Genomic DNA, 96,767 nt, shown 5'->3' on the forward strand with positions numbered 1-96,767 from the left:
TGCTTTTTTACCGCCAAACGGGTATTGGTTCTCAAAGTAATTCGATGGTATATTGACATGCGTTACACCGGATTCTACGCGACGAACGAAATCAAACGCTTTATTTAAATCATTTGTGTAAATCGTAGATGATAGCCCGAATTCACTATCATTGGCAAGTTCCAATGCTTCTTCATAGGAATCTACTACAGTAATGCCGATGACAGGACCAAAAATTTCTTCTTTAAAAATCGTCATCTGACTCGTTATCCCGCTGAAAATTGTCGGAGCGACGAAATAACCTTTGTCCAAGCCATTTTCAGTTAATCGTTTGCCTCCATATTCCAATGTTGCTCCTTCATCTATAGCAGAATTAACATAATGCAAGTACGTATTTAATTGATTTTCATCAACGACCGGTCCGTTATCGACATTTTCTCCGAAGCCTTCACCGATGACGAGCTTTTTTGCACGAGCAACAAGTTTTTCTGTTACTTCCTTTGCAATTGAACGAGGCACAATTAGGCGACTCGTTCCTGTACAGCGCTGCCCATTATCCAAGAACCCGCTAATAACAATATTTTCAATCGTTTCATCAATATTGGCATCTTCAAGAATAATCGATGGGTTTTTTCCACCCATTTCTGCCTGCATTTTTGCACCACGTGATGTTACCGCTTTTCCGAGAGTAAGGCCTACATCTGTAGAACCAGTAAATGAAACTGCTTTAATTTTTGGGTGGGATCCGATCGCATCACCAATCACACCGCCAGGTCCTGTTACCATATTAATGACACCAGCCGGAACACCAGCCTGTTCAAACAACTCCATAATTTTTACGCTAATAAGGGAGGTGTTGCTTGCTGGTTTAAAAACAACCGTATTTCCTGCAATAATAGCGGGAGCAATTTTCCAAATTCCTATCCCCAAAGGAAAATTATACGGTGCTATCACACCAACAACGCCTAATGGCTCTCGAACCGTATAGCCAAAAATTCCATTATCCTGTGATGGTATCGTTTCGCCATTCAGTCTCGTCGCTTCGCCACTAAATTGTTTCATCGCATCGATTGTTTTTTGCACTTCCCCATTTGCTTCGCGAAATGACTTACCAACTTCTTTTGTAATAATTGTAGCTAGCTCTTCTCTATGTTTATCAAGTAATTGAATGAGGCGAAATATAACATCTCCGCGTACAGTTGCTGATGTGTTCGCCCAAGCTTCAAATGATTGTTCCGCGGCTTCAATTGCTCGTTCAACATCTTCTTTATTCGAGCGTTGGAACGAACCAAGCACTTCGTCTGTATTTGCTGGGTTGATACTTGCATATGTTTCTTTCGTAGCAGCATCTACCCATTCTCCATTGATGTAATTACCGTACGTATTGCTCATGTTAGCCCTCCTAAAAATATCTCCTGGAATTATCATAATACTATAAATGATAAAAATAAATGTGGCGAGCAACAAATTTTAGCGATTTCTTTTGTTGCCTGCCACATACAATCGAACTGCGATGACGAGATCAACCCAGTTTTGTTCATTATTCAAATCAATCCTTAATTCTTCTTCGATTCTCTTAAGCCGATAATATAAAGTATTTGGATGAATATGTAGTAATTCTGCTGTTTTTTTGTGGTTTTTATTTGATTCAATCAGATGCCGAAGCGTGTTCATAAATGTCGGATCCAACACGAGAAGACGATTTAATTTGTCACGCATAAACGTTTCAATGATGGCAGGATCGACTTCATGCAGCAATCGCTCAAAACCTAACTTCGAATATTCGACCACATGTTGGTCTTCAATACTTTTTGCATACCCAATTGAACGGATTGCTTCCTTGTAAGAAACGGACAATTCCTGAATTTCTGTTTCGCGCCCGACCCCATATAGGATATGTTTTTTTTCGCCCCACTTTCGCTCGATCCCTCTAATAATTTGATCCATTGCGTTTTCTTTTATTTTCGGTATGATGATAATTAACTGATAAGCACGAGTGAACAAAAAGCTGTTTACTGTAACGGCATTCGTTATTTGTTCAATGGAACGGACGAACCATTCTTTTTCAATGAAGCTATTCTGCTGCCAGAGCCGTTCCTTATCCCCTTCAATCACCATACATTGAACCGCCCAAGATTCATCCCATTGCATGTAATAAAGCACACGCTGCAAATCTTCTTTTGCTAATCCTTCCAGCAATTGGTTAAAAACTTCCTCGCGAAAATGGAGGTCCTTTTCATACAGCGCATTGTTTTTAATAAGTTCCAATGCGATAGTCATACTTGCATGTTCAATAGCAATTTTATCCATATCGGAAAACTGTTGAAACTTCTTTTCCAATTCGAGGACGCCGAGAACATCTTTACCACGGACAATCGGAAAAAACATTCCTGTCTCTTCATAAACTAATGTAGGATGATGAACAACTTTTGAATGAATTATCGACTCCAGCAATGCCAATACTTTATCAATTCCGCCTTCCTCGATAATTAGTTTGTAAAACTGATTATGTATCGAAATGGATTGCGTCAATAGAGCATTTTTTTCTTTTAAACTTCGATAAACATTCGAATTATCAATTGCAATAGCACTTTGATCGGCAACGGCTTCAATGACTTGCATATCCTCTTCAGTAAACACACCATCTTGATTAAAGTTATCGACAACTAGCACTCCGAGGCAACGGTCTTTATTTATTAACGGAACACAAAATGCGCTTTTAATTTTTCGTTCATAAACACCTTCAAAATAAGCACGATAATTGGTATCGCTCATATTTGTCATGTACGTATCAATTTCTTTTTCAGAAGCAAATAATTTTGATTGTTTTTCGTCAAATACTTTACCTGCAATCGACTCTCCGGGAGAAAAGAGAATATCTTTCAGCTTATCCTTGTTAACTCCTTCTCCTTCAGCAAATTGGAGTGTATTCGTTGCTTCATCATATAAATAAATAATTAATACATCGGAAACATCAATAAGTTCACTAGCTGCATGAATGACATTCCGTAGCACATCATCAATTTTGAGCGATTGCGTAAGTATTTTATTAATTTCTAACAACTTCTCCACTTTATTTTGAAAACGATGCATCTGCTCACGCCTCCCCTCGTTTACGTAGTCTTTTTACAGAGTAAAATAACCCTTAAAAGCTTTGTGAATGGTTACACATATCACGCTTTTAAGGGTTCAAGTGAAGATAGAAAGATTCAACCCGCAAAATGAACGTTATACGGTATCGTTCATCACGGTTTTCTCCGTATATTTTTCTATAAACTTATCAGACACAAAAAACGGGATGTGCTGCTTTAAATTAATAATCTCTCCAGGCAGCATGCCACCGAATTCTCCGTCCAGATTTAATTGCATTTTTTCTTCAGGTGTTACTCTAATTTGCTTTGCTTGCACATAAATGACTTGTTTATCATCAATATGCGCCCCTCTTACACCTGCCGAAGCAATCCGGATAAATTCAGCCAGATTTGTCTTTTTTAAAATAATTAAATCAAACAATCCATCGTTTGGCTTGGCATCGGGAGCCAATTTTTCAAAACCGCCTACAGAATTAGTATTCGAAACTAAAAAGAGCATAATATCACCTTCGAATACATTCCCATCGTACTCGATTTTAGTTTGAACCGGTTTCAGGAAGGGGAGCATTTCCATCCCTTTCATATAATAAGCAAGTTGGCCAAGCATTGTTTTCAGTCTGCTTGGTACTTCGTAGGTTAGTTCGGTTAATTCACCGCCGCCAGCGATATTCATAAAATAATGATCATTAGCCTTCCCAATATCAAGTGCCATAATTTGCTCTTTTAAAATAATATCCACCGCTTTTTTAATATCACGCGGAATCGCTAACGCTCGTGCAAAATCATTCGTTGTGCCCGCAGGAATAATTCCGAGCTTCGGTCGCTCCTCGGCTTCAGCTATTCCATTGATCACTTCATTAATCGTTCCGTCACCACCAGCAGCAACGACGACATCGAAATTTCTGTCTACAGCTATTCTGGCGGCTTCAATCGCATCACCCTCACATGTTGTTGCGTGAGCGGATGTTTCATAGCCTGCCACTTCAAATCGCTCCAACACATTTGGAAGCTCTCTTTTAAATATCTCTCTTCCTGAAGTTGGATTATAAATGATTCGAGCTCTTTTCAATGGAGCCACCTCCCCCACAATCCCATAAACCTTATTACGAATAGGATGTACCGATTTCGGTGTGCATTCTTATTCACTTACAACAAGAACTACTATTAAAGCAAAGGTATCCTTAGTGCTTATCCAGCAGAATCCTTAACCTTCCACGTTGAATTCCAGCAGTAGTCCTTACTAATTACCGTTTATCAATTTCCTGTTTCAATATTTTATTTACCATTTGCGGATTGGCTTGACCTTGTGTCGCTTTCATTACTTGACCGACTAAGAAGCCAAGTGCACGGCCTTTTCCATCCTTATAGTCAATAATTGACTGCTCATTTTCATCGAGTACTCCGGAAATAACTTCTTGTAATTGGCCTTCATCAGAAATCTGAACAAGCCCTTGCTCTTTAACAAACTTCTCCGGGTCTCCGCCATTTTCAACCAATTCAGCAAATACTTTCTTGGCAATTTTGGAAGAAATCGTTCCATCCTCGATCAGTTTGATCATTTTGGCAAGTCCCTCAGGTGTGATGGAAAGATCATGTAATTCTTTCCCATGCTTATTCATATAGGCGGATACATCACCCATCAGCCAATTGGATGCTTGTTTAGTTTCCGCGCCGTTTTGAACTGTCTCTTCGAAAAAGTCAGCCATTTCCTTGGAACTTGTTAAGACATCGGCATCGTATTCCGATAAACCTAGATCATCCATGTACCGCTTTTTCCGGGCATCCGGAAGTTCTGGTATTTCTTTACGGATCCGCTCTTTCCATGATTCATCAATATGAATCGGTGCAATATCCGGGTCAGGCAGAAATCGATAATCATCTGCATGCCCTTTAATCCGCATTAGAATTGTTTCTTTTGTTTTATCATCGTAGCGTCGTGTTTCTTGAAGCAGTGTTTTCCCTGCGAGCAATTCTTTTTCCTGGCGCTTTTCTTCAAACTCAAGCCCACTGCGAATAAAAGCAAATGAATTAAGGTTTTTCAGCTCTGTCTTTGTACCAAACTCTTTTTGGCCTTCTGGACGTAAAGAGATATTCGCGTCACAACGTAACGATCCTTCTTCCATCTTACAGTCAGAAACACCTGTATATTGAACGATGCTTTTTAGTTTTTCCAAATAGGCATAAGCTTCTTCAGGAGAACTAATATCAGGATCCGATACAATTTCAATTAACGGGGTTCCTTGTCTGTTCAAATCAACAAGAGAGCCGTCTTCAGCATGAATCAGCTTCCCGGCATCTTCTTCAAGGTGAATCCGTTCAATGCCAATTCGCTTCTTTTCACCATTAACCTCTATATCAATCCAGCCATTCTCCCCAATCGGCTGCTTATCTTGTGAAATTTGGTACGCGCTTGGGTTGTCCGGATAAAAGTAATGCTTCCGGTCAAATACTGTATGCTCCGCAATAGAACAGTTTAAAGCCATTGCTGCTTTCATTCCATAATTAATTGCTTCTTCATTTAATTGCGGCAATGTACCTGGAAATGCTAGGTCTATCGGATTTACATTTTTATTCGGTTCAGCACCAAATGCATTTGGACTTGGACTGAATATTTTCGATTTCGTTTTAAGCTCCACATGAACCTCTAATCCAATTACTGTTTCAAATTTCATTTAGCTGCACCCCCTATTGCTGGATGTTTTTTATGATATTCGGTTGCTTGTTCAAAAGCGTGGGCAACCCGATACACTGTACGTTCATCAAAGTGTTTCCCAATAATTTGCATTCCAATCGGCAATCCGTGCTCACTGAAGCCACAAGGGATAGAAATACCCGGTAAACCAGCTAGATTGACTGGTACGGTGAGCATATCCCGCATGTATAGCGTTAATAAATCATCCGTCTTTTCCCCGATTTCAAACGCAGGTGTAGGCGTTGTCGGCCCAATGATAACGTCATATTTTTCAAAAACACGTTCAAAATCATTTTTAATTAATGTGCGCACCTTTTGCGCTTTTTCAAAATAATCATCGTGAAATTCAGCACTTAACGCAAATGTACCAATCATAATGCGGCGTTTTACTTCTTCACCGAAACCCTCACTACGTGACAGCTTGTACATTTCAATCATATCATCTGTGCTTTGGTTGCGAACTCCGTAACGGACGCCATCAAACCGAGCAAGATTGGCAGAAGCTTCCGCTGAGGCAATCAAATAATAGACTGCATCAGCATAGGTTACATGTGGCAGGGAGACTTCTTCAATTTCGGCGCCAAGCGATTCATACACTTTCAACGCTTGTTGAACAGAAGCCTTAACTTCCGTACTCACACCTTCTGACAAAAATTCTTTCGGTACTGCAACCTTTAACCCTTTTACGTCTCCTATTAATGCATCTGTATACTTTTGGGCATCCATTTTTTTGCTCATTGCATCGTTTTCGTCATAACCGGCAATCACTTCCAACACATGCGCATTATCCGCAACGGTTTGCGTCATTGGCCCGATTTGATCGAGCGAAGAAGCAAATGCGACTAGTCCATGACGAGAAACAAGTCCATATGTAGGCTTTAAACCGACGATGCCGCAAAAAGCTGCAGGCTGACGAATCGATCCACCTGTATCGGAACCAAGAGAAAACACAACTTCACCTGCTGCAACAGCTGCAGCTGAACCCCCGCTCGAACCACCGGGCACATGGTTCAAATTCCATGGATTGCGTGTCAAATGGTAGCTTGAATTTTCTGTAGAAGAACCCATTGCAAATTCATCCATATTTAGTTTACCTGTCATAATGGACTTGGCATTAGATAACTTGTTTATAACCGTAGCATCATATAGTGGATCATTAAAGTTATGTAACATTTGGCTCGCACAAGTTGTTTTTACACCCTTCGTTACAATATTGTCTTTAATTCCGTTTGGAATCGCAAATAAAGGATGATCATTTTTTGTGCCATTATCCAATTCCTTTGCACGTGCATAAGCATTCTCTTCATCCAATGTGAGGAACGCCTGAACATCTTTATCCACTTCTGCTATGCGGTGAAATGACTTCTCCACCAATTCATGTGCTGACATCTCTTTTCTATTCAATAGCTCACTTAATTCTTTTATACTGTATTCATGCAATGACATATCGTTTCCTCCTTACTCCATGATCGAAGGTACTTTAAAGTGACCATCTTGTTTATCCGGTGCGTTTTTCAATGCTTCATCACGTGTAATCCATTCTTTTGGCTCATCAACCCGCATCACATTTTCAGTGTCACGGCCATGGGTTGTGCGCTGAACATTGTCCGTGTTGATCTCTTGAATTTTCTCTGTAAATGAAAAAATAGAATTTAATTGTTCCGTAAATGCTTCTGCCTGCTCTTCTGATATAGCAATTCGTGCCAAATGAGCGACTTCTTTCACTCGATCTTTTTTAAGGTTTGCCATATCATTCACCTCCCATATTATTTATAACATGTATTTTCAATAAAAATTTCTCATGTAAAAAGCAAATCATTAAACGTTCAACATAACACTCTTGATAATAGCAGAAAAAGCGACTGTTAAGCAACTAATCAAACAAAAATCCACTTCTCATATAGATTATTTTTGCCCTCATTGACAAAATTCAATCCAGATGGAAGTGGATGTTTTTCTTCTTTTCGCTAAAGTGTGCACGTCAGTCTACAACAGTACTAAACTTTCCATAACAAAGTTACTGATAACTATTCCTTTAACTTTACTAACGCTTGTTCAAATTCCGATTCAACTTCCGGTGCTGGTTTACCCATTAAACTGACAATAACTGTCAAAATCAAGTTTAGCAAAAACCCTGGAACAATTTCGTACAGGTCGAAGATTCCACCTGATAGGAAGTCCCCCCATACGATGACGGTAATTGCTCCAGCAAGGATACCTACTAAAGCTCCATTACGAGTAGTCCGTTTCCAGAACAAGGATAAAATGATAATCGGGCCAAATGATGCACCGAACCCTGCCCAAGCGTAACCAACTAAGTCCAGAACGGTACTTTCCGGGTTAATGGCAACGATCGCTGCAATAACAGCGATAACTAATGTTGCAAAACGACCAACCCAAACGAGTTCTTTATCTGTTGCTTCACGTCTGAATATTGCTTTGTAAAAGTCTTCTGCTACTGCAGATGACGATACAAGCAACTGAGAGTCGATCGTACTCATAATAGCGGATAATATTGCCGCAAGCAAAATTCCGGCCACAATAGGATGAAATAAAATTTGTGAAAAGGCAATAAATATTTTCTCAGGATCTGCGAGCATCTGTATGCCGCTTTCCGATGTCACTTCTATACCGAACTGCCCTAAGACAGCAACATCTTGCGTGCTAATAAATGCCAACCCTACAAAACCAGTAAATATCGCACCGTATAGTCCAATGATCATCCACGTTGTTCCAATAAAACGTGCTACAGGGACATCCTTTGCCGATTTCAAAGCCATAAAACGAACAATAATGTGTGGCTGTCCAAAATAGCCTAGCCCCCAAGCAATAGAGGAGATAATAGCAATTGCCCCTACGCCTTTAATCATATTTAAATGACCAGCATCAATGTTTCCGACAGCTTGAACCGCTTCACCCCAGCCACCAATTTGATTTAATGCGATAATTGGTACAACAATAAGTGCCAAAAGCATTAATGTTCCTTGAATAAAATCCGTCCACACAACGGCTAAAAAACCTCCGAGAAATGTGTACGCTACAATAACAACAGTTCCAATCCATAAAGCGGATTGATAAGATAGCCCAAATGATGCTTCAAATAACTTTGCGCCAGCCACCATCCCTGATGACGTATAAAAAGTAAAAAATAGTAAAATAACAAGGGCTGAGATTATTCGAAGAACATGGGAAGAATCTTTAAATCGATTTTCAAGGAAATCGGGAATAGTGATTGAATTATTTGCTACTTCTGTATATACGCGGAGCCTTTTAGCAACAAACTGCCAGTTTAAATAGGCACCAATTGCTAAACCGACTGCAAGCCATGACTCTCCCAAACCAGATGCATAGATTGCTCCAGGAAGACCTAACATGAGCCAACCACTCATATCTGATGCCCCCGCACTTAAAGCAGCAACAGCCGGGCCTAATCCACGCCCCCCCAAAACGTAATCTGATAAGTCATGGGTTCTGCGATACATAACAAGTCCGATAATTAGCATTCCAATTAAATAAATAAGAAACGTTATAAATGTCGCTGTATTCAAGTTTTATTTCCCCCTTTCCGTAAGTAATGTAATAATGGACGATAATATTAATAATGGCATAGGAACAAACAACCAAAACCAAGTACCACTTGAAATGGCATATTCCACTTTTTCTCCCTCCTTCCAAAATACAACTCAATATTTTCACAGTCGTAATTTACCATATTCAGTAAATTATCACACTATTCATACTGTTTGTCAATTACAGTGTATCACCACTTATTAAACTTCCCCTAAACTTCATTTAAAATTCCATTTAATTATTACATTCTAGTGTAAAATAAGTAAAAACCCCCTTTATGACCTGGGTTGAACACCAAGCCGGATAAAGGGGGATCTTTCTACTTAATCAACTTGATTCAAGCGAACGGAAAAGCCACAATCTATTCGAAATAAATCGTTCTATTAAAACATTTCCGATGTCGTTTTTCCTTGCATGTGGTGGATCAAGTAGTCCGGACCACCCGCTTTGGAGTCGGTCCCTGACATGTTGAAGCCGCCAAATGGCTGGTATCCAACGATCGCTGCGGTACAGCCGCGGTTGAAGTACAAGTTACCTACATGGAAATCTTCTCTCGCTTGTTCCAAATGATCACGATTATTTGTTATAACTGAACCGGTTAAGCCATAGTCCGTATTATTCGCAATTTCAATTGCTTCATCAAAATCCTTAGCTTTTGCAAGGGCAACAACCGGGCCAAAGATTTCTTCTTGCATAATACGCGCTTCTGGATCTAGATCTGCGAACACGGTTGGTTGAATAAACCAGCCTTTCGTATCATCACCGGTTCCACCTGCAATTAGTTTGCCTTCTTTTTTACCGATATCGATATACCCCATAATTTTATCATAGGCGCCCTGATCAATGACAGGACCGGTATACGTTTCATTCGGCGCCGGGTCACCTGCGGCCATTTCTTTCGCGAGCTCTGCTACGCGATCTTTTACTTGATCATATACATCTTTATGGATAACTGCGCGGGAACAAGCGGAACATTTCTGTCCTGAAAAGCCAAATGCAGACTGAACGATCGATTGTGCTGCAAGCTCAAGGTCTGCTTCATTGTCAACAACGATCGTATCTTTACCGCCCATTTCAATAATCGTACGCTTGAGCCATTTTTGCCCTTTATCTTCATGCACGACAGCCGCTCGTTCGAAGATACGTGTGCCAACTTCACGAGAACCGGTAAAGCTGACGAAGCGTGTACGTGGGTGATCGACTAAATAGTCACCGACTTCACTTCCAGGCCCCGGAATAAAGTTGACTACACCTGCAGGCATGCCTGCTTCCTCAAGCACTTCCATAAACTTATATGCGATAACAGGTGTCGCACTTGCCGGCTTCAATAACACCGTATTTCCTGTTACCATTGCTGCGACCGTTGTTCCTGCCATAATCGCAAACAAGAAGTTCCACGGGGAAATAACGAGCCCGACACCAAGTGGAATATAATGGAATTGGTTATGCTCAATCGGACGGTTATTTACCGGTGCCCCGTCTTTTAATTCCAGCATTTGACGTCCATAATATTCGAGGAAGTCAATTGCTTCGGCCGTATCTGCATCGGAATCTACCCAAGGTTTGCCACCTTCTTTGATTAAATGTGCCGTAAATTCATGCTTTCGGCGACGAACAATCGCGGCTGCACGGAATAAAATATCGGCACGGACTGACGGATCCGTTTTTCTCCACCATTCGAACGTTTCATCCGCCACTTTCATCGCCTGTTCAGCCAAATCTTTATTGGACTTGGACACATAGCCGATGACCTCTTCCCGATTGGCCGGATTAACGGAAACAATTTTCTCATCCGTTGTCACGCGTTCGCCACCAATAATAAGCGGATATTCCTTACCTAAATCAGCTTCAACTTTTTTCAATGCTTCCTGCATCGCACACTTGTTTTCTTCAATCGTAAAATCCGTAAAAGGTTCATGTGTATAAGGAACTACCATGAATAAAAAACCTCCTTCATATATTATAAAACTTGAACTCCTATCCCTTAAACGACCGTTATTTCTTTTTATAGGTTAATTTTAACGAAAAGAATTTAACAGTTCAATTAATTCAGTTTCATGTTTTTTCCTTTATGTCCAAAAGATAATAACAAGCAAACCAACTAATTTAAACAAAAAAACATTAATTTAATGGAAAATATGCACTTCAATATCTTCTTCTCCTGCCTTACGGTACATAAAGCTTTCCATTTTTTCTGCCGATTTAATGTTCACCTCCAAGTCATAGTAGTTCGGGAATAGTTCTTTTATCAAGCCATAAACATATTGAGTAAAGCCTGTTACCTCACTTTTTCCGTAAAACTCCAATGGAATTTCCAATGTTAGCTTTTTCAGTTCCTCATCTATATAAAAGCCTTCCCCTACAACACCAACGAAATTCGGAAAGTAATCGGCAATATCATCACCAAAATTTTTAATTAGCTGATGATCGTCATAGTATTTTTTATTTGCCTCTTTGGACGGAAAAAGAATATAGTCTTCATTAATACTTTCCCATTTTTCAATTGACATACCTTTTTTCACAAGCGTTTTTGCTACAAAATTTCCGGGAACTGGTGAGGACTTCTCTTCTTCACGGTAGAGAGCTATCATGATGGGTACATTTTCCAGTCCTTCTATTTCTCTCATCCGCTCAAGTACGATTTTAGCTGTCTTCTTTCCTTCTTCTAGCATTTCCTTTTTGGAGATTTTTTCATAGTAAGTATCTCCTCCAATTTCTGTTTGGAAACGGTACTCTGATTTCAAAGCAAGTCCGACCGACACACCGACGAGCTCAACGGTATTGTCCTCTTGTCTTTTTAAAAAATTTTGTTCCAATATATGGGATAGATATTTCGGGTTTTCGCGCTCTTCTTCTATTCTTTCCTTCTCATTTAGCGACTCCAAATCTTTTGTTGCAGGATTTAGCCCTTCGTTTTTTTCATCTTCATCTTCTTTTTCTTTTAAGGGAGCACGACCAAGCCAATCATAGACCATATCTTCTTTTAAATATTGTCCTTCTTCAAAATAATATTTACTCGGGTCAAAATTTGACTTGGAATGATGCTTCAATCCTTCTTCCATTTCGTCAATGTCAAGTCGATTAGCAATTTGGTTTGTAATAACCCCGCGTGCTTCACTCGTACGATAGGGTAGAATGGTTTTATAATTGTCTTTAGCTAGACGATAGCTTGGGACAATGGAAAGTTCCTGCTCCGATTCCTCTTCATTTTTTTGAAGCACTTCATCCTCTTTTTCAGTTGGTGCACAGCTTGCAAGTATGAGGAGTGTGCTAACAAATAGTATTAATATTTTTCTCATGATTTCCCCCATTTCTTAGGAATCGATTGCGTCCTTAAATTGCTGTTCATCCCAAATGGTAATATTTAGCTCTTTTGCTTTGTTGTACTTTGAACCCGCAGCTTCACCGGCAATAACGATATCCGTATTTTTACTGACGCTACCAGTAACGGTTCCACCATTTACTTCAATTAATTCTTTTGCTTCGTTTCGGCTAAAGTTTTCCATTTTTCCTGTTAACACAATCGTTTGATTAGAGAACAATGCAGCCTTAGACGAATGGTCCGCACCCGTATAAGTCATATTTACACCAAGCGCGCTTAATTGATGAAGTAGAGCGATGACTTTTTCTTCGGAAAAAAATCGTGCAATGGCATCAGCCATCTTTTCACCAACTTCATCGATTGCAATAAAATCATCGTACGTAGCTTGCTGTATACGATCCATCGTTTGAAAATGGACAGCGAGTGTTCGAGCCGCCTTTGCTCCAATGTGGCGGATGCCTAATCCGAATAGCAACTTTTCCAGTGAGTTAGTCTTAGACGCATCAATGGCGGTCAACAAGTTTTGCACTGATTTTTCGCCCATTCGTTCAAGATTTAGCAGTTCATCTTTTTTCAGCCGGTAAATATCTGCGATTGTTTTAATCAGTTTCGCTTGAAAGAGTTGTTCAATTACTTTTTCGCCAAGCCCGTCAATGTTCATCGCATCCCGGGATACAAAATGAATAAGCCCTTCTTGAAGCTGTGCCGGGCAGTCAGGATTCAAACAGCGCAATGCCACTTCTTCTTCCAAATGTACGAGTTCACTGCCGCAAGACGGGCAATTCTTTGGCATAGAAAATTCCGTTTCATTTCCGGTGCGTTTTTCCTCAATCGCCCGAACTACTTTTGGAATAATGTCTCCCGCCTTTTTCAATACGATGGTATCCCCGATTCGAATATCCATTTCTTTAATTAAATCCGCATTATGAAGGGACGCCCGCTGTACGGTTGACCCGGCAATCTTGACCGGATCGAGTATGGCAGTAGGTGTTACGACACCTGTTCTTCCAACACTTAACTCAATATCCCGTAGTTTTGTTACTGCTTCTGTAGCCGGGAATTTATATGCAATCGCCCAACGTGGATTTTTCGCAGTAAATCCAAGTTTCGCCTGTTGCTGCAAGTTATCGACCTTAATAACGATTCCATCTATTTCATAAGAGAGATTCGGACGTTCCGTTGTCCAATGCGCCACATATTCAATAACTTCTTCAATTGTTTCGCACCGTTTCCATTCCGGATTTATTTTAAAACCAAGCTCGGACAAATAATTCAATCGATCACTATGAGAACCTATTTCCTCCGCTTCCCACTGCCCATAACCGAACAAAAACAAATCCAAGTTACGGGAGGCAGCAATTTTTGGATCCAATTGCCTTAAGGATCCGGCTGCTGCGTTTCTCGGATTAGCGAACACCATTTCTTCCTCTTCTTCCCGCTCCTTATTTAAAGCAAGAAAAGAATGAAGCGGCATAAAGGCTTCGCCGCGTACTTCGATCGTCCGTTTCTCGCTAATCGTCAACGGGACACTGCGTATCGTTCGCAAATTGCTCGTAATATCCTCTCCTATTGTTCCGTCACCACGTGTTGCTCCCCGAACAAATTTCCCGTCTTCATATGTTAATGCTATGGCCAAGCCATCTATTTTTAATTCACAAATATACGTTACCGGTTCTTGTGCTAATTGGGTTACCCGTCGATCAAAATCCCTTAAATCCGCTTCATTAAAAGCATTCCCCAAACTAAGCATCGGCACGTGGTGTTCAACTTTATGGAATTTATCCAGCGGCTGTCCACCGACTCGCTGTGTTGGAGAGGATTCAGATACAAATTCAGGAAACGCTGCTTCCAATTTTTCTAATTCCTGCAGTTTCTCATCATACGTTGCATCAGGAACAGTTGGTTGGTCAAGCACATAATATTCGTATCCATACTTATTTAATAATTGTATAAGGTTTTCTATCTTTTTCTTTGCCTCTTGTTTATCCACCCTGCCGTCACCATCCTATAATTTCGTAATGGGAGCAAACTTAGCCAGTAGTCGTTTGATACCTGTCGGAGCAGGAAAAGCAATATCCAGTTCAGTCGCCTCCCCTTCAAACTGCACTTTCACAACAGTACCGATTCCCCATTTTTTATGTTCTGCTTTATCGCCGGCTTGCCATCCGACGCTTTCCGCTCCTGTTGTCGTTTCGATTTTTCTCGCTTTTCGAAGCGGGGGAGTAGCTGTTTGTTTAGATTGCCCAAACGGACCAAACATAGACGCTTTTGCTTGTTCGATCCCTTCAATTAAGTCTTCCGGTATTTCATTAATAAACCGACTAATCGGGTTCATATTTGTTCTGCCAAACAGCGTGCGCATCTGAGCGTGCGTCATATAGAGCTCTTTTTCCGCCCGGGTAATTCCTACATAAGCCAAGCGTCGTTCTTCTTCCATTTCTTCATCATCCATCATGGACCGACTATGCGGAAACACATTTTCCTCCATACCGATTAAAAAGACAACCGGAAATTCTAATCCCTTCGCTGCATGCAGTGTCATTAATGTAATTTTTTCTTCGTTATCGGGATCTTCTTCATCAATTGAATCAATATCTGCAATTAATGCCAAATCCGTCAAAAAGGCGACAACGGTTTTATCTTCTTCGCTCGTCTTTTCAAAGTTTTTCGTTACTGTCATAAACTCTTCCAAGTTTTCCAGCCTGCTTTGCGCCTCAATCGTTTTTTCATTTTCAAGCATTTTTTCATATCCAGTTCGTTCCAGTACAGCTTCCACCATATCGGTCGCCGTTAGAAATTCCTGTTGCTTTGTAAGAGATTCAACTAATGCGCCAAAATCAGCGAGCGCATTTGCAGCTCGTTTGGAAACACCAGTGAAGTCAACTTCCTTTACCGCTTCATAAAACGAAATATCATGTTCCGCAGCATACGCCCGTAATCGTTCGACAGATGTCTGACCGATTCCCCGTTTTGGAACATTGACGACCCGCTCAAAGCTTAAATCATCGTGAGGATTTGTAATAAGGCGTAAGTATGCAACCATATCTTTAATTTCTTTTCGGTCGTAGAACTTTGTACCGCCAACCATTTGATAAGCAATATTTGATTTAAGGAGCGCATCCTCAATCGCCCGCGACTGGGCATTTGTACGATATAAAATCGCAATCTCATAAGGAGAATATGTGCCGGTCGTTGTCAGCTCTTGGATTTTATCCGTAATAAATAACGCTTCTTCTCGTTCTGTCGAGCCTTGAAAATAATTGATCTTGCTTCCGTCTTCATTTTCAGTCCATAAATTTTTCGGTTTGCGACCTGTATTGTGATCGATGACTTTATTAGCTGCATCTAATATTGATCTCGTTGAACGATAATTCTGTTCAAGAAATACCACACGGGCATTTGGATAATCCTTTTCAAAGGATAAAATATTTGCGATGTTCGCACCGCGCCAACGGTAAATCGACTGATCCGAATCGCCGACGACACATAAATTTTTGTACCGGCTTGCCAATTGCTTTACAAGGTAGTATTGTGCATGGTTTGTATCCTGGTACTCATCCACATGAATGTATTGAAAACGACGTTGATAATATTCCAGTGCCTCAGGAATTCGTTTAAATAAGTGGATCGTTTCCATAATCAAATCATCAAAATCAAGTGCTCCATTTTTCCGAAGCATGGCTTGATACGCTTTATATATTTGGGATACTTGTCTATCATAAAAATTGCCGACTTTTTCTTCAAATTGTTCCGGCGTAATCAGTTCATTTTTGGCATTACTAATCTGCCCGATCATCGCCCGTGGGTCAAATTGCTTTGGATCGACGTTTAAATTTTTTAATACTTGCTTCATTGCTGATAATTGATCACTGCTGTCGATAATAATAAAATTGCGATTAAAACCGATCCGATCAATATCGCGCCGCAATATGCGTACACACATGGAGTGAAACGTAGATACCCAAATAGCGGCACTTTCAGCACCAACAAGTCGTCCAACCCGATCTTTCATTTCCCGAGCTGCTTTATTCGTAAACGTAATCGCCAAAATACTACGCGGCGACACTTCTTTTTCATCGAGTAAATAGGCAATACGATGGGTAAGCACCCTTGTTTTCCCACTTCCCGCCCCAGCCATAATGAGCAATGGGCCGTCTGTGTGCTTAACTGCCTCTTGTTGTTCTTTATTTAACCCTTCTAATAAACCTTGCTTCGTTCGACTCATACATGTCAGCCCCTTTATCGATTGTCCATGCTTTTTACTGCTTGCACTGTTTTGAGCGCTTTATTGATGTCCGTATAAATACTATTCCCCACAACAATAACATCCGCATACTGTTTCATCTCGCGTGCTTGCTCGGCGGTTTCAATCCCACCGCCGTAAAAGAGCAACGTATGTTCAAGTTCCCGTTTCACCTGTTGGACAAGTCCCGGGTCTCCATATGTACCGCTATATTCCAAATAGAAAATCGGCAACTGAAACATGCGCTCAGCCATATAAGCATAAGCGAGCACGTCTCGTTCGTCGGGAAATTCGCAATTCGTCTTTTCATATACTTTTGCCTCTTTATTTAAAATACAATACCCTTCAACGGCCATCATATCCCAGTTCATCATATCTTTGTACTGTTTGATTGCTTGGTGTTGAATATCCATCATCCACTTTTTTTCCGAACTGTTCATAACCATCGGAATAAAGTAATAATCAAATCCCGGTGTGATAGCGTCCATCGTGGACACTTCCAGGATACAATCGACTGTGTAGCGTCGGATGTTAGCTAATAAATCCAGTACGCCATCCAATGTCACACCATCGGTTCCCCCTACGATGACAGCATCTGTTCCCGATTCGCAAATTAATTCTAAGTCTTCATCGGAAATACTTTTCGCAGGATCAAGTTTAAATATATGCTTCCATTGCTTCATTACATTTCTCAATTACATAGCCTCCAATTTCAGCTTCATTCCTATATTATAGCAAAAATTGACGGCTGAATTTAGTTAAATGGGAAGGAATTTTGAATGGAAGTTTTTATTTGTTTTTCGAATTGTATTTAGACCTCTTTAGATGTGCTTCTATACCGCATTATATGTGAAAAAATGAGGATTTTCATGGGGCGGATTACTCTAGTATGAATCTACCGATGAATGCGTGGATATACTTGCATCGAATGTGGATATAATCTCCCGAGTGCGGATATATTTGCATCGAATGTGGATATAATCTCCCGAGTGCGAATATATCGCACTGAGTGTGGATATATTGCTCCGAGTGCGGATATACTTGCATCGAATGTGGATATAATCTTCCGAGTGCGGATATATCGCTCTGAGTGTGGATATAACGCTCCGAGTGTGGATATAACTTCCCTGAATGTGGATATATTACTCCGAGTGTGGATATAGCTGCCCCGAGTGCGGATATATCGCTCTGAGTGTGGATATACCCCCCCCAAGTGCGGATATAACGCTCCGAGTGTGGATATATTGCTCCGAGTGCGGATATATCGCTCCGAGTGTGGATATATTGCTCCGAGTGCGGATATATTGCTCCGAGTGCGGATATAACTTCCCTGAATGTGGATATACTTGCATCGAATGTGGATATAATCTCCCGAGTACGGATATATTCCTCCGAGTGCGGATATATCCCTCAACTATTAGAGTTCTAGTAGTCAACATCGCTGCCATTCGGCTTGATTTCACATTAAAAAGCAATTAAAGGCAGCAAAAGCTTCCAAATATTGAAGTCTTTCACTGCCTGCACGATTCAGTTACCTAATCATTATTATCTTTGGCTGTTTCCATTCGATTTAAAACAATTTCATACCCACCGCTACCGTAATCAATACAGCGTCTAACGCGTGAAATTGTAGCAGTAGACGCTTTTGTTTCTTTCTCAATATGGCTGTATGTACGCCCTTCATTCAGCATTTTAGCTACTTGCAGTCGTTGAGAAATCGAATGAATTTCGTTCATTGTTGCAATATCATCAAAAAATTGATAGCATTCTTCTCTTGTTTGAAGTGACAATACGGCATCAAACAACTGATCCAGCTGGTCGCCCCTTAACTTATCAATTTGCACAAAATCCCCCTCCATTCATTTAATCGCCTGATACGGTCACAGATTGGGACATTCCTGGATTGGACGGAACAACATTAATCCACGTTTTTCCCGGAACAAATCCTGCAACCTCGCCGTCTTTAACCGGGAGGATACGGCCATCTCTATTCTCCCATTTTACCTGCTGCATTTTTCCTTTCTGCAGCAAATACGCATCTCCACCGGATTCAAAATCAATCGCCCGGCGCCCTGCGTCATCAATGACTTCATGATAGGTTTCAATGATAAACACATTATTCAATTCTATCGGCTCTTCCGTGTTCAGTTCTACCGTTTTCTCTTGTCCATTATATCGCGTATATGTTTCATTTTCGTCATTGTATTCATATTCCACATTCGAAAATGTACTGTTGGAATATTTAATTGTTGCATGAGCGCCTGCTTCTCCATCTATGGAAGTATCTTCATCCACAAAATTCATCGGCTCATAAGTACGGGTCATTTCGTAACCTTTTGATTCCGCAACTTCATCAACAGCTCCGAACTGTAAGTAGGAATTATGCGGTGCTTTTCGAAAGCTTTCCCGTTTAAATAAATTTCCATCATTGTCGTAAATTGCTCCGTTTAAATGCTCAATTCCCCGGTTGGCGATCATGTCATCGACAAATCCTGCCGCTCCGTGATAAATATACAACGCTCCATAGTCTTTGGCTAGTTCAAAATAATACTCACGTGCACTGCGAACAGGACCAACAACTTCGGGTTTTTCACTTTGGAACAAAGCAAGCAAACGCGTAATATTTCCTTCCGCCAAAATTTCAAACACGACATCCGCCTGTGACAGGCCGGATTGCGGTCTCGCTTTCGGGTGATTGTTTACCATAACACCAACCATACGTTCGTCGACTTCAACTTCTGTTTTGATGCCTGTAAACGGATACGTATTGTTCGCTTCCACTTCCACCATTTCTTTTGGTTCTTCCGCCGAATCTATCGGTACATTTTTATTTGCTGTTTTTTCATCTTTAGAACAGGCAACAAGCATGACAGCTATACTTGCAACCAATAGTAACACTTTCTTCATTATCCCACACCTATCTTTTTTATAAACTTTCCTAGCTTGCCTATTATTTTATCAAACTTTTTAAAAATATAATATAGCTTAATTAAAATAGCACAGTAGCAATCGGTTGGCAGGAAGACTTTTGTGCTCGTATATTTTGAATAGTCAATTTTGCGAATCAACCAAATAGCATGCGGTACGAAATAAACTTATACAATAGATTTAAAACTTTTCACACATGAAACGGATAAAAAAACAGACAACCCTTGTAAGTGCATCAAGGATTATCTGTTGTTATTTTCTATGCTTTCACAAGGAATTAATGGAGTAAAAACACAATCCTGTGCATATTAACCATACAGCAAAGCTTCCTGTGAAACTGTTATTTTGTTTAACGCATATTTGCCGGGAATATGGTCTCTCTCCGCAATACATCGTATATTCCTTGTTGAGTAATCCGAATATACGGAAGATGTGTGGATGAAAGAAACAGAATATTATAGACTGGATCATTATACAAATAGCCATAGTCCTGTAAAATATGTTTTAATTTCTTTTCTTCCGTAATAAGTTTCTTAAAATCGCCATCATGCATGACACCGCTCAGTTCCAATATCAACTCAAAAATAACCTTGCCTTCATGCACTAATACAATTCCGCCTCCAATTTCTTTGAGCCGTTTCCAAGCGATTAATATATCTTGTTTGTTTTTACCGATAAACACGAGATCCCCTGTGGAAGAATAAGAGCTTGCTAACGCTCCAAGAGTGTGCGTAAATCCCTTTATGACTGAGTTCACTCGCCATTTTCCGTAACGATCGATAAGTAATAGAAATGCTTCATGACTATTATCGGGCAACTCATCTACCGTAATATCGATCTCCACGGGATACGGTTTCATAATAACATCATTTACAAGCTTTAATCCGATTGGAGTCGAAAATTGCAAATCGCCTATTCCCATCTCCCAATCAAAAGAAAGAGATTCAATCGCATAATTTTTCCAATTAATTGTCTGCTTTACATGCTGCTCTATTCCATCTTTAATAATCCACTGTCCTTTTGCCAATACACTCAACGGATGTGGGTCATCTTTTTCATACAAAATATTTAAATGCGCGATCCGTCCTGGGGCAATGCTTCCAATCGACTCATGCAAGCCAAAATGTTTCGCTGCATTATAGGTTGCCATCCGGTACGCCTCTTCCAGCGGGACTCCACTTTGAATTGCTATATCAATACATACATTCATCATGCCTTTTTCATAAAAGGAAGGAGTTGATCCGTCAGTCGTCATTGTCAGCTGGTCGTATGCCTGGAAGTCCGGAGAAACAATTTCATCGAGTAACTTCGCTAAATCCGGGCGAATTGATGAATGACGAAGCCCTACCTGATATCCAAGCCGCAGTCTATCAATCACATCCGACCCCGACATAGCTTCATGATCAGCAGTAATTCCAAGTAATTTCAATTTCGTTAATGTCGCTTCCGAAGCTCCCGGAAGATGCCCTTCAATCGGCTTTCGCTGTTTCTTTGTTTCTTGAATCCAATAAAGCAGACGGTCATCTCCATCCAATAAACTTGGCCATGAAGAAAGCTCTCCACCCTGGACAACAAATTCATTTGCTACCCAGTCCATCACATCTTTTGTATTAAAAATTTCTTCTTCACGCTGCATCGGTGTTTGAGAATCATACCGCGCCCACCAATACATTGAAATAGGCAAATTATTAAAATCTTCCAATAAAGTAAACGCTTTCTTTTTATCCAATAAAGTATACCACCGCATGCTATCATTGACTAGGGTCGTAGTACCGAATTGCGCTGCATGAATCGCTAGTTGTTCCGGATTATACAACTGAAACGGGTGTGCATGTGGTTCAACGTATCCAGGGACAACATATTGTCCGGTCAAATCCATAACTTCTGTCGTTGAATCCGTTTCTGCCATTCGTTCACCAACATAAACGATTCGATCATTATAGATCCATATATTTCCCTGCAGCCACTCTTTCGTAAATATATTTAAATACGTCGCATTTTTTAAAATTAGCGTTGGGTATTTTTTGCCGTCCATTACTGCAACATGTTCACGCAGTTCACGGTTTCTCCAGTAAAGTCCTTGTTCCAACATATCAAACAACTCTCCAATTAAAATAATCTTTCCTTAACAGTTTACCATATTTATACGCAGGATTAACGTTGTTTTGCTTCGTTAAAATGACTATTTTATGACCAACCGTTATTATTGTAGAAACAAAATATTTCCAGTGCCTTGTATTTCCTGAAGAAGGGGTACTTGTTTGACTGAAGTACTCCTCTTTTTTTAATGCCGAGAACGTAAAAAGTCTTGCGTGACTGAAGCAATCCCTTGTTCATGATGTCGGACATGTGGTGGAGTCCCTTGTAACCCAAACACTGCCTTCTTCTCTATTTCGAACACGTGGCGGAATCCCGTGTGACCCAAACACCGACCTCTTCTCGATTTCGAGCACGTGGCGGAATCCCGCGTGACCCAAACTCCGACTTCTTCTCAATTCGGGCACGTGGCGGAGTCCCGTGTAACCCAAACACCAACTTCTTCTCGATTCTCGAGCACGTGGCGGAGTCCCGTGTAACCCAAACACCGACCTCTTCTCGATTTCGAACACGTGGCGGAATCCCGCGTGACCCAAACTCCGACTTCTTCTCAATTCCGGGCACGTGGCGGAGTCCCGTGTAACCCAAACACCAACTTTTTCTCGATCTCGAGCACGTGGCGGAGTCCCGCGTGACACACACACTGCCTTTTTTTCGATTTCGGGCACGCGGCTGGCGCTGTTAAATCCAATTAAAAACAGCATATCAAATCCATGGACTTGATATACTGTTAATTATTTTTATTTAAATTTTATTTATCCCAATATCCTTCCGATAGAAAAATGCATCTGTTGTATTAAAAATTTGCAAATAGTCATATGCGGTTTGTGCTGCTTGATCTAAATTCTCTCCAACTGCTCCAACCAAAAGTACTCTACCGCCGTTCGATACGATTCCGTCTTTTGATTTTTCCGTACCTGCTTGAACGACAAATGTATAATCGGTTGGCTCGGATACAGGAATAGGGGCTCCTTTTTTATATAAACCCGGGTAACCTGCGGAGGCGACAACAACCCCAACGCACGCTTCGTCTTTCCACTCCAATTCAGGATCTTTTCCGGCCATGACATCAAGAATAACCTGATCAAGATCGTTATTCATTAAAGGCAGCACGACTTGTGTTTCCGGGTCACCAAAACGAGTGTTGAACTCGATTACTTTCGGCCCTTTCGGTGTGTTCATTAGTCCAGCATATAAAATTCCTGTAAAAGGCCGTCCTTCCTCCATCAAGCTGTCTGCCGCTTTTTGAAGTACAACTTTTTCCGTATAGGTTAAAATATCTTCTGTAACGTCAGGCACCGGGGCAAATGCTCCCATGCCGCCCGTATTTGGCCCTTCATCGTTATCATAGGCTCGTTTATGGTCTCTTGCCGGCATCATGGGAAATACATTATTTTCATGTACGAAGGCCATTAAGGAAAACTCATTCCCTTCAAGAAACTCTTCAATAACAATGGTTGCTCCAGCTTCGGCAAACGTTTTTTCAATCATCATATTGTCAATTGCTTCGATTGCCTGCTCTTTTGTTTCAGCAACGATCACACCTTTTCCTTCTGCCAAACCATCTGCTTTAACAACGATAGGAGCGCCTTGTTGCTCAATGTAACGTTTTGCTGCTTCGGCATCCGTAAATGTTTCATATGCTGCGGTAGGTATTTCGTATTTTTTCATGAAATCTTTTGCAAAGCTTTTACTGCCTTCGAGTAACGCGGCTTTTTCAGTTGGTGCAAAAACAGCTAAATTTTCTTCCTGAAAACGATCAGCAATTCCAGCATTTAACGGAGCTTCCGGACCAACAATTGTTAAGTCGATGCCTGCTTCTTTGGCAAAGTGAACCAAACCATCAATGTCCATTTCATTAATATTCACACACGTAGCATGCTTATCCATCCCACCATTACCCGGCGCAGCGTAAAGTTTATCCACTTGACTACTTTTTTCTAAATGCATGACCAAACTATGCTCGCGACCACCGCGACCTACAACTAAAATGTTCATCGAACTACACCTTTCATATGTTGTATTCATTTTTCGTCTATTAGAAGTTGTTCAAAAAGCCACCAAATTATTAGAGGCGAATCTCTTCGTTCGCTTGTTTCTCCGCTACTCATGTATTTAAATGCATACATTCCGCTGCTCGAACTGCGCCGCCTCGACCTTCTTGCTCCTAATTCGGCACTTTTTGAACACGCACTATTAACGATTAATGTTTAAAATGGCGCATATTTGTAAATACCATGGCAATTCCGTGTTTGTTACAGGCGTCAATGGAATCTTGATCACGCTTGGAACCACCTGGCTGGATTATCGCTGTAATACCTGATGCCGCTGCTGTTTCAACCGTGTCCGGCATAGGGAAAAAGGCATCGGAAGCCAGCACTGCACCTTTTGTTTTCGAATCTGCTTGCTCGATTGCAATTTTCGCTGCCCCTACCCTATTCATCTGGCCCGCACCAATACCGATCGTTTGCTTGTCTTTAGCGAGTACAATAGCATTTGATTTAACGTGTTTGACCGCTTTCCAAGAAAACAACAAATCAGCAATTTCTTCTTTGGATGGCTGACGTTCGGTTGGACATGTTAACTGTTCTTCTGTTACCTGACCTTGGTCACTGTTCTGAACAAGAGCGCCACCTTTAACGGTCGTTAATTTGTTGTATACTTGATCATCTTTTGTCATTTCAACCGTTAGCAATCGAATATTTTTCTTTTGTGTTAAAATGTCAAATGCCTTTTCCGTAAAACTTGGTGCCATTACAATTTCTAGGAATAACGCACTTAATTGCTCCGCTGTTGCCTCATCCACTTCCCGGTTACAAGCAATAATACCACCAAAAATTGAAACGGGGTCCGCATCATACGCTCGTTGAAACGCATGACTAATTGTATCCGCCAAACCGATGCCACATGGGTTCATATGCTTAACTGCTACAACGGCCGGCTCCTCATATTCTGCTACCATTTCAAGCGCTGCATTCGCATCTTGGATATTGTTATAGGATAGTTCCTTCCCGTGAAGCTGCTCAGACGATGCCAAGCTTAATGTTGTGCTTTGCGCTTCTCTGTAAAAAGCTGCTTTTTGATGCGGGTTTTCACCATATCGTAAAGATTGTACTTTTTCATATGTAACCGTGTATGTTTCCGGAAAAGTCTCTCGCGTCTGTTCTGTAAAATAACGTGCGATCATCGCATCATAATGCGCCGTATGCCGGAAAACTTTCGCAGCAAGTTGTTGACGTTTTGCCACGTTTACGTTTTGTTGTTTTAATCCTTCAAGAACGGACTCATAATCAGCCGGATCTACAACAACCGTAACATCTCGGAAGTTCTTGGCTGCTGCACGAAGCATCGTCGGTCCACCAATGTCAATATTTTCTACAATTTCTTCATCAGAAACACCCAGTTTTGCCAATGTTTCTTTGAAGGGATATAAATTTACAACGACAAGATCAATCGGGTCGATGTTGTTTTCCTGTAATTGCTTTTCGTGGTCAGCATTATCTCTTTTTGCCAGTAATCCACCGTGTACATTTGGGTGAAGTGTTTTAACTCGGCCGTCCAGAATTTCTGGAAAATCAGTTATAGAGTCGACGTTTTCTGCTTCAATCCCAGCTTCCTGTATGAGGCGTAGTGTTCCGCCAGTAGAAATAATTTCATATCCTAAACTAATAAGTCCTTTGGCAAACTCCGCAATATTTTCTTTGTTGGAAACACTAATTAATGCTCGCTTTTTCATCGGTTTTGCTCCTTTAATAAAAAATTTAAACATAGCGCTTAAGCTCTTGCGATTCTATCTCACATAGAACCATTCACCAGCAAGAGTAGGCGAGATTTGTTATTATTTCGCTGATGACCTGAGGATATTGCTAATCCTTCAACATAAGGTCTTTGATGACACGCGGATATAAGCGATGTTCCACTTTTTGGATGCGTTTTTTTAACGTCTCAATCGTTTCATCCGGGAACATTTCCAGCTCTTCCTGCGCAATAATTGGTCCTGAATCCATTCCGCTATCTACATAATGTACCGTAACACCGGTTTTCCCAACACCTGCTTCAACTGCTTGTCCGATGGCATCTTTTCCAGGAAATGCAGGTAGAAGAGACGGGTGAATATTAATAATTCTTTCCTCATACACGTCAAGCAACATTTTTCCAATCATGCGCATATAGCCGGCTAAAAATATCCACGTCACACCAGCTTCTTGCAGCTTATCAACCAACACTCGCTCGTAAGCTTGTTTGGAAGGGTAATCTTTTGCGGAAAACACGAACGTTGGAACGTCAAAATAATTGGCTTTATCTATTACTTTAGCGTCAGGTTGATCACATACGAGGAACGTTATGTCGCAGCCGGGAATTTTTTCTTTCATAATTGCTTCAAAATTGCTCCCTGTCCCGGATGCAAACACCGCAGCACGGACCTTACTCATGGAAAAATACTCCTTCGCGATCAGTCACTTTTCCGATAAGGGCAGCTTGTTCTCCTTGATCATTTAATATGCCCAATGCTTTGGTGACATCTTCTTCGGCAACAACGAGCGCCATTCCAATCCCCATATTAAAAACGCCGTACATTTCTTCTGTAGAAATTTGACCGGACTTTTGCAGAAATGAGAAAATTTCCGGTACGTCCCAGCTTGCCGAATCAAGTTCGACTCCGAGTCCTTCCGGAAGCATACGTGGGAAATTTTCATAAAATCCACCACCGGTAATATGGGAAATTCCTTTAATTTCAATGTTTTCCATTACAGATGCGACTGCTTTTGCGTAAATTTTTGTCGGTGTGAGCAGCGTATTCCCTAAAGGTTCAGACAGTCCTTCATATTTTTTATCAAGGTCGTACTGCTCAACTAGTTTACGGACAAGAGAGTATCCATTCGAATGAATTCCACTGGAAGCAATCCCTATCACTGCATCGTTTGTTTTTATAGCGTCCCCTGTAATCAGCTTTGATTTTTCAGCAATACCTACTGTGAATCCAGCTAAATCATATTCATCTTCCGCATACATACCGGGCATCTCCGCAGTTTCTCCCCCTACGAGAGCTGCACCGGCTTGCACACAGCCTTCAGAAATTCCGGCAACGATTTGTTCAATGGTTTCTGGGTTATTTTTCCCACAGCCTATATAGTCCAAGAAAAATAATGGTTTGGCTCCTTGTGCTACAATATCGTTTACACACATCGCGACTAAATCAATTCCAATCGTATCATGCTGATCCATTTGAAAAGCGAGCTTTAATTTAGTGCCAACACCATCTGTTCCGGAAACGAGTACAGGCTCATCATAGTTCAGATTCGTTAACTCAAACAACCCGGCAAATGAACCAATGCCGCCAAGCACCTCTGGACGGGATGTTTTGGAAATGTGCTTTTTCATCCGCTCCACAGCCTCATAGCCTTTATTAACATCTACTCCGGCTTTTTTATATACATTTGACATTTATTACGCCCCTAAATAAAAGTGTTTTAAAATTTTATTAATGAAAAGACAAGCTAAATGATTTCTTTAAAGAAAAATTGAAGAAGCAAGTTCATATGATTTTTATTGTTCCATTGAATCATAATACAGGTAGCTAACGAGAGTTCCTTACAAGGATCGAGTGGGTCACACGTTGTGACGCGCGTTCCTCTCATGTTAACGAGCGTTCCTCCCGGCTTGATGCGCGATACTCTCCACGCCATGCGCATTCCCGCCATATTCATGCGCGCTTCTCACACCTCTACGCGCGATCCGTTCCCAATTACAAAGCACGCTCTACTTTTTTAATCATTTAATTTTACTGGATAATCTCCTGTAAAGCAGGCGCTGCATATACCCTGGTTAATTGTTTTATCTTTTACGATGGCGTTCTCCAGTCCATCTTTACTTAAAAATGCTAGACTATCTGCACCAATAATTTCACGTATTTCTTCGATCGAGTTATTGGCAGCGATTAGTTCTTCCTTTGTCTTCATATCAATTCCGTAATAGCACGGACTTTCAATATGTGGAGAAGCGATTCGCACGTGCACTTCGGTCGCTCCAGCCTCTTTAATCATACGAACAATTCGTTTGCACGTCGTACCACGTACAATGGAATCGTCAATCATAACAACACGTTTGCCTTGGACGATCCCGCGAACAGGTGTAAGTTTCATTTTTACCCCTTGATCACGCAACTCCTGTGTTGGCTGAATAAATGTTCTGCCGATGTATCGGTTTTTAATTACACCCATCTCATACGGCAGCCCACTTTGTTCCGCATAGCCAATAGCAGCAGATATGCTTGAATCCGGCACCCCTGTAACTACATCCGCCTCAACGAGGGATTCTTTTGCTAGTTCGATTCCCATTTGTTTACGGGAAGCATGCACATTGACATGATTTAAGTCGCTGTCCGGCCTTGATAAATAAACATATTCCATGCCACATATTTTTCGAGCTTCACGAAAAGCAAATCGAGTGGAACGAATACCTTCGTTGCTAATTGTCAGTAACTCGCCTGGCATTACTTCACGTTCGAACGTTGCACCAACGATGTCGAATGCACATGTTTCCGCTGCAACCACATAAGCGTCACCAAGTTTGCCGATAGACAACGGACGAATTCCCCGCGGATCAAGAGCTACAATCATGCGATCTTCCTGTAGCATTAAAAATGCATATGCACCAACAATTTTTTGCAATGCTTCAATGATTGCTTCTTCGGTTGTATCTTTTCCGGTACGTCTTATTAAATGAGCTAATATTTCCGGGTCAGATGTCGTCTGCAGGATGCTTCCCTGGTCCTCCAATTCCCCGCGGAGGGTATGAGCATTCATAATATTGCCATTATGGGCTACAGCGAGACTTCCCTTTTGAGATCGAAAAATTAGCGGTTGAACTGCATCAACCTCGCTGTCCCCTTCACCCGCATAACGAACATGCCCGATTGCAGCATGCCCACTAAGCTTAGAAAAGTCGACCCGTTTAAATACATCGTTCACCAGTCCAAGCCTGCGATGAAGCTTTAATTTCTCTCCGTCACTGATGACAACTCCTGCGCTTTCCTGTCCACGGTGCTGAAGGGCATGAAGTCCGTAATACGTGATTGCTGCTGCTTGCTCGTGCCCCCAAATTCCAAACATCACACATTCCCCATTTATTCGTTTGATTTCAACTTATTTGGTATTGCTTCTTTCCAAAGGCTGCTTAGTATTTTCACATCTTCTTCTACGATGCTTGTATCATTTTTTTGGACAACATACTTTCCGTCATTGGTCACTTGACCAATTGCTGTTGCGTCATCAATAATGCTTTCAAACCTTGATTGATTTTCTTTTTTTACGGTGATAATAAATCTAGACTGTGACTCACTGAATAATGCAACTGTCGCATCTTCGGTTATATCAACGTCTAAACCAAGTCCTTTGTCCTGAAAAACACTTTCAGCAAGCGCTACAGCTAGACCTCCCTCTGCAACATCATGGGCTGACTGAACAACCCCTTCTTGAATAGCCTGCAAAATCTGCTTTTGTCTTTTTGCTTCTATATGCAAGTCAATAGCAGGTGCCTTTCCGTTATATTTACCGTCAACAATATTTTGTAATTCACTGCCACCGAATTCCGCTTTTGTTTCACCAACGAGGTAGATCACATCGCCAGCTTCTTGAAAATGGCTCGGGGTAATGTGCTCCGGTGACGTGTGTACACCTACCATCCCAATAATCGGCGTCGGGAAAATAGCTTCCCCTTTTGATTGATTGTACATGGAAACATTCCCACTAATGACAGGTGTTTCAAGTGTTTTCGAAGCTTCACTAATCCCATCAATACTTTTTTCCATTTGCCAAAAAACTTCCGGATTCGTTGGATTTCCATAATTCAATCCATCTGTCAGCGCTAACGGCTTCGCTCCTGAGCAAACGATATTACGAGCCGCCTCTGCTACGGCAATTTTCCCGCCTGTCTCCGGATCTAAGTAAATATACCGTGAATTACAATCCGTCGTAATGGCGATCGATGTGTCAGTATCTTCTATTTTCACAACGGCTGCATCCGAACCCGGTGCAACGATCGTGTTGCCAAGTGCTCCGGTATCGTATTGGGTGTATACCCATTCCTTACTAGCTATTGTTGGCTGTTGCAGCAATTGCTTTAAAATCGCTTTATGATCAGTCACTTCTGGAATCGTATTTTCCATTTGTTGATAGTCTTTAAAATAGGCAGCTTCCTTTGAAGGTAAGTGGTAAACAGGGGAATCCTCGGCCAATGCATCCACCGGTATTTCCGCCATCAATTCACCATGCTGCTTAATGCGAAATACTTTATCCTCGATTACGGTACCAATTGCTACTGCATCAATATCGTGTTTAGAAAATGTATCAATAATTTCATTTTCACGACCTTTTTTAACGACAAGCAGCATCCGTTCCTGTGATTCAGAGAGCATCAGTTCATATGCATTCATATTTTCTTCCCGTTGCGGTACGAAATCAAGATCCATCTCAATACCAGTACCGGCAGCACTTGCCATTTCACTGGCGGAAGATGTTAGGCCTGCCGCACCCATATCCTGCATGCCGACTAAAGCATCTGACTGAATGACTTCCAAACATGCATCTATCAGCCTTTTTTCAATTTCCGGATCACCAATTGCTACGGCTGACGTATGTGATTCTGCTTCTCCTTCCACGACATCAGATGAAAATGTTGCGCCATGAATTCCGTCTTTACCTGTATCCCTACCAGCGTAAATGACAACATTACCTACACCTGAGGCAACTCCTTTTTGAATATCAGCGTGATCAATTAAACCAATACACATCGCATTTACAAGCGGATTATCCTCATAACAATCATCAAATTGAATTTCGCCACCTACCGTTGGCACTTCCAGTGTATTTCCATAATGTGCAATTCCACGGGCAACTTCCTTCAATAAATACGGGGTGCGTTCAGCAGTTAAATTACCAAACCGTAACGAATTCATTAAAGCAATCGGTTTTGCTCCCATTGAAAATACATCACGAACAATCCCGCCGACTCCTGTTGCTGCCCCTTCAAACGGCTCTACTGCAGATGGGCTGTTATGGCTCTCTAGTTTAAAAACAACTGCTTTATTATTGCCGATATCAATCACCCCGGCACCTTCTCCAGGCCCCTGAAGGACATGCGGTGCTTTCGTCGGGAATTTTTTAAGCAGCGGCTTCGATGTTTTATAGCTGCAATGTTCCGACCACATAACAGAAAAGATTCCTGTTTCTGTATAGTTTGGCAATCGATTCATTACGTCTTTTGCCATGTTATATTCTTCATCGGATAATCCCATTTCTTTGTACAACTGCTCCCGCTCTATTTGCTCAGGTGTGATGTTTAACATAAGGATAATCTTCCCTTCAATAGTGTAATAGTCAATAGTTATTTCAGCTGATTTTTATGTACCCATGTGTCCGCTTGTTCATTCAACAAATGACGGAACACGGATCGTTTAATCGTCTAATCCGATTCTAGTAAATATATGGTCAACATTTTTTAAATGGTACGTATGATCAAAACAGGCTTCTATTTCATTTTGTGATAATGCATCCTTAATGTCCGCATTTCTCTCGAGCAATTCCTTAAAATGAACCCCTGTCTCCCATGCATCCATTGCTAATGGCTGGACAATTCCATAGGCCGTTTCCCGCGCCATCCCTTTTTCAATTAACGCAAGCAACACCCGTTGGGAAAAGATGACACCATACGTTTTATCAATATTTCGCCTCATATTTTCCGGGAACACCGTTAATTTTCGTACGACATTGGAAAAACGATTTAACATGTAATTCAACGCAATCGTCGCGTCTGGTAAAATTACCCTTTCCGCAGAAGAATGCGATATATCCCGTTCATGCCAAAGCGAAACATTTTCGTAAGCAGTCATCATATAGCCACGAATCACTCGAGCCATTCCGCTCATATTCTCCGAAGCGATCGGATTCCGCTTGTGAGGCATCGCAGAGGAACCGGTTTGTCCTGCTGCAAAAAACTCTTCTACTTCTCGTGTTTCTGTTTTTTGCAAGTTACGAATTTCCGTAGAAAATTTTTCGATCGATGTCGCTATTAATGAAAGGACCGAAACATATGCCGCATGACGATCACGCTGTAATGTTTGTGTCGATACCGGCGCCGGCGTCAGTCCTAAATTTTCACAGACGTATTGTTCTACATACGGATCAATATTTGCATATGTCCCTACTGCACCAGAAAGCTTGCCAAATTCGACACGCTCGGCCGCTTCATTAAAACGCTCCAAATTCCGTTTCATTTCTTCATACCAAAGTGCCATTTTCAACCCGAACGTTGTCGGTTCAGCATGAACCCCGTGCGTTCTACCCATCATAACGGTATGTTTATGTTCTAATGCTTTTTCTTTTAATACGTCGATAAATGCCGTTATATCTTTTCGAATAATTTCATTTGCTTGCTTTAATACGAATGATAATGCAGTATCCACAACGTCTGTCGAAGTAAGCCCGTAATGAACCCATTTTCTTTCTTCCCCTAGCGATTCCGAAACCGTACGGGTAAAAGCAACGACATCGTGTCTCGTTTCTTTCTCAATTTCGTATATCCGATCAACATCAAAGGAAGCGTTTTTTCGGAGCTGTTGGATATCTTCCTTTGGAATCACCCCTAATTCCGACCATGCTTCACAAGCTAGAAGTTCCACTTCCAGCCATGCTTTATATTTATTTTTTTCCGTCCATATCTCACCCATCTCTTCTCGGGTATATCGTCCAATCATTGTCTTTCCTCCTTGAATCGCTTTACCTGCTGTTGTACCGCTTCTTCTGTCGCTCCAATAAAAGTGACATGACCCATTTTTCTTTTCGCTTTCGCCTCATCTTTTCCATATAAATGAACAAAGCCGTCCGAACAACTTTGCATCGCTTGTAATGTCCCTGGAAGGTCTTCTCCTAAAACATTTGTCATCATTGCCGGCTGTAGAAGTGAAATTTCCGTAAGCGGCAACCCACAAATGGCGCGAATGTGCTGCGTAAATTGGGACACATTGCATGCTTCGATCGTATAATGTCCGGAGTTATGCGGGCGGGGAGCCATTTCATTAATGAAAATTTGCTCATCCCGTACAAACATTTCAATCGCAAACGTCCCGACAACATGAATCTTTTCCGCAAGCACAGCTGCTGCTTCGTGTGCTTGTTCCGCTAATGATTCGCTAATGGAAGCTGGCACAGTTGTTTCATACAAAATATGATCTTTATGGTCATTTTCAGCGATTGGGAAAAATGTAATTTCACCCGCTTGAGATCGACTGAAAACAACGGATATTTCTTTATCAAACGGTATCCACTCTTCCACGATGCATGGATGTTTCTCTTCAGCAAATGTTACGGCTTCAGCTATATCGTTTGCGTTCGTTATTTTCAATTGTCCTTTTCCATCATAACCCCCGCGGCATGTTTTAATTACTGCAGGCAAGGACATTTTTTCCAATGCTTGCTTACATTCTCCACCACTGTTCACGATAGTAAAGGAAGGAACCGGCAATCCATTTTCTTTTATTAATGTTTTTTCCTCTTCTCGATTTTGAGTGATTTGAAGAGCATATGCCCCCTGTGGCAGTTTTCCTTGTTGTTCAATGTATGAAGCTGCATCAAGATCAACATTTTCAAATTCATACGTAATCACATCTGCTATGTTTGTTAATTCTTTTATAGCTTCCATATCATCATAGCGTGCCGTAATTTGTTTGTCTGAAACTTGTGCAGTCGGGCAATTTGGTGTTGGATCTAGAACAGCGACTTGGTAACCCATATACTTAGCAGCAATGGCCATCATCCGTCCCAGTTGTCCACCGCCAATAATCCCAATTGTCTGCGGCGGTAAAATCAGCTTATTTTTTCGCAAGCTCGTCCCTCATTTCTGTTACTTTTTTCTTCATTTCATTCCGGTATGTTTCAAGGTTTCCGGCAACATGTTCATCCGATGCGCCAATAATTTGTGCCGCATACAACCCGGCATTTGTTGCACCTGCTTTTCCAATGGCCATCGTGGCGACCGGAACACCACCGGGCATTTGTACGATGGATAATAAAGAATCCATTCCGTCTAGAGCTTTACTTTGCACAGGAATTCCGATAACCGGTAACGTCGTTTGTGAGGCAACCATACCGGGTAAATGAGCTGCTCCACCAGCACCCGCAATAATTACTTTTAATCCACGTTCACGAGCTGATTTCGCGTAAGTAAACATATCATCCGGAGTGCGATGCGCAGAAACGACTTCTTTTTCATACGCAATTTCCATGTCATCCAGTACGGAACACGTATGCTGCATTGTTTCCCAATCGGAAATACTTCCCATAATGACACCAACCTGTACCATGAAATCCCTCTTTCCAAATAATAATTTAATCTAAAATCGTCCTATGAATGTATCTTCCCCGACACGATACTTTTAAAATACTTGTTTTCGTAATCGCTAATATTTTTAATCTGACAATTACAAATGCGCGTTCAAAAAGGACGATAAGAAGACAAAAAATTCGATATATCACTTTTACCGGTCTTTTTGAACAACCTCTACAAAAAACCAATTAAAAAAATCTATTCCTCTCCCCCTATTTAATGAGAGAAGATGAATAGACATAGCATGCTTGTGAAAAATCCTTCATTGCATCCAAAACAGAAAAGAAGCTAATTTAGATATACATCTATTATTCAGCTTCTGTTTCTCATCAATTTAATGACCTATCACTTTTGTTCATCTTCCCTCATAGTCCAGTATTTACGGTACCGGGTAGAAACTTTCGAGCCATATTCCCAAAAATATATGAGGAAGCTTATTTATTTTTAGTTAAGCATTTTTAATGTTTTCACCTGCATTTCAAGTATACCAACGTCAAGTTTTATCGTCAACAAAAATCGAACGATTTCAATTGTTTATGTTTTATTGTTCGGTTTTACAGAAATGTTATCTTGTTTCATATTCGTTTTGTTTTGTTCGCTCGCTTCCGTCTCATTCACTTGTTGTTCACTTGAACTTTTCTGTTTCTCTTTTTTTGTTCTCTGCTTTTTATTTTCTTTGTTTATATTAGGCTTACCCAACAGTTTTCCTTTTCGTACATGCTTCACCCAAAATCCACCATGAATTCGCTTCGGTTCATAGGAAATAATAAACGCTTTTGGATCAAGTTGATTAATTGTTTCATATAATTTTAATTCAAATTTTCTTGGCGTTAAAATCTCCATTGAAAGACGATCGCCTTCCATCCCGTATGAGGACCAGCTCGTCACACCGTATCCCTTCGTTCTCAATGTTTTCGTAAAAGCTATATCGGGGTTAGAAGATACAACATTTACGGTAATATATCCTAGTGCAAGCTTTTCTTCGATTTTACTTCCTACAACAACCCCTATTCCAAAACCGACTGCATATGCAATAATATTTTGAATCTGGTCTAAATTATCAAGGACTAAACTTAATCCAAGAACATAAACCGTAATTTCAAACATACTGACAAGCGCTGCTAGGTATCGCTGACCTTTTAATGTTAAAATCATCCGCATCGTAGAAAAAGATACATAGACAATATTAATAATAAGAATGATTACTACCATAACAACTGCATTACTGAGCAAAAACAATCCCTCCCAAATGAGTAAGAACAACGTTACCAACAAAGCTTCTTAATCATCCTACAAAAACGTGCATATCGATATAGAATCAAAAGAAATTTTTCAATGGATACGTTTAGATGCTATTACTTTATTTCATTATAAAGAGGAATATGTATGATACACAAATTAAACTAGGTTTTCATTTCCAAATTATAATAAATAAATTATTAAGCTAAAATGCCACCTGCTTACATCTACAATCGATAGTAGAAGTAGATCGGTGGCATACAGTTTTTGTTTCTTAGTAAAAAGCGATATTTTGAACCGATATTCCTTACTTAACATTTGGACCGAATACACGTTTTTCGATGGACGATGACTGTCCGCGCAAGCGCTTATTTAATGTTCGCTTCCAATTCGTCGCGAGCAAGTCGCAGTTTGCAAGTTCTTGTGCCAAACGGAGATCTTCCTTATATATATGCATTACTTCATTGCAGGCAGCAATCGTCCACTGTGGATATGGACGTTCAAGAAGCTCAATATCAATACGAGAAATAACATGACCTTCCTCCAACACACGAAAATACCAACCGGTTCTGCCGCTGTTTTGAATCCGTAAAGCAAAATCTTTTACGCGAAAACGACGAGCAGGCTTCCAGCAAGGTTGACGCGGTTGGGATACTTGAATAACAGCATCACCAAATTGATACGTATCTCCTATACAAACTGAAAATTCATCCATTTCAAGTACAGATAAATTTTCACCCATTGCCCCTTCACCAATATCTGGATTATCCAAATCTTTTTTCCAATACGTATAATGTTTTATCGGATAGGCAAACACTGCTTTTTCCGGTCCGCCATGATTTCTTGTATCAGCCACTTCATCACCGGTAAAACCGTTTTTTCCTAGTCGCACTTGTTCTTCTACTTCCGATTTAAAAATTCCACTTTCCCATGGCTTATCCATTGGGTTTGTCGCTTCGGGGTTCCCCATTTGCTTCACTTTTCCAGTAAAAATTTTATGAACAAAAGGTTCTTCCATCATGCTACCTTCTTTCACTTTATGTTATAGTTGAAACATTGCCTACTTTCATTCTATCTGATAAAATTATTTTTTGTAAGTAACAACGTTAAGAAGGAGCGCGAAAGCAATTGAGCAAACAAATAAAAAGAGCAACATTTGCCGGGGGATGCTTTTGGTGCATGGTAAAACCGTTTGATCAGTGGGACGGCATTGATCAAGTTATATCAGGTTATACTGGAGGGCACTTGGAAAACCCAACCTATGAAGATGTAAAAACTGATACAACTGGCCATTATGAAGCAGTAGAAATTACGTATAATCCAGAAATTATTTCCTATAAGGATATTGTTGATATATTTTGGAGACAAATTGATCCAACTGATGCAGGTGGTCAATTCCAGGATCGTGGTAACTCATATCGAGCAGCGATTTTTTATCATGACCAGGAACAAAAACGGGTTGCTGAAGCATCGAAACAAGAGATAGAGGCAAGCGGTAGATTTTCAGGGCCGATTGTTACGGAAATATTACCAGCGGCAACGTTTTATCCTGCGGAGAATTATCATCAAGACTTTTACAAGAAAGAAAAGGAAGCATATGAAATAGATCGCGCTAAATCAGGACGGGATGAGTTTTTAGCCGAGGTATGGTAAAAGTGAATAGTCATTACTCAATAAGAAAAGCGCAAGCGCCCTGCTTAGAAACGTAGCGACTGGACTGAAGCAACTGAGATAAAGGAATCACGATGAGCAGCGCGAATCGATGATGACTTATCGTAAGGCGCTGCAGGAAGTCGCCTAGTTTCTGGGCGCTTAAGCTAGACAGCTATGCGCAATTTTTATACTTTCTTACTGTATAAGAAAAGCGCAAGCGCCTTGCTTACCCCCGACAAGCTTAAGCAAGAAATCACAGTGGCGGTTTTTGCCACAGGGAATTCTTGCTTAAGACCTCGAGGGGGTAGGCGCTTAAGCTAGACAGCTATGCGAAAATTTTATACCTTCTTACCTCTTAAACAAAACTGCATTCATATGCAGTTTTTGTCTCGATAAAACAAAAATTAGTCCTATTAATTTCTTAAGCTTTAGTTAGGAGCGAACACGTTGCCCAAGAACGAATCATTAGTACCTTTAAAAATGCTATTATTCAGCTTTCATGCAACAAATACGATCATTATCAGTTTTCTCCCTTTATATTTAAAATATAAAGAATTGAACGGTACGGAAATCGGCTGGGTATTGGCGATCGGGCCTTTAGCCTCGATTTTCTCCCAACCTTTCTGGGGATATATGAGTGATAAATACAAAACCATTAAACGAATGCTGCTACTATGTGTTGTAGGATTGATCATCTCTAGCATCATTTTCTTTCAAATGAACGGGTTTATGGCAATTTTACTTATTGGCGCTATTTTTTATTTCTTTTCTTCACCGGTTGGTGCGCTAAGCGACAGCCTGGCCCAAAGAAGAGCGGACGAATTACAGATTTCTTTTGGAACAATACGAACGTGGGGTTCAATCGGATTTGCCTTTTCATCACTTATTGTTGGAGGCCTCCTTTCCTTCACGCACATTTCGTATATTGGGTGGGTGTACGCTATATTTGGAACGGGCATTTTGCTAATCGTTTTCCGCCTAACGGATGTAAAAACGGAATCCGATCCGATACAATTTAAAGATGTCGGCCAATTAATTAAAAATAAACCATTTATTCTTTTCTTGCTTTTTATGATGCTGATCACAATTTCCCACAGGGCAAACGACAGTTTTATCGGATTATACATTACACAGCTTGGCGGTGCGGAGGGACTTGTCGGCATCGCTTGGTTTGTCGGACTAGTCAGTGAAGCAACTGTATTTGCAACGGCTGGATACTGGTTTCGAAAATATCATGCTTTTGTTTTCATTATCATTGCCGGTGTACTCTATACTATACGCTGGTTTTTATATGCGGCAATTGACGTTCCGATCTATATTATTGGCATGCAATTATTACACGGGTTAACGTTTGGCGTCTTTTACTTAGCAGCATTCGATTATATAACACGCGTGACACCGAACTTATTGCAATCCACGGGGCATCTCGTATTTTATTCGGTATTCTTTGGAATATCGGGTATTGTAGGCTCATTAACCGGTGGTGCATTGATTGATTCCTTCGGAGGACAGACATTATATATGGTAATGGGGTTATTTGCACTTGTTGGTACAATCGGATTAACTGTATATCATCTTACTTCCTTTATAAAAAAGCATAGATTCGGGGCATTAAAAAACGACTGAAGCATAATCGCTCAAGTCGTTTTTTACATTCATTAACTTAAAAAGATGAAATAGAGTACAAATATAACAAACAATCCGTACATAACAGGATGAATTTCTTTCCCCCGACCTTTCAGTAACATCGTAATCGGATAAAATATAAAGCCGATTGCAATCCCGGTTGCAATACTGTACGTAAGCGGCATGGCAACGATCGTTAAAAAAGCAGGTACTGCAATTTCAAATTTGTCCCAATCGATATCTTTCAATGTTGTTGACATTAATACACCGACAATAATTAATGCTGGAGCGGTTACTTGTGGTGTGACAACACTTAATAATGGCGAGAAAAATAATGCCAACAAGAAAAATCCAGCAGTAACAACAGCTGTAAATCCGGAACGACCACCGACACCAACCCCTGCTGTTGATTCAACATATGCGGTTGTTGTTGATGTCCCAACAACGGAGCCTACCACAGTTGCTGTCGAATCAGCGAACAGCGCTTTACCTGCACGCGGTAGTTTATTCTCTTTCATCAACCCTGCTTGGGTGGCTACAGCTACAAGTGTCCCTGCTGTATCAAAAAAATCAACGAATAGAAACGTTAAGATTACAACAAGCATTTGTAATGTGAAAATATCACCAAAGTGTGTAAACGCTTGTCCGAAAGTTGGTGCTAAACTTGGCACTTCCCCTACGACGCCTCCAAGACCGGTTGGAGGTGCAATTAAACCAAAAATCATTCCAGCAATGGAAGTAATAATCATCCCGTAAAAAATGCCACCGCGAATATTTAAGCTTAATAGAGAGACAGAAACAATGATACCAAAAATAGCAAGCAGTACAGTTGGTGATGTAAAATCTCCAATCCCTACCAATGTCGCGTCATTTCCAATAATAATGCCTGCGTTTTGAAATCCAATAAATGCAATAAATAATCCTATTCCGGCACCTACAGCCATTTTCAAATTTGGTGGAATCAAATTAATAATCTTTTCACGTAGTCCTGATATGGTTAAAATAATAAAGATAAGTCCAGAAGCGAGAACCCCTGATAATGCGGTTTCCCAAGGAATTCCATATCCTAAAACTACCGTGTAGGCGAAAAAAGCGTTCAATCCCATCCCAGGCGCAAGAGCAATCGGATACCTGGCAATAATCCCCATAAATAATGTACCGATAGCACCGGCAATCGCAGTAGCTGTAAATATTGCCCCTTCATCCATTCGTGTAACACCTTCTGGCAAATCTTCAATTCCAGCGAGCGATAAAGTTGAAGGGTTCACAAACAATATGTAGGCCATTGCCAAAAAAGTAGTCATTCCTGCCATAAACTCTGTTTTATAATTCGTTCCAAGTTCTTCAAATCTAAAATATTTTTTCAACCGTCGTACCTCCCTAAATGTATGAAAGAATAGATAAATAAATATAAAGCCTTCGTACATAAACCCAAAACAAGAAAAAATTAAAAGAGCTCCAGGCTATTTACCGGGAGCTCTCTCTAATACACACAAGAAATAATCACTTAAAAGCAAGAGGCAAAATACACCCCTGCTAGTTAAAAGTTCTCAATCTCGTAGTCGGACTATTTACGGTAGTCCGGTAGAAACTCCAGGCCATATTTCCCAGATTATACGTGATGGGTTTATTCATTTGTACTAACGCATAAAACTATCATACAACTGTTTTTTTGAAGCGTCAACTGTAAATACGAACTTTATCTTTTACCACTCATCAATCGTTCGTGTTCTAGTGAGTTATGCCCTAATCTACGTGATACAACTAATACATCAGCATTAAGCTCATTAATTGATTTACTGGACATAAAAATATCAAAAGTAGATTAGCATATTTAGTAATCTCTTTTTAGGGCTTTGGTAATAACAAAGATAGTTTAATTTTTATTGTCAGATGGTAAAGTTTGCATTAGCTCAAAGAAATATTTAGAATCGCCAGTATTAAAATAGTTATACCAAGATTCTAATGTGTTTGACTCAAAAACACCTAAGCACTCAATAATTTGTTTCGTCCATAGCAAAGCTTCAGTGGAACCAGCAGTAATAAGGTTACTAGATGCAATAGATGGTTGGTCTATATAAAAATTTTGTCCTTTATAATCAGAGCTAACCATTTCAAGGAATCCCGGTCCATTGCTAGTATGCGGACGGTTATCTAGTATCCCAGAATTAGCAAGTGCTGCGGTAGCACCACAGATTGCACATACTGTAGCACCTACAGAGAGCAACTCACTTGCTTTTACAAAAATAGCTTCATGCTTTGGATCATTCCATGTATCTGCACCTGGTAATAACAACATGCTTGTTTCGCTTACAATAATGTCATCAATTAAGTTGTCAGGAATTATTGTCATTCCGCCCATTGTACTGATTGATTGTTTGGAGTAACTGACTGTTTTAATCGATAATTGATTCGCGTCTTCTTTGAAAAATCTCCTAGAATTCAACTCCGAAGTAACAAATCCTAGTTCCCAGTCAGCTAAAGTATCAAGTACATAAATATAGATTGTTTTCATAGTTTTCCTCCATATGATTGTAATAGATTAATTGTTTTATTATTATTATACTTATCTATTGTTGACAACAATATGGCAACAATCTAGAATGACGAAATCTTTTTGAAAGGCGGTTAACAGATGAAAGTTAGCAGGCTTGTTAGCATTATTATGATACTACTCGATAAAGAACGATTAGGCGCACAGGAGTTAGCAAATATATTTGAAGTTTCAACTCGCACAATCTACCGTGATATAGATGCCATCAACATGGCAGGCATTCCAATTTGCTCAACATCGGGGGTAGGAGGTGGCTTTGAAATCATGAAGAATTATAAAATTGATAGAAAAGTTTTTTCAACTACTGATATTTCTACAATTTTGACAGGACTCTCTAGTCTCTCCAATATGATACAAAGTGACGAACTGGTAAACGCCCTTGCGAAAGTAAAAAGTTTTATCCCAGTGGATAGAGTTGACGAAATCAAATTAAAAACAGATCAAATACATATTGATTTAAGTAAGTGGATAGATTATAGGAACGTAAAACCATATTTAGAAATCATAAAAACAGGTTTACAAGATAGCAAGCTACTTTCGTTTGAATATACCGACCGTCATGGAAATAAAACTGAACGAGAAGCTGAACCACATCAAATTGTATTGAAGGGTAATCATTGGTATTTTCAAGGATACTGTTATAAAAGAAATGATTTTCGTCTGTTTAAATTAGCTCGTATATCAAATCTAAAATTAGAAAAGATTTTTTTTACGCCACGAGATTATCAAAAACCACTATTGGACTTTACTGATATTTTGGCAACTATACAATTAAAGATCAAACTTCGTATTCATAAATCTGTCATGGATAGAGCGCTTGATTATTGTATGTATGAACATTTTTCACCAGACGGTGATGAGTACTACATTGTTACCTTCCCTTTTATAGAAAACGAATATTATTACAATATCCTTTTAAGTTTTGGTGATAAATGTGAATGTTTAGAGCCTTTACATATCCGAAAAGAATTGAAACGGAAAATACATGATATAGCTAACCTATATGAAAATTAAATCAAGAATCTCAATTTTATCTTTAGTTAAATCTGTTGCTATTTATCAAGATAAAGTATTGCCATTTAAAACTAAAAATGACATGTATATACTCTACCAAAAATATTCCCTACCAAATTCAATTTAAAAAAATTCCCTACCAAAGTTTTTTCTTGGCAGGGTTTTTGATAGGCACCTATCTTGTTTTTCACTTTTTTCGTTCATTTTAGCTTAGGGCAAATGCTGTTAAATAGTCATTCCCACTTCAAATTAAGTTGTAGTTTTACTCCCACTCAATCGTTGCTGGTGGCTTGCTTGTAATATCATACACAACTCGATTCACTTGCGTAACTTCCTGGACAATCCGGGATGAAATTTTCTCCAATACGTCCCACGGAATGCGTGCCCAGTCGGATGTCATTCCATCAACAGAGTGAACGGCACGTAATCCTACCGTATAATCATACGTCCGCGCATGATCGGCGACACCGACACTGCGTATATTCGGCAGTATGGCGAAGTATTGCCAAATATCTCGATCCAAACCGGCATTAGCAATTTCTTCCCGCAAAATAGCATCTGCTTCACGGACAATTGACAATTTTTCCTCTGTTACTTCACCAAGAACACGAATTCCGAGTCCCGGCCCTGGAAATGGCTGGCGCCAAACAATTTGATCCGGCAAACCGAGGGCTGTGCCTAGTTCACGTACTTCATCTTTAAACAGCATACGGATCGGTTCAATTAATTCAAATTGCATATCTTCCGGTAATCCACCGACATTATGATGTGATTTAACTACTTTCCCTGTATCTGTTCCGCTTTCAATAACATCACTATATACCGTTCCTTGAGCTAAAAATTTGATGTTGGTCAGTTTGTTCGCTTCGTCATCAAAGACATCAATAAATTCTTTTCCAATAATCTTACGCTTTTTCTCTGGGTCTTCAACAGATTTCAATTTGGATAAAAACCGTTCTTGTGCATCGACCTTAATGATATTCATGGAAAAATCGTCAGCAAGTGACTTCATCACCTGTTCAGCTTCGTTTTTCCGTAAAAGCCCATGATCAACAAATATACACGTCAGCTGATTACCGATTGCTTTATGGATTAGAGCTGCAACAACAGATGAATCAACCCCACCGCTTAACGCACATAAAACCTTTTCTTCTCCCACTTGTTTTCGAATATTGTCTATTTCCGCTTCCATAAAACGGTCAATCGTCCATTCGCCACGACACCCGCTTATTGTAAATAAAAACTGCTTTAAGATATCTGCTCCAAATTCGGATTCATCTACTTCCGGATGAAACTGCAATCCATACATTTGCTTACTGTTATCACCGATTGCAGCCACAGGGCCTTCATTGCTTGAAGCAAGTACCGCAAAAGAAGCAGGTGCTTTTTGCACGATATTGCCACGGCTCATCCATACTGCTTGTTCATTTGGGGTTCCTTTAAATAAATGTGCATCTTCGTTTATAGTTATGATGTCTTTTTCATACGTTTTAGCGCCGTCTTGTTCTAGTTCGCCGCCAAAATGAAGTGCCATCAGTTGCATACCATAACAAATGCCCAATACCGGAATACCTAAGGAAAAAATTTCCTCATCACAGCGAAAGTCATTTTCGTCTCCAATTTGATGTGGTCCACCTGAAAGAATAATGGCCTTTGGATTCTTTGCTTTTATTTCAGTTGCTGTCAGTTTATGGGAATGCAGTTCACTATATACACCCATTCCTCTAATTTTCCTTGTTAGAAGTTGGTTATAAGAACTCCCAAAATCCAATACGATTACCATTTCATCCATTTTATCTACCCCTTACTTTTGCCTGAATTCGCAAGTTGAAATTTTTTATGAGAAGATTTGTTTCATAAGTCGCTTCCAAACATGAAAAAATGTTTCGCCATTTATGTTCTTTAGTTTATCATTATATAACATTTGTTCATAATAATTTGTTAGAAGTTCCATTTCGTTTGTGCCGTATTTTTGGTCGATTATTTTCGCATACTCCCTTAACGTCTGATCTGGTCTTTTGGCGACAGCTTTAACACGTAGAACGTTTAACAAATGAAGGTATGCTTGTTCATAAGTTTTGACATTGTTATTATGCTCCAATTTTTTTGTTAATAACAACGTTTGCCAACGGAATCGTGTTCTATAAATAATAATAGAAATAAGACTACTAACGATAATGCCTGCAATGATATATTTCCAGGCCGCGCTGTTTTTACTGTCTGTCGGTTTTTCCTGCTCCTTTTCTTCCTCTTCTTCATCATTAGATTCTGGCTCATTTTCTTCCTCATCCGGCTCATTATCGGTCGGAGTTTCGCTGTAAAAATCAGCTAAATTATTGAATCCTTGTGTTGGCTCGAACGGCACCCAGCCAATTTCCGGAAAATACACTTCCACCCAAGAATGGGCATTGGCATTTGTGATTTCATAAATGTCCATTTCGTCCTGCCCATCTTCAACCTCGCCTATTTTTTCGCCGCTCGTAAATCCTTTCACCCACCTTGCTGGTATGTCCAATGTACGAAGCATGACGACCATCGACGTGGAAAAATTATCGCAGTAGCCCCGTTTCGTATCAAACAAAAATTGATCAACATAATCTTCTTCCTCTTTAGGAACCGGGATGTTTTCCGTCTGATAAACGAATCCGTTCCGGTTAAAATACTGTTCTATTGCAAGTGCTTTTTCATACCGGGTCATCTTAGAAGCAGCGACTTCCTCTGCTAGTTCATATACTTGTTGTGGCAGTTTATCCGGGAGCACGGTGTATTGGTCTTTAATTCGCTGTGGGTCTTGAGCGGTTGCCTTTTGCAGTTCCTTAACCGAAAATTGCGGTTCTTCATATGTCATCGCATAGTTATCCAATCGGACTGTTTCACCGGCAACTTTGGTTTCAATTGCTTCTGTTTCCCTGTTCAAACGCAATTGCGTATTTATTTCCGTATGTACTTCTCGAATACCGTATGGATAAATTAATTTCTCCATCGGGTTGTTTCCTTGGAAGTCAATTTCAGCCCTTTTAGATATGGTGTCTGTATTATCAGAAAACGTTCGCAACATAATATTATCCTTCATTTGGGTCTCATATGCCGGTTCCTTTGATTGTATCCATCCTTTTCCTGTATAGATGTCTTTCGTTTCCACCCGCCAATAATGCTCGCTGTCCACTACTGCCCGGAAAACAGGAGTATGATCTTGTTCAAAAGAACCTCCAAGTCTGGAATCATCCTCTCCATAACCTGCCTTCTTTATTTCGGCGTCTTTATTTTTTTCATCTTCACTCATCCCAGCTTTCTTTATATAAGGTACAGGATCAGGCCATTGTGGACCGACCTTTGGAGCAGCATATCCAATTATAGCCGAGACAGACACAACAACTGCTAATGGAATGATCCAAGCAGGTAAATGTTTTAACCATGATAAACGGAGTGATTCTTGTTCCGTCTTTTTCATAACATTTGTTAGGCCAAGGGCAACAAATGCGAGGATGAACGTTCTAATAACTGCCATTTCGGCTTGGTATCCTGTAAATGTATCCAATATCGTTATATAAATAAAGGTTAATAAAATAAACAGAAATATACGTTTCGCTTCAACGAACCAATAATAAACCAAATAACTCATTAACCAAATTAAACCGAGCAACAACATGCTCCGAAACATATCTGTCATTAAATACCAGTCGCGGGAAAAGAATGCTTCCATGTTAAAAGCCGCTTCCACCCATAACTCTTCTAGCCAAATGACACTAAAAAAAGGTGTTCGTCCATATAATGCATGTACGATGAAAAGGAGCCCCGCCCCTTTTAATGTAAAAGCAATCCACCATTTAACTTGAAATAAGGAGAGCAAAAAGCAAAAGACGGTAAAAATGATAAAAACCGTAATATCACTCGTATCTGTTACTATTTTTAACGGATACAACCACTCCAAAAATAAAAAAAGTCCGCACAAATAAATAAATACGGAATAAAAAAATGGGACTGCACGGCTGTCGGTCATTATGCATTCACCTCAATTACCTTTTTTCTCCATTGCTTTTCCGAAACTGTATAAACGTTCGCTTGTCTCTTCCGTAGCATATGAATTAGCTCTTGTTCAGCAACGGAAGTCGTTTTTTCAAATCGAACGAAAATAACCGTGATCGAGTAAAGCTGCTGTATCATTTGAACAATCGTTTCTGCCATCTGCTTATCCAGTCGTGGTGTAATAAGAATGTTAATGGAAGTACGTTTTTGCTGGATAAGCGTTACTTTAAAAACGAGAGAAAACTGATTGCCACGGGGTTGAAGGCTTGTTAGATGACGAGCAATATTTTCCTGTGCATCGGCATCTTTAAACACAGGAAAAGAAGCTGTTGTGGCTCCGATTGTTGTAAATGTAGCCGGATCATTCCACTTACTGTTGATAATAGAAAAAGCCAATTCAACTGCTGCTTCAAATGCAAGTGCATTCCCATTATAATCCGATGCATTCAAAATGATATGTTTGCCGCTTTTTTCCTCTCGCTCGAACTCTTTCGTCATCATTTTACTTTTCCGAGCTGTTTGTTTCCAATCGATCCAAGATAAGTTATCCCCTGGCACATATTCCCGACTGCTTCGCACATCGTTTGACGGTTTAGCAAACACGGATGTCGAAACGTCCTTTTCTTCATTAAGTACTTTCTTTATGCGAATCGCACGCTTGCGTGGATAAACAATTAATTCATCATGCAGCGGTCGCATATGTTTTTTTTGAATAAATCCAAACAGATCTCCAGTTTCCACGTACAGATGCGTGAAGTAATGCTCTCCACGAGTTACAGCATCGATTTCATACGTATAGTGTATAGTCCTCTGGAACCATGGAAAAAGGAGTGTTTTCCCTGTTTCTTTCATGTGCAAAGGCTCTTTCATCAATTGAGCTTTCTTATTATCGCAAGGATCCTCTTTAAATCCCGTACGTAACATATCCTCCAACAGACAATAAGCAAGTGGATAGGGAACAAGCCTTCTTGCGGTAATCGTCACAGTAATTTTTTCGCCAGCCTGTACAACGGAGCGTGATAGCTCTCTTGTTATTTTCCAGTTCGAAATTGGATAAAGAGACAGGCTAATAAGATAAATACCAATTGGAAAAAAACTAAAAAATAAAAACCAGCTTACAAATCCACCTTGAAACATAGCGTAGGAAAACAAGGCAATCAAAAGCACAATAATTAAAACAAAACCGACAAATGTTCGCAAACCCGTTTTCATTAAATTGTTTCCTTTCGAATCGGTATATCACAACTTTCAATAATTTCATCTATCACATGATCACTCGTAAATCCTTCATAACCGGCTTCAGCACTTAATCGCATCCGATGAGTAAATACAAATGGCGCCAAATATTTCACATCATCCGGAAGAACGTATTCACGACCGGAAATATAAGCATATGCTTTTGCCGCTTCCATTAAAGCGATGGAACCTCTCGGACTGACGCCTAACCGAACATGCTGATGATTCCTCGTTTCTGTAGCCAACTGGACAATATAACGTTGGACATTTTCAGCAATATATACGGTTTGAACTGCTTTTTGGATTTTGAGTAAGTCTTCTTTACTCAAAACAGGCAAAATGCTTTCAAGCTGCTGATCGCCTGAAGAACGATTGAGTAGCTGCATTTCTTCATTAAAATCAGGGTAACCCATGTTTAATTTAAAAAGAAATCGGTCCAGTTGTGCTTCCGGAAGTGTATACGTTCCGTCATATTCGATCGGGTTTTGTGTTGCCATTACAAAAAACGGATCATTCAAGGACATCGTTGTACCATCGACAGTTACACTTTGCTCTTCCATTCCTTCCAATAATGCGGATTGTGTTTTCGGCGATGTTCGATTAATTTCATCTGCCAAAATAATATTTCCAAAAATTGGTCCACTGCGAAACTCAAACTCTAGTTTTTGAGGATGAAATATGGATACACCGGTAACATCAGAAGGTAATAAATCAGGAGTAAATTGAACTCTATTAAAGGAGCAATCAAGAGATTTCGCAAGCGCTCGTACGAGCATTGTTTTCCCTACTCCAGGTACGTCTTCCAATAACACATGCCCACGTGCCAACAATGCGACAATGCTTAGTGTCACAATGTTTTCTTTTCCAATAATGATTTGATTTATGTTGTTTAATACTTTTTCAAGCTTTTCACTATATTCAAGCATCTATAATCCTCCCAAATTAACAATCTTCATCATCTACATTAACTATACTAAAAGCACTCATTAGAATACAACTTGTGTTATTCACTTCTATACATATACAGAATGTACATGAGCACTAATTTTTATACTGTACTCCAATTTGAAATGCTTAATTTTTATCATACCCTTCTTTGTCAGTATTTACGCCGTTTGTTTAAATAAAATAAGGGTATATAATCCGTATACGATTATATTATTGGAGGATTTTACATGACAACTCTAGTAAATTATGTAAAAGCACTAAAAATTGAGGTTAAAAAAGATAACATACCACTGCTTGCTGCTGCCCAAGCATATTACTATTTACTTTCCATCGTTCCATTACTTATCGTATGTTTTACGATCATTCCCTATTTAAATATTGATCCGCAAAATATCATATCTCTATTAGAGGACCTATTACCAAGCGGGATCGCTACCATATTTTCCGAAAACATTGTTAATATCATTGAAACGCCGCGCGGAGGGCTGCTTACCTTTGGGATCATTGGTTCTTTATGGGCTACCTCCAATGGAATTAACGCCTTCATCAAAGCAGTCAACGAAGCATATGAAGTGGATGAGTCAAGGTCGTTTATAAAGGTTAGACTCCTTGCCATCGTCCTTACGCTTGGAATGATTGCATCCATTATCATTTCCATCCTACTGCCAATATTCGGAAACGTCATCATTGATTTTTTTGACTCTTGGATTGGCATCAGTTCATCTATGGTGATCCTTTTACAATTTGCCAGGTGGGTATTTAGCATATTGATCATCGGATTCATTTTACTAGCTCTTTACCACTTTGCGCCAAATAAAAAGATACCATTTAAACATATTATTCCGGGTGCGCTAACTGCAAGTACGTTATGGATTTTGATTTCGTTAGGGTTTTCTTTTTACGTGAGTAACTTCGGTAATTATTCAGCAACATATGGAAGCATGGGCGGAATTATTATTTTAATGATCTGGTTTTTCTTAACAGGATTGATCTTAACGATTGGAGCAGAAATTAACGTCATTCATCACCGAAATCAACTAAGAAAAGCGCAAGCGCCCTGTTCAGCCCCGACAAGCTTAAGCAAGAATTCGTAGTGACGGTTTTTGTCACGAAGAATTCTTGCTTAAGACCTCGAGGGGCTGGGCGCTTAAGCTAGACAACTATGCGCAAAATTTTTATACTTTCTGACCTTGAAAAAAAAGGCATCTTCATCCGAACCCGCGAATAAAATGGTTTAATTGCCTATCAAGATATCCTATTGCTTACGATCAATCTAATTAGATGTCAATGGTCAGTAAGTAAGTGTGGGTTAATGTTGGATAAGAAACTTGTTTCAATTAGGCAGGAAGGGGTAAGGAGAAATGATACATGACCTGTCGTGTGAATGTCAAAAATGGGGTGGGGGAGCATGAAAACTCATGCTCTCTAAATAGTATCATAGACTAGAATTCGACCAAGATCAGTCGTTTATACGTATATTCATATATGTATTGCTCATACTAGCTTTAATTATTTTTCAAAACTTCCATTCTTGACTGATTGGTCGAATCCAATTTCTTTATTATATTGCATCCATGCGTGTATCTTTCGTTCTGTCTCCGATATTCTTTCTTGCTGCTTTTCAGTCAGGGATTTTATGTCCTTTAATGAACCTTTTCTTATTTTATCCACTCCCAGCCCAGCAGTGTATACGGATTTACCTGTTAACATTGTTAATTCTTTCGTGTTATCAAAGTGCCCTTTTAACGTATTCATTTTATTCGTAATTTCCTCTGTTGCTTCCGCTTCTCGCACCGTAATCGTAGCAATGGTATTAATAGCTTGATTAACCTCATCTACGTGCTGCATGATTTGATCAATGGCTTTCATCGATACGTTTGTCTGTTCTACATGTTTACTTAACGTTTCAGAAAAATTTTCTATATCTTTACTAACGTGAGCTGACTCCCTTTGTACATCAACAATTTCTGTCGTAATATTTTCAACTGAAGTTTTCGTTTGTTCTGCAAGTTTACGCACTTCGCTCGCGACAACAGCAAATCCACGTCCGTGTTCACCTGCACGTGCCGCTTCAATTGAGGCGTTCAATGCGAGCAAATTCGTTTCATCGGCAATATTTTTTATAAAATCGATCACTTCGGATATATTATTCACTTTATCCGTCAACTGCTGAAAATTATCCTTCGATTGTTGAAAGTCATGGATCATCTCTAAAAATCCGGTTAGCGATGATTCGACTACTGCTTTACTTTCACCCGCCTGTTTTACCATCATATTCGTTTGTTCCGAAGCATTATTCGCGTTTTTCGCAATGTCATCTACCGATTTATTTAATTGTTGTGTTGCCTGATTAACATCATTTGTTTCATTTGTCGTCTGGTGTACAACGGTTAGTAAATTACCCACTTCATCAATTTTAGTTATTTCATCCATCGCATCACTGATGTTTTCAATTCGTTCATAATCATTCGCTTCTTTATAAGCCTCCAATACCAGAATCGTATCAAAAGTTATCATACGTTGCAGCGCCACTAATATATTAGCAAGTTGATGTGGATTCGACTGGAAGCGAGCAGTAATAAACGGAATCAAATATTCGAAAACACGTGTATACGATCCAATATACCATTCTTCCGTCAATTTAATTTGACTATGAATCTTTCCTATTTTTTTACGGTATGCAATATATTCGTTGTTAAATTGCGGTTTTGTCAGTTGCTTATAATAATGGATAATGGCGGTCACATAACGATCATATGTTGTATATTCGTTAAAGATAGTCCGAATCTCGGGTATATCCATGATCATTGCATAATGCCGATCGGCAATAATTGGGGCGTGTTCTTCCATCAACTCATCTATAAGGGTCAAATGTTCAATATCCTTTTTCGATAATTGAACTAGTTTAATAATTTCTTGTATATCTTCTGAAACCTCATTAAGAGGCAAATCACTTGCTGAGAAATCGGGAATCGTAATTCGCTTGTTTCTCCGTTTTAAGATCGTAGCCATCCATTGGCACCTCCGTTGAAGTAAATTTCGATTAGCTACTTCAACCTTACCATAAATGAAAGTCTATATTCTATTATACGGACTTTAAACCTAGTTAATTTTACCTGATACCAATCGTATGAAATCTGATAGCTTAGAACTCCTTTTGTTTGGGTGGTCAGAGTGTTCAACCGTAGCGGATGAATAATAGATATACCTCACCCGCGTTGCTAGTGTAAATGTATCTGTTATTGAATTAAGGGTCATAGATGTCTTATGCAAAATACGGATTGCCGTTCATCCCTACCCAAAGATCGGTTTGCTCCATTTCATAAGCAAGTTTTAATAACTGATCTTCTCTGCCTTTTTGAGCAATTACTTGTACTCCTATCGGCAGTCCATTAGTCGCGATGTGAACCGGCAAGCTCATGGCCGGTTGTCCGGTTAAATTTGCAAGTTGCGTAAATGGTGTGTAAGTCAAGCTTGGTAAAAACATGTCATAAATGAGTTCTTGCTGTTTTTGTTTATCCGCTGCCTCGATCAACGTCCGCCATTTCATTTGTTCTTCTTTTGAAAAAGATAGCTCCCCTACCTTTGGGGCAGTAAATGCGCTTGAAGGCGTAATGTAAAAGTCATACGTTTCATGCAGCTTAGTCATGTGAGCAGCGGCAACATCCCAGGAAGCAAGGCTTTCGGAAAATTCCACTGCTGACACGGAATTACCTGCAACATTAAGCATCCACGTTTCTATTTCAACATCATCTGCTGTTAATTCTCTACCGAACGCTTTTTCTAATTGTTTCATTACTGTAGCCATTTCCCCACTGTTCATTATAAAGTAATCATGCATGAGTTGAATTCCGTCCACACCATTTTCTTTTTCCTCTACGATGTGCCCTTGTTGTTCTAACCATTTCACCGTTTTTTCTACCGTCTGTTTCGCATCTTCAGAAACTGGCGTACCAACCGGTGATTTCGTTGTATAAGCAACTTTTAATTGAGATAATGGTTGTTTCATTTTTTCTTCATAACTGCCTGTAAATAATGGTGCTTGGAATGCTGCTTCCGGCTGATTCACTTGTAGCACATCAAGCATAGCTGCACTATCTCGAACCGTTCTGCTCAATACAAAGTCAATTGCCGCTCCTTGCCATGCACGACCAGCACCAGGACCCACAGGCGTTCTCCCTCTTGTTGGCTTAAGCCCAAATAGACTCGTAAAAGATGCCGGAATTCGAATGGAGCCTCCACCATCGCTGGCACCTGCAAGCGGAACAACACCAGCAGCAATTAAAGCAGATGATCCCCCGCTTGATCCACCCGGTGAATGGTCAGTATTCCATGGATTTCGTGCTTCTCCATGCAGTTGCGGCTCCGTTATATTTTTTAAAGCAAATTCCGGCGTTTTCGTATGCCCCATAAACAAAAAGCCCGCATCACGAAATTTTCGTGTGAAATGTGAGTCTTGCTCGGCTATTATTTGTTCAAGAAGTTTAGTGCCACCTGTAAGTCGCTCTCCTGCTACAGCTTGCGAGATGTCTTTCATTAATACGGGAACGCCGGCAAATGGTCCATTTTCGTAAGACCGACTTTCGGCCTCTTTCATTACTTTCTCTTTTCGGCTGTGTGCTATCCCGTTTACTTCAGGATTCACTTTTTCCAACTGTTCAAAACTTGTCTGTAATAATTCAATGGGTGTAACTTCTTTTTTTGCAATCAATTCCGCCATGGCTGTTGCATCCAATTTCACATATTCCTCTGTTCTCATACAACATTCCCCTTCGAATAGTAAATTAAGAAAATTTATTTTTAAAACTTATATAATGATCGTTACTTTTTCAGTTTAACATTTCGAACAAACATTTACAGTATTTATGAAAAGGTATTCATTTGGTGTTATTGGCGGATGATTACATTGCCTTGATGCGCGTTGCTTACACTGTGGCGAGCGTTGCTCCCATGCTGACGAGCGTTGTTCCTGTGCTGACGAGCGTTGCTCTCATGCTGACGAGCGTTGCTCCTATGCTGATGAGCGTTGCTGTCATGTTGACGAGCGTTGCTCTCATGCTGACGAGCATTGCTCCTGTGCTGACGAGCGTTGCTCCTATGTTGACGAGCGTTGCTCTCATGCTGACGAGCGTTGCTCCTATGCTGACGAGCGTTGCTCCTGCGCTGACGAGCGTTACTCCTCTGCTGGTGAGCGTTGCTGTCATGTTGACGAGCGTTGCTCCTGTGCTGTCGAGCGTTTCCATTTTTTAATGAATTCCAATCAGGTATTCTAGTTTTCCAAGAATGTAAAAGCACATTTAGTACTCCCTTTATTAGCGAAATTTTCCCTTAACTTGCTTTAACGTCGCTACGATAAGAAAACTAACAATTACTAATAAAACCCATGAACTTACCTTTCCTAGATGAACGAGACTCCATGCATCGGTTTGGTTTGGATATTTCCAAGCCCCAAAAAACGTTGCTATATTTTCGGCTATCCATACAAAAAATCCGATGAGCACAAAAGAAAGTGCGAGTGACATACGGTAAAGCGCTCCGCCAACGTCGTAGGTGACCCATGTCTGCCAAAAAACGATAATGACGAGTCCAGCTAAGACCCACCTAACATCCATCCAATAATGGTGGGTGAAAAAGTTCAAATAAATTGCAGCTGCAAGAGGTACAACTACCAAAAACGGAGGCCACCTAACCAATTCTACCTTTAATCTTCTCCACGCCTGGCAAAGATAACTAGCTACACTTGCGTACATGAATCCGCTATACAAAGGAACTCCAAGTATTTTAAACATACCTTCCTCTGGATAAGACCAGGAACCCATATGTACCTTAAAAATCTCAAGAGCAAGTCCTATAAGGTGGAACAGTGTGATCACTTTTAGTTCGTCCCGTGTTTCAAGTCCTGAACGCACCATCCAGATCTGCATTAGAAGGAAGATAATGAGTAGCCAGTCGTACCGTGGTAGGAAAGGAAGTGGTACAATTTGTGTAAGAGCCAAAGAGGCAAAAACAACTACAGGAAACAAACAGGATAGTGCCTGCTCGCAACCAAAACGAATTAGTTGTTTTAGTGTTTTGTTGAGTTGTGCGACCAAAGATTTCCTCTGTCCAACCTCCGTAATGAAACCGAAAGAATCACGAGTAACGTGTATAGATTTACCACCGTTTTTCATTTATTCACTTCTCCTTTTTATAAATCTTCGGTGCCTTCATCGCTTCGGTATTCTAAAATATCTCCAGGCTGACAGTCTAATGCCTTGCATATAGCTTCTAAAGTAGAAAATCTAATCGCTTTTGCTTTTCCATTTTTTAAAATTGAAATATTTGCCATTGTTATTCCCACTTTTTCCGAAAGTTCTGTTACGCTGATTTTCCTTTTAGCAAGCATTACATCCATATTGATTATAATCGCCATGTTTATTCACCTCAGACCGTTAAATCATTTTCCGCTTTTATATGGATGGCATTTTTTAATAGCTTTTGAAGAACAGCAGCAAAGACTGCAATCACCATGCAACCAAAAATAATGACCATTCCAATTAATATGATTCCTGGAGCATCGTCTACCTCTGCCATGAGATATATGAGTGGCATCAATACGACATATATGGCGCCGATGGTAATGGCACAGTATTTAATATTCTTTAAAGCACTGACCGATAAATCCGAAAATGCCCGGTTTTTGTCAATATAGCTTAAAAGTCTTAACGTCTGGTACAATGCAACAAAAAATGCTATTGCCGTTACATACAATCCGATTAAAAAGAGATACTGCAAATAATCTAACGTTGGATTTAATTCTGCAAAAAATGCAGCTATTTTAGGCAATACAAATATACATAAAGTAAGTACAGGAAGTCCCATAAGAACAACAATGAACTTTAAAAAGATTGTTTCTCCTTTCATAAAAAGCACCTCAATTGTTTATTTCTAATTTGATTTTAACACAATTTATTGTTTATCAATACATTTTTATCGTTATTTTTTAATCTATTACTTCTTTAGACATAAAATAACCCCTAAACTTGAATACATTAAGTATTCCAGTTTAAGGTACGTGTCGACTTCTCGTGTGACCTAAACAGCCACATTCCATATTTTTCGGGCACGTGGCGGCATCCTGCGTGACCTAAACAGCCACATTCCATACTTTTCGGGCACACGGCGGCCTCCCGCGTGAAGTTTACCATACTTTCCACCGCACATAAAAAACACCAAGAATGCGCCGTAACGTATTCTTGGTGTTGCTTTGCTATCTTTTTGAATGGATAACGAATAAAATTAAGAATGTTTTCGTGTAATTTATAAAATTTTCCCTAAAAACGATTGTAGACGTTCACTTTTCGGATTTTTGAACATTTCATTCGGTTCGCCTTCTTCTCTCACAATACCTTCATCAATGAACAAGACCCGATCGCCAACTTCTCTGGCAAAGCCCATCTCGTGGGTTACAACGACCATTGTCATTCCTTCTTGAGCCAAATCTTTCATAACACCCAATACTTCCCCGACCAATTCCGGGTCAAGGGCGGATGTTGGCTCGTCAAATAACATTACTTTCGGATTCATTGCCAACGCGCGCGAAATTGCAACTCGTTGTTTTTGGCCACCGGATAAACTTCCGGGATATACATTTACTTTATCCGCCAGACCAACTTTTTCTAGTAAACTTTTAGCTGTTGCTTCTGCTTCTGCCCGAGTAATTTTCTTTACTTTCATCGGTCCGAGCACAATATTATCCAACACAGTCATATGCGGAAATAAGTTAAAGTGCTGAAACACCATACCAACCTGAATTCGGAGTTCATTAATATTTGGTTTCGGATTGGTCAAATCAACCCCGTCTATTTCGATGCTTCCTGACGTGACATCCTCCAGTAAATTCAAACAACGCAGGAATGTACTTTTACCTGAACCTGAGGCACCAATCACACAAACGACTTCTTTTTCGTTAATTGTATTTCTGATACTCCCACAGCTAAAGCAGTGGGGTTCTAAAGTCCATTTGCCTTCTCCCGACCGGCAGCCACAGTTGTATGTGCATACACTCGGCATTTGGGGCAGTTCAAGGCACTGGACAAATGTCCTTCAGAACGTTCGCTGGCCAAAGCAACCTCTGTTGCCATTAACGACCGCATCTTTTGGCTTTCACAAGCCCGGTGGCATCACACCGCCTATGGGGATTCGCCTCTGATTAGTTATGATTGGAACCGTATTCCTGAGTTGAAAATTATTTTTTGCTGATTGACAATTTGCCGGACTTCCTGATTATGCAGGCGTTTAAAAGAGTCAAATGTTGCCAGACATTTCTTTCGGTCTGCTTTTGTTCCCTTAGCATTGGAATTCATCAACAGAAAAGCGGCGTATAGATCGCGTTGAATACAGATGCCTTCATCTATTCTATGCCACCGCTCGGATAATGGCTTTTTAACATATGTATTGCGTTGGTGGCAGTATTGACTTGCTTTAAATCGGTGTGTGTTCACCTTGAGTAACGAACCGCCCAATCGCTTGGCCTTCTCTTCCAGTATGCTTACAAACATGGCGGGTGCCCGGTGGCCAATCGTTTTGCCGAAACGTCTCTTACGGATATATTTACCCGTCTTTGCGGAGATCGTTGTTTCCTTTTTTCGCAGGTGCAATGCCTTGAAGTTCATCGTCTCGATATTAAATTGATTCCCGAAACCGAGAATTTCATTGGCCAATCGCTGGTGGGATTGTTTTCGAATCACCGCCTGTTTGCGGTGTAACGCTTTTAAACTTGACCGGAGGATATGATAACGTTTGGAAAATACCCACGTTTTCATTCCTCTTTTGATCGTTCCATCCGCATGATAATTTTCTGGATTCATCGCACGTTTCGAGCGGTCCATTTTCCGCTGCACCAACCTAATTTTGTCGGAAACCGGCTGAACGTCTTCCGCCAAATTAACGAGTGATACATGTGATAAAGAAGAGACGGCAAGGGATGATGTGCCAATATCCAGGCCTACTCTACCCTTTCCAATGGCCTTTCCTTTTGAGGGTGGGTAGCCGTTGATAACCAGATCAGCAAAATAACGGATCTTGCCTCTAATTTTTTTTTGAACAATACGAACATATTTGACCCTTGTGTGATCATCAATCGTTTTCGTTCCGCCTTTATCCCGAGTCGTATAGGAAAACGGCTCTTTTTCCTCGATCGCTGATATAACTTGCTGCGCATAGGCATCATGCTTCTTGATGATCAGAGACGTACGCAGATCTTTATACACGATATGCCTGTCGATATATCGCCAACCGGTGTCATTTGTTTTCCCTTCAAAACTCTTCATCTTCCCTTTTTGAATGAAGTGAACTTTTTGTGCTTTGCCGAATAGCTTCTCACGAAAGGCAAACCACGCCCTTGAAACCGTTTTTTGGGCAAAGGCGGCGTTGACCCTGTTTCCAAAGTGTTGCCGAACGGGTTTCACCCAATGATGGGAGGCGTATTCTGTGAGTTGATATTTTTTCCGCAAATCACTTAATTGTGCTTCAATATGTTTTTTATCCTGTATCAATGATGGATTTTCATGATCCTGTTCCAGTTTTTTGGATACAGCCTTCCACTGTCGGATGTATTTCTTATATTTTCTTTCACGTTTCATTTGGGTTTCCAATTTAAGGTATGAGCCAAGGACAGTATTGTACATGACACGGCAGATTTCCAAGTTGTTGGCAATAACGGAGAAAAGCGCCGGATCCTTTCTTAATTCCAGGGACAGAACAAAGCTTGGGGAACGTCTTTTAGACATTTGAAAACCTCCAACAGGAACATTTGTTCTCATTATAACCTATTGAACAAGACAAGACAAGCATTTTCAAATATTTTTTAATTCATTTTTACCGATGAAAGTTTGTTTATTGGACAGCTTTGGGCGTCCCCACTCTCATCCCATGTCTAAAGACGGGCTCCGGCCTGCATGGGCTTTCTCGTTCGGAAAATCTGTAAAAAGAGAAAAACAGCTTTTATTGCTGGTTCACAATGTGTTTAATGCCTAGTATTTTGCCTTCCTGCTTCACAGACCTAACCGATAGAGTATCAATAACCCTTTGTTGGTCTTCTAATGGACCTTTAAGTATATCTGTCTTTTCATCAATATGTTTCACAACGCTTTCAAAGTATGGTCCAACGACATTAATAAGATATCTTTAATACTTGAAGATGATAATAGATTAACACCTTGGCGGAAGTTTTAAGCCTAATAGGAGATTTTCTATATACAACGGCGAGGGAAACTTTTACAAGCAAAAGATACGGAAACATATATTACATGAGCGTCTGCCGAGGTTACAGGATTTCCGTATATTAAAGACCGTTTCATGGCGACCGCATCTTTCTTGGACATCATGGCTTGCAGTTTTAGAAATCCAATAAACAAAAGAGACTGACAATTGCCAGCCCCTTCACCGTTTTTACTCTGTTAATAATGGATAAACTCCATCTTCATCATGTGTTTCTGTTCCTACAAGCGGTGGGTTAAATACACAAACCATTCTCATTTGTGTTTTTGCTCGTAAGTAATGTTTGTCATTCTTATCCAAAAGATACATTGTGCCGGCTTTAAGCGGATATACTTTTCCGTCCGCAAGTGTTTCCACTTCGCCTTCTCCTTCGATACAATAAACAGCTTCGATATGGTTTTTGTACCAGAAATAGCTTTCTGTACCTGCTTTGATAATCGTGTCATTCATGCTGAAACCAACGTTATCCTTTTTCATGATAAAACGGCGGCTCGTCCATGTTTCACCTGATGTTTCGTCTTCTGTTCCTGCTATGTCTTCCAATGATTTTACGATCATGCTGCATTTCTCCTTTCATTATTTACATAACATCGATAAGTATATCGTACTTTATAAGCGATTTCAAAAATTACTAAACATATGGCATTCCTCTGCCGGTCTATTTATCGACGCCACACCAATCGATAATCGTTCCAGCAATAACTTCAGCTGCTTGAAAAATCTTTTCCAGCTCAATATACTCATTCGGGAAGTGGGCCATGCTTGTGACCCCAGGTCCAAATACGACGGAAGGAGTATTGCCTACTTGCGTGAGTAATCCCCCATCGGTGCCCCAAGGAGAAGCTTCGACTGTCGGTTGCCCTCCAAGCACATTTGAATAGTTGTTCGTTAATGCTTCCATAAGCGGGTGGTCATTGGCTATTTCACCCGGCACCCACCGCGCGCCAAACCAATCTAATTCAACAGGACTTTCTTTAAACCATTCATCCGTTTCATCCAACTTTTCGATCCATGCTTCCAGTTCCTGTTGTGCATCTTCTATGCTTTCATTTGGAGCGATTCCAATGCGTCCTTCCAATTGAACCACATCAGGTACGGATGAAGGCCAGTCCCCACCTTCAATTTTACCTATATTGATCGGGATTGGTACGGGCGTAGCATCATACAACGGATCATCAATACGATCATTTCTCACTTTTTCCAGTTTTTTAATATGCTCAACAACTTGAAAGCTTTTATCAATTGCGCTTACACCAAGATAACGCGTTCCACCATGTGCTGTGCGGCCCTTTACTGTAATTCGAAACCATTTTGATCCTTGCTGTTTCGGAAAAATTTTCATATTGGTCGGCTCAGGAATAATAGCTGCATCTGCTGTATATCCTTTTAATACAGCAGCCAACGTACCAGCGCCACCACTTTCCTCTTCAACAACACTTTGGAAAATGACATCCCCTTTCAGCTGGATGTCGAGCGACCGAATCGCTTCCATCGCAATCATGAGTGCTGCATTTCCACCTTTCATATCGGTGGAACCACGCCCGTACAATTTGCCATCACTAATATTGCCACTATATGGCCCATGCTCCCATTGTTTCACATCTCCTGCCGGCACGACATCGACGTGTCCATTTAAAATAATGGAACGGCCCTTTCCACTGCCCTTCAAAACACCGACAACATTCGGGCTCCCTTCGAACGTTTCCCTTGAGGAATAAAAATACGGATGTTTTTTTAATTCTTTACCGTCAAGTTCCCAAAGATCGACATCAAACCCCAGATCAGAAAGCTTTATTGCTACGAAATCCTGTACTTCTTTTTCTTTGCCTTGTGTGCTCGGTAATTGTACAAGCTTCTGCAAAAGACGAATACTTTCTTCCTGGTTTTCTTTTATCCAGTTACGTAATTGATCTTTCATCTTAACCCGTCCTTTTTTACAAATTCATATTTTCGTAAATTACACTGATTCCCATTCCCCCAGCCATACATAATGTTACCATTCCATAACGGATTTTGGAACGGATCATTTCATTCATAAGTGTAACTGTTAATTTTGCACCGGTTGCACCTACCGGATGACCAAGTGCAATAGCTCCACCATTCACATTTACTTTGTCCGGCTGCAATTTTAATTCTTTTATTACTGCGAGCGCTTGTGCAGCAAACGCTTCATTTAATTCAATTAGACCAATATCTTCCAGTGATAAGCCTGCTTTTTGCAGTGCTTTTCTTGTTGCGGGAACAGGACCTATCCCCATTATTTCATGATCCACCCCGGCACTGGCATACGCTTTTATTTTTACAAGCGGCTGCAACCCCTTTGCTTCCGCCGCTTCTTTGGACATAAGCAAAGCAGCTGCAGCCCCATCATTCATCGGACAAGCATTTCCTGCTGAAACGAATCCGTCCTTTTTAAAAACCGCAGGCAAGTGAGCTAATCTGTCCAAGTTAATATCATAACGAACAGATTCATCAGTTGAAAACACACTAGGTTTTCCTCTATTCGTCATCTTCACCGGAGCAATTTCCTCTCGAAATTTACCTGCTTCTATCGCTCGTATTGCTTTTTGATGACTTTGATAGGCAAATTGATCCTGTTCTTCTCGGGAAATGTCATATTTTTGCGCAAGCCTTTCTGCCGTCACTCCCATATGCTCATTTCCAAGAGAGCATGTAAGCCCATCCGTCAAAAGCGCATCTTCCATTTGAACATTTCCAAACTTTGATCCCCAGCGATTTTTCACGAGATACGGAACATTACTCATGCTTTCCGTACCTCCGGCGATAATAACTTCCTCCTGACCGGATGCAATGCTAGCAGCTCCATTTGTTATTGCTTTTAAACTGGATCCGCATGCTTTAATTACGACATATGCCGGGACTTCTTTTGGAAACCCGGCTTGTTGGGAGGCAATTCTAGCGGTATTCAGTCCTCCCCCATGTACATAGCCTTGCCCTACGATCACTTCGTTTATGTCCGTTTTCGATACAGAAGACTTTTCTATTAACGCTTCAAAAACCTGTCGGGCAAGTTCTTTCGCTTCAACTTGCCTTAATGACTTTCCAAAAGCTCCTACCGCTGTCCGAACTCCTGAAACAATAACTACTTCTGTCATTTGCAAACCTCCTCGTCAAAATAACATAACTGTAAAAACAGTTAGAAAAGCGCAAGCGCCCTGGTCAGCCTCAGGCATAGCTTAAGCAAGAACTCGTAGTGACGGTTTTTGTCACGAAGAATTATTGCTTAAGACCTCGAGGGGCTGGGCGCTTAAGCTAGACAGCTATGCGCAAAATTTATGCTTTCTGATCTTTGATCAAAGATTGGGTATTCAAGAAAGGGTATGGTGCATCACTGTTAATTTTCCATACGATAATCCGAATAGACATAAGCTTCTTGCCCTATCCTTTTACCGAAACTGAAGTTACTTCCTCAGAAATAGTTAACGGAGCTACCGTATTGGCAATCACTTCATCGACACTGTACGGCTCCATTACTTCGAGTAAAGTTAATCCTTTTGCATCCACTTGAATAACAGCCATGTCTGTGATGATTAAGTCTACACTTCGCTTTGCCGTCAATGGCAAGGAGCAACGTTCGACGATTTTGGAATTCCCTTTCTTATCAACGTGACGCATTAATACGATAACTTTTTTTGCCTTTTGAGCAAGCTCTATGGCCCCTCCCATTCCGGAAACAATTTTTCCCGGTACGATCCAGTTGGCCAGGTCTCCATATTCATTTACTTCAAAAGCACCCAGTATTGTTACATCTAAGAGGCCACGGCGAATAATTCCGAATGCCATCGTACTGTCAAAGTAAGAGGCTCCTGGAACAACGGTCACCGGGAGCCCACCTGCATTACATAAATTAGCATCCTCCTCGCCCTTTTTCGGAGCGGGTCCGCTTCCGAGCACACCGTTTTCAGCATGAAACATCACGCCCATTGTATCCGGCAAATAATTGGAAACTAAGGTCGGCATACCGATGCCAAGATTTACAATCATTCCATCCTTAATTTCTTTTGCCGCTCGTGCAGCTATTTGATGACGCACGTTCACTCCCATGCCCATTTCCAATTCACTCCTTCACTTAAAATAATTTTGTCCACATATGCTCCTGGTGTCACGATCGCCTCCGGGTCAATTTCTCCTGTTGGGACAATTTCATCCACTTCTGCTATTGTTATATTTCCAGCCATCGCTACTAACGGGTTGGTACTTCGTGCACTTTTATCAAAAATAAGATTTCCAAAATGATCGGCCTGCTTCGCATGTACAATGGAAACGTCTGCAGTTAAGGCAGGTTCTACTAAAAAAGGTTGTTCCTTGATATGAACCCTTTCTCTTCCTTCAGCTGCCATTCCGTCTATTCCGACATCGACAAGTACACCGCCCAGCCCGACACCACCTGCTCGGATCTTTTCTACAAGTGTTCCCTGCGGATAAAAAACAACTTCCATTTTTTCGTCATGCATTAACTTCCCAGCTACCGGATTGGATCCAATATGTGAAGCAACTAATTTTTTGACTTTGCCGTTTGTCACAAGCCGCCCAACACCTACTTCAGGGAAACCGGCGTCATTTGCTATAATCGTAAGCTCATTGATATCACGGTCCAAAATTGCTTGAATCATTGTCGGTGGATTTCCGACACCACCGAACCCTCCGATCATCAGTGTCATTCCACTTTGTAAAATATTAACTGCTTCTTTTACGGAACATATTTTGTTCATTGCATTTTCACCTTCCCATCCATATTTAAATGTCCTTTATCTATCAGCTTTTGTTCGACTTCCATGAAAGTTTTATCTAACTGTAAGATCAGTTCATCAATTTCAGCTTTTGTAATGATTAATGGAGGGGCAATAATAATTGCACTTCCGTTTATACCATTCACACCTGCCGCAGCCGGATAAACGAGCAACCCATTTTCAAATGCCTGTTTAACAATGGTATTCGTTAGCTGAATCTCTCTATCAAATGGTTCTTTAGTCCTTTTGTCGGCAACAAACTCAATCCCCACGAATAATCCCTTACCTCGAACATCTCCGATAATTTTGGATGAAGCGGCCAACCCTTCAATTTTAGAAAACAGGTACACTCCATTTTCAGCAGAATTTCTCACTAACTGATGCTTTTCCATATAATTCAGTACTGCAAGGGAAACCGCGGCTGATTGTGGATTTGCACTAAAAGTATGCCCGCTCATGATTAATTTGGAACCTTTCAAAATAGGATCCATAATCCGATCACTAACCAAAGCGGCTGCCATTGGGGTATAACCACCTGTCATCCCTTTTCCTGTCGTTATTAAGTCAGGAATGACAGGCGCCCAATGTTCAATAGCAAACATTTTCCCTGTCCGACCCATGCCGGTCATTACTTCATCTGCTATAAATAAAATATCATTCCGTTCACAAACTTCCTTGATTGCTTGATAATACCCATCGGATGGTGTTAGGGCACCACCTGCCGCTCCTACAATCGGTTCCGCAATAAATGCAGCTACATGATCTTTTCCTAGTCTATGAATTTCTCTTTCCAATTCCTCCGCATAAAACTCGTTTGCGGATAAACCGCTTTCATTCCGCGGTTGTCTATACTCGTAAGGTGCAGATACTGTAGGATATTGTTCCAATATTTGGGTAAAACGCTCCCGTCTTTCGTTATATCCTGACATTGATAACGCCGCCAATGTAATGCCGTGATAACTCATCCAGCGGGAAATGATTTTATTTTTCGTATATTTTCCTTTTTCTTGCCAATATTGAATGGCGATCTTCATCGCTGTTTCAGTTGCTTCCGAACCACTGTTGACAAAAAAGGACCAGTTTAGGTCACCGGGCGTTATTTCACTCAACTTTTTAGCCAATTTTTCCGCTGGATTATTTGCAAACTGGGACCGGTAAACAAATGATACTTTGTCTGCTTGTTCTTTCATTGCCTCGACAACTTCAGTCACCCCATGGCCAATCGATGCCGTAACAGCACCTGATGAACCATCTAAATATTTTTTTCCTTCTTGATCATATAAATATATCCCTTTCCCGTAAGTTGCGACAGGATAATCGACATCTAAAATCGGTTTAATTAAATGGGATCTTTCCACATGCTCACCTCTCGTCAAATAATTGTTTGTAATCTGCTACTGTATATAATCAGAGATAACTATTTTTATATATTGCAATCTCGATTTGCCAGGGTTAATCAAATTATATCGGATCACATTAAACGTTCCATTCGACTTCACAATAGAAATTCCGCTCATTTAGTTATACACTATGTATAATAGAGAAAAAGAAGGAGGTAAAGATGGCTATTCATATTTCCGAAGCACTGAAATTACCAGTAATGAAAGATACAAAATTGATTGCCGGACACAAAGGGTTGAACAATACGATTAAATGGGTAACAATTGTTGAAGTCCTCGATGATATGCACCGACTGCAAGATGGGGAGTTCCTGATTACAACTGCCTTTGGTATGAACGAAAATGAAGATCGTCTAAATGAGTTTTATAAATTGCTAACTTCCAACAAATTATCCGGAATTGCCATTAATACTAGCTTTTACATGAAGGAAATTCCGGAAAGCTTTATAACGGCAGCTAACAAAAGTGGATTACCCCTGATTGAAATACCTACAGATATTAATTTTTCCGTTATTACGAAGGGGCTCTTGGAACAAATCGTCAATAACCAAATGCACCTTTTGGAATTCTCCAATACGATTCATCGTAAATTGACCAATCTCGTCCTGAACAATCAGGGCTTGACTGAAATTACTAATACATTGGCCGAACTGACATCTGCAACGACCCTAATTTACAACGATTTTTATGAAGTGGTCCATTACACTAAACAAAACATCGATGTTACGTTCGATAAAAAACCGATCGTTAAACTGGAAGACTTGAAAATAAACATTCAAAAAGATTTGATACAAAGTTCAGCAGAGGAAACTACCACACATAAAAAGGTAGGCCCATACACAATGACCATTTATCCCATCATAGCCAAACAAGCCTGTTATGGCTGGGTCGTCATTATAAAGCCAACCAAACAGTGGAAAGAACTGGATGAGATAGCAGTTGGTCATACCGCAACGATCTATGCCATTGAATTTTTAAAAAGAGAAGCAGTTGAGGAAACAAAAATGCGTCTCCAAGGTGACTTCTTAAAAGATATTTTTAATCGAAACTTCACAAACAAAGATACCATTATGGAAGATGGCAAAATGCTCGGCTATGATTTGTCATTGAAACAAGCTGTCTTTTACTTTAGATTTCCGAAAAAGAACAAGGATAGCAAAAAACGGAACGACAAATTGTACCATGTCCTTGAGCAGCTTTTAAATCAAAAAAACAAGCAACATCTTATACAAGCAAAAATGGATTCATTAATATTGTTAACGAACGTTACCGGGGAAACTAAACGTAAAATCAGGACGTACTGCCGTCAACTGGCTCAAGAAATCCATGACCAATGGTCTTACTTTTTTCCCAATGATCCCCTAACGATCGGCATCGGAAAACATTACGATAATGTTGTTCATCTGGCAAAAAGTGCCCGGGAAGCAAGGTATGCGGTCAGCCTTTTCAGTTTGCTTCAATACAGAGAGAAAAATATTATTCATTACGATGACCTCGGGATGTATGATCTGCTTCTTGAAATGAAAGATTCGGGTATTGATTTAAGCACCATTTATATGGACTGCTTGGAAAATATTATTCCAACAAATAATAAAAGTCTCGATTTAATTGATACATTGGATGTTTATTTAAAAAACAACCAAAGCATCCAGACTGCCGCCGACCAACTGTATATCCATCGACATACATTACGATACCGTTTGAATCAAATTGAAAAAAGAACAGGGTTGAACCTTAAATCCGCCGACGATCGATTGAAATTGCAAATAGGTGTGATGGCTTATCGACTCGTCCACACCGTTCGCCAAATGTAAAGGCAGTTATCGCTTGCTTTGTTACCTTATTCCAAATCGATCGGCATAATAATGGTTAATATAGCTAATTCCTTTTGGGTCTAATATAACAAACCCTCCGTTAAGTCATGCAAGCCGGTAGCAGGGGGGGGCTAACTTGAGAGAAAAGTTGTTGATAAAGTTTTTTTAAAGAAAAAGTGGGACTGCACTATCCGTCCCACCTAAGACCATAATTACAAATTAAGCACTTTTTTTATTCATGACTTATCATTAGTCTTGCATTAGTTAAACAAACAATTATTAATATTCTTAATGAACAGTAATTTACTTTTTATCCAAATAAATCCTTCATGATGGAGACAGATGGTTCCTGCCCAAATCCCATTACAAAGTATAACTGATATGAACAAGATACACTAAAAGACTATCATTTGGTAAATGGATAAGACCTATTAATTTTTAAAAATTGGATGAGCAAGTAGGTTTAACCAAACAAGATCATTATACAAAAAAGAAGTCAACCACTGCTTTATATATCAAGATGCTGCTACTAGCATAGCTACATGAAACAGAAAGTCCACATGTAATGAGTGATACGCTTTTGAATGAGGTGCTGCACCCAAAGAGAGTCATTAAAAACCATTGATTCAAGTATCTACAGCTCAATCTACCGCATTATAAGTGGGTGAAGGGTCGAAAAACTAAAGCGAGTATAAAACTACATTTACGGCTTGTATTCATGGGCAAAAGATACCGTTTATCCAGACAAAGCAGTGATGACGGTTGCAAACGAACATGACAGAAACCAGACGGAAGTCTTGGTTGACGAAAAAGATGCCATGCATTTATTCAATCGTGGTTATGTCGACTATGAACGATTTGATCGCATGACGAATACTTCTTCGTTTCTAGACTGAATAAAAATGCAGTTACACGGGACATTCAACCGTTTGAATATCCCGCTAATTTCAATGTACTCTCTGATAAAATGGTCTACATCGGCAACTCAAAATCGGGATGAGAATGTTTTTCGACTCATTGAGGTAGCAGATACAAAAGGGAATGTTCTTCACTTAATTACTAATCGTTTTGATCTGGAAGCAGATGAAATCAATGTAGTTTACCGATCGCGCTGAGCAATCGAACTTTTTATCAAATGGCTTAAACAACATGTAGAAATCAAGCATTTTTACAGAATGAGCGAAACGGCTTTGCAAATTTAAATAGCTTTGATTACATATTGTCTGCATGTACTTATTAAATTATAAACAGGAACCAAAAAATCATTGCTCCGTATTATCCGCTGGCTAAAGGCTGCCTTGTGGAAACTGTCGTATATATGGACACAGCGTTTCAAAAGCTCGACGCCTATTTAAATTTAAACAAATGTCGTCGTTGTACCCAAGTATTAAATGTATAACTTTACCAAATGGACAGTGTCACCTTTATTAGGGTTTTTACTTTTTGTCTTAAAGAAATATAAATAGTTTTACTGAATAATCAAAATATGTTTATGCAACGCTAGTGATCACTTATATAAAAATCAAACCGTAATTTTGCTAAAAGTTATGCAATTGTATTCTCATATTTATAATATCGTACCAAGAAACTCTTTTGTTCGTTCTTCCCGTGGATTTTTAAATATGTCTTTGGGCTGTCCCGTTTCAACTATTCGTCCATCATGTAAATATACCAATGAATCACCAACTTCTCTAGCAAAACCCATTTCATGAGTGACTACAATCATTGTCATACCTTCTTTTGCTAGTTGTTTCATAGTAGATAATACTTCCCCTACTAATTCTGGATCTAAAGCAGAAGTTGGTTCATCAAACAGCATAACATCAGGCTTCATGGCTAAGGAACGTGCAATAGCAACACGCTGTTTTTGTCCACCTGATAACCTTGAAGGAAAAACATCATATTTATCACCTAGTCCTACTTTCTTTAATAGCTCCTTCCCTTCTCTTTCCGCTTTAGATTTTGGTGTTTTCTTAACATTTATCGGGCCAGATGTAACGTTTTCCATGACGGTCATGTGTGGAAATAAATTAAAATGTTGAAAAACCATACCTACCCTTTGTCTCACTAAATTCAAGTTTTCTTTTCTTTCGTCAATTTCATTTTGATCTATAAATATGCTTCCAGTATCTTTCATCTCTAAAAAATTCAAACACCTCAGTAAAGTACTTTTACCAGAACCACTAGCACCTATCAAAACAACTACTTCACTTTCATTTACTGAAAAGTCAACATCCTTTAGAACATGAAGATCACCAAAAAATTTATTTAACTTCTCCACCCTTATCATTTCTTTTTTGGCACTCATAATTTCCCCCCTAGTCATGTGCAGATAGTTTTTTCTCAAGCTTGTTCACTATAAATGTAAAGATATAGACAATTACTAAGTAATATACAGCAGAGATTAAGTAATAAGTCATAAAATCAAAGTCATTGGAACCATATGCAGTTGCAACTCCAAATAATTCCTCTACCCCAATAAACGATGCTATTGCACTATCTTTTAATGTGATAATAAATTGGTTAGCCAGAGGAGGGATTGCTCTCCGAAAAGCTTGAGGAATTATAATTTTTCGATAGGTCATAAATGTATTCATACCTAATGAGCGCCCTGCTTCGAACTGCCCTTTATCAATCGACTGGATAGTACCTCTGATAACTTCCGCAATGTAGGCGCCAATATGAACAGCTAACCCAATAGATACAGACCAAAAAGCTGATAATAAAAAGAAATTGGTTAAACCATAGTAAAGAATAAACACTTGAACAACTAATGGTGTACCCCTAATAATCCATATGTATAAATCCGATATCCAAGTTAATGGTTTGATTCTCGATATTTTTAACATTGCAATAACAAGTCCAATAACTAATGCAAAAGTAACGGAATAAAAAGCTAGTTTTAAAGTAATAAAAGCCGCATCAATAAATATGTCAAAGTTCTCTACAAAAGTAGTTAGAAAATGTGACACTCTTATAATCACCCCTTTTTGAGAATTGCATGCGTACATTTTCAGTGCGCATGCAATTTCTATTATTCTGCTGTATCAATTTCTGGTTCTTCAGTGATGTTAGCACCAACCCACTCTTCTGCAAGCGCCTTAATTTCACCGCTTGTTTGAAGCTCTTCTAACGCATCTTTAACAGCGTCTAGTAATTCTTCATTTTCTTTAGATACCGCAACACCTGCTTTATTTACTTCCAAATAAGCTTTACCAATTAGATCAGCACCATCATTAATTATTTTTAATCCAGTAATATTATTTGTAATAACAGCGTCGTGGCGACCTTGAGAAAGCGCCTGTAGTGCCATTACATCACTGTCGTATTCAATAATGTTTGAGTCAGATGTATATTCCATAGCAACATTTTTAAATGTAGAGCCTTTAGAAACCGCAATTTCCATATCCGTCAAGTCTTCTGGATTTTCAATATCACTGTCTGGCCTTGTGAATATTTGTGTACCTGCATAATAATAAGGTTGTGTGAAGTTAACATTTTCTTTTCTTTCTTCTGTAATCGTGTGACTAGCTACAGCAATATCGTAGCGTTTATTTTGTACACCCATAATGATTCCATCATACTTAGCTTTAATTTTTACAGATTCTAAACCTAGCTTCTCAGCGATTGCTTCACCTACAGCAATATCAAACCCCACCATTTCACCGTCTTCTAAATAACTAAATGGTTTAAATTCGCCAGACGCAGCAAACGTTAATTCACCTTCGGAAACTAAATTAAATTCAGTACCATCTTCACTTTCACCACTTTTATCTTGAGCTCCTTCTGCCGAATTTTCTTCATTTTGTTCGACTCCACCTGTCTGCTCTTCTTCTGACGCGCCACATGCTACTCCAATAACCATGAGTAACAATAAAATTAATACTAAAAATAATTTTGAAAACCTCATTTTAACCTCTCCTTTGATAAAGTTATATAAAATTGCGGGTATTCTAGACACTACCTTTTGTTCTTTTTTCTAACCTATTTCTATAACATTCTCAAATACTCAAACATAAATTAAAGCGTTACCGTACTTTTAAGCTTTATATTTTTAGATTATCCATCGTCTCATCGGATTCTATATGGTTCACACGCTCATCAACTGTACGGTCTAAAATTAAATTGATGAACTCTTTGAATCCTTCAACAGCTGCTTCTAGTAATTTTTCACCTTTTACTTTTGTTGATGGTCTCGCATCACCTAGAACTCCAGTTTTGGATATAGAGCTCCAATGTGGCATCATTCCCACGGGAACCCCTTGGCCTGTACCGACAATATCTAACCAAAAATATTTAGACATTTTATATTTATCAATATCCCTTACAGCTTTGTCCATTTGAACTAAACCTTCATTAATAGCTAAATACATAGACGTTTCAAGCTCACAGGCATGATTCATACCACCTGGTTCTTCAGAGTCTCGAATGTCTTTAGCAACTTTACGCACAGGGTCTAAGTCCCAATGTGATAATGACACGCACATTACATCTGGATATTTTAGAAATACTTGGCGAGCCGCTACTTTTAATAACGGTACATTACTTCCATGGCCATTTAATAAAACTATCCGCTTAAAGCCTTGGTGGGCCAAGCTATTACAAACGTCTACAACATAGTGAATAAAGGTCTCTTGACTGATCGATATCACACCTGGAAAGTCCATTTGGTGAGGAGCATATCCATGATTTATTGGAGGAACAACTACCATTTTCTCTGGAATTTTCGCCCCCGTACGGTGACATACTTCTTCAGCCAGCACAACATCTGTATCAACGGGTAAGTGATAACCATGCTCCTCAATCATTGCAACTGGTACGACAGCTACTCGTTCTTCTTTTACAACTTGTTTTATTTCAGGCCATGTCATTTCCCCAAATTTATATTTGTTAACTTTCAAAATAAATACCTCCTTATTATCCATTTATCACACTTTTATTAAAAGCCAATATCATTAGTTACTGTGCAACATAAAGGTGCAATTCTATATAATGATCCCTTTTTTGTTCAGGCAAAAAACTCTCGGACCTGCAACTGCATATATCAGTATGCGTTGACCTATTATTCGTATCCAAACTGAAGAAACGATTTTATATTTACATGACATAATACTTTTTGTTGAACATAAACAATTAAGTTAGCATTGAGCTCTGTCTCTTTCGCTAATTTGTTAACCATGAGTATGAAATGTTTACAATATCTGTTCTTTAATAACGATTCCACTTAACAAAAGAATTTAATACTTAACCTATACTTACCTGTATCTTGATTGAGATCTAAGAACTCTCTGTATTGCAATGTTTTTACTAATCTGTGCACTTCTTAACAATACCTGCATTTTCTGCAATTTCTTTTACGTCATTTCCGAGTCCTTATGCGTAAATGCTTCAATGTCGTTAACGGTCGGTCCATAGAATGAACACCATCCTCTTTTACAACCAGGTTCCCCCCCTTTTTATATTTGAGCGATCTTCATTTCCGTTAGGCGGAATTGAAATTCCGTTTTAACCTCACATCTTTTTATGTTATTCATTGATAATGATATATGTCAATATAGTAATGAGCTTAGATTTCGAAATAAAGGGAGAAAAAGCACTTAAATAATTATGCGCTCTCAATCTTAAACCACTCAACTAACGTTAAAGCAAATATTTCAGCAATCTTAGACACTTTATCAAGATACTCATTTGGAAAATGAATCATTTCCTATATCCCTGGCCCAAAGCCCGTTTATGAAACATCGCTTATTTTTGGGTTTTTCTAATTGTAATTACTGCATTCAACCCTTTCTCCCCCCTTTTTATAGACTGTATTAATAGTAAGACAAGGAATGTATTTATTGTAGCAAAGGCTGACAGCGTTTTCATTGTCCACTTCATTAAATTATTTACTTATTTCTTATACAACTTGTATATAAAAATTCGCTTTAGTCATCAATAAACAGTCGAAATTATCCTCGTTCCTTGAATAATCAAGCTTTGAGAATTCAACAATAAAATCCTGGAACATGACATCGAAACGTGTAGGATATTTCCCAGGAAAAATTCTACACTTATTATTGAAAATTAAGATTCCAATTTCCAACGACTGGAGATTCGTTTCAAAGTGCCCAAAATACTCATAGCAGCCAAGTGAATTGTCTTAGGATTTCCAGGAAGTGATCTGTTCTCGATCGTAAATGTCGCTTTCCTAAAACCCCCCTTTGTTTCAACAGTATGTATGTTGTTTTATGCATGCGGATCAGCAATAAACGTTACAGATTTTTTTCCGTCCCGATACCTGCAACGGACAATTGATTAATACTTTGATGTTTTTCGGGAAATGTTTTATCGCCCTTTAGGCGGTACCTTCGAACACAATAACTGCTTCATTTCCAGAATGAGGGACCAAAGTATTCCGCCACTGATGAGTACGACGTCTTTTTTTAATGATTTTCGTAAATAACTCTTCAACTGCTTGTATATTGGCCGCTTTAACAACAATATAGATATCCGACGCCAAAAACTAATCCGGGTCGGTATACAGATGAACATTGTGATTGGTAGCCATAGATTGATATTTTTCCTCATCCTTAACAAATATACTATTAATTCTCATCTGCCCATTAGGATATTTATTTAGTTTTTTAAGTAAAAAAAAGCGACCGCTCCTCTTCCAACAATACCATTTTCATATTAATCGCTTCCTCTTATTCATATTTTCCGACTCAATGTTGAAAGGTAGCAACAGTCCTGGGATGTTACATTTCAAGCTGTAAGCGGTAGGAATGGTTTATCCTTGGTCACCTGCCGAAACTTAATCTTTTATGATCGTGATGTCTAACACTTAAGTTACTTCATCGTACCAGTAAATTGACAGCGGTTTCATTATCCAATAATCTTAATAATTTGAATGTTTTTTGTACAGTGTGTATATCAACTTTTAAACAGCGCACTTATGTTCAGTTTTACATGTATATAATGAAGGATTTATTTATACATCAAAGACATTGGTCTTGCACAATTTAAAAATAAAAATATAGACCTATTTTACCATCTTCTTTAATGGTGATTACCAAAATCAGTTACCATTTTCCCAGCCACCATAACAACAAAAAACTAGCCATTGCCATCAATCAGGCAAAAAGCTAGTTCCGTTTTCGTGTATCCAATTATTTCCCAGGCAATATTCTACACTTTTTGGCATCATTAACTTCCGACTTTAAGCCTAGTTGATACCCTTTTCAACGTTCCGATAATACTCATTGCGGCTAAATAGCTAGTTTTCGGGTTTTCCGGCAACGGATTATTCGTTACTGTTAATTCTGCATTGCCAAAATCACCGACTATATTAATTGTATGTATGTTGTTTTGGACAGATGGATCGGCAATAATGGTTACGTTCGTTTCGTCCATCCCTATACCAGCTATCGAAAGAACAATCGAAACGTTAATATTTTTAGGAAATTGCTTTATCGCTTCAGCTGCTTTCCCTTTAAATACAACCGCTTCATTCTCACCGGGGTCAGCGACCAACGTATGAGCCGGTTTTCTGGTAGTAATTGAAACTTCAGAAACTGTACCCGCAGCAAGCGCATTTTGGATAAGGTCCAATCCGCCAACAGCCCCAGAAGGTAAATGAATAAGCCGTTTATTTTGTTCCGCTAATGTATACAATGATTGTGAAAAAGATGTGTTTGCGAGAACTCCAATGCTGATAAGCACAACATCTTTTTTCTTTATGATTTCAGGAAGCAACGTTTTAGCTGCATCGATATTAGCAGCTTCTACGACTATATCTATATGTGCATTCAAAAATTCGGTTATATTCGAATACAATTTTACATTATACGACTTCTCCAATGCTCTATACTTTGTGATGTCGCGTACGTAGACACTTGTTACTTTTACATTCGAGTCCTTAGTTCTGTTTAATTCCTTCATTAAAAAAGTAGCAATCGCACCCGCTCCAATAATACCTACCTTCATGATTTCAACCTCCCATTATTAGTTGTAACATTGTCTATTATCATAAATGAAATAACAATCCGAACCATTTTTAGAGCTTTATTAATTATAGATAGAAGACTAACATACAGTAGTTCAAAACCATGGCTGAAGATTTTTTAAAAAAATTTATTCAAACACCCCTAAGTGAAAACAAATGACACGCTCATTCCAAAATGGTACAATTACATATTGTAATTAAATTTGTACTAATTTAAAAATGAGTTATATGATCGAGAAAGAAGGATTATTATGCCACAAAGTCAAGCAACAGGAGCACCAGAAATTAACCGAGTTCCAATTATGATTGTTATGGTTTCCGGTGCTTTTGTCGCTATATTAAATCAAACATTACTCGGCACGGCGCTACCTCATATTATGGCCGACTTGAATTTAACTGAAAGTGTTGTCCAATGGCTTCAATCGATCTTTATGCTTGTTAACGGAATTATGATCCCAATAACAGCATTTTTAATAGAACGTTTCACGACGAGAAAACTATTTTTATCGGCCATGAGCTTATTTGGTATTGGTACACTGATTTGTGCCATTGCACCAAGCTTTTCCGTTCTTATGGTTGGGCGTATCCTCCAAGCTTCCGGAGCCGGTATCATGATGCCTTTAATGCAAACGATTCTCTTTCTCGTCTTTCCAATTGAAAAACGCGGTGCTGCCATGGGAATGTTCGGCATGGTTATTGCGTTCGCTCCAGCAGTTGGACCAACGTTATCCGGATGGCTCGTCGATCAATACCCTTGGAGAAGTTTATTTTACGTCGTTTTACCAATCGTCATTATCGATCTTATCGTCGCCTATTTTATCTTAAAAAACATAACAAAACAAACAAACCCGAAAGTAGATGTCATATCTATCATTCAATCTACCCTTGGATTTGGCGGAATATTATATGCATTCAGTACAGCTGGAAATACGGGATGGGGAAGCAGTCAAGTTATTCTCTCGATGGCTATAGGCTTTATTGCACTTACCCTATTTATTTTCAGGCAGTTAAAATTAGAAGTGCCGATACTTGAATTTAGGGTTTTCAAAAATAAAATGTTTACACTAACAACTGCTCTAGGTATGGTATCATTTGCAACGATGATCGGTTCGGCCGTTGTGCTACCGATTATGATGCAAAACACACTAGGTTTTACAGCTCTTGAGTCAGGTTTAATGCTTATGCCGGGTGCAATCATTATGGGTGCGATGAACCCAGTAACAGGTCGCTTATTTGACCGATTCGGAGCGAAGTGGCTTGCGATTATCGGCTATGCGATCCTTGTAGTTACGACGTTTATGTTCGCGGTGCTAACTCCGGAAACAACCTTTATGTATTTAGCAGTTGTAAATTCAGTCCGAATGCTCGGAATAGCCATGGTTATGATGCCTGTCACAACCGCAGGACTCAATCAGTTGTCGGATAAATTAATCCCTCATGGTACTGCAATGAACAATACGATGCGCCAAGTTTCAGGTGCTATCGGAACAGCGCTGCTTGTAACGATTATGGTTACACAAATGAATCCAGCTGAAGGTGTCACCGGTGAACTTCATGGTGTGAACATATCATTTATGGTCGCCGGCTTATTTGCCATAATTGGCTTTGTATTGGCATTCTTTATTAAAAATTCCCGACCAGGAGTAAAAGGGTAATCATGTATTTCATCTTATCCCCTCCCTGGCTCGATTTTTTAAATTACCATATCTTTTATCGATGATTCAGAACAATCCAGAAAGTAGGCTGATTCGCTTTGCGTGTAGCAATCTTTGATTTTGACGGCACTTTATATAAAAAAGAAACTTTTAAAATATTAATGGATCATTTAAAGCATCACCCAGTCTATCATGCAAGGTATAAACATTTTTATCGTGCGATGGTACCGATGTATATTTGCTATAAGTTAAAACTTTATCCCGAAAGCAAAATGAAGGCACGTTCTATGCAGCTTTACATATCTGCTCTACAACATTTATCGGAAACAGAGCTCGATACATATTTTGCAGAATTGGCAAGTAAAATGGTCGACAATTTCAATGATGATGTAATCAAACGGTTAAAACAGCATAATTATGACGGTGTACATGTCATGCTTGTTTCAGGAGCCTATACTCAACTGTTGCAAGCTGTAAAGGATCAGATGGGATTTCATTTTGATACGATAATTGGTACAAAAATCCCATTAAAGGATGGGGAAGTAGATCAAAAAGCTCCTATTTATCACGTTCAAGGGGAGCGAAAAAAAGAAAAAGTACGAGAGACATTAAATAATAAATCCATTGATTGGGAAGACAGCTTTGCCTATGGGGACAGCCTTTCCGATCTCTCCGTGCTTGAGCTTGTTGGTAATCCGGTTGCGGTTCAAGCCGAGCCGAAACTGCTATCTGTTGCTAAGGAAAAAGGCTGGGAAATCATCTAATCTCCCTGCACAATGGATTTAGTTATACAAAAAGCAAGCAGCCTTACATTTGGCTCCTTGCTTTTTTAAATTCAATCATTCACTTCATATAAATAAATACGCCACGGCGATTGCACTGTTTGAAAAGTCTTTTTAAATTCGAGATCCAACTGTTTATTGTTTTCAATTGGCAAGGCGGAAAATATGTACTTCCCTCCCATTGCATATAACTTATCCGTATTAATTGCAAGTTCTTCAATTACTATATTACTATTTTTTGTAAACATATAATTTTCACCTAATGCACCGACATACATATAAAGTCTCCCGCCCCACGTATCAAAGTAATTTTTCAGTTTGTTGTTTTTTTCCAGTTCCGGCTCGATTATTTCTCGGAATTCACGCTTATATTCAAGGGGGAAACTATTGTTATATGTATCCAATGTGTAAAAGCCGTTATATTGTGCGATCGTCGGATGGATGCCGATGCTCACAACACGATAAGAAGATTTATCCTCGCCAATATAATCATCTATCTCATTAAAGAGCTCCTCTGAATAAAATTCCTTAAGTGTTGGTGTTCCAATATCACTGTACTTCACTTCTTCATGTACGAGCAATAATAAAAATAGTTGACCAATAATAATGCCTCCAATGAGCACTTTGTTCATACCCAACTGCTTCCAGAGAAATACTAATGCTAAAGCAAAGCCAATATACCAAATAACCGGGTCAAAAAAATGGATACGGCTGAAATTAAACGTATTTAATAGCATGAATTGATCCTTCAAACCGCGCCAACCTTCCCAATACCAAAATGCATACCAAATCGAAAGAATTCCATTGGCCGAAACAAACAATACGATTTGTTTTGGAAACAAACGGTTAAATAGTGCAGCAAGCAATACAAAACCGATAACGGGAAGGATGATTTGTGTATGTACCGCCATATCGTGCGTATGTCCATATAGAAAGTTTTCAATCGCCAAGCCGATGCTTCGTGTAAATGTATTATGTCCGAGACTCATAGCTTCCCGATGTGATGTGAAACCTTCATCAACAAACATGGAATAAATCGTCATGTAGTTATTCACCAAATAAATGACAGCCATCACCGAAATCGCACTAAAAAAAGCCCCATTCACCCGACGATTTCGTATCCAATCAACAACCCAAAGTACACTCATCAACCCAAGAAAAAAGATAAATGTCAAAATGAAGTTTGATAGAAATGGAAGGATACAGATTAATATCCAATAAAAAACAGGTGTATGTGTTCCTTCTTTTCGAATCGTCAAAAACAAGTGCAATGCAAGTGGTAATCCAGCGATGGACAGCATGCCTGAAGGCCAAAATGGTAACATGGAAAAACCTAAGGAAACACTTGCAATAATCCAACCATTCGCTTTCTCAGTGATAAAATGTTTTTTCAGCAATATATACATGCCGAATAAAGCAAAAAAACGCATTAGCGTCTGTCCAATTGCATAAGCAAGCTGAGGCTCAAAAAATTTGTACAACCAAACCATTGCATCCAACCCCGAAGGTAATGCACTTCTAGGTAAACCATTGATTACATTTGATAAGGTTGCATTCGGAGCAGCAAAAATTTGTCCACTTTCAGCGAGCAATTTATACCAGACGATATTTGAATCAAGGTTGTCATGAACACGAATATGCATATCCTCACCAAGCAAATAGTATGGTAGCAAATACGTGATCAAGATAAAGGAAGCAATCCACAAGTATTTATACTTTGAAAAACTCGTACAAATGGTTGACCACATAAGCAACATCCTGTTCCTTTAGACCATAATAGAGTGGAAGCCGCACTAGCTTTCCACTTTCCTTCGTTGTATGTTTATCTGTACCTGCAAAGCTCCCGTATTTTTCTCCGGCGTAAGCTTCGTGAAGCGGTACGTAATGTGTTTTGGCCGTAATACCTTTTTCTTTTAAATAATCCATTAATGCTTCCCGGTTGTTCGTCTTTATGTAAAACATATGTGCATTATGTTTACACTCTGAAGAAATTCGAGGAAGTGAAATATGCCCACTAATTTCCAAATCCCTTAATTTACGGGCGTAGCTATTCCATATTTCCAACCGGTTATTTGTGATTTGTTCTACGTGCTGCAATTGAACAAATAAATAGGCCGCAGTTAAATCGCTGATTAAATAGGATGAGCCAATATCTCGCCACGTATATTTATCTACTTCTCCACGAACAAATTGATTTCGGTTTGTTCCTTTTTCCTGAATTATTTCCGCTCGTTCAATAAAGGAACGGTCATTAATAATGAGCGCTCCTCCTTCTCCACAAGTGATGTTTTTCGTATCGTGAAAACTGAATGTGCCAAAATGCCCGATCGTTCCAAGCTGTCTGCCTTTATATGTAGTCATCAATGCTTGTGCTGCATCTTCAATAACGTACAAACCATGATCTTTGGCGATTTCCATTACTGCATCCATGTCACAAGCAATACCCGCATAATGAACAACTACGATTGCTTTTGTTTTATTCGTGATGGCATTTTCAATTGCTAGTGCGGAAATATTCATCGTGTCTTGTTCAATATCAACGAAACGGATATGGGCGCCTTGCAAAGCATAAGCATTCGCCGTTGATACAAATGTATAGGAAGGCATGATGACTTCATCTCCCTCTTTTATATTTAAAAGGAGAGCGGTCATCTCTAGTGCAGCCGTGCATGATGGAGTTAAAAGAGCTTTGGCGCAATCCAGGTTTTCCTCCAACCAATTCATACATTTTCGGTCATATAAGCCGTTTCCGGAAATTTTATTTTGAGATAACGCATCCTCTATTGCTGTAATTTCATTTCCTGTTACACAAGGTTTGTTAAAAGGAATCATCTTTATCCCTCCCGAAACGGTAATCGTATTTATCTCATGAAAATAATTCCAACAACAATAAGTCCCATACCGATTAATTTATTGCTTGTCAACGGTTCTCCAAACAGCAGTACAGCTAGTAAAAACACAAGGACAAACGACAAGCTCATAAAAGGGTATGCATAGCTAATATCAAATTTTGTCATTGCTGCCATCCAGCACAGTGCAGCAATAAAAGCAGCCAAAAAGCCCGAAATGATCCATGGATTCACGACGAGCTTGAGTAAAAAGATGAATTTATCTGCCCAGGCGTCCGGCAAACTCCCATACTGATCTACCTTCCACTTAATTACAAGCTGGCCATATGCCGTAAAAAGTATTGTACTAAATATATAGACATACCCCATTTTCTACACTCCAGTGACTGACGGTCCATGCAATTTATGGTACACATCCACTGTCTTTTCTAATTTGAATCCAAGTGCTAGAAATAAATTTAGTGACGCGATATTTGCCGCTGAAATGGACGTTCGCAATTCATCATAACCTTGTTCAAATTGTGCCTTGCAGCCGTTACTAGTAAAAGCTTTTGTCAATCCTTTTCCTTGATGTTTTTCATCTATGCCAAGCAAGAGAACTTGATTTTTTTCATAAGCATAAAAGCCTGCCAATTCATCCTTGTAATATAGTCCGTATACTTGATCTTTTTTCTGCAAATCCTTTACCCAATTTTTATAACGCAGATCAGCAAGGAAGGAAGCAATATTAAAGTCCCGGTGAAACCGGCTGTTTGTAAATACATTTTCAGCAATTTGATTAACAGCCTGTGAATCATACGTCTTTGAAATGGAAAGATGTTCATTTTCAAAAACGTTTAATTCATCTTTTTTACAAACCGGTTCGATTAATGTATCTGCATAATAAAAGTCATATTCTACCAACTTTTGATTACTTTCATTCGGATCAACTTTTATGGTATAGTGCCCTTCATACTTATCCGTTTCTTGCAACGCTTCGATTTCCGGCGACATCACTTCAAATGTCGCTATATTGAAATTTCGATTATCCCATGGTGTTTCTTTCAAATACTTCATCCAATCAACTCCATTCCAACTGATTAGTGGCGATAGTACGTACTATTAATCTTATCCTGACGACCCGATCGTTGTTCCTTGTCGCCAACCATCTCCTGCACAATATATAATGGTCTTCCTTTTGTTTCATTAAATATTTTTCCAATGTACAATCCAAGTACGCCAAAGTTAAAAAAGATCAATCCGCCGATAAAATAGATAGACACCATGACACTCGTCCATCCTTGTACCGGTTGATCAAGGAAAAAGTAACGAAAAAATAAATACAAACCGTAAATAAAGGAAATAAGCGATACTAAAAAACCAAATTGGATAGACAGGCGCAAAGGTTTATTCGACTGTGCAATAATGACATCGGTAGCCATTTGAATAAGCTTCGTTACATTGTAAGCCGACTTGCCTTTTGTTCTTGATTGATGCTCAACGGAAATAAATGCTGTTTTATAGCCCATCCATTGTAAAAACAGGGGGAAAACCCGATTTTGTTCGCGCATTTCGCGAAAACTATTCATTACTTTTTTTGAACTGATGCTGAAATTGGCAACAGTATAATCTGTTTTGCTATCTGTAAAATAGTCATAAATACGATAAAAAAGCCTTGAAGCGTATCGTTTACCCCATTTATCACGTCTTTTCGTTCTTTTTCCAAAAACGACATCGTAACCAGTCAATGCCTTTTCATACAGTCGGGGAATTTCTTCCGGTCGGTCCTGAAGATCACAATCCATAACAACGACCCAGTCTCCTTGGGCATAATCAAGTCCCGCCGTGATGGCATAATGCTGTCCAAAATTACGAGATAAGTTAATCCCTTTTATATTGACATATTGTTCATGTAATTGTTTGATCTTTTGCCACGCATCATCCGGACTGGCATCATTCACATAAATGACTTCGTAATCGGTTGGCAGTCCCTCCATGACAGCAATGACGCGTCCAGTCAATTCTTCCAAACAGGAGGAACAGCCGTAAACCGGAATGACAACGGAAATTAAGCAATCACTGTTTCCCATTGACTCACATACCAATCTACTGTTTTTTCAAGTCCATCCATTAACGATGTCTTCGGTTCCCAGTCCAAGTTTATCCGAAGTTTGGAATCATCAATTGCATACCTGCGATCATGCCCTTTTCGATCTTCAGTAAATATTATTAAATCTTTGAAGCTGTTCACAGATGTATTATCCAGTAATTCAGGTTTACGGTAATCGAGTATTTCACAGATACGAGAAGCAACATCTATATTTGTTTGCTCATTCGCCCCACCAATATTATACGTTTCCATTGGTTTGGCGTTGTGATAAATATGATCTACCGCACGACAATGATCTTCAACGTACAGCCAGTCTCTTACGTTTTTCCCATCTCCGTACAACGGGATTGGCTCTAATTTTAAAGCGTTCAAAATGATTGTCGGGATAAGCTTTTCTGTATGTTGTTTCGGTCCATAATTATTAGAGCTGTTAGAAATGATTACATTCATCCCATATGTGTGCCCAAAACTTTTGACGAGCATATCTGAACCGGCTTTTGAAGCGCTGTATGGATTACGCGGGTTATATGGTGTTTTTTCCGTGAATTTTCCATCTCTTCCAAGTGACCCGTACACTTCATCCGTCGAAATGTGGTGAAAACGACGAATCGACAATTCCCCTTTTTTCGACCAAGATTGTTTAGCCGCCTCGAGCAGTATATTCGTACCGAGAACGTTAGACTCAACAAATGATCCGGCATAATCAATGGAGCGATCCACATGTGATTCTGCAGCAAAATTTATAACACCAGTTATATCAAATTCCTCAAACACGGCTTCAACAAGCTGTGCATTAGTTAAATCGCACTGGATAAATCGATAATTCGGATATTTTTCTACCTCTTTTACATTTTCCAGATTGCCAGCATAGGTTAATTTATCTAAATTCAATACTTGCATATCGGGATAGGTATTCATGTAATACGTTATAAAGTTAGAACCGATAAATCCGGCCCCACCGGTTACAAGTAATGTAGGTTTAAAAAGGTTCATTTCAACACCTCCAACATAGGGGAATGATCTTGGCCATCCCAATACTGCTTGCTATGCTCTCTTGTTGCGATATCCAATAAATATCTACCATAATCGTTTTTCTCCAATGCTTTTCCTTTTTGATATAACGCCTCTTTTGTCATATAACCCATGTAATAGGCTATTTCTTCTATACTAGCAATTTTGAACCCTTGTCTTTGTTGTGTTATCTTTACAAATTCGGACGCTTCAAACAACGCTTCATGTGTGCCCGCATCCATCCAGGCAAAACCGCGGCCTAGAAGTTCAACAGATAGATGTCCTCTTTTTAAATATTCCTTATTTAAGTCGGTAATCTCCAACTCTCCACGCTTGGAAAATTTCAGCTTTTTTGCAAGTCTCGGTGCGTTGTGGTCATACATGTACAACCCTGTAACAGCAAAATCGGATTTCGGTTGTTCCGGCTTTTCTTCCAACGATACTACATTTTGATTGTCATCAAACTCCACCACGCCAAATCGTTCCGGATCCTTAACCCGATAGCCAAATACTGTTGCATGTTGGTGATTTTTGATTGCTTTTCTTAACAAGGGGGTAAATCCTTGACCATAAAAAATATTATCGCCAAGAATTAACGTCACATCGTCTTTACCAATAAAATCCTCTGCAATAATAAATGCCTCTGGAATTCCGTTCGGTTCTTGCTGTTCCCGGTATGTCAAGGAAAGACCAAATGCTGAACCATTCCCAAGTAAATCTTCAAAACGATTTTTATCTTCAGCTGTACTAATAATCATAATTTCTCTGATACCTGCAAGCATGAGTACAGATAGCGGATAATAGATCATCGGTTTGTCATAAACGGCGAGCAAATGTTTATTAATGCTGGTTGTGCTTGGAGCCAGCCTGGTTCCACTTCCTCCTGCTAGTATGATTCCTTTCATAATGAAGCCCACCTCTCCGAAGCATATTGTGAAAACGTAGAATGTCCAATTCGCTTCTTGTATACCTCTATTTCCGCTTCAACTATTTATAAACTTACAATTTGATTGCAATTTAGTAACAGAACGTCAAACAGACGGGATCATACTGCTTTGTAGTTCACACGTCGGTAAATATGTTATACTTTTAAAAATAGTTTATTGTTAGGAGAGGAGATAGCCACTGTGGATAAGAAACTTCTCTACTGGACGACCTTCAATCATAATCAATGGGAATTACATGTAGCAGCTACAGAAAATGGACTCTGCTATGTCAGCTTACCTAACGAATCTTTTGACAAATTTGAAAAGTGGGCAAGGAAATATGCTCCCGATTACAAGTTACAGGCATCGAATCAATATTTACAAGCCAACATCAAAGAGCTAAAGCGGTATCTGGATGGTGAGGAATTAAATTTTTCCATACTTGTAGATCTGCGAGGCACTCCCTTCCAACAATCTGTATGGAAAACACTAAAGGAAATACCTTACGGAGAAACATGTACGTATTCACAAATCGCTGATCAAATTGGAAAGCCAAAAGCAGTACGCGCAGTGGGCAGTGCAATAGGTGCCAATCCGTTACCGATCGTTATACCATGTCACAGAGTAATCGGAAAAAATGGTACATTGACCGGCTACAGAGGTGGTTTGGATATGAAAAAGCATTTATTAAAATTGGAAACACAAACGGTTCCTTCGCCTAATGCGTTTGTTTGAAAGTAACAATCATTTTACGAGTTTAACCCATTTATAATAATGGGTACTTGTAAAAATAGGGAGTGGTAAATTTTTTCTTGTAGGTTATTGTAGTATGGATTTTTTCTAATTAGACGACTACAATATTTAAAAATTTGGGAGGTTATATTTATCGATAACTTAACATTCCGTGCGTTGATGGTAGATAAAAAGGATGACACTTTTTCTGTTGACATTAACGACTTAAGCTTAAATGACTTACCCGATGAGGATGTCACGATTAAAGTTGTATACTCAAGCGTAAATTATAAAGATGGTCTTGCTGCAATCCCGGATGGCAAAATCGTACAATCCTACCCGCTTGTTCCAGGAATTGATCTTGCTGGAGAAGTTGTTCTTTCAAAAGACGAGCGCTTTCAAGCAGGGGATAAAGTAATCGCAACAAGTTATGAAATAGGCGTTTCTCATTACGGCGGTTTTAGTGATTATGCCCGCATCCCAGGTGATTGGATCGTTCCACTTCCGAAGGGGTTGTCACTGAAAGAGGCGATGATTTATGGTACTGCAGGATTTACAGCAGCTCTTTCCATTCAACGTCTTGAAGATAATGGTGTCTCACCCGAAGATGGACCTGTTCTCGTGACCGGTGCAACCGGCGGTGTAGGGAGCGCGGCAGTAGCAATGCTTTCTCAGCGGGGATATGAAGTAACCGCGAGTACCGGAAAAGATTCAGAACATCCTTACTTAAAAAAACTTGGTGCAACTGAAATTATTTCTCGTGAAGAATTACAACCGGAAAAAATCAAACCTTTAAATAAACAACGATGGGCAGCTGCTGTAGATCCAGTGGGAGGTTCTACATTAGCCTATGTACTCAGCACGGTGAAATATGGCGGTTCAGTTGCAGTTACCGGGCTAACCGGTGGCCCAAAAGTTCCTACTACTGTGCTTCCATTTATTTTACGTGGCGTTAATTTATTGGGAATTGATTCCGTCTACTGCCCAATGGATATTCGTAAAAAACTTTGGGAGCGGATGGCGACTGATTTTAAACCCGAGCTTTTAAACGAGATTAGTAATGAAATAGAATTGGATCAACTGTCCCAGACTCTAAAAGACATTTTGGAAGGTAAAACTAGAGGCCGAACTGTTTTGCACATGTAGATCGTAAAACTCTAAAGGTGTTGGAATGGTATTTATAAACAAACTGCACACAAGTATATTATCTTTCTGTGGTAGATGCCGTATACCGCAGGGACTTTGGGTCACGCTGGAGTTGCTTATTTGACCCAAAGTACTGCTTTCATGTCATTTCGGGAACGCGGTGGCTTCTTGCGTGACTCAAAATTCAGCTTTCTCGCCTTTTCGGGAACGCGGTGGCTGCTTGCGTGACCCAAAATACTGCTTTCACGTCATTTCGGGAACGCGGCAGCTCTCCGCGTGACCCAAAATACAGCTTTCTCGTCTTTTTTTGGAAACGTGGCGCCTTCTTGCGTGACCCAAAATACTGCTTTCTCACCTTTTCGGGAATGCGGCAGCTTCCCTCGTGACCCTAAATACAACTTTCTCGTCTTTTTGGGAACGAGGCGGCTTCTTGCGTGACCCAAAATGCAGCTTTTCCAACTTTTAGGTCACGAGGCAGCTTTCCGCGTGACCCAAAACCCAGTTTTCTTGCCTTTTCAAGCACGCAGGAGCTTTTCATGTTACCAACAAACCGCGTTCCTATTTTTATAAAAAAAACGAGTATAAACTATTTTCAGTTTCATACTCGTTTTCCGTTATAATACTCGCTCATCGAAGTGGCATGCAGTTTTAACATTCCAAAACACATACGTGACGATAATTCACATATATTTAATCTTCCAGGTTACTAAAATGAATTATCTGCTTCTAACTATAAAACCCCGCTGCATTCAAAATAAGTACAACGATAGCCGAGGCGATTATACCGGCAGTTAATACGGTAATAATCATCTTCCAATCTTTTGTTTCCATCCAAATGCCAATAGATACGACAACCGAGATGACAATTCCAAAAAACAATCCGGCAAGTGGGTTCGATGGTGTAATGAGGTCATTCCAGTGTAACCAATTCATTCCATTTCTCCTCACTATTCATAGCGTAGTGATTCAATTGGATCAAGACGGGACGCTTTATTGGCAGGTAATATTCCAAATACCACGCCAATAATCATCGAGAATAAAATACCTCCTACAATAACCGGCCACGAAACAAGCGGAGGCCAACCGGCAAAATGCGAGACGAGTAGTGCTGTTCCAGATCCAAGTCCCATTCCGATAATTCCACCGATAAGTGTTAATGTAACGGATTCGATTAAGAATTGAAATAAAATTTGACCACGGTTAGCACCTAACGACATCCGCACTCCGATTTCTCGTGTTCTTTCCGTCACAGAAACGAGCATGATATTCATGACTCCTATTCCCCCAACTAAAAGGGATACACCGGCAATACTTCCGATTATTGTCGTCATGATACCAGTAATCTTCCCAATACCTTCGGCGATCTCTTCCATATTTAAAATTTGGTATGCTTCTTCTTTTTCATGAATCCGGTTCAACAAATCGGCAGCTTTTTCACCGGCGATTTGCAGTTCTTCCGGATTCGTAGATTGAATGGAAACTTCGCTGAAACTTGTTTCATGGAAAATGGATTGCCATGTTTTTAACGGCAAATATACTTCATTCATTCCAAAAGCTAAGAAGCCTGTTTCATTTTCAAGAATGCCAACAACTTCAACAGGCTGTGAGCCTACATAAATGACTTCTCCTAAAATATCTTCCCCATCAAATAGCTCTTCCTCGAACGATTCACTTACAATAGCCGTTCTGCTCCCACCAAGAAAGTCCGCGCTGATAAGATTTCTGCCTTTTGCTATTTTTAATCCTCGAACATCTAAGTACGCTTGGTTTATTCCGGATATTGTACTATCAGCAGTTTCTTCCCGATGACGGACAGTTGCTGATTGTGAGCTCGTAGCTACTACCTTATCTACTTCCGGGATGTCTTCAATAACATCAATATCCCCTTGTGTAAACGGATCTTCCATGAAAATATTAGGATTTGATTCTATTTCTTCATCAGAAGGCATATAAAAGAGTTCAATTGTATTTGATTCACCGACAATTTGCGACTTCAGAACCGCTTCTCCACCTTGACCGATTGCGACTACCGCAATGACAGAGCCAACCCCGATAATGATTCCGAGCATCGTTAAAATGGAACGTAACTTATGGGCTCGAAGCGAAGAAAAAGCCATCTTAATATTTTCCCATACACTCATTCTTCGCTCCCCTCCTGTTCACTTCCTATTAGCTCTCCATCTCTTACATAAACAATTCGATTCGCATAAGCAGCAACTTCCTCTTCATGTGTTACGATAATGACTGTTGTTCCTTCCTGATTCAACAACGTGAACAATTCCATGATTTGTACACCTGTTTTCGTATCCAATGCACCTGTTGGTTCATCTGCCAAAATGATTTGCGGTTCATTAACAATTGATCTTGCAATTGCGACACGCTGTTTTTGTCCTCCGGATAGTTCATTCGGTAGATGTTGCATTCGATCGGTAAGGCCAACTGTAGCCAATGCATCTTTCGCCTTTTCCACTCGTTCTTTTTTTGAAATACCTGCATAAATCATTGGAAGCTCAACATTCTGCAACGCATTCAAACGGGGTAATAACTGAAACTGTTGGAATACAAACCCAATCGACTGATTACGAACTTTTGCGAGTTCTTTTTCTTCATATTCGGAAACGCGCACACCATTCAATAAATAATCTCCACTAGTTGGCTTATCCAAACAACCGATCATATTCATTAATGTTGATTTTCCTGATCCGGACGGTCCCATAATTGCTGTAAATTCCCCATCTTCTATATGGAGATCAATATCTTTTAGGACATTTACATCTTCTTTCCCGATTGTATAACTTTTCACTACTTTATGAAGGTCTATCATTGGACGTCCACTTCCATCCCATCCGTTACGCCGTTTGGATCTGCAATCACTTGGTCTTCGGCTTCAATACCATCCTTAATTTCAATTTGATCGGTCGAAACGGTGCCAATTTCTATTTCTGTTCGAACAGCTTTTCCGTTTTTGACGATATAAACATAGTCAGCGTCATCTGCCTGTTTAACTGCTTCGAGTGGCAATGTATTGGTCGTTCGTTTGCTCGTTTCGATCTCTACTAACATTTGAAAACCGGGTTTTAATTGGATATCCTCTTCTACCGATATAACAACGGGATATTGAACGCCAGTAGAGGACCCTTCCATTTGCATCCCGTCTGATTCTTCAGGTAGGTCTGCAACAAGGTTTACCTTGCCTTTCCACTCTTTGTCAGGTACCGCATCCGAAGTCAATACGACAGACTGCCCTTTTTCAATTTTCAACGTATCATATTCGGAAATTGACCCTTCCACGATTAAGTTATTTAAAGATCCAATTCGAATAATTGGTTTTTGTTCCATTTGCTCGGAGCTGACAGCAGTATGTTCATTGACAGTCACTACCGATCCTTCAATATCACTTGTAACAACAAGATCACCGATTTGTTGTTCAATAGTCTCTTTCTCCAATTGACTGCGTTCCAATTCTATGTTCGTTTGTTGTTGCTGCATTTTAATTTGATCATGTTCATCTTGCAGCATTTCATTTTCTTCATCTTCTTCGATCTTCTTGTCAATCTCTTTATGCTGTTTTCTTAAGTTTTCTGCTTCCAATGCGGTAGATCTTCTTTGCAGTTCATTTTGCTTTTTCTCTAATTCCAATTGTTTATTTTCATATTTTACAAGTTTTGTTCCTTTTTCAACCTTGTCGCCTTCTTTAACAAAGACTTCGGCTATTTCGCCTCTTTCTGCTTGTACGTAAACATTTTGTTCCTCATTTAATTTCAACGTACCTGGTGTCATAACAGTCTCGATCATGGTTTCTTCTTTTAACTCTGTCGTCTCGATAGCAACTGTTCCCACCGATGTACTTTTCCATATGTTAACACCAATAAGTATGGCAACTACTGCGACAATCCCTATTCCGATCCATAGCTTTTTTTTCATTTATTATACCCCTGCAAATCCACTAAGTGCGGCACCAATCATTGAAAATACCATTCCGATCGCAAAGAAAACAATCACGATCGTCCATGCAAGTCCTTTTGAGAAATTAGCAACTTTCTGCAGACCGATTGCTGTTAAAATAATTCCCCAAATGGCAAATACTTCAATACTGTTTAAAGCGGCAGCAAGTACACCGTTTCCATCAACAAGTGAGCCTAGACTCGTAAACATGACATCCGGATTATCCAAGTCTACCCCAACCATTGCCATAATTACACCGTTAATAATTAATCCAATTGCGGAAATAAGTAGGATGAACGTGTTCATGGAAAACAATTGTTTAAAGGATACTTCGGATTTGGCAATTTTTGCAACAACCCAATAAATAAAACTGGAAATAAGCACCGTTAAAATAGGGATAAATAATCCTCCAATGACACTACCGATTACTGCAAAAGTTTTCACCATTGCCATTGATTCTTCATCCATTCCACCGACTTCTTCCATCCCGGCGGTTACATCGACTCCTAAGGTAGTAAGCCATGTTCCAATAATGAAAAGAATCGTTACGATAATTAGCGGTACCCATATGATCGGTCGCTCTTTAATTCGCTCCAATTGCTCGGTAGGATTCGTAATAATTCCGAATAAAGATGGCTTTTGTACATTTGTTTCCTCTGACATTTCCTTCATCTCCTTTAATATAATACCTTTTATCATCCTATTATGAAGGGATTATTTCCCATTCACTCAGGATAAATCGTATAAATACAAAATAATAGTTTATCAAGTTTACTCCTTTGTTGCAAATTCCATTTCTGATGTCATAGTCGTGAGTTCCTCTAGCGTCACATTCGGATCGTGCAGTATTATGGAATAATTTAATCCATCTTCCTGCCAGGATAATATTCGCAGATCGGCTTCATCCATATAATCCCCTTTCGTATCACGTACTGTCACCTTTTCCATTCCGGGTAATTCAAATTCACTATCTGTTAGCTCCTCTGGCTCCTCAGTTGGAAGGACTACGCTTAAACCTAGTAATGGCAACCCCTCTTTTTGATATTCCAAATTCACTTCCTCATGAGTAAACTCCCCTTCTATTTTAGTCCATTCAATCTGCTCGATTTTCATGTCTTTCTCAGGAAAATAAAGAAATGGTTTCCCCACCTTTTTCACTGCTTCTTCCAACGTTACTTCTTTTGTAGAATTGATGTCTGACATCTTTTCAGGGACCACATCATCAGGAAGATCTATGACAAATAAATCCTCTTTAATATCTGGGTTAAAATCGATTTCCTTATACGTCATTTCTACTTTACTATCACCGGTTTCGGTAATCATTTTTAAAACCATCCACGTATCTTTATCTATCCATAATTCCTGGTCGCCAAATAACGAATTATCTTTTTTTGCTTTTGCAACTAGATGAAAAGCATCTCTATCTGCTATCTCTTCATCACCTGCTTCTTCAACCTGATGGGTGTCTCGAATGTTATCAAGCAGCATTTCGGCTTGCTCCCTGGGAGAAGGTTGATTAAAAGACTGCAGTTCTGGATTATCGAAAACAAATGCCTTGTTATTCGTTTCGTCATAGGTCATTACTGATTTTCCGTCATTTACAGAAATAGCGCCTCCTGATTCCTCTGTTATTTCTATTCGCATTCTTCCATCGCCACTATACCATTCTTTCGATTGCATCGTTTCTGTTTCCTTACCTGTTGTCATCAACATTTCGGCTTCTGCATAATAAGCTGATGTTTCTGCTGTCTCCTCCAGCGCATTATTAATAACTTGATCAGGTGAATATTGTTTTATTTCTTCTGTACACCCTACCAGTAACATACACCCAACAAACGCCAAGATACCGAAGTAAGTCTTAATTCTCATTGTTGTTTTTTCCACCTGCTTTCTGTTTAGGAATTGCACATAGAACAGTCGTACCAACATCTTCGTTAGAAGCCACGTGCACATGACCACCGTGTTTTTCAATAATTTGTTTCGTTATACTCAAACCTAGACCCGTTCCATGCTCATCTTTTTTACTGCGTGCTTGATCGACTTGATACATTGGATTAAACACTTTATCCAAGTTTGTTTCACTAATTCCTACTCCTTCATTTTGGACAATGAAATAGATGAATTGGTCAAAATCGAGTTTACTTCTGTCTACAAACGAAAAAAGTTCTGGTAATCCTTCTTGACTCGAAGCTGCAACAATCCATAGGTGGCTACATTCATAACTATACTTAATGGCATTGCTCATTAAGTTATCAGCAACCCGCATCATTTGTTTCGGATTCACTTCAACTGTCCCGCTAACATTGGCATATGCGTGCAATTGAATGTTTTTTTCTTTACACAACGGTTCATAGCCTGAAATGATCATGTCAAAAAACTCATTGGCATCCACCGAAACAAGTTCCAACTCATAAGAAGGCGATTGTAAAAGCGTATGCGTTAACAGGTCATCGAGCATTTGTTTCATAAAATCAGACTTTTGAACAATAACTTCCCGATATTCCTCACGTTCACGAACAGATAGTTCTTGTTCGTTATGTAAGGATTCAGCATATGCCTTGATGGAAGTGAGCGGTGTTTTTAAATCGTGTGAGATCGTTGCAACCATGAATTCTTTGTCTCGCTGTTCCTTTTGCACAGTTTCTTGTGCTTCGTTAATTTGATCGCTCATCCTGTAAAAGTGCTTTTGTAAAATACCAATCTCGTCATTGTTCGTTTCTTTTTGCTTAATAGGCTTTCCACTTGCAAAGACAGTCATATCTTCCATTAAACTACTTAATCGGACATTCAGTTTTCGATTAACCAAGCGGACGACCGTAAGATAAATAAGTAAAAACAGCCCCAAAAAAACACTGAACATAAATAAACTGCGACTAAATACATTTGACTTCCATTCATTGCGCGCAACTTCCACATGAAAAAAGCCGATCAATTGCTGTTTATTGAATACAGGTTGCCGGTAAGTAAAAGCTTGATACCCTTGTTCAAGGGAATATAAATTTTCATACATATCTTCTTTCCCGAGCGCGGTGAGGGAGAGTCCTGGGGTTGACGTATAAATAATGAGGCCATCCGGATTGTACAAACTAATGGATAGCTGATCCGACTCGAGTTGTTTGATTTTCGATTTATCGGATGACGGATGATAAAGCTTCGGTTGTTCCAATACTTCTTTAACGTTTTGCAATTCAATCGTCGTCTCGAAATATTCCCGTACTTTTTGATCATTATTATAAGAATTAATCCAGGCAAACAGGATGTAAGCAACAACAATCGGCAAAATCATTACAATAAGATAAGATAGTAAAAGCCATTTTTTCAACTTCACAACGGTTCACCAATAAACTGATACCCTTTTCCCCAAACCGTTTGCACAAATAGCGGCTTTTTTGTCGGATCATTTAGTTTTTCACGAAGTGCTTTAATATGTACAGTTACTGTATGTAGTCCTTCTGCATCCACATTGTTCCACACATGCTCATACAGTTCACTTTTGGAAAAAATACGACCCGGATTTTGGGCAAGCACTTGCAACAAGTCGAATTCTTTCGTTGTTAAGTTTACTTCTTTTTCAGCAAGTTTTATTTTCTGTTGCTCCCAATAAATCGTTAAGCCATCGGTGAATTCTGTTTTACTTTCATATAACGGTGTCCCCTGATATCGATTCCATCTCCGCAAGTGGGATTCCACGCGTGCTTTCAGTTCAACGAGGCTAAAAGGTTTGGCAATGTAATCGTCGGCTCCGAGGTGAAGGCCTTGCACTTTGTCTTCATCTTCCTTTCGGGCACTAATAATTATCATCGGAACGTCACTTTTCCACCGTATGTTTTTACATAATGTTAAGCCGTCCATCTCCGGAAGCATAAGATCTACAAGCACAAGATCGTAAGAAGCAGCCCGAAAATCTTCCCATCCTTCCAGACCGTTCGTTGCCCACGTTACTTCATATCCTTCTCTTAAGAACATATCACGGATGACGCGTGCAATTTCCGGATCGTCTTCTACTAGTAATAGTCTTGATTGCATACCAGTTGTCCTCCTGTAAGTACAATATATCACAGCAATGAATGTACGCCTTTAAGTTTATACTTTTTTTATAATTAGGTGAAGAGAGTTGTGCAATTTTCAGTACCATAACCGACTCAAACAGATAAAATGAAACGGTAATACAACTATAGTATAATTATATGTAATCATTCTAAGGGAGGTTGATCGTAGTGGAAGCAATCAATATGTTTAAATACTCGCGAACATCAACGTTAATATTACTTCCAAAACTCGAGGAAAAGTATTGGGATGTGCAACCAGATGGATTTCCAAATACAATTCGCTGGAATGCAGGGCACATTTACGTCACTGCTGAAGACTTTTTAAATGAAGCAGCGCCTGAATTTGCTATATCAAAGCCAAGATGGATGGAGCTTTTCCTGGACGGAACGAGACCATCCGAATGGACGGGAGAAATCCCTTCAAAAGATGAAATTATCGAAGCTTTAAAAGAACAAGAAGGCCGTCTCGTAAACTTTTTTGAAGGTAAACTAGAAGACGAAGCAGCATCCACTCGCGATGTAAACGGTCTAAAGTTAGACACGAACGACGCATCATTACAATTTGTTACATGGCATGAAGGAATTCATTTAGGTATTATTAAATCGATTAGGGATGCACTGAAATAATATTAAAAATTCTCCGTTTTGAGCAGCGGGGAATTTTTTATTTTCGTGTAAAACTTTCATTAGTTTTCATATAGATTCCAGCGAAAATTTGATGTACGTCAATGTTCCTTATTTAAATGTATGTGACAATTCCTATATAGGGAGGGAACATGCATGAATATAATTGAAAAAAATTATTGGATGGAAGTAGATCGCATGATAAATGAAGGTTTAGGCGGCGGAAGAATCTGCTCTGAATATGACCGAATTAAATTTAGCGAAGATTATTGGAAAGGAAGTGAACACGATGATATGGACAGCAACAAATGATATGTTTGGAACCTTTTTACACGACTATAACTTAATTCTCATTTTTGCCATAATCACATTTGCCTTCTCCCTGTTTTTACGATCTGCCACCGTATTTTTAGTACAGATTGCTGTATTTGTCGGGATGATTGTCATCGATCAAACTACTTTGACTCTACTTTATATTCCAATAAGCATTATACAAATCTTCATTAGCTTTTACCTTGTTTATCGTATAAAAAAAGCAATTGATCGGAATTACATGCTCGTAATGGAAAAGACACATCAAGCGGAACCGAATATTACAAGAAACCGCGATTCAGGAAGCCGTCCTTCATTTCTGTACAATTAATTGTTTGAAGTAGGTGTTTGTCGCTACGTATTAATAATAAAATGAAGAATAAAGAAACTATCAATCTTAAGCGGGGTACATGTCAATGGCATCTGTTGAATAGAGGTCCTATTTAGGAGTTTCACCTGAATAGACCTCTATATTTAATTCATTCGGGGGCGCTTTCCAACGTAATTAATACGATTTCTGGTCGATTAAACGCGCGAATATTATATGTGTAATTTCCGAGTCCTCTGCCTACGATCATCGTTGTTCTTTCTTTCTCAAAACGCCCTGCATCATAATTCGGGAAAAACTCACCTTCATGAGAAATAACTCCTCCAACATACGGTATCCTAATCATTCCGCCATGATGATGACCGGCGAGCACCAAATCCGCTCCCCATTCTTTAAATGCTTCATAATACTTGGGATAGTGAGCGAGCATCATTTCAAATGTATCTTCTTCCGCTTCACCGACTTTTTCATCGATATACGCTTTGTCGAAATCAATATTTACTTCCACATCGGATGGACTATAAAATATAAGCGGGATATCCATGCCTCTTAAATGAATAGTCTCTTCTTGCTCTGTCAACTCTATTTTTTTATCATTGATAATTTCAACTCCGACTGCTTCCAGTTGTTTTATATAATTTGTATAATAAATATTATCTCCACGCTCAGCCATCACTTTTGCGATCAGTTCATGATTCCCATCAATATAATAAACGGGATAGTTTTTTACGAGTTCACTTGCCAATGTTAAAAATACATTGCCATTATCATCAGTGGAGTTCATCATATCACCGGTTATAACAATTATATCTGGTTCGTGTTTATTGATCTTTCGTATAAGACGTCTGCTATTCTTTCCAAATTGTTTACTGTGCAAATCCGTTAACTGTAATACTTTGTACCCATCAAAAGCTTCAGGTATTTTACCGGACTTAACGGTATATTTGCTTACTTCAAGAACGTTAGCCTGAAAGTAGAAGTATATAATAGGGCTGACAATTAAAATACCGAGAATAATTATTACTTTTTTAAATTTTTTCATGAAATCTCCTTATGTGCGTGTAAAGTACGCAAATGTCAACCTGTCGAGGCAATGACAATATCATTATGCTATTGTGGTTCATGGTTCAAATAAAATGGGGTTGTTAATTGATAATAATTTTTTCGAATATGATATGCTGCTAAAATGGTACCTTTTTAGCGGAATCCAAAAATAGGTCTAGCCTTTATTTTATAAGCTAGCCCTCCATTGTTCAACATTATTTTTAGTCAAACATAGATACAATAAATCCCATTTTATTTTATAACTATCACTAGCGTTGCATTAATTAAAACAAATAATTGTTAATATTCCCAATGATCAGTAATTTGCTTTTTATTCAATAAAAAATCCTTTATAATGGAGAGACAGGTGGTTCCTGTCCAAATCCCATTACAAAGGATAACAGATATGGACAAGAATACACGAAAATCTTCATTTGGTAAATGGATAAGCCCTATTAATTTT

General features: G+C 39.5%; 81 protein-coding genes, 1 pseudogene and 2 riboswitches (1 of these 84 cut by a window edge). Of the genes and pseudogenes, 13 read left to right on the top strand and 69 right to left on the bottom strand.

Annotated elements, in window-relative coordinates:
• The 26 genes from ACLIBG_RS00890 to ACLIBG_RS01015 all read right to left on the bottom strand — a co-directional run.
• Positions 1-1,371, bottom strand: the 5' portion of a protein-coding gene (locus ACLIBG_RS00890) for an aldehyde dehydrogenase family protein (RefSeq protein WP_439310800.1). The gene continues 81 nt to the left of window position 1, outside the view; 1,371 of the gene's 1,452 nt are visible here — the first part of the coding sequence; the start codon lies at positions 1,369-1,371; its stop codon lies beyond the left edge, outside the window.
• A gap of 78 nt (positions 1,372-1,449) precedes the next feature.
• Positions 1,450-3,072 carry a helix-turn-helix domain-containing protein gene (locus ACLIBG_RS00895; RefSeq protein ID WP_439310801.1) on the bottom strand — a complete coding sequence of 541 codons (1,623 nt, stop codon included), beginning with the start codon at positions 3,070-3,072 and terminating at the stop codon, positions 1,450-1,452.
• Positions 3,073-3,207: 135 nt separating this feature from the next.
• Complete coding sequence (locus ACLIBG_RS00900) at positions 3,208-4,140, bottom strand: diacylglycerol kinase (protein ID WP_439310802.1); 933 nt, start codon at positions 4,138-4,140, stop codon at positions 3,208-3,210.
• A gap of 175 nt (positions 4,141-4,315) precedes the next feature.
• Complete coding sequence (gene gatB / locus ACLIBG_RS00905) at positions 4,316-5,743, bottom strand: Asp-tRNA(Asn)/Glu-tRNA(Gln) amidotransferase subunit GatB (RefSeq protein ID WP_439310803.1); 1,428 nt, start codon at positions 5,741-5,743, stop codon at positions 4,316-4,318.
• Positions 5,740-7,209 (bottom strand): Asp-tRNA(Asn)/Glu-tRNA(Gln) amidotransferase subunit GatA, encoded by a 1,470-nt coding sequence (gene gatA, locus ACLIBG_RS00910; RefSeq protein WP_439310804.1) that lies wholly within the window; start codon positions 7,207-7,209, stop codon positions 5,740-5,742. Before gatA ends, gatB begins: the two co-directional genes overlap by 4 nt.
• A gap of 12 nt (positions 7,210-7,221) precedes the next feature.
• Complete coding sequence (gene gatC / locus ACLIBG_RS00915; RefSeq protein ID WP_439310805.1) at positions 7,222-7,512, bottom strand: Asp-tRNA(Asn)/Glu-tRNA(Gln) amidotransferase subunit GatC; 291 nt, start codon at positions 7,510-7,512, stop codon at positions 7,222-7,224.
• Positions 7,513-7,790: 278 nt separating this feature from the next.
• Complete coding sequence (gene putP / locus ACLIBG_RS00920; RefSeq protein ID WP_439310806.1) at positions 7,791-9,311, bottom strand: sodium/proline symporter PutP; 1,521 nt, start codon at positions 9,309-9,311, stop codon at positions 7,791-7,793.
• Between the two features lie 405 nt (positions 9,312-9,716).
• Complete coding sequence (pruA, locus tag ACLIBG_RS00925) at positions 9,717-11,270, bottom strand: L-glutamate gamma-semialdehyde dehydrogenase (RefSeq protein WP_439310807.1); 1,554 nt, start codon at positions 11,268-11,270, stop codon at positions 9,717-9,719.
• Between the two features lie 189 nt (positions 11,271-11,459).
• Positions 11,460-12,632: a CamS family sex pheromone protein gene (locus tag ACLIBG_RS00930; RefSeq protein WP_439310808.1), complete on the bottom strand. Its 1,173-nt coding sequence runs from the start codon at positions 12,630-12,632 to the stop codon at positions 11,460-11,462.
• Between the two features lie 15 nt (positions 12,633-12,647).
• A complete protein-coding gene (gene ligA, locus ACLIBG_RS00935; protein WP_439310809.1) occupies positions 12,648-14,645 on the bottom strand; it encodes an NAD-dependent DNA ligase LigA in 1,998 nt (665 codons plus the stop codon).
• Positions 14,646-14,660: 15 nt separating this feature from the next.
• Positions 14,661-16,880, bottom strand: coding sequence for a DNA helicase PcrA (gene pcrA / locus ACLIBG_RS00940; protein WP_439310810.1), 2,220 nt, complete (start codon positions 16,878-16,880; stop codon positions 14,661-14,663).
• A gap of 14 nt (positions 16,881-16,894) precedes the next feature.
• On the bottom strand, positions 16,895-17,581 hold the full coding sequence (locus tag ACLIBG_RS00945; protein ID WP_439310885.1) for a heptaprenylglyceryl phosphate synthase: 687 nt from the start codon (positions 17,579-17,581) through the stop codon (positions 16,895-16,897).
• An 852-nt stretch (positions 17,582-18,433) separates the two neighbouring features.
• Entirely contained in the window at positions 18,434-18,742 is a 309-nt protein-coding gene (locus ACLIBG_RS00950; protein WP_439310811.1) for a YerC/YecD family TrpR-related protein, read from the bottom strand.
• Positions 18,743-18,761: 19 nt separating this feature from the next.
• A complete protein-coding gene (locus ACLIBG_RS00955) occupies positions 18,762-19,805 on the bottom strand; it encodes a DUF3048 domain-containing protein (protein ID WP_439310812.1) in 1,044 nt (347 codons plus the stop codon).
• A 370-nt stretch (positions 19,806-20,175) separates the two neighbouring features.
• A complete protein-coding gene (locus tag ACLIBG_RS00960) occupies positions 20,176-21,918 on the bottom strand; it encodes an adenine deaminase C-terminal domain-containing protein (RefSeq protein WP_439310813.1) in 1,743 nt (580 codons plus the stop codon).
• A 749-nt stretch (positions 21,919-22,667) separates the two neighbouring features.
• Positions 22,668-23,921 (bottom strand): phosphoribosylamine--glycine ligase, encoded by a 1,254-nt coding sequence (purD, locus tag ACLIBG_RS00965; protein WP_439310814.1) that lies wholly within the window; start codon positions 23,919-23,921, stop codon positions 22,668-22,670.
• A gap of 205 nt (positions 23,922-24,126) precedes the next feature.
• The gene (gene purH, locus ACLIBG_RS00970) at positions 24,127-25,659 is read right to left on the bottom strand and encodes a bifunctional phosphoribosylaminoimidazolecarboxamide formyltransferase/IMP cyclohydrolase (RefSeq protein WP_439310815.1); all 1,533 of its coding nucleotides are present in this window, start codon (positions 25,657-25,659) and stop codon (positions 24,127-24,129) included.
• A gap of 130 nt (positions 25,660-25,789) precedes the next feature.
• Complete coding sequence (gene purN / locus ACLIBG_RS00975) at positions 25,790-26,356, bottom strand: phosphoribosylglycinamide formyltransferase (RefSeq protein WP_439310816.1); 567 nt, start codon at positions 26,354-26,356, stop codon at positions 25,790-25,792.
• Positions 26,349-27,368 (bottom strand): phosphoribosylformylglycinamidine cyclo-ligase, encoded by a 1,020-nt coding sequence (gene purM, locus ACLIBG_RS00980; RefSeq protein ID WP_439310817.1) that lies wholly within the window; start codon positions 27,366-27,368, stop codon positions 26,349-26,351. The genes purN and purM overlap by 8 nt, the downstream gene beginning before the upstream one ends.
• Before the next feature lie 323 nt (positions 27,369-27,691).
• Positions 27,692-29,035: an amidophosphoribosyltransferase gene (purF, locus tag ACLIBG_RS00985; RefSeq protein ID WP_439310818.1), complete on the bottom strand. Its 1,344-nt coding sequence runs from the start codon at positions 29,033-29,035 to the stop codon at positions 27,692-27,694.
• 14 nt (positions 29,036-29,049) lie between these two features.
• Positions 29,050-31,269 (bottom strand): phosphoribosylformylglycinamidine synthase subunit PurL, encoded by a 2,220-nt coding sequence (gene purL / locus ACLIBG_RS00990; RefSeq protein ID WP_439310819.1) that lies wholly within the window; start codon positions 31,267-31,269, stop codon positions 29,050-29,052.
• Positions 31,270-31,377: 108 nt separating this feature from the next.
• Complete coding sequence (purB, locus tag ACLIBG_RS00995; RefSeq protein WP_439310820.1) at positions 31,378-32,676, bottom strand: adenylosuccinate lyase; 1,299 nt, start codon at positions 32,674-32,676, stop codon at positions 31,378-31,380.
• Positions 32,673-33,803 (bottom strand): 5-(carboxyamino)imidazole ribonucleotide synthase, encoded by a 1,131-nt coding sequence (gene purK / locus ACLIBG_RS01000; protein WP_439310821.1) that lies wholly within the window; start codon positions 33,801-33,803, stop codon positions 32,673-32,675. The genes purB and purK overlap by 4 nt, the downstream gene beginning before the upstream one ends.
• Complete coding sequence (purE, locus tag ACLIBG_RS01005; RefSeq protein WP_439310822.1) at positions 33,790-34,281, bottom strand: 5-(carboxyamino)imidazole ribonucleotide mutase; 492 nt, start codon at positions 34,279-34,281, stop codon at positions 33,790-33,792. The genes purK and purE overlap by 14 nt, the downstream gene beginning before the upstream one ends.
• 371 nt (positions 34,282-34,652) lie before the next feature.
• Positions 34,653-34,752, bottom strand: a riboswitch (purine riboswitch).
• An 86-nt stretch (positions 34,753-34,838) separates the two neighbouring features.
• Positions 34,839-35,537: a DUF2179 domain-containing protein gene (locus ACLIBG_RS01010; RefSeq protein ID WP_439310823.1), complete on the bottom strand. Its 699-nt coding sequence runs from the start codon at positions 35,535-35,537 to the stop codon at positions 34,839-34,841.
• 313 nt (positions 35,538-35,850) lie between these two features.
• Positions 35,851-36,561, bottom strand: a complete 711-nt coding sequence (locus ACLIBG_RS01015) for an MOSC domain-containing protein (protein ID WP_439310824.1) — start codon at positions 36,559-36,561, stop codon at positions 35,851-35,853.
• Positions 36,562-36,671: 110 nt separating this feature from the next.
• Here ACLIBG_RS01015 and msrA point away from each other — a divergent pair, with 110 nt between their 5' ends.
• Together msrA and ACLIBG_RS01025 are read left to right on the top strand one after the other, a co-directional pair.
• Entirely contained in the window at positions 36,672-37,196 is a 525-nt protein-coding gene (gene msrA / locus ACLIBG_RS01020) for a peptide-methionine (S)-S-oxide reductase MsrA (protein WP_439310825.1), read from the top strand.
• Between the two features lie 447 nt (positions 37,197-37,643).
• Positions 37,644-38,822, top strand: a complete 1,179-nt coding sequence (locus tag ACLIBG_RS01025) for an MFS transporter (protein ID WP_439310826.1) — start codon at positions 37,644-37,646, stop codon at positions 38,820-38,822.
• Between the two features lie 32 nt (positions 38,823-38,854).
• Here ACLIBG_RS01025 and ACLIBG_RS01030 read toward each other — a convergent pair whose 3' ends face one another.
• Together ACLIBG_RS01030 and ACLIBG_RS01035 are read right to left on the bottom strand one after the other, a co-directional pair.
• Positions 38,855-40,189, bottom strand: a complete 1,335-nt coding sequence (locus ACLIBG_RS01030) for an NCS2 family permease (RefSeq protein WP_439310827.1) — start codon at positions 40,187-40,189, stop codon at positions 38,855-38,857.
• 172 nt (positions 40,190-40,361) lie between these two features.
• Positions 40,362-40,462, bottom strand: a riboswitch (purine riboswitch).
• Positions 40,463-40,698: 236 nt separating this feature from the next.
• The gene (locus ACLIBG_RS01035; protein WP_439310828.1) at positions 40,699-41,337 is read right to left on the bottom strand and encodes a DJ-1/PfpI family protein; all 639 of its coding nucleotides are present in this window, start codon (positions 41,335-41,337) and stop codon (positions 40,699-40,701) included.
• Between the two features lie 120 nt (positions 41,338-41,457).
• On the opposite strand from ACLIBG_RS01035, the gene ACLIBG_RS01040 reads away from it, so the two are divergent.
• Complete coding sequence (locus tag ACLIBG_RS01040) at positions 41,458-42,390, top strand: helix-turn-helix transcriptional regulator (RefSeq protein WP_439310829.1); 933 nt, start codon at positions 41,458-41,460, stop codon at positions 42,388-42,390.
• A 262-nt stretch (positions 42,391-42,652) separates the two neighbouring features.
• Here ACLIBG_RS01040 and guaA read toward each other — a convergent pair whose 3' ends face one another.
• From guaA to ACLIBG_RS01060, 4 genes are read right to left on the bottom strand one after another with little or no spacing between them, the layout of a single operon-like run.
• Positions 42,653-44,182 carry a glutamine-hydrolyzing GMP synthase gene (gene guaA, locus ACLIBG_RS01045; protein ID WP_439310830.1) on the bottom strand — a complete coding sequence of 510 codons (1,530 nt, stop codon included), beginning with the start codon at positions 44,180-44,182 and terminating at the stop codon, positions 42,653-42,655.
• Positions 44,183-44,227: 45 nt separating this feature from the next.
• Positions 44,228-46,390, bottom strand: a complete 2,163-nt coding sequence (locus ACLIBG_RS01050) for a transglutaminase TgpA family protein (RefSeq protein WP_439310831.1) — start codon at positions 46,388-46,390, stop codon at positions 44,228-44,230.
• Complete coding sequence (locus ACLIBG_RS01055; protein ID WP_439310832.1) at positions 46,390-47,628, bottom strand: DUF58 domain-containing protein; 1,239 nt, start codon at positions 47,626-47,628, stop codon at positions 46,390-46,392. Before ACLIBG_RS01055 ends, ACLIBG_RS01050 begins: the two co-directional genes overlap by 1 nt.
• Positions 47,628-48,578 (bottom strand): AAA family ATPase, encoded by a 951-nt coding sequence (locus tag ACLIBG_RS01060; RefSeq protein WP_439310833.1) that lies wholly within the window; start codon positions 48,576-48,578, stop codon positions 47,628-47,630. The genes ACLIBG_RS01055 and ACLIBG_RS01060 overlap by 1 nt, the downstream gene beginning before the upstream one ends.
• Before the next feature lie 249 nt (positions 48,579-48,827).
• Between ACLIBG_RS01060 and ACLIBG_RS01065 the strand changes: the two genes are divergently transcribed.
• Entirely contained in the window at positions 48,828-49,694 is an 867-nt protein-coding gene (locus tag ACLIBG_RS01065; protein ID WP_439310834.1) for a YihY/virulence factor BrkB family protein, read from the top strand.
• A 415-nt stretch (positions 49,695-50,109) separates the two neighbouring features.
• Here the strand turns inward: ACLIBG_RS01065 and ACLIBG_RS01070 are convergent, their stop codons facing one another.
• The 15 genes from ACLIBG_RS01070 to ACLIBG_RS01140 all read right to left on the bottom strand — a co-directional run bounded on the left by ACLIBG_RS01070 (position 50,110) and on the right by ACLIBG_RS01140 (position 64,969).
• Positions 50,110-51,612, bottom strand: coding sequence for a methyl-accepting chemotaxis protein (locus tag ACLIBG_RS01070; RefSeq protein WP_439310835.1), 1,503 nt, complete (start codon positions 51,610-51,612; stop codon positions 50,110-50,112).
• A 253-nt stretch (positions 51,613-51,865) separates the two neighbouring features.
• Positions 51,866-53,359, bottom strand: coding sequence for an amidase (locus tag ACLIBG_RS01075; RefSeq protein WP_439310836.1), 1,494 nt, complete (start codon positions 53,357-53,359; stop codon positions 51,866-51,868).
• 166 nt (positions 53,360-53,525) lie between these two features.
• Complete coding sequence (locus ACLIBG_RS01080; RefSeq protein WP_439310837.1) at positions 53,526-53,843, bottom strand: hypothetical protein; 318 nt, start codon at positions 53,841-53,843, stop codon at positions 53,526-53,528.
• A gap of 69 nt (positions 53,844-53,912) precedes the next feature.
• Positions 53,913-54,770, bottom strand: coding sequence for a DUF817 domain-containing protein (locus ACLIBG_RS01085; protein WP_439310838.1), 858 nt, complete (start codon positions 54,768-54,770; stop codon positions 53,913-53,915).
• A gap of 17 nt (positions 54,771-54,787) precedes the next feature.
• Entirely contained in the window at positions 54,788-55,012 is a 225-nt protein-coding gene (locus ACLIBG_RS01090) for a helix-turn-helix domain-containing protein (RefSeq protein WP_439310839.1), read from the bottom strand.
• A gap of 11 nt (positions 55,013-55,023) precedes the next feature.
• A complete protein-coding gene (locus tag ACLIBG_RS01095; protein WP_439310840.1) occupies positions 55,024-55,503 on the bottom strand; it encodes a DUF2975 domain-containing protein in 480 nt (159 codons plus the stop codon).
• A gap of 396 nt (positions 55,504-55,899) precedes the next feature.
• Positions 55,900-56,565 (bottom strand): amino acid ABC transporter ATP-binding protein, encoded by a 666-nt coding sequence (locus tag ACLIBG_RS01100; protein WP_439310887.1) that lies wholly within the window; start codon positions 56,563-56,565, stop codon positions 55,900-55,902.
• Positions 56,566-56,591: 26 nt separating this feature from the next.
• On the bottom strand, positions 56,592-56,723 hold the full coding sequence (locus tag ACLIBG_RS01105; RefSeq protein WP_439310894.1) for a hypothetical protein: 132 nt from the start codon (positions 56,721-56,723) through the stop codon (positions 56,592-56,594).
• Positions 56,724-56,795: 72 nt separating this feature from the next.
• On the bottom strand, positions 56,796-58,370 hold the full coding sequence (locus tag ACLIBG_RS01110; protein ID WP_439310841.1) for an RNA-guided endonuclease TnpB family protein: 1,575 nt from the start codon (positions 58,368-58,370) through the stop codon (positions 56,796-56,798).
• A gap of 661 nt (positions 58,371-59,031) precedes the next feature.
• Complete coding sequence (locus ACLIBG_RS01115; RefSeq protein WP_439310842.1) at positions 59,032-59,418, bottom strand: ectoine synthase; 387 nt, start codon at positions 59,416-59,418, stop codon at positions 59,032-59,034.
• Positions 59,419-59,518: 100 nt separating this feature from the next.
• The gene (locus tag ACLIBG_RS01120) at positions 59,519-60,778 is read right to left on the bottom strand and encodes a peptidase (protein ID WP_439310843.1); all 1,260 of its coding nucleotides are present in this window, start codon (positions 60,776-60,778) and stop codon (positions 59,519-59,521) included.
• 16 nt (positions 60,779-60,794) lie between these two features.
• Positions 60,795-61,976: a thiolase family protein gene (locus tag ACLIBG_RS01125; protein WP_439310844.1), complete on the bottom strand. Its 1,182-nt coding sequence runs from the start codon at positions 61,974-61,976 to the stop codon at positions 60,795-60,797.
• A gap of 283 nt (positions 61,977-62,259) precedes the next feature.
• On the bottom strand, positions 62,260-62,931 hold the full coding sequence (locus ACLIBG_RS01130) for a 3-oxoacid CoA-transferase subunit B (RefSeq protein WP_439310845.1): 672 nt from the start codon (positions 62,929-62,931) through the stop codon (positions 62,260-62,262).
• Positions 62,916-63,593, bottom strand: coding sequence for a CoA transferase subunit A (locus ACLIBG_RS01135; RefSeq protein ID WP_439310846.1), 678 nt, complete (start codon positions 63,591-63,593; stop codon positions 62,916-62,918). The genes ACLIBG_RS01130 and ACLIBG_RS01135 overlap by 16 nt, the downstream gene beginning before the upstream one ends.
• A complete protein-coding gene (locus ACLIBG_RS01140; RefSeq protein WP_439310847.1) occupies positions 63,590-64,969 on the bottom strand; it encodes an aspartate aminotransferase family protein in 1,380 nt (459 codons plus the stop codon). Before ACLIBG_RS01140 ends, ACLIBG_RS01135 begins: the two co-directional genes overlap by 4 nt.
• A 203-nt stretch (positions 64,970-65,172) precedes the next feature.
• Between ACLIBG_RS01140 and ACLIBG_RS01145 the strand changes: the two genes are divergently transcribed.
• A complete protein-coding gene (locus tag ACLIBG_RS01145; protein ID WP_439310848.1) occupies positions 65,173-66,825 on the top strand; it encodes a PucR family transcriptional regulator in 1,653 nt (550 codons plus the stop codon).
• Positions 66,826-67,246: 421 nt separating this feature from the next.
• Positions 67,247-68,180 (top strand): annotated as a pseudogene (locus ACLIBG_RS01150) (IS4 family transposase).
• Between the two features lie 212 nt (positions 68,181-68,392).
• On the opposite strand, the gene ACLIBG_RS01155 reads toward ACLIBG_RS01150, so the two are convergent.
• From ACLIBG_RS01155 to nadX, 6 genes are all read right to left on the bottom strand, one after another.
• Complete coding sequence (locus ACLIBG_RS01155; protein ID WP_439310889.1) at positions 68,393-69,115, bottom strand: amino acid ABC transporter ATP-binding protein; 723 nt, start codon at positions 69,113-69,115, stop codon at positions 68,393-68,395.
• A gap of 28 nt (positions 69,116-69,143) precedes the next feature.
• Positions 69,144-69,836, bottom strand: a complete 693-nt coding sequence (locus tag ACLIBG_RS01160) for an amino acid ABC transporter permease (RefSeq protein WP_439310849.1) — start codon at positions 69,834-69,836, stop codon at positions 69,144-69,146.
• Between the two features lie 23 nt (positions 69,837-69,859).
• Entirely contained in the window at positions 69,860-70,735 is an 876-nt protein-coding gene (locus tag ACLIBG_RS01165; RefSeq protein ID WP_439310850.1) for a transporter substrate-binding domain-containing protein, read from the bottom strand.
• Between the two features lie 136 nt (positions 70,736-70,871).
• Complete coding sequence (locus ACLIBG_RS01170) at positions 70,872-71,726, bottom strand: creatininase family protein (RefSeq protein ID WP_439310851.1); 855 nt, start codon at positions 71,724-71,726, stop codon at positions 70,872-70,874.
• 1,165 nt (positions 71,727-72,891) lie between these two features.
• Positions 72,892-73,047, bottom strand: coding sequence for an aspartate dehydrogenase domain-containing protein (locus ACLIBG_RS01175; protein WP_439310891.1), 156 nt, complete (start codon positions 73,045-73,047; stop codon positions 72,892-72,894).
• A 966-nt stretch (positions 73,048-74,013) separates the two neighbouring features.
• The gene (gene nadX / locus ACLIBG_RS01180) at positions 74,014-74,793 is read right to left on the bottom strand and encodes an aspartate dehydrogenase (protein WP_439310852.1); all 780 of its coding nucleotides are present in this window, start codon (positions 74,791-74,793) and stop codon (positions 74,014-74,016) included.
• Between the two features lie 270 nt (positions 74,794-75,063).
• On the opposite strand from nadX, the gene ACLIBG_RS01185 reads away from it, so the two are divergent.
• Both ACLIBG_RS01185 and ACLIBG_RS01190 read left to right on the top strand, forming a co-directional pair.
• Entirely contained in the window at positions 75,064-76,467 is a 1,404-nt protein-coding gene (locus ACLIBG_RS01185) for an MDR family MFS transporter (protein WP_439310853.1), read from the top strand.
• A gap of 98 nt (positions 76,468-76,565) precedes the next feature.
• Positions 76,566-77,231: an HAD family hydrolase gene (locus ACLIBG_RS01190; RefSeq protein ID WP_439310854.1), complete on the top strand. Its 666-nt coding sequence runs from the start codon at positions 76,566-76,568 to the stop codon at positions 77,229-77,231.
• Positions 77,232-77,302: 71 nt separating this feature from the next.
• Here ACLIBG_RS01190 and ACLIBG_RS01195 read toward each other — a convergent pair whose 3' ends face one another.
• The 7 genes from ACLIBG_RS01195 to rfbA are packed head-to-tail and all read right to left on the bottom strand — an operon-like array spanning position 77,303 to position 84,103.
• Entirely contained in the window at positions 77,303-78,997 is a 1,695-nt protein-coding gene (locus tag ACLIBG_RS01195) for a DUF6044 family protein (protein WP_439310855.1), read from the bottom strand.
• A complete protein-coding gene (rffA, locus tag ACLIBG_RS01200; RefSeq protein ID WP_439310857.1) occupies positions 78,960-80,081 on the bottom strand; it encodes a dTDP-4-amino-4,6-dideoxygalactose transaminase in 1,122 nt (373 codons plus the stop codon). Before rffA ends, ACLIBG_RS01195 begins: the two co-directional genes overlap by 38 nt.
• 29 nt (positions 80,082-80,110) lie before the next feature.
• Complete coding sequence (locus ACLIBG_RS01205) at positions 80,111-80,467, bottom strand: EamA family transporter (protein ID WP_439310859.1); 357 nt, start codon at positions 80,465-80,467, stop codon at positions 80,111-80,113.
• Between the two features lie 3 nt (positions 80,468-80,470).
• Positions 80,471-81,154 (bottom strand): GNAT family N-acetyltransferase, encoded by a 684-nt coding sequence (locus ACLIBG_RS01210; protein ID WP_439310860.1) that lies wholly within the window; start codon positions 81,152-81,154, stop codon positions 80,471-80,473.
• A 23-nt stretch (positions 81,155-81,177) separates the two neighbouring features.
• Positions 81,178-82,167, bottom strand: a complete 990-nt coding sequence (locus ACLIBG_RS01215; protein ID WP_439310861.1) for a glycosyltransferase family 2 protein — start codon at positions 82,165-82,167, stop codon at positions 81,178-81,180.
• Complete coding sequence (rfbB, locus tag ACLIBG_RS01220) at positions 82,146-83,180, bottom strand: dTDP-glucose 4,6-dehydratase (protein ID WP_439310862.1); 1,035 nt, start codon at positions 83,178-83,180, stop codon at positions 82,146-82,148. The genes ACLIBG_RS01215 and rfbB overlap by 22 nt, the downstream gene beginning before the upstream one ends.
• Positions 83,177-84,103, bottom strand: a complete 927-nt coding sequence (gene rfbA / locus ACLIBG_RS01225; protein ID WP_439310863.1) for a glucose-1-phosphate thymidylyltransferase RfbA — start codon at positions 84,101-84,103, stop codon at positions 83,177-83,179. Before rfbA ends, rfbB begins: the two co-directional genes overlap by 4 nt.
• A 213-nt stretch (positions 84,104-84,316) precedes the next feature.
• Here rfbA and ACLIBG_RS01230 point away from each other — a divergent pair, with 213 nt between their 5' ends.
• Together ACLIBG_RS01230 and ACLIBG_RS01235 are read left to right on the top strand one after the other, a co-directional pair.
• Positions 84,317-84,859, top strand: a complete 543-nt coding sequence (locus ACLIBG_RS01230) for a methylated-DNA--[protein]-cysteine S-methyltransferase (protein ID WP_439310892.1) — start codon at positions 84,317-84,319, stop codon at positions 84,857-84,859.
• 177 nt (positions 84,860-85,036) lie between these two features.
• Positions 85,037-86,002 (top strand): NADPH:quinone oxidoreductase family protein, encoded by a 966-nt coding sequence (locus ACLIBG_RS01235; RefSeq protein WP_439310864.1) that lies wholly within the window; start codon positions 85,037-85,039, stop codon positions 86,000-86,002.
• 726 nt (positions 86,003-86,728) lie between these two features.
• Here ACLIBG_RS01235 and ACLIBG_RS01240 read toward each other — a convergent pair.
• The 8 genes from ACLIBG_RS01240 to ACLIBG_RS01275 form a co-directional block, all read right to left on the bottom strand.
• Entirely contained in the window at positions 86,729-86,935 is a 207-nt protein-coding gene (locus ACLIBG_RS01240; protein WP_439310865.1) for a hypothetical protein, read from the bottom strand.
• Positions 86,936-86,949: 14 nt separating this feature from the next.
• Positions 86,950-88,143, bottom strand: coding sequence for an ABC transporter permease (locus ACLIBG_RS01245; RefSeq protein WP_439310866.1), 1,194 nt, complete (start codon positions 88,141-88,143; stop codon positions 86,950-86,952).
• Positions 88,140-88,826 carry an ABC transporter ATP-binding protein gene (locus ACLIBG_RS01250; RefSeq protein WP_439310867.1) on the bottom strand — a complete coding sequence of 229 codons (687 nt, stop codon included), beginning with the start codon at positions 88,824-88,826 and terminating at the stop codon, positions 88,140-88,142. Before ACLIBG_RS01250 ends, ACLIBG_RS01245 begins: the two co-directional genes overlap by 4 nt.
• Positions 88,823-89,926: an efflux RND transporter periplasmic adaptor subunit gene (locus ACLIBG_RS01255; RefSeq protein ID WP_439310868.1), complete on the bottom strand. Its 1,104-nt coding sequence runs from the start codon at positions 89,924-89,926 to the stop codon at positions 88,823-88,825. The genes ACLIBG_RS01250 and ACLIBG_RS01255 overlap by 4 nt, the downstream gene beginning before the upstream one ends.
• Before the next feature lie 3 nt (positions 89,927-89,929).
• Entirely contained in the window at positions 89,930-90,610 is a 681-nt protein-coding gene (locus ACLIBG_RS01260) for a Yip1 family protein (RefSeq protein ID WP_439310869.1), read from the bottom strand.
• A 108-nt stretch (positions 90,611-90,718) separates the two neighbouring features.
• Positions 90,719-91,816 carry a LolA family protein gene (locus ACLIBG_RS01265; RefSeq protein ID WP_439310870.1) on the bottom strand — a complete coding sequence of 366 codons (1,098 nt, stop codon included), beginning with the start codon at positions 91,814-91,816 and terminating at the stop codon, positions 90,719-90,721.
• On the bottom strand, positions 91,806-93,275 hold the full coding sequence (locus tag ACLIBG_RS01270) for a sensor histidine kinase (protein ID WP_439310871.1): 1,470 nt from the start codon (positions 93,273-93,275) through the stop codon (positions 91,806-91,808). The genes ACLIBG_RS01265 and ACLIBG_RS01270 overlap by 11 nt, the downstream gene beginning before the upstream one ends.
• Positions 93,272-93,973: a response regulator transcription factor gene (locus ACLIBG_RS01275; RefSeq protein WP_439310872.1), complete on the bottom strand. Its 702-nt coding sequence runs from the start codon at positions 93,971-93,973 to the stop codon at positions 93,272-93,274. Before ACLIBG_RS01275 ends, ACLIBG_RS01270 begins: the two co-directional genes overlap by 4 nt.
• 191 nt (positions 93,974-94,164) lie before the next feature.
• On the opposite strand from ACLIBG_RS01275, the gene ACLIBG_RS01280 reads away from it, so the two are divergent.
• The 3 genes from ACLIBG_RS01280 (at position 94,165) to ACLIBG_RS01290 (ending at position 95,263) form a co-directional block, all read left to right on the top strand.
• A complete protein-coding gene (locus ACLIBG_RS01280; RefSeq protein ID WP_439310873.1) occupies positions 94,165-94,623 on the top strand; it encodes a DinB family protein in 459 nt (152 codons plus the stop codon).
• 153 nt (positions 94,624-94,776) lie between these two features.
• On the top strand, positions 94,777-94,932 hold the full coding sequence (locus tag ACLIBG_RS01285; protein WP_439310874.1) for a hypothetical protein: 156 nt from the start codon (positions 94,777-94,779) through the stop codon (positions 94,930-94,932).
• On the top strand, positions 94,910-95,263 hold the full coding sequence (locus tag ACLIBG_RS01290) for a hypothetical protein (RefSeq protein WP_439310875.1): 354 nt from the start codon (positions 94,910-94,912) through the stop codon (positions 95,261-95,263). The genes ACLIBG_RS01285 and ACLIBG_RS01290 overlap by 23 nt, the downstream gene beginning before the upstream one ends.
• Positions 95,264-95,411: 148 nt before the next feature.
• Here the strand turns inward: ACLIBG_RS01290 and ACLIBG_RS01295 are convergent, their stop codons facing one another.
• Complete coding sequence (locus ACLIBG_RS01295; protein WP_439310876.1) at positions 95,412-96,302, bottom strand: metallophosphoesterase; 891 nt, start codon at positions 96,300-96,302, stop codon at positions 95,412-95,414.
• Positions 96,303-96,767: the final 465 nt, after the last annotated feature.

The sequence above is a fragment of the Virgibacillus sp. W0181 genome (genome assembly GCF_051846915.1).
Lineage (GTDB): Bacteria > Bacillota > Bacilli > Bacillales > Amphibacillaceae > JBPYCR01.

What these genes read in the sequence shown, in the direction of transcription:
- ACLIBG_RS00895 (WP_439310801.1), bottom strand. Translation starts at nt 3,072, where the DNA reads ATGCATCGTTTTCAAAATAAAGTGGAGAAGTTGTTAGAAATTAATAAA.
- gatB (WP_439310803.1), bottom strand. Translation starts at nt 5,743, where the DNA reads ATGAAATTTGAAACAGTAATTGGATTAGAGGTTCATGTGGAGCTTAAA.
- gatA (WP_439310804.1), bottom strand. Translation starts at nt 7,209, where the DNA reads ATGTCATTGCATGAATACAGTATAAAAGAATTAAGTGAGCTATTGAAT.
- gatC (WP_439310805.1), bottom strand. Translation starts at nt 7,512, where the DNA reads ATGGCAAACCTTAAAAAAGATCGAGTGAAAGAAGTCGCTCATTTGGCA.
- pruA (WP_439310807.1), bottom strand. Translation starts at nt 11,270, where the DNA reads ATGGTAGTTCCTTATACACATGAACCTTTTACGGATTTTACGATTGAA.
- ACLIBG_RS00930 (WP_439310808.1), bottom strand. Translation starts at nt 12,632, where the DNA reads ATGAGAAAAATATTAATACTATTTGTTAGCACACTCCTCATACTTGCA.
- pcrA (WP_439310810.1), bottom strand. Translation starts at nt 16,880, where the DNA reads ATGAGTCGAACGAAGCAAGGTTTATTAGAAGGGTTAAATAAAGAACAA.
- ACLIBG_RS00945 (WP_439310885.1), bottom strand. Translation starts at nt 17,581, where the DNA reads ATGAAGCAATGGAAGCATATATTTAAACTTGATCCTGCGAAAAGTATT.
- ACLIBG_RS00955 (WP_439310812.1), bottom strand. Translation starts at nt 19,805, where the DNA reads ATGAAGAAAGTGTTACTATTGGTTGCAAGTATAGCTGTCATGCTTGTT.
- ACLIBG_RS00960 (WP_439310813.1), bottom strand. Translation starts at nt 21,918, where the DNA reads ATGTTGGAACAAGGACTTTACTGGAGAAACCGTGAACTGCGTGAACAT.
- purD (WP_439310814.1), bottom strand. Translation starts at nt 23,921, where the DNA reads ATGAACATTTTAGTTGTAGGTCGCGGTGGTCGCGAGCATAGTTTGGTC.
- purH (WP_439310815.1), bottom strand. Translation starts at nt 25,659, where the DNA reads ATGAAAAAGCGAGCATTAATTAGTGTTTCCAACAAAGAAAATATTGCG.
- purN (WP_439310816.1), bottom strand. Translation starts at nt 26,356, where the DNA reads ATGAGTAAGGTCCGTGCTGCGGTGTTTGCATCCGGGACAGGGAGCAAT.
- purM (WP_439310817.1), bottom strand. Translation starts at nt 27,368, where the DNA reads ATGTCAAATGTATATAAAAAAGCCGGAGTAGATGTTAATAAAGGCTAT.
- purF (WP_439310818.1), bottom strand. Translation starts at nt 29,035, where the DNA reads ATGTTTGGAATTTGGGGGCACGAGCAAGCAGCAGCAATCACGTATTAC.
- purL (WP_439310819.1), bottom strand. Translation starts at nt 31,269, where the DNA reads ATGTTAAACATCACACCTGAGCAAATAGAGCGGGAGCAGTTGTACAAA.
- purB (WP_439310820.1), bottom strand. Translation starts at nt 32,676, where the DNA reads ATGATTGGACGATATACCCGAGAAGAGATGGGTGAGATATGGACGGAA.
- purE (WP_439310822.1), bottom strand. Translation starts at nt 34,281, where the DNA reads ATGGTACAGGTTGGTGTCATTATGGGAAGTATTTCCGATTGGGAAACA.
- ACLIBG_RS01015 (WP_439310824.1), bottom strand. Translation starts at nt 36,561, where the DNA reads ATGGAAGAACCTTTTGTTCATAAAATTTTTACTGGAAAAGTGAAGCAA.
- ACLIBG_RS01035 (WP_439310828.1), bottom strand. Translation starts at nt 41,337, where the DNA reads ATGAAAACAATCTATATTTATGTACTTGATACTTTAGCTGACTGGGAA.
- ACLIBG_RS01040 (WP_439310829.1), top strand. Translation starts at nt 41,458, where the DNA reads ATGAAAGTTAGCAGGCTTGTTAGCATTATTATGATACTACTCGATAAA.
- guaA (WP_439310830.1), bottom strand. Translation starts at nt 44,182, where the DNA reads ATGGATGAAATGGTAATCGTATTGGATTTTGGGAGTTCTTATAACCAA.
- ACLIBG_RS01050 (WP_439310831.1), bottom strand. Translation starts at nt 46,390, where the DNA reads ATGACCGACAGCCGTGCAGTCCCATTTTTTTATTCCGTATTTATTTAT.
- ACLIBG_RS01055 (WP_439310832.1), bottom strand. Translation starts at nt 47,628, where the DNA reads ATGAAAACGGGTTTGCGAACATTTGTCGGTTTTGTTTTAATTATTGTG.
- ACLIBG_RS01060 (WP_439310833.1), bottom strand. Translation starts at nt 48,578, where the DNA reads ATGCTTGAATATAGTGAAAAGCTTGAAAAAGTATTAAACAACATAAAT.
- ACLIBG_RS01065 (WP_439310834.1), top strand. Translation starts at nt 48,828, where the DNA reads ATGACAACTCTAGTAAATTATGTAAAAGCACTAAAAATTGAGGTTAAA.
- ACLIBG_RS01070 (WP_439310835.1), bottom strand. Translation starts at nt 51,612, where the DNA reads ATGGCTACGATCTTAAAACGGAGAAACAAGCGAATTACGATTCCCGAT.
- ACLIBG_RS01075 (WP_439310836.1), bottom strand. Translation starts at nt 53,359, where the DNA reads ATGAGAACAGAGGAATATGTGAAATTGGATGCAACAGCCATGGCGGAA.
- ACLIBG_RS01080 (WP_439310837.1), bottom strand. Translation starts at nt 53,843, where the DNA reads ATGGAAACGCTCGACAGCACAGGAGCAACGCTCGTCAACATGACAGCA.
- ACLIBG_RS01085 (WP_439310838.1), bottom strand. Translation starts at nt 54,770, where the DNA reads ATGAAAAACGGTGGTAAATCTATACACGTTACTCGTGATTCTTTCGGT.
- ACLIBG_RS01090 (WP_439310839.1), bottom strand. Translation starts at nt 55,012, where the DNA reads ATGGCGATTATAATCAATATGGATGTAATGCTTGCTAAAAGGAAAATC.
- ACLIBG_RS01095 (WP_439310840.1), bottom strand. Translation starts at nt 55,503, where the DNA reads ATGAAAGGAGAAACAATCTTTTTAAAGTTCATTGTTGTTCTTATGGGA.
- ACLIBG_RS01105 (WP_439310894.1), bottom strand. Translation starts at nt 56,723, where the DNA reads ATGGCAACAGAGGTTGCTTTGGCCAGCGAACGTTCTGAAGGACATTTG.
- ACLIBG_RS01110 (WP_439310841.1), bottom strand. Translation starts at nt 58,370, where the DNA reads ATGTCTAAAAGACGTTCCCCAAGCTTTGTTCTGTCCCTGGAATTAAGA.
- ACLIBG_RS01115 (WP_439310842.1), bottom strand. Translation starts at nt 59,418, where the DNA reads ATGATCGTAAAATCATTGGAAGACATAGCAGGAACAGAAGACGAAACA.
- ACLIBG_RS01120 (WP_439310843.1), bottom strand. Translation starts at nt 60,778, where the DNA reads ATGAAAGATCAATTACGTAACTGGATAAAAGAAAACCAGGAAGAAAGT.
- ACLIBG_RS01125 (WP_439310844.1), bottom strand. Translation starts at nt 61,976, where the DNA reads ATGACAGAAGTAGTTATTGTTTCAGGAGTTCGGACAGCGGTAGGAGCT.
- ACLIBG_RS01130 (WP_439310845.1), bottom strand. Translation starts at nt 62,931, where the DNA reads ATGGGCATGGGAGTGAACGTGCGTCATCAAATAGCTGCACGAGCGGCA.
- ACLIBG_RS01135 (WP_439310846.1), bottom strand. Translation starts at nt 63,593, where the DNA reads ATGAACAAAATATGTTCCGTAAAAGAAGCAGTTAATATTTTACAAAGT.
- ACLIBG_RS01145 (WP_439310848.1), top strand. Translation starts at nt 65,173, where the DNA reads ATGGCTATTCATATTTCCGAAGCACTGAAATTACCAGTAATGAAAGAT.
- ACLIBG_RS01155 (WP_439310889.1), bottom strand. Translation starts at nt 69,115, where the DNA reads ATGATAAGGGTGGAGAAGTTAAATAAATTTTTTGGTGATCTTCATGTT.
- ACLIBG_RS01160 (WP_439310849.1), bottom strand. Translation starts at nt 69,836, where the DNA reads ATGTACGCATGCAATTCTCAAAAAGGGGTGATTATAAGAGTGTCACAT.
- ACLIBG_RS01165 (WP_439310850.1), bottom strand. Translation starts at nt 70,735, where the DNA reads ATGAGGTTTTCAAAATTATTTTTAGTATTAATTTTATTGTTACTCATG.
- nadX (WP_439310852.1), bottom strand. Translation starts at nt 74,793, where the DNA reads ATGAAGGTAGGTATTATTGGAGCGGGTGCGATTGCTACTTTTTTAATG.
- ACLIBG_RS01185 (WP_439310853.1), top strand. Translation starts at nt 75,064, where the DNA reads ATGCCACAAAGTCAAGCAACAGGAGCACCAGAAATTAACCGAGTTCCA.
- ACLIBG_RS01195 (WP_439310855.1), bottom strand. Translation starts at nt 78,997, where the DNA reads ATGTGGTCAACCATTTGTACGAGTTTTTCAAAGTATAAATACTTGTGG.
- rffA (WP_439310857.1), bottom strand. Translation starts at nt 80,081, where the DNA reads ATGATTCCTTTTAACAAACCTTGTGTAACAGGAAATGAAATTACAGCA.
- ACLIBG_RS01205 (WP_439310859.1), bottom strand. Translation starts at nt 80,467, where the DNA reads ATGGGGTATGTCTATATATTTAGTACAATACTTTTTACGGCATATGGC.
- ACLIBG_RS01210 (WP_439310860.1), bottom strand. Translation starts at nt 81,154, where the DNA reads ATGAAGTATTTGAAAGAAACACCATGGGATAATCGAAATTTCAATATA.
- ACLIBG_RS01215 (WP_439310861.1), bottom strand. Translation starts at nt 82,167, where the DNA reads ATGGGAAACAGTGATTGCTTAATTTCCGTTGTCATTCCGGTTTACGGC.
- rfbB (WP_439310862.1), bottom strand. Translation starts at nt 83,180, where the DNA reads ATGAACCTTTTTAAACCTACATTACTTGTAACCGGTGGGGCCGGATTT.
- rfbA (WP_439310863.1), bottom strand. Translation starts at nt 84,103, where the DNA reads ATGAAAGGAATCATACTAGCAGGAGGAAGTGGAACCAGGCTGGCTCCA.
- ACLIBG_RS01235 (WP_439310864.1), top strand. Translation starts at nt 85,037, where the DNA reads ATGGTAGATAAAAAGGATGACACTTTTTCTGTTGACATTAACGACTTA.
- ACLIBG_RS01240 (WP_439310865.1), bottom strand. Translation starts at nt 86,935, where the DNA reads ATGAATTGGTTACACTGGAATGACCTCATTACACCATCGAACCCACTT.
- ACLIBG_RS01245 (WP_439310866.1), bottom strand. Translation starts at nt 88,143, where the DNA reads ATGAGTGTATGGGAAAATATTAAGATGGCTTTTTCTTCGCTTCGAGCC.
- ACLIBG_RS01250 (WP_439310867.1), bottom strand. Translation starts at nt 88,826, where the DNA reads ATGATAGACCTTCATAAAGTAGTGAAAAGTTATACAATCGGGAAAGAA.
- ACLIBG_RS01255 (WP_439310868.1), bottom strand. Translation starts at nt 89,926, where the DNA reads ATGAAAAAAAAGCTATGGATCGGAATAGGGATTGTCGCAGTAGTTGCC.
- ACLIBG_RS01260 (WP_439310869.1), bottom strand. Translation starts at nt 90,610, where the DNA reads ATGTCAGAGGAAACAAATGTACAAAAGCCATCTTTATTCGGAATTATT.
- ACLIBG_RS01265 (WP_439310870.1), bottom strand. Translation starts at nt 91,816, where the DNA reads ATGAGAATTAAGACTTACTTCGGTATCTTGGCGTTTGTTGGGTGTATG.
- ACLIBG_RS01275 (WP_439310872.1), bottom strand. Translation starts at nt 93,973, where the DNA reads ATGCAATCAAGACTATTACTAGTAGAAGACGATCCGGAAATTGCACGC.
- ACLIBG_RS01285 (WP_439310874.1), top strand. Translation starts at nt 94,777, where the DNA reads ATGAATATAATTGAAAAAAATTATTGGATGGAAGTAGATCGCATGATA.
- ACLIBG_RS01290 (WP_439310875.1), top strand. Translation starts at nt 94,910, where the DNA reads ATGATATGGACAGCAACAAATGATATGTTTGGAACCTTTTTACACGAC.
- ACLIBG_RS01295 (WP_439310876.1), bottom strand. Translation starts at nt 96,302, where the DNA reads ATGAAAAAATTTAAAAAAGTAATAATTATTCTCGGTATTTTAATTGTC.